The organism is Pseudoclavibacter sp. AY1F1, assembly GCF_002931075.1.
In the GTDB taxonomy this organism is placed as follows: Bacteria; Actinomycetota; Actinomycetes; order Actinomycetales; family Microbacteriaceae; genus Pseudoclavibacter.
The window spans coordinates 800894-908092 of record NZ_PSTQ01000001.1 but is presented as its reverse complement, the minus strand read 5'-3'; the positions used below and the strand labels follow the sequence as shown (position 1 = coordinate 908092).

The 107199-nt window shown below is 66.8% G+C and carries 93 protein-coding genes and 2 tRNA genes (1 of these 95 running past the window's edge); 33 read left to right on the top strand and 62 right to left on the bottom strand.

Annotated elements, in window-relative coordinates:
• From C5B85_RS04190 to C5B85_RS04180, 3 genes are all read right to left on the bottom strand, one after another.
• Positions 1-345, bottom strand: a 345-nt coding sequence (locus C5B85_RS04190) for a hypothetical protein (RefSeq protein ID WP_146077836.1), incomplete at its 3' end; no start/stop codon positions are given.
• A 94-nt stretch (positions 346-439) separates the two neighbouring features.
• Positions 440-2455 carry an AarF/ABC1/UbiB kinase family protein gene (locus tag C5B85_RS04185; RefSeq protein WP_181064264.1) on the bottom strand — a complete coding sequence of 672 codons (2016 nt, stop codon included), beginning with the start codon at positions 2453-2455 and terminating at the stop codon, positions 440-442.
• A gap of 59 nt (positions 2456-2514) precedes the next feature.
• Positions 2515-3564, bottom strand: coding sequence for an LLM class flavin-dependent oxidoreductase (locus C5B85_RS04180; protein ID WP_181064263.1), 1050 nt, complete (start codon positions 3562-3564; stop codon positions 2515-2517).
• Positions 3565-4073: 509 nt separating this feature from the next.
• On the opposite strand from C5B85_RS04180, the gene C5B85_RS19105 reads away from it, so the two are divergent.
• The gene (locus C5B85_RS19105) at positions 4074-4253 is read left to right on the top strand and encodes a hypothetical protein (RefSeq protein WP_068479684.1); all 180 of its coding nucleotides are present in this window, start codon (positions 4074-4076) and stop codon (positions 4251-4253) included.
• Positions 4254-4273: 20 nt separating this feature from the next.
• Entirely contained in the window at positions 4274-4738 is a 465-nt protein-coding gene (locus C5B85_RS04175) for an SRPBCC domain-containing protein (protein ID WP_181064262.1), read from the top strand.
• A gap of 101 nt (positions 4739-4839) precedes the next feature.
• Here C5B85_RS04175 and C5B85_RS04170 read toward each other — a convergent pair whose 3' ends face one another.
• On the bottom strand, positions 4840-5616 hold the full coding sequence (locus C5B85_RS04170) for an SDR family oxidoreductase (RefSeq protein WP_258070571.1): 777 nt from the start codon (positions 5614-5616) through the stop codon (positions 4840-4842).
• Between the two features lie 52 nt (positions 5617-5668).
• Between C5B85_RS04170 and C5B85_RS04165 the strand changes: the two genes are divergently transcribed.
• Together C5B85_RS04165 and C5B85_RS04160 are read left to right on the top strand one after the other, a co-directional pair.
• Entirely contained in the window at positions 5669-6439 is a 771-nt protein-coding gene (locus C5B85_RS04165; RefSeq protein WP_104284736.1) for a glycerophosphodiester phosphodiesterase family protein, read from the top strand.
• A 99-nt stretch (positions 6440-6538) separates the two neighbouring features.
• Entirely contained in the window at positions 6539-6907 is a 369-nt protein-coding gene (locus C5B85_RS04160; protein WP_068479689.1) for an RNA polymerase-binding protein RbpA, read from the top strand.
• A gap of 145 nt (positions 6908-7052) precedes the next feature.
• Here C5B85_RS04160 and lnt read toward each other — a convergent pair whose 3' ends face one another.
• The 11 genes from lnt to C5B85_RS04105 all read right to left on the bottom strand — a co-directional run bounded on the left by lnt (position 7053) and on the right by C5B85_RS04105 (position 18484).
• The gene (gene lnt, locus C5B85_RS04155) at positions 7053-8597 is read right to left on the bottom strand and encodes an apolipoprotein N-acyltransferase (RefSeq protein WP_104284735.1); all 1545 of its coding nucleotides are present in this window, start codon (positions 8595-8597) and stop codon (positions 7053-7055) included.
• On the bottom strand, positions 8594-11044 hold the full coding sequence (locus C5B85_RS04150) for an RNA helicase (RefSeq protein WP_104284734.1): 2451 nt from the start codon (positions 11042-11044) through the stop codon (positions 8594-8596). Before C5B85_RS04150 ends, lnt begins: the two co-directional genes overlap by 4 nt.
• A complete protein-coding gene (gene tatC, locus C5B85_RS04145) occupies positions 11041-11901 on the bottom strand; it encodes a twin-arginine translocase subunit TatC (protein ID WP_258070570.1) in 861 nt (286 codons plus the stop codon). The genes C5B85_RS04150 and tatC overlap by 4 nt, the downstream gene beginning before the upstream one ends.
• 1 nt (position 11902) lies before the next feature.
• Positions 11903-12250, bottom strand: coding sequence for a Sec-independent protein translocase subunit TatA (gene tatA, locus C5B85_RS04140; protein ID WP_104284733.1), 348 nt, complete (start codon positions 12248-12250; stop codon positions 11903-11905).
• Between the two features lie 4 nt (positions 12251-12254).
• Positions 12255-12611, bottom strand: coding sequence for a hypothetical protein (locus C5B85_RS04135; RefSeq protein ID WP_104284732.1), 357 nt, complete (start codon positions 12609-12611; stop codon positions 12255-12257).
• Positions 12612-12677: 66 nt separating this feature from the next.
• Complete coding sequence (locus C5B85_RS04130) at positions 12678-13649, bottom strand: YafY family protein (RefSeq protein ID WP_104284731.1); 972 nt, start codon at positions 13647-13649, stop codon at positions 12678-12680.
• A complete protein-coding gene (locus C5B85_RS04125; RefSeq protein WP_104284730.1) occupies positions 13646-14683 on the bottom strand; it encodes a YafY family protein in 1038 nt (345 codons plus the stop codon). Before C5B85_RS04125 ends, C5B85_RS04130 begins: the two co-directional genes overlap by 4 nt.
• Before the next feature lie 9 nt (positions 14684-14692).
• Positions 14693-15610, bottom strand: a complete 918-nt coding sequence (locus C5B85_RS04120; protein ID WP_104284729.1) for an FKBP-type peptidyl-prolyl cis-trans isomerase — start codon at positions 15608-15610, stop codon at positions 14693-14695.
• 50 nt (positions 15611-15660) lie between these two features.
• Positions 15661-16656, bottom strand: coding sequence for a hypothetical protein (locus C5B85_RS04115; RefSeq protein ID WP_104284728.1), 996 nt, complete (start codon positions 16654-16656; stop codon positions 15661-15663).
• On the bottom strand, positions 16653-17747 hold the full coding sequence (locus tag C5B85_RS04110) for a tRNA (adenine-N1)-methyltransferase (RefSeq protein WP_104284727.1): 1095 nt from the start codon (positions 17745-17747) through the stop codon (positions 16653-16655). Before C5B85_RS04110 ends, C5B85_RS04115 begins: the two co-directional genes overlap by 4 nt.
• Positions 17744-18484: an HAD family phosphatase gene (locus C5B85_RS04105; protein WP_181064261.1), complete on the bottom strand. Its 741-nt coding sequence runs from the start codon at positions 18482-18484 to the stop codon at positions 17744-17746. The genes C5B85_RS04110 and C5B85_RS04105 overlap by 4 nt, the downstream gene beginning before the upstream one ends.
• Before the next feature lie 86 nt (positions 18485-18570).
• Here C5B85_RS04105 and C5B85_RS04100 point away from each other — a divergent pair, with 86 nt between their 5' ends.
• Positions 18571-19782 (top strand): proteasome assembly chaperone family protein, encoded by a 1212-nt coding sequence (locus C5B85_RS04100; RefSeq protein ID WP_258070569.1) that lies wholly within the window; start codon positions 18571-18573, stop codon positions 19780-19782.
• Positions 19783-19829: 47 nt separating this feature from the next.
• Here C5B85_RS04100 and mshC read toward each other — a convergent pair whose 3' ends face one another.
• The 3 genes from mshC to C5B85_RS04085 form a co-directional block, all read right to left on the bottom strand.
• Positions 19830-21146 carry a cysteine--1-D-myo-inosityl 2-amino-2-deoxy-alpha-D-glucopyranoside ligase gene (gene mshC / locus C5B85_RS04095; RefSeq protein ID WP_104284725.1) on the bottom strand — a complete coding sequence of 439 codons (1317 nt, stop codon included), beginning with the start codon at positions 21144-21146 and terminating at the stop codon, positions 19830-19832.
• A gap of 91 nt (positions 21147-21237) precedes the next feature.
• Complete coding sequence (locus tag C5B85_RS04090; protein ID WP_104284724.1) at positions 21238-22080, bottom strand: undecaprenyl-diphosphate phosphatase; 843 nt, start codon at positions 22078-22080, stop codon at positions 21238-21240.
• Between the two features lie 175 nt (positions 22081-22255).
• Positions 22256-23566, bottom strand: coding sequence for a M20/M25/M40 family metallo-hydrolase (locus C5B85_RS04085; RefSeq protein WP_104284723.1), 1311 nt, complete (start codon positions 23564-23566; stop codon positions 22256-22258).
• A 130-nt stretch (positions 23567-23696) separates the two neighbouring features.
• Here C5B85_RS04085 and C5B85_RS04080 point away from each other — a divergent pair.
• The 3 genes from C5B85_RS04080 to C5B85_RS04070 all read left to right on the top strand — a co-directional run bounded on the left by C5B85_RS04080 (position 23697) and on the right by C5B85_RS04070 (position 25452).
• Positions 23697-23782, top strand: a tRNA-Leu gene (locus C5B85_RS04080).
• A 250-nt stretch (positions 23783-24032) separates the two neighbouring features.
• On the top strand, positions 24033-24581 hold the full coding sequence (locus tag C5B85_RS04075; RefSeq protein ID WP_181064260.1) for a flavin reductase family protein: 549 nt from the start codon (positions 24033-24035) through the stop codon (positions 24579-24581).
• A 169-nt stretch (positions 24582-24750) separates the two neighbouring features.
• Positions 24751-25452: a DedA family protein gene (locus tag C5B85_RS04070; RefSeq protein ID WP_181064259.1), complete on the top strand. Its 702-nt coding sequence runs from the start codon at positions 24751-24753 to the stop codon at positions 25450-25452.
• Positions 25453-25552: 100 nt separating this feature from the next.
• Here the strand turns inward: C5B85_RS04070 and C5B85_RS04065 are convergent, their stop codons facing one another.
• Together C5B85_RS04065 and C5B85_RS04060 are read right to left on the bottom strand one after the other, a co-directional pair.
• Positions 25553-27382: a DEAD/DEAH box helicase gene (locus C5B85_RS04065; protein WP_104284721.1), complete on the bottom strand. Its 1830-nt coding sequence runs from the start codon at positions 27380-27382 to the stop codon at positions 25553-25555.
• 59 nt (positions 27383-27441) lie between these two features.
• Positions 27442-28620 carry an acyl-CoA dehydrogenase family protein gene (locus C5B85_RS04060; RefSeq protein ID WP_104284806.1) on the bottom strand — a complete coding sequence of 393 codons (1179 nt, stop codon included), beginning with the start codon at positions 28618-28620 and terminating at the stop codon, positions 27442-27444.
• Between the two features lie 97 nt (positions 28621-28717).
• Here C5B85_RS04060 and C5B85_RS04055 point away from each other — a divergent pair, with 97 nt between their 5' ends.
• The gene (locus C5B85_RS04055; protein ID WP_104284720.1) at positions 28718-29524 is read left to right on the top strand and encodes an SGNH/GDSL hydrolase family protein; all 807 of its coding nucleotides are present in this window, start codon (positions 28718-28720) and stop codon (positions 29522-29524) included.
• Here C5B85_RS04055 and C5B85_RS04050 read toward each other — a convergent pair.
• A complete protein-coding gene (locus C5B85_RS04050; RefSeq protein WP_104284719.1) occupies positions 29514-30353 on the bottom strand; it encodes an RNA methyltransferase in 840 nt (279 codons plus the stop codon). The two genes, C5B85_RS04055 and C5B85_RS04050, sit on opposite strands and share 11 nt — an antisense overlap.
• On the opposite strand from C5B85_RS04050, the gene C5B85_RS04045 reads away from it, so the two are divergent.
• Positions 30352-31227, top strand: coding sequence for a Sir2 family NAD-dependent protein deacetylase (locus tag C5B85_RS04045; protein WP_104284718.1), 876 nt, complete (start codon positions 30352-30354; stop codon positions 31225-31227). The genes C5B85_RS04050 and C5B85_RS04045 overlap by 2 nt on opposite strands.
• 15 nt (positions 31228-31242) lie before the next feature.
• Here the strand turns inward: C5B85_RS04045 and C5B85_RS04040 are convergent, their stop codons facing one another.
• Positions 31243-32322 (bottom strand): glycosyltransferase family 1 protein, encoded by a 1080-nt coding sequence (locus C5B85_RS04040; RefSeq protein ID WP_104284717.1) that lies wholly within the window; start codon positions 32320-32322, stop codon positions 31243-31245.
• On the bottom strand, positions 32319-33320 hold the full coding sequence (locus C5B85_RS04035; RefSeq protein WP_104284716.1) for an alpha/beta fold hydrolase: 1002 nt from the start codon (positions 33318-33320) through the stop codon (positions 32319-32321). The genes C5B85_RS04040 and C5B85_RS04035 overlap by 4 nt, the downstream gene beginning before the upstream one ends.
• A gap of 106 nt (positions 33321-33426) precedes the next feature.
• Here C5B85_RS04035 and C5B85_RS04030 point away from each other — a divergent pair, with 106 nt between their 5' ends.
• On the top strand, positions 33427-34122 hold the full coding sequence (locus tag C5B85_RS04030; protein WP_104284715.1) for an exonuclease domain-containing protein: 696 nt from the start codon (positions 33427-33429) through the stop codon (positions 34120-34122).
• Between the two features lie 142 nt (positions 34123-34264).
• On the opposite strand, the gene C5B85_RS04025 is transcribed toward C5B85_RS04030, so the two are convergent.
• From C5B85_RS04025 to glgA, 3 genes are all read right to left on the bottom strand, one after another.
• Positions 34265-34525, bottom strand: a complete 261-nt coding sequence (locus tag C5B85_RS04025; RefSeq protein ID WP_068481959.1) for a type B 50S ribosomal protein L31 — start codon at positions 34523-34525, stop codon at positions 34265-34267.
• An 88-nt stretch (positions 34526-34613) separates the two neighbouring features.
• Positions 34614-35399 carry an ABC transporter ATP-binding protein gene (locus C5B85_RS04020; protein WP_104284714.1) on the bottom strand — a complete coding sequence of 262 codons (786 nt, stop codon included), beginning with the start codon at positions 35397-35399 and terminating at the stop codon, positions 34614-34616.
• Positions 35400-35449: 50 nt separating this feature from the next.
• Complete coding sequence (gene glgA, locus C5B85_RS04015) at positions 35450-36634, bottom strand: glycogen synthase (protein WP_104284713.1); 1185 nt, start codon at positions 36632-36634, stop codon at positions 35450-35452.
• A gap of 47 nt (positions 36635-36681) precedes the next feature.
• On the opposite strand from glgA, the gene C5B85_RS04010 reads away from it, so the two are divergent.
• Both C5B85_RS04010 and serB read left to right on the top strand, forming a co-directional pair.
• Complete coding sequence (locus C5B85_RS04010) at positions 36682-37923, top strand: glucose-1-phosphate adenylyltransferase (protein ID WP_104284712.1); 1242 nt, start codon at positions 36682-36684, stop codon at positions 37921-37923.
• The gene (gene serB / locus C5B85_RS04005) at positions 37920-38579 is read left to right on the top strand and encodes a phosphoserine phosphatase SerB (RefSeq protein ID WP_104284711.1); all 660 of its coding nucleotides are present in this window, start codon (positions 37920-37922) and stop codon (positions 38577-38579) included. The genes C5B85_RS04010 and serB overlap by 4 nt, the downstream gene beginning before the upstream one ends.
• A gap of 79 nt (positions 38580-38658) precedes the next feature.
• Here the strand turns inward: serB and C5B85_RS04000 are convergent, their stop codons facing one another.
• Positions 38659-39369, bottom strand: a complete 711-nt coding sequence (locus C5B85_RS04000) for a beta-ketoacyl-ACP reductase (protein ID WP_104284710.1) — start codon at positions 39367-39369, stop codon at positions 38659-38661.
• An 80-nt stretch (positions 39370-39449) separates the two neighbouring features.
• Between C5B85_RS04000 and C5B85_RS03995 the strand changes: the two genes are divergently transcribed.
• The 3 genes from C5B85_RS03995 to C5B85_RS03985 are packed head-to-tail and all read left to right on the top strand — an operon-like array spanning position 39450 to position 40847.
• A complete protein-coding gene (locus C5B85_RS03995; protein ID WP_146077835.1) occupies positions 39450-39725 on the top strand; it encodes a DUF3099 domain-containing protein in 276 nt (91 codons plus the stop codon).
• Complete coding sequence (locus C5B85_RS03990; protein ID WP_258070568.1) at positions 39718-39996, top strand: acetone carboxylase; 279 nt, start codon at positions 39718-39720, stop codon at positions 39994-39996. The genes C5B85_RS03995 and C5B85_RS03990 overlap by 8 nt, the downstream gene beginning before the upstream one ends.
• Positions 39993-40847: an SURF1 family protein gene (locus C5B85_RS03985; protein WP_104284708.1), complete on the top strand. Its 855-nt coding sequence runs from the start codon at positions 39993-39995 to the stop codon at positions 40845-40847. The genes C5B85_RS03990 and C5B85_RS03985 overlap by 4 nt, the downstream gene beginning before the upstream one ends.
• Before the next feature lie 97 nt (positions 40848-40944).
• On the opposite strand, the gene C5B85_RS03980 is transcribed toward C5B85_RS03985, so the two are convergent.
• From C5B85_RS03980 to sufB, 6 genes are all read right to left on the bottom strand, one after another.
• Complete coding sequence (locus C5B85_RS03980) at positions 40945-42543, bottom strand: ABC-F family ATP-binding cassette domain-containing protein (RefSeq protein ID WP_104284707.1); 1599 nt, start codon at positions 42541-42543, stop codon at positions 40945-40947.
• Between the two features lie 172 nt (positions 42544-42715).
• Positions 42716-43048, bottom strand: a complete 333-nt coding sequence (locus C5B85_RS03975; RefSeq protein ID WP_104284706.1) for a metal-sulfur cluster assembly factor — start codon at positions 43046-43048, stop codon at positions 42716-42718.
• Positions 43049-43057: 9 nt separating this feature from the next.
• Positions 43058-43822, bottom strand: coding sequence for a Fe-S cluster assembly ATPase SufC (gene sufC / locus C5B85_RS03970; RefSeq protein WP_068481926.1), 765 nt, complete (start codon positions 43820-43822; stop codon positions 43058-43060).
• A 3-nt stretch (positions 43823-43825) separates the two neighbouring features.
• Complete coding sequence (locus C5B85_RS03965) at positions 43826-44158, bottom strand: non-heme iron oxygenase ferredoxin subunit (protein ID WP_068481923.1); 333 nt, start codon at positions 44156-44158, stop codon at positions 43826-43828.
• Positions 44155-45360, bottom strand: a complete 1206-nt coding sequence (gene sufD / locus C5B85_RS03960) for a Fe-S cluster assembly protein SufD (RefSeq protein ID WP_104284705.1) — start codon at positions 45358-45360, stop codon at positions 44155-44157. Before sufD ends, C5B85_RS03965 begins: the two co-directional genes overlap by 4 nt.
• Entirely contained in the window at positions 45361-46779 is a 1419-nt protein-coding gene (gene sufB, locus C5B85_RS03955; protein ID WP_104284804.1) for a Fe-S cluster assembly protein SufB, read from the bottom strand. It abuts the gene before it with no gap.
• Positions 46780-47042: 263 nt separating this feature from the next.
• Between sufB and C5B85_RS03950 the strand changes: the two genes are divergently transcribed.
• Positions 47043-48008, top strand: coding sequence for a heme A synthase (locus C5B85_RS03950; protein WP_258070567.1), 966 nt, complete (start codon positions 47043-47045; stop codon positions 48006-48008).
• Between the two features lie 138 nt (positions 48009-48146).
• On the opposite strand, the gene C5B85_RS03945 is transcribed toward C5B85_RS03950, so the two are convergent.
• Positions 48147-49049 (bottom strand): heme o synthase, encoded by a 903-nt coding sequence (locus C5B85_RS03945; RefSeq protein WP_374953079.1) that lies wholly within the window; start codon positions 49047-49049, stop codon positions 48147-48149.
• Positions 49050-49292: 243 nt separating this feature from the next.
• Here C5B85_RS03945 and tkt point away from each other — a divergent pair, with 243 nt between their 5' ends.
• From tkt to pgl, 6 genes are all read left to right on the top strand, one after another.
• The gene (gene tkt / locus C5B85_RS03940) at positions 49293-51383 is read left to right on the top strand and encodes a transketolase (RefSeq protein ID WP_104284703.1); all 2091 of its coding nucleotides are present in this window, start codon (positions 49293-49295) and stop codon (positions 51381-51383) included.
• A gap of 56 nt (positions 51384-51439) precedes the next feature.
• A complete protein-coding gene (gene tal / locus C5B85_RS03935; RefSeq protein ID WP_104284702.1) occupies positions 51440-52558 on the top strand; it encodes a transaldolase in 1119 nt (372 codons plus the stop codon).
• 11 nt (positions 52559-52569) lie between these two features.
• Positions 52570-54156 (top strand): glucose-6-phosphate isomerase, encoded by a 1587-nt coding sequence (locus C5B85_RS03930; protein WP_104284701.1) that lies wholly within the window; start codon positions 52570-52572, stop codon positions 54154-54156.
• A 109-nt stretch (positions 54157-54265) separates the two neighbouring features.
• Positions 54266-55807, top strand: coding sequence for a glucose-6-phosphate dehydrogenase (gene zwf, locus C5B85_RS03925; RefSeq protein ID WP_104284700.1), 1542 nt, complete (start codon positions 54266-54268; stop codon positions 55805-55807).
• Positions 55804-56787, top strand: a complete 984-nt coding sequence (locus C5B85_RS03920; protein WP_104284699.1) for a glucose-6-phosphate dehydrogenase assembly protein OpcA — start codon at positions 55804-55806, stop codon at positions 56785-56787. Before zwf ends, C5B85_RS03920 begins: the two co-directional genes overlap by 4 nt.
• A complete protein-coding gene (gene pgl / locus C5B85_RS03915) occupies positions 56784-57539 on the top strand; it encodes a 6-phosphogluconolactonase (protein WP_104284698.1) in 756 nt (251 codons plus the stop codon). Before C5B85_RS03920 ends, pgl begins: the two co-directional genes overlap by 4 nt.
• 95 nt (positions 57540-57634) lie before the next feature.
• On the opposite strand, the gene C5B85_RS03910 is transcribed toward pgl, so the two are convergent.
• The 11 genes from C5B85_RS03910 to C5B85_RS03860 all read right to left on the bottom strand — a co-directional run bounded on the left by C5B85_RS03910 (position 57635) and on the right by C5B85_RS03860 (position 71114).
• The gene (locus tag C5B85_RS03910) at positions 57635-58003 is read right to left on the bottom strand and encodes an RNA polymerase-binding protein RbpA (RefSeq protein WP_104284697.1); all 369 of its coding nucleotides are present in this window, start codon (positions 58001-58003) and stop codon (positions 57635-57637) included.
• Positions 58004-58261 carry a preprotein translocase subunit SecG gene (gene secG / locus C5B85_RS03905; protein WP_104241218.1) on the bottom strand — a complete coding sequence of 86 codons (258 nt, stop codon included), beginning with the start codon at positions 58259-58261 and terminating at the stop codon, positions 58004-58006.
• Positions 58262-58342: 81 nt separating this feature from the next.
• On the bottom strand, positions 58343-59131 hold the full coding sequence (tpiA, locus tag C5B85_RS03900; protein ID WP_104284696.1) for a triose-phosphate isomerase: 789 nt from the start codon (positions 59129-59131) through the stop codon (positions 58343-58345).
• Entirely contained in the window at positions 59125-60336 is a 1212-nt protein-coding gene (locus tag C5B85_RS03895; RefSeq protein WP_104284695.1) for a phosphoglycerate kinase, read from the bottom strand. The genes tpiA and C5B85_RS03895 overlap by 7 nt, the downstream gene beginning before the upstream one ends.
• A 31-nt stretch (positions 60337-60367) precedes the next feature.
• Positions 60368-61369 carry a type I glyceraldehyde-3-phosphate dehydrogenase gene (gap, locus tag C5B85_RS03890; RefSeq protein WP_104284694.1) on the bottom strand — a complete coding sequence of 334 codons (1002 nt, stop codon included), beginning with the start codon at positions 61367-61369 and terminating at the stop codon, positions 60368-60370.
• A gap of 183 nt (positions 61370-61552) precedes the next feature.
• Positions 61553-62530, bottom strand: coding sequence for a DNA-binding protein WhiA (gene whiA / locus C5B85_RS03885; RefSeq protein ID WP_068481866.1), 978 nt, complete (start codon positions 62528-62530; stop codon positions 61553-61555).
• 71 nt (positions 62531-62601) lie between these two features.
• The gene (rapZ, locus tag C5B85_RS03880; RefSeq protein WP_068481863.1) at positions 62602-63489 is read right to left on the bottom strand and encodes an RNase adapter RapZ; all 888 of its coding nucleotides are present in this window, start codon (positions 63487-63489) and stop codon (positions 62602-62604) included.
• Between the two features lie 58 nt (positions 63490-63547).
• On the bottom strand, positions 63548-65470 hold the full coding sequence (gene uvrC, locus C5B85_RS03875; protein ID WP_104284693.1) for an excinuclease ABC subunit UvrC: 1923 nt from the start codon (positions 65468-65470) through the stop codon (positions 63548-63550).
• Positions 65470-68343, bottom strand: a complete 2874-nt coding sequence (uvrA, locus tag C5B85_RS03870; protein WP_104284692.1) for an excinuclease ABC subunit UvrA — start codon at positions 68341-68343, stop codon at positions 65470-65472. Before uvrA ends, uvrC begins: the two co-directional genes overlap by 1 nt.
• Positions 68344-68407: 64 nt before the next feature.
• Positions 68408-70486 (bottom strand): excinuclease ABC subunit UvrB, encoded by a 2079-nt coding sequence (gene uvrB, locus C5B85_RS03865; RefSeq protein WP_104284691.1) that lies wholly within the window; start codon positions 70484-70486, stop codon positions 68408-68410.
• A 91-nt stretch (positions 70487-70577) separates the two neighbouring features.
• A complete protein-coding gene (locus tag C5B85_RS03860) occupies positions 70578-71114 on the bottom strand; it encodes a Dps family protein (RefSeq protein WP_104284690.1) in 537 nt (178 codons plus the stop codon).
• 145 nt (positions 71115-71259) lie between these two features.
• Between C5B85_RS03860 and C5B85_RS03855 the strand changes: the two genes are divergently transcribed.
• Positions 71260-71976, top strand: a complete 717-nt coding sequence (locus C5B85_RS03855) for a YigZ family protein (protein WP_104284689.1) — start codon at positions 71260-71262, stop codon at positions 71974-71976.
• An 85-nt stretch (positions 71977-72061) separates the two neighbouring features.
• Here the strand turns inward: C5B85_RS03855 and coaE are convergent, their stop codons facing one another.
• On the bottom strand, positions 72062-72697 hold the full coding sequence (gene coaE / locus C5B85_RS03850) for a dephospho-CoA kinase (protein WP_104284688.1): 636 nt from the start codon (positions 72695-72697) through the stop codon (positions 72062-72064).
• A 154-nt stretch (positions 72698-72851) separates the two neighbouring features.
• On the opposite strand from coaE, the gene C5B85_RS03845 reads away from it, so the two are divergent.
• Entirely contained in the window at positions 72852-73496 is a 645-nt protein-coding gene (locus C5B85_RS03845) for a DUF4126 domain-containing protein (RefSeq protein ID WP_104284687.1), read from the top strand.
• A gap of 156 nt (positions 73497-73652) precedes the next feature.
• On the opposite strand, the gene rpsA is transcribed toward C5B85_RS03845, so the two are convergent.
• The 6 genes from rpsA to polA all read right to left on the bottom strand — a co-directional run bounded on the left by rpsA (position 73653) and on the right by polA (position 83474).
• Positions 73653-75110, bottom strand: a complete 1458-nt coding sequence (rpsA, locus tag C5B85_RS03840) for a 30S ribosomal protein S1 (RefSeq protein WP_068494003.1) — start codon at positions 75108-75110, stop codon at positions 73653-73655.
• Positions 75111-75336: 226 nt separating this feature from the next.
• Positions 75337-75729, bottom strand: a complete 393-nt coding sequence (locus C5B85_RS03835; RefSeq protein ID WP_374953078.1) for a DUF779 domain-containing protein — start codon at positions 75727-75729, stop codon at positions 75337-75339.
• A 202-nt stretch (positions 75730-75931) separates the two neighbouring features.
• Positions 75932-77455, bottom strand: coding sequence for an aldehyde dehydrogenase family protein (locus C5B85_RS03830; protein WP_104284685.1), 1524 nt, complete (start codon positions 77453-77455; stop codon positions 75932-75934).
• Positions 77456-77577: 122 nt separating this feature from the next.
• Positions 77578-78906, bottom strand: a complete 1329-nt coding sequence (locus C5B85_RS03825; protein ID WP_181064258.1) for a GAF domain-containing protein — start codon at positions 78904-78906, stop codon at positions 77578-77580.
• 136 nt (positions 78907-79042) lie between these two features.
• The gene (locus tag C5B85_RS03820; RefSeq protein WP_104284683.1) at positions 79043-80740 is read right to left on the bottom strand and encodes a DUF885 domain-containing protein; all 1698 of its coding nucleotides are present in this window, start codon (positions 80738-80740) and stop codon (positions 79043-79045) included.
• Between the two features lie 103 nt (positions 80741-80843).
• Entirely contained in the window at positions 80844-83474 is a 2631-nt protein-coding gene (gene polA / locus C5B85_RS03815; protein ID WP_104284682.1) for a DNA polymerase I, read from the bottom strand.
• Positions 83475-83578: 104 nt separating this feature from the next.
• Here polA and C5B85_RS03810 point away from each other — a divergent pair, with 104 nt between their 5' ends.
• Positions 83579-84028, top strand: coding sequence for a PaaI family thioesterase (locus tag C5B85_RS03810; protein WP_104284681.1), 450 nt, complete (start codon positions 83579-83581; stop codon positions 84026-84028).
• Between the two features lie 68 nt (positions 84029-84096).
• Here C5B85_RS03810 and C5B85_RS03805 read toward each other — a convergent pair whose 3' ends face one another.
• The gene (locus C5B85_RS03805; protein WP_104241240.1) at positions 84097-84699 is read right to left on the bottom strand and encodes an ANTAR domain-containing response regulator; all 603 of its coding nucleotides are present in this window, start codon (positions 84697-84699) and stop codon (positions 84097-84099) included.
• 35 nt (positions 84700-84734) lie between these two features.
• On the opposite strand from C5B85_RS03805, the gene C5B85_RS03800 reads away from it, so the two are divergent.
• Positions 84735-84820 (top strand) — tRNA-Leu (locus C5B85_RS03800).
• 75 nt (positions 84821-84895) lie between these two features.
• Here C5B85_RS03800 and C5B85_RS03795 read toward each other — a convergent pair.
• Both C5B85_RS03795 and C5B85_RS03790 read right to left on the bottom strand, forming a co-directional pair.
• Positions 84896-85156 carry a hypothetical protein gene (locus tag C5B85_RS03795; protein WP_104284680.1) on the bottom strand — a complete coding sequence of 87 codons (261 nt, stop codon included), beginning with the start codon at positions 85154-85156 and terminating at the stop codon, positions 84896-84898.
• A gap of 83 nt (positions 85157-85239) precedes the next feature.
• Entirely contained in the window at positions 85240-86046 is an 807-nt protein-coding gene (locus tag C5B85_RS03790; protein WP_104284679.1) for an SDR family oxidoreductase, read from the bottom strand.
• A 259-nt stretch (positions 86047-86305) separates the two neighbouring features.
• On the opposite strand from C5B85_RS03790, the gene C5B85_RS03785 reads away from it, so the two are divergent.
• The 3 genes from C5B85_RS03785 to C5B85_RS03775 all read left to right on the top strand — a co-directional run bounded on the left by C5B85_RS03785 (position 86306) and on the right by C5B85_RS03775 (position 94731).
• Positions 86306-91906, top strand: coding sequence for a glutamate synthase-related protein (locus tag C5B85_RS03785; RefSeq protein ID WP_258070565.1), 5601 nt, complete (start codon positions 86306-86308; stop codon positions 91904-91906).
• Entirely contained in the window at positions 91903-93645 is a 1743-nt protein-coding gene (locus C5B85_RS03780) for a sulfite reductase flavoprotein subunit alpha (RefSeq protein WP_258070564.1), read from the top strand. The genes C5B85_RS03785 and C5B85_RS03780 overlap by 4 nt, the downstream gene beginning before the upstream one ends.
• A gap of 135 nt (positions 93646-93780) precedes the next feature.
• On the top strand, positions 93781-94731 hold the full coding sequence (locus C5B85_RS03775; RefSeq protein ID WP_104284677.1) for a hypothetical protein: 951 nt from the start codon (positions 93781-93783) through the stop codon (positions 94729-94731).
• Positions 94732-94871: 140 nt separating this feature from the next.
• On the opposite strand, the gene C5B85_RS03770 is transcribed toward C5B85_RS03775, so the two are convergent.
• Positions 94872-96446: an HNH endonuclease signature motif containing protein gene (locus tag C5B85_RS03770; RefSeq protein WP_146077834.1), complete on the bottom strand. Its 1575-nt coding sequence runs from the start codon at positions 96444-96446 to the stop codon at positions 94872-94874.
• A gap of 209 nt (positions 96447-96655) precedes the next feature.
• Between C5B85_RS03770 and C5B85_RS03765 the strand changes: the two genes are divergently transcribed.
• The gene (locus C5B85_RS03765; RefSeq protein ID WP_104284675.1) at positions 96656-97273 is read left to right on the top strand and encodes a TetR/AcrR family transcriptional regulator; all 618 of its coding nucleotides are present in this window, start codon (positions 96656-96658) and stop codon (positions 97271-97273) included.
• Complete coding sequence (locus tag C5B85_RS03760) at positions 97273-97626, top strand: DoxX family protein (RefSeq protein ID WP_104284674.1); 354 nt, start codon at positions 97273-97275, stop codon at positions 97624-97626. Before C5B85_RS03765 ends, C5B85_RS03760 begins: the two co-directional genes overlap by 1 nt.
• A gap of 10 nt (positions 97627-97636) precedes the next feature.
• Here C5B85_RS03760 and C5B85_RS18915 read toward each other — a convergent pair whose 3' ends face one another.
• Positions 97637-97876, bottom strand: a complete 240-nt coding sequence (locus C5B85_RS18915; RefSeq protein ID WP_146077833.1) for a hypothetical protein — start codon at positions 97874-97876, stop codon at positions 97637-97639.
• A 54-nt stretch (positions 97877-97930) separates the two neighbouring features.
• Between C5B85_RS18915 and C5B85_RS03755 the strand changes: the two genes are divergently transcribed.
• A complete protein-coding gene (locus C5B85_RS03755; RefSeq protein WP_104284673.1) occupies positions 97931-98389 on the top strand; it encodes a MarR family winged helix-turn-helix transcriptional regulator in 459 nt (152 codons plus the stop codon).
• A 32-nt stretch (positions 98390-98421) separates the two neighbouring features.
• Here the strand turns inward: C5B85_RS03755 and C5B85_RS03750 are convergent, their stop codons facing one another.
• From C5B85_RS03750 to gltB, 5 genes are all read right to left on the bottom strand, one after another.
• Positions 98422-99525 (bottom strand): NADH:flavin oxidoreductase/NADH oxidase, encoded by a 1104-nt coding sequence (locus tag C5B85_RS03750; RefSeq protein WP_104284672.1) that lies wholly within the window; start codon positions 99523-99525, stop codon positions 98422-98424.
• A gap of 64 nt (positions 99526-99589) precedes the next feature.
• The gene (locus C5B85_RS03745; protein WP_258070563.1) at positions 99590-100615 is read right to left on the bottom strand and encodes an alpha/beta hydrolase; all 1026 of its coding nucleotides are present in this window, start codon (positions 100613-100615) and stop codon (positions 99590-99592) included.
• Between the two features lie 142 nt (positions 100616-100757).
• Positions 100758-102215 (bottom strand): pyruvate kinase, encoded by a 1458-nt coding sequence (pyk, locus tag C5B85_RS03740; RefSeq protein WP_104284671.1) that lies wholly within the window; start codon positions 102213-102215, stop codon positions 100758-100760.
• Between the two features lie 55 nt (positions 102216-102270).
• Positions 102271-103731, bottom strand: coding sequence for a glutamate synthase subunit beta (locus C5B85_RS03735; protein WP_104284670.1), 1461 nt, complete (start codon positions 103729-103731; stop codon positions 102271-102273).
• On the bottom strand, positions 103724-107199 hold the 3' portion of the coding sequence (gene gltB / locus C5B85_RS03730; RefSeq protein ID WP_258070562.1) for a glutamate synthase large subunit. 1093 nt of this gene lie beyond the right edge of the window; 3476 of the gene's 4569 nt are visible here — the last part of the coding sequence; the start codon falls outside the window, past its right edge; it ends in the stop codon at positions 103724-103726. Before gltB ends, C5B85_RS03735 begins: the two co-directional genes overlap by 8 nt.

Below are 107199 nucleotides of genomic sequence, written 5' to 3'. Positions count from 1 at the left end.
ACCAAGCGCGTCCACGAACCCAGGGAACTCGCGCACCACGATCCCCGCATCCGACAACGCACCCTCCGCCGCCGAATGCCCGATCTGCTCGATCAACGCACCCTCCGCCGCGACCGACTGCACATGCATACCGTGCTCGGTGGTGCCCTCCATCGCATCCAACACCGCCGCCATCTCCGCCAGCTTCGCCCGCACCCGCACCTGATCCGCCGCGACCGCAGCCGCCATCACCGCAAGATGGGCATCCCAATCCAACAGAAACTTCCGCCACACCACGACCGACGCCGGGTCGTTGGGATCAAGCCCCAACACCTTCAGCGGCTCACCGTCGTAGAAGTCGTCCATGACCACAGCCTGGACCGGACCACCGACAAACCACGCCCCAGCGGCAGCGCACCGAGAAAAACCCAGATGCTCAGGCGAGTCTCGAGCGCAGACTCTACTCGGTCAGCGACTGGCCCCTGGCCCCGACGATCGAGCGGAGCATCGCGCGCAGGATCCCGAAGAACCCGAGCAAACCGATGACAGCGCCGAGCAGGTTGAACAGCTGCAGGCCTGGGGCGAGCGTCGGCCCGCCGCCGGCGACGACCAGCACGATCGCGAGGATGACCGCGGTCAAGGCAACGGCCGTGTCGATGCCCCGGCTCACGAGTCCTCCCAACCAGCTGCGGTCTTGGCGGTCCGAGAACGGGCTGACGCGAACGCTCAGCTCGCCGTCCTCGAGCTTCGAGACGATAGTGTCGATGCGGTTCGGCATCCGGGCGGCGTAGGCGGCGGCGACGGCGGCCTTCGCCTGCGCCGTTCCGACGACCCGCTTGAGCGCCAGCAGCTGCTTGAGGAGCTTCGGCACGAACGGGAGCGCGCGCTGCACGAAGTCGAAGTCGGGTTCGATGACTCGCAGGCAACCCTCGAGCGTCGCGAAGCTGCGGAACGCCGACGCGAGTGTCGAGGGGAGTGCCAGATGGTGTTTCCGGATGACGTCGAGCATCATCGTGAAGATCGAGCCCTCGCCGCGCGGCCAATGCTGGACCGAGGTCAAGGCGATCCCGATGTCGTGGCGGAACGCGTCGACGTCGAGGTCCTCCGGTGCGTCGACGATGAGCAGCAGTGCATCCGCGGCGGAGACGTCATCGTCGCTTGCCGCTGACAGCAGAAACGCGGCCAGGTGCTCCCGCTGGCTTCGCTGCACGATGCCGATAGCACCGAAGTCGATGAGGCCGAGCGTGCTGTCGTCGCGGATGAAGACGTTGCCGGGGTGCAGGTCGGCGTGGAAGACCCCATACACGAGGATCTGCTCGATCACCGTCTCCATGAGCGTCTGCGCGAGGTCGTGGCGCACCTCGGGGCCGAGAGCTTCGAGGCGCTCGGTCGCTGAGCTCAGCGGGCTGCCGTCCATCACATCCATCGTCAGCACCCTGCGGGCGCTTGCCGCCGCGTACACCGCCGGGATCGCGATCTCCTGGAGCTCGGGGGAGCCGGCGTGGATGTCGCGCATCGTGCTCTCGATCATGTGCACGTTGCGGGCCTCGACCCGGTAGTCGAGTTCCTCTTCCAATGTCGTCGTGAAGCCGGCCGCCATCGCCGAGAGTCGCATCTCCCTGCCGAGGGCCGTGTGGGTCTCGGCCCGGTCGGCGAGGCGCCCGATGATGTCCACGTCCGCTTCGACCTGCGCCCTTGCATCCGGACGCTGCACTTTGATCACTACCGGTGTGCCGTCGACGAGGCGAGCGCGGTGCACCTGCGCGACGGAGGCGGCCGCCAGGGGAGTGGTGTCGATCTCTCCGAAGATCGTGTCGAGCGGGACGCCGAGCTCGCTTTTCAGGACCTGCTCGATATCGGGCCACGGCACCGTCGTCGCGTTCGACTGCAGACGGGCGAGTGCCGAGAGGTAGGGCTCAGGCACGAGGTCCCGCCGCGTGGAGAGCACCTGCCCGAGCTTCACGAACGTGACTCCGGCGTGATTGATCGTCGTGATGAGCGCATCCGCGCGCTGCTGCGCAGTCGTGCGTCCCTCGGCGGTCGGGGTTCGGCGTCCGTGCAGCAGCCACCCAGCCCCGTCGCGGGAGGCGATCGTGAGGATCTGCAGGTACCGCTTCGTCCTGCTGCGTCGTCGGATGGCGGAGCGGACGAGTTCGATGGGGTTCGGGAACGCCCGCGTGGGGATCGTCGCCTCGAGCGCCACGAGGACCAGCACCCCGAGGGCGAAGATCCACGAGACTGCGAGGAGGACCACGACGACGACGACGGTGAAGTTGGTCTCGCCATCCTCGAGCTGATCGACTCCGGTCTCGCGGATTATCCAGTTGCCGAACGGAAGCGAGGCCACAACAACGAGGGCACCGACGATGACCGCACGGATGTAGCCGATCGGCACACCGAGCACGCGGCGGGACACGAGACCCACGAGGATGGCGGCGAGGATCGCTACGGCGATCAGCAGGACGTTAGCGAACACGGCGCTCCTCGTCAGGTGGGGGACTCGCCCAGGCTAGCGGCTCGCCAGCGGACCTCGCCTCATCGACCCAGGTAGGGAAGGTGTGGCGCGGCGTCCTCCGCGAACTGGCGCAGTATGCGTCGCTGCGTCTCGGCGGGGTAGTCGAAGGGGAGCGCGATGACAAGCTCGTCCGCGGCCTTGATGCCGGCGTCGTCGGAGAGCGCTTCCGCGATCTGCTCACAGGTGCCGTGGGCCACGCGCCCGAACTGGAACGGAAGCGGGCCGCCGCCGACGTTGGCCGCGCGCTCCGCGTCACGCTCCAGCAACCATTCGAGTTCGGCACGCTCCGCCGGTGTGCTGAACGGCACGATGGCTCGGCTGACGGAAGCGAACGAGGGGGAGTCGCTCACCTTCGCGTGCTCACCGCGGTAGTCGCGGATGTACGCGGCCTGGGTCGACTCGAAGCCGAGGTCGCCGATCTCCGTGTTGAGGGTCGACAGCTGCAGACGCAGGCCTCTCTGCCCGGTCTTCCTGGCGCTGGAACCACCGCCGGCCCCATATGCGACGCGCTCCCTGAGGCCAGGGCTGTGCGGATGCACGGTGAGCTCCTCGCCAGCCTTCGCGAACGAGAGGTCAGACTCGGCGGTCGCAACCGTCTTGCCTTCGACGGCAGCGAGGAACGTGTCGAGCCTCGCGTCGACGAGGGCCCGCACGTCGTCGCCGTCAATCTTCCCGAAGGCCTGCGCGAACGTCGACTCCGTCGCGGCGTAGCCGGAACTCAGCCCAAGTTCGAGGCGGCCGTCGGCGAGGAGATCGAGCGTCGCCGCATCTTCGGCGAGACGCACTGGCTGCTCGAAGCGCAGGGGAGTGACGCTCGTTCCGACGCGGATGCGCTTCACCCGTTGGGATACGGCGGCGAGGAACGTGAACGGCGAGGACAGATAGGTCTCGAGGTGGCGGTGGCGCACGTAGCCCGTGTCGTAGCCGAGGTCCTCCGCGTACTCGAAGAGCTCGAGGCCTTCCTGCAGTCCGAGCGATCGGTTCATGGAGACTCTCGTGTGCTCGACGAACGCGAGGAAGGAGAGACGCTTCGGGGCGGCGGATGCGGGCTGCGTGACGGGATCGCTCATGGTGCCCTCAGCATCCCGCCGCCGCAGCCTCCCGCCCCGCGCGATCGTCACGTGGCGTAAGGGCCGGTAAGACGGCGCAAGGCGTCCCGCCGGTCTCGTTCCGCCGCAGGCATATGAAAGATATAAAGGCGCGCCCGGTGTCTGTGCTTGTCGACGCATTCTGTCGGACGCCAACTGTGCCGTGACCGCGAGCGACAAGAATATTCGCCGCTTGGTCCTCGGGCATCGGACTGTAAGGTCCGACGCGGTCGGCTCGGTTCTGGCGCGGATCCGGTGCAGATCCGGCGCCAGTCTGGCGTCAGTCAGGCACAGGAGAGAGGAGTGATCGACGCATAATGTCATAATGTGCATTATCGGATGTAGTGGAACCTGGCTCGGCGTGCGCGAGCTCAGCGCTTGTCATCAAGTAGGCTGTGAGTGCACGGTGAGTACTTTGCCGTGGCTGACTTCGTGGCCCGAGCCACCTTGTTGTTGTTTGTGTCACTGAGAGATCCTGGGAGCCGACACTCGTGAGCGTTCTGATTGCCATCGGTTGCATCATCATCTTCGGCGCTGGCATCTGGTGCTACGGCCTGGCGTTCCAGGTCGACGGCGACACGCTTCGCCTCCTGGTGTTCCTGGCGGGCATCCTGCTGAACTCGCTTGCGCTGTTCATCCCTTGGCAGCTCGTGGGCCAGAGCCGCAAGTAGCGACCAAAGCTTCACGCGCGGTGTTCACCCCCAGCATCGACATCAGCGTTCGTATCAAAGCTCCTGCTGAGCTCATCTGGCAGGCCCTCGTCGATGAGGATCTCCGTGAGCTCTGGTGGGCCGACTCCGAGTTCAAGATCAAGCGCGGTGCCAAGATCTCGGCGAGATCCCTCCGGCCTGGCAAGAAGAAACCGCGTATCACCTCGGGAAACATTACCAAGATCGACGCCCCAGAGGAACTCCACTTCACGTGGAAGACGAAGGCGGGCGATTTCGAGACCAACGTCGTGCTCGTTGTCGTCCAGCAGAAAGACAAGAAGAGCAAGGTTCGTGTGCTCGAGCAGGGGTTCCCCCGCGGCGACTACGCGGAGATCCACGTCGCAAAGTATCGCGACGGCTGGCGTGAGCACCTCTTGCAGCTCCAGGAGCTGTTCGAGGATGGTCCCGGCCGCAAGCTCGCGACAAACTCACTCAAGCACTCCTGACGGTGCTCCCCCGCGCTCAGCGCTGACGAAGATGCCCGGACCACGTGGTCCGGGCATCTTCGTTTCCGCGCGTCTGACTCGAATGGCAGCGGCCGGAATCGCTACTCGCTGACGAACCCCGAAGTGTCGCCGATGAGTCGCAGGTTGTCGGCGGGGACCGGCTCGACGACCGCCTTTGTGACCTCGGCCGCGAACTCCTGCACGTTGTAGAGCTTCCCGGCCTCCTCGCGGCGGGCTGCGATCGCACCGGGGTTGAGGCGATCAAGCAGTGTTGCCGTGATGGTGCCCTCGATCATGTCCCCGGAGACGACCACGAACTCGACACCGCGCTCGGTCAGCTCCGGAACAAGCGCGAGCAGGGCATCCTCGCCGGCACGCTTGGAGCTCGCGACGGCCTCGTACTCCGGCATGGTCGGGGTGGTCCGGATGAAGTGCGCCTGGTGGCTCGTGACGAACACGACACGCCCGCCGTCGCGCATGAGCTCGAGTGCCGCCTTGAGTGTCTCGACCTGCGCATCACGGTTGAGCTTGAGGGCGTAGTCCTCGCCGAGGCCGGACTCCATGCCCCCGGATGCGTTGAGGACCAGGACATCGAGGCCGCCGTACTCGCGGTCGATCGTCGAGAAGAGCTCCTGACGGCTCGCCTCGTCGGTGAGGTCGGCTCCGACGGCGATGGCGGTGCCGCCATCGGCTGCGATCGCGTCGACGAGCTTGACGGCCCGCGCTTCCTTGTTGCGGTAGTTCACGACGACCTTCGCGCCAGCCTGCGCAAGGAACTTGACGGTGTCCGCGCCGATGCCGCGTGAGGAACCCGTGACAAGCGCACGCTTGCCCTCGAGTGCTCCAGCGGCCAGCGGGTTGAGAATCTGTTCAGCCATGCGTCCGATTCTATTGGGCGCGAAGCGATGCGAGCGCACTAGCGTTGGTCGCATGCAGCACCCTTACCTGGATGGCGCTCCCCCGCGAGTGCTCGCTCATCGTGGCCTGGCTCTGGAGGCGACGGAGAACACGATGGAGGCGTTCGCCGCGGCGATCGCGGTTGGTGCAACGCACATCGAGACCGATGCGAGGGCTTCGAGCGACGGACGGGCGGTCCTGTGGCACGACAAGACGCTCGAGGGCTTCGACGGCAGCGCCAGGGCTGTTGCTGACTCCCCCATGTCCGTGCTGGCCGGACTCAGGTCGACGGGGTCCACCCCGGGTGCCGAGCTGCTTCCGCTTGATGCAGCGCTCGACGCGTTTCCGGCTGCGAGGTTCAACATCGATGTGAAGTCGGGTGATTCCGTGGTGGCTGTCGCTGACGCTGTCCGGCGTGCAGGCGCCGAGTCCCGGGTCCTCATCACTTCGTTCTCAGCCCTGCGTCTGCGGCAGACCGCCCGGTTGCTGCCTGGCGCGGCCCGTGGCGCAGCGGGTCCCGGCATCGCGGCGGCACTCCTCGCGATGTCGGTTCGCTCGGGGCGGATGCTACACCGCGCCCTCCAGGGGACCGCGGCCGTCCAGATCCCCGAGCGGGCATACGGCCTCGAGCTCCTCTCCCCCGAGAGGCTGCGCGCGTTCCACCGCTACACGCCGGAGGTCCACGTGTGGACGATCAACGATCCCGCGACGATGCGGGACCTGCTCGAGCGAGGAGTCGACGGGCTTGTCACCGACCGTGCCGATCTCGCCGTGAAGGTTGTGAGAAGTCACACAAATCTATGAGTTTTCGAGGAAAAGCGGGAACGCGCGGGAATACCTCGGCACAATCGCACGTTGGGACGATAGAAGTAGAACCGCACTGACGAGGAGAGGAGGTCAGCAATGGCTGATCGGAGTCTGCGCGGAATGCGGCTCGGCGCACAGAGCCTGCAGAGTGACGAGGGCGTTGTCCTTGTCGACCGCCAGGTGCGAACGTACGAGACGACACTGGGTGAGCGCTTTGCCGTCACCTTCGCCGCTGAAGCGGAGGTGCCCGAGGTCTGGGCGTCACCGAAGAGCGGCAACGAGGGTCGTCTGCTGGATGAAGGCGGCGAGCAGGTCGCCTACGAGGCGCCGGAGCAGAAGCACCAGCGCACTCACTGGGACATGCTGCTCGAGCGTCGCACGCGGGAGGAACTCGAAGAGGTCCTCCAGGAGCGACTCACGTTCCTGCGCTCACGGCGCGGAACCAAGGGCGCAAAAGACGTCTGACCCCCGCAGGTCGCTCGGCGAGCGACCGTGAACGTCGAAAGGGACGAAGCCAGCGGCTTCGTCCCTTTCGTGTTGCGCGGCGCCGGGGACAGCCTCTTTTCCTCGAGCTGACCGTTGACGGGCGAGCCTCGCGTCGAAACCCGGCCTACCGCCGCGGGATACGCAGGGCGGAGGCGCTCTGTCGCTGGGTCTTCGAGGAGCCGGCCCCGAGAAGGAGCCCGAGCCCGAGCATCCCGAGTGTGACCTCGATGCCGCGCCCGAGGAGCACGGCGGGAGTGAGTCCGTCGGCGAGGGGAACGTCGACGATCATCACACCAGGCTCGTACCAGGGAAGCTCCGCGAGCACGCGGCCCTCTGGCGAGTAGATGGCGCTCATGCCGACCGTGGACGCCTGCACGATGGAGCGCCCGGTCTCCATCGACCGGAGACGAGCGAAGGCGAGCTGCTGCGCCGGCTCGTCGGTCTTCCCGAAGTCGGCGTTGTTGCTCGGCGCGAAGAGCACCGTCGCGCCTCCCAGGACGGCGTCCCTGATCAGCACGTCGTCGACGATGTCATAGCAGATGTACGTGCCCGCCCGGATGTCGCCGATCTCGAGGATGCTGTCGCGCTCCCCCGGCGAGTAGCCGCGGCCGATCATGCCGATGAGATCAGGGGCCAGCGAGTACCAGAAGTCACGATCCGGAACGTACTCGCCGAACGGAATCGGGTGCTTCTTGTCGTACTGGTCGCCCCAACCCGACTCCGCATCCCACACGAACTGGGAGTTGAAGAAGCGGTCGTCCGCCTCGGTCTCCCCCGGCTCGATCGTCACCGTGTTGGCGACGATGGGCGCCCCGTAGCTTTCGCTCAGCTGATCGAGGGTACGGCGAACTCCTGGCGACGCAAGCGGGTTCAGGTCGATCGAGCCTTCTGGCCACAGGATCACGTCGACGTCAGCGTCGGCCGGAATCGTCCGCGTCGCCTCGACGTGGCCGAGGAAGACGTCGCCGGGCTCGCCGTCGACGAAATACGCGGCCTCGGGCGTGTCTCCCTGCACGGCGGCCACCCGGGCAGATCCGATCGTGCTTGTCGGGAAGAGCGGCACGGCCACGACCACGAGCACGGCTGCGGCCGCGGTTGCCCAGGTGATCGGGCGGACGCGTGCGCGGCCCAGCTCGAGGAGAAAAGCCACGAGGAAGACCATCACGAAGCCCATGCCCGAGAGTCCGAGCCACGACACGAGCTCAGCAAATGGGCTCGCCGACTGCGACTGGGCGACTCGGCCCCAGGCGAAGCCGCCGTACGGCCAGGCCGAATAAATCGCCTCGCGCAGCGTCCAGAGGCCAGCGACCGCCGCGGGGACCAGGATCAATCGCTTGCCGCCGTCAGCCCAGCGGGCGGTGGTCCGCCGGTAGGCAAGGGCGATAAGCAGCGCGCCCCCAGCCCAGAAGAGCGACGAGAGAATGCTCAGTGCGCTCCACGGGACGGGCCCGAGGAAGAGGGAAGCCCAGGCGATGAGCGGGAAGTAGTACGAGAGTCCGGATGCGAGACCGACGAGGAACGCGCCACCCGCCGAGCGGTGCATGAGCGAGCAGAGCACGAGGCCGATGCCGAGGAAGGCGAGCGGCCAAAGCGCTGGTCCTGGGAACGCGGCTCTCAGCAGCAGACCACCTGCGACGGCGGCGAGCAGCGAGAGCCAGAAGGACCTCACCCGACCCCCGAATAGGCGACGATGCCGCGGCGCACGCTGTTCGCCGCCTGACGCGCGGTCGACGCGAACTTGCCCTCCGCGACCTTCTCGATCTGATCGAGCACATCGAGCACCTGCTTGCACCACCGCACGAAGTCGCCGGCCGCCAAGTTCGACTCATCGAGCACCCGCTCGAGCTCGGCGCCATGCGCCCAGTGGAAGATCGCCGGGGCGAGGTTCGTGGCCAGCCGAGACGAACGTGGAACGCGGAAGCGCTCCGCGAGTTCATCCAGCCCCTGCCAGTGCTTCTCCGTCGTCTTCATCGCCTCGCGGAACGCGCCACGTGGCAATTGGTACTCCTCGAGGCTCTCCTCCTCGCGACGCGGCTCGTAGACGAGCACTGCAGCCATGGCCGCAAGCTGCTGGGGGGTCAGCTCGTTCCATGCCTGCCTGCGCAGGCACTCAGCGATGAGCAGGTCGCGCTCTCCGTAGATGCGGGCGAGTGTGCGCCCGTGCGCAGTCACCTCGAGGTCCTTCTCGCCGCCTTCGAGGGGGGCCAGGTAGCCGAGCTCGAGCAGCAGGTCGGTGATCCGGTCGAAGACCTGGGCCACCGCCCCCGTGCGCGACTCGATCTGACGCGTGAACTTGTCGTTCTCGTGCTTCAGCTTCCAGTACCGCTCGCCCCAGCGTGCATGCTGCTCGCGGTCGGGGCAGACGTGGCAGGGGTGACGCTTGAGCGCGTTCTGCAGCTGGGTCAGCTTCGCCTGGCGGCGCTCGCGCGCGGCGTGCTGGTGAGCCTCATCGTGCGGGATGCGCTTGCGCTCGAGGTCGTTCAGCTCGCGTCGGATGCGTGAGTACTCGAAGAAATCGCCGAGGTGGCACCTCATGCCGTCCTCGTAGCCAGCGAGAGCTTCTTCTTGCTGTCGGACGCGCTTGGCAAGGTCGACGACGGCGCGATCAGCCTGGAACTGCGCGAACGAGGACTCGAGCACGGAGCGCGTTCGAGCGCGACCGAAGCGGTCGATGAGGTTGACCGCCATGTTGTAAGTCGGCTTGAAACTGGAGTTCATGGGGTAGGAACGACGTGACGCGAGGGAGGCGATCGCCTGCGGGTGCATCCCGCCGACCCACTGCACGACCGCGTGGCCCTCGACGTCGATGCCTCGGCGTCCTGCCCTGCCCGTCAGCTGCGTGTACTCGCCTGGCGTGATCGGCACCCGGGACTCGCCGTTGAACTTCTCGAGCTTTTCGAGGACCACCGTGCGGGCGGGCATGTTGATGCCCAGCGCGAGCGTTTCCGTAGCGAAGACCAGCTTGACGAGCTTGCGCTGGAAGAGCTCCTCGACGACCTCCTTGAACGCGGGCAGCAGGCCGGCATGGTGCGCGGCGATACCGCGCTCGAGGCCTTCCGTCCACTCGTAGTAGCCGAGGACACCGAGGTCCTCGTCGAGCAGGTTGCGGCAACGGTCTTCCACGATCCAGCGGATCTCGTCGCGCTCTTCCCTTGTCGTCAGCGAGACGCCCGCACGCAGGACCTGCGAGACCGCCTGGTCGCAGCCCTTGCGGCTGAAGATGAAGTTGATGGCGGGCAGCATGTCCGCGTCGTCGAGCATCTTGGTCAGGCCGGCGCGGTCGGCGCGCGGCGCCTGGAAACGCTGATCCTTCCAGCTGCTCCCCCGCCCGCGCCGCCCGACACGGTCACGGTCGCGACCGTCTTCGCGTCTGCCGCCGCCGCCTTGAGTCGCCCGGACCAGGTCGGGGTTCACGCGGTCGGCGATGTCTCCGTCGCGCGTCTCGAAGAGGTCGTAGAGGCGATGACCAACAAGCACGTGCTGGAAGAGCGGCGTCGGGCGCTCCTCCGAGACGATGACGTCAGTGTCGCCGCGCACGGTCTGCAGCCAGTCGCCGAACTCCTCGGCGTTCGAGACGGTCGCGGAGAGCGAGATGAGGCGCACCTCGCTGGGAAGGTGGATGATGACCTCTTCCCAGACGGCTCCGCGGAAGCGGTCGGCAAGGTAGTGCACCTCGTCCATGATCACGTATGCGAGGTCGTCGAGCAGGTCGCTGCCCGCGTAGAGCATGTTCCGCAGGACTTCTGTGGTCATGACCACGATGCGCGCCCGAGGATTGATGTTGACGTCGCCAGTCAGGAGCCCGACTTCGCTCTCGCCGTAACGCCGGACGAACTCGCTGAACTTCTGGTTGCTCAGCGCCTTGATGGGCGCCGTGTAGAAGATCTTCGCGTTCGGCTGGCGCATCCCCAGGAAAACGCCGAATTCGGCGACAACCGTCTTGCCCGCGCCCGTCGGGGCCGCTACGAGCACGCTCCGGCCCGCCTCGACGCTCGCGCACGAGGCGATCTGGAACTCGTCCAGGTCGAAGCTCAGCTCGCGCCGAAACAGCTCGAACTGCTGCAGCTTGGCGCGTGCCCTACTCGCGGCGAAGCGCTCTGACGGACTCTGGGTCATGCAGCCGACGCTTCGGCTGCCGCCAACTCGGCCTCGAACTTCTTGTGCTTGCGGGCGCGGCGGCGATCGTTGATCATCGCAATGCCCACGGCGAGGAAGTACAAGCCGAGCATCGGGGCCATGAGGAAGAACATGGAGAGCACGTCCGCCGAAGGTGTTGCCATTGCTGCGAACAGGGCAACGAGGAGGACAGCAGTGCGCCATCCCTTGAGGATCGCCGAACCCGTGATGATCCCCGCGAAGTTCAGCATGACGAGAACAACGGGGAGCACAAACGCGATGCCTACTGCGATGCAGAGGGTCATGATCAGCTTGTAGTAGTCACCTGCGCTGATGAGGCTGGAGCTGTCTTCTGGTGCGAAGCTGACCATGACCTCGACGATTCGAGGCATGAGCATCCAGGCGACCCAGACGCCTGCGAGGAAGAGTGGGATGGCGGTGCCGACGAAGCCGATCGCATACCAGCGCTCGTTTTTCTTGAGGCCGGGCATGATAAACATCCAGATCTGGTATAGCCAGACCGGCGACGACAGGATGACACCAAGCCCGAGCGAGATCTGGAGACGCAGATCAAACGCGCCCGTCACGCTCTGGAAGTTCAGATCAGCTGTGCGGCCCCGTGTCTCGGCGATGTCGTGGATGGGCGCCGCCATGAGATTGAAGACCCAGTCGGTGAGCAGGAAGCCGCCCACCATACCGAGCACGATCCCGATCGCAGCGATGATCAGGCGGTTGCGGAACTCGATGAGGTGCTCCGCAAGGCGCATGCGTCCGTCAGGGTCGCGCTTGCGGCTCTTCTTCGCTTTCGACTTCGTCGGCTCGACCGCCAGCGGAGCCCCCTCGGGTTGAACGGTCACGTCAGTTGGAGGTGCCCGTGTTGCCCCTGGCGTCGGAGCTCGGCGCGGCAGGTGCCTCTGGAGCCGGGGCTGCCGGGGCGGAGTTCTGGACGGGCGGCGTCACGGGTGCCTGCGGGGAGGCCGGTGCCTGTGGTGCGGCCGGCGCGTTCGAGGCGGCAGGCTGCGAGTAGACGTCGGTTGCCGGAGGCACGTCGACTTCGTCGTCCTTCTTCATGTTCTTGACCTCTCCGCGGAAGATACGCATCGACTGTCCGATGCTTTTCGCGAGGCCTGGGAGCTTCGGAGCACCGAAGAGCAACAGGACGATCACCAGGATGATGATGAGGTGTGGGCCAGTCAGATTCGGCATGGTGTCAGTTGCCTTTCACAAGGTGTTCGAATTGAGACGGGTCTGCCGTCGTCAGGTCGCGGGCGCGCTGAAGGCGTTGCTCGCGACGCTGTTCTTTGGTTTCGTCGAGCGCTTCTCTCAGCGCACCTCGCTCGACCTGGACCTCGCGGAGACCGCGGACGATCGCGTTGCTCCGCGGGGGCGTGAACGAGACGAGCGTTTGCGCACGCTGCTCGAACGCCTCGAGGAGTACCTCGAGACTCGCCAGCTCGCCCTGCAGGAGGACGGCCTTCTTGAAGAGCCAGTAGCCGAGCGCGCCGAGCACTGCAAGGAGGATGAGCACGAGGCCCACCCAGATCAGAACCCAACTCCACCACGGCATAGTGACTCCAACGATACCTGGTCTCAGGTGAATCACCAGGCCACCGCTCGTGCCCGATTTCCAGGTTCAGCGGTCCCCATGCTCGCGGAGGGCGGCTTCAGCCCAGTCAGCGACGGCGGTTCGCGCCGATTCTGGCGAGATGACACGGATCTCGCCGGCGTTTCCGGACACGAGCCTGGCCAAGTGCTGCAGGGAAGCGATGCGGACTTCCACGATGGCGCGCCCGTGCTCGTCGGCCTGAGGGGTTGGCTCCCCCGCCGGCAGGTAGTCCCGCACGAGCGGCATCGCGGCTGAGCCGACCTCGAGGGTGACAAGCGCGTGCTCGTCGCTCGGTGTGAAAATGGGTCTCGTCCGCTCGACACCGGGATGCGAACCTGCGGACACATCCGTGACAACCGCGTCCCGCATCCGGTCGAGCCTGAAAACTCGTGCGGCGTCGCGCTCCACGCTCCACCCGTGCAAGAACAGGTCACCGCCGAGCGTCTCGAGGGTAAAGGCATCGACGTGCCGCACGCTCTCCTCGCCGTCCTCGCGGCGGTAGCGGAAGCGAAGTCGTCTGCCGGTCGCTAGGGCGGCCGCGACCGCATCTCGCGCGGCCGGGTACTCCCCCGCCGTCCCAAAGGCGAAGTGCGGCGTCGCGCCGCTTGCCCCGAGCTTGCCGAGGAGCTCCTCGATCCGTGACTCGTCCACGAGACGGGGCAGGCTCCGGAGGAAGCCGAGGCCCGCGATGACGGCGGCCGCCTCTCGGTTCGACATGCGCGGGGCCTCTTCGAGGGCCACGAAGTGGGTGACCTCGATGAGGTCGTGCAGCTCGAGCGCGTCCCAGTTGATGTCGAAGAGGTCAAGGTGGCTGTAGACCCCCGCCTCGCCGGGGGTGCCGGAGACGGCGATGAGCCTCACGGCGTCTCGCACCTGCTTCGGTTTGACCCCGAAGTGCGCCGCCGCGGTCTCGACTGGGACGGCCTCCTCCTGCTGGCGGAGGTACGGGACCAGTGACACGAGGAGAGCAAGACGGTCCGCGGAGACGAACGGGCTCATCGGGCGAGCTCCGAGTGTGTTGACACGACGAGAGTGAGTCGCGCGGCGACCAGGCGCTTGAGCTCGGGCGGAGACACGACCCTGACCTCACCGCCGAACGACGCGAGGCGGTCTGCGAGGAGGCTCAGGTCCGTGTAGCCGAGCTCGACCGCTCGCCAGGATGCCGTGAGCGCCGGTGTGCCGCTGCCGAGCCGGACCTCAGCGTCGGTGCCCTCGCGGACCTCGAGCGTCGCCCGTTGTCGTTCCGCGAGTCCTGCGAGCTCATCGAGCGCTCGTGCCGCGTGACGCTCGGCGGTCACACCGGGGTAGCGTGAGGCATCCACGTCCCCGACCTGCCGCGGGGTGGATACGATGCGCGAGAGCAGGAACATGCGCTCGGACAATCGATCGAGATCGTAGGAGACGAGCAGCCAGTTGCCGTCGGCGAACACAAGCGCGAGCGGTTCGACGCGGCGCACCTTCGCCTCGGTGTCGCCGGGCTTCGCGTACGAGAACGAGACAAGCCGCCGCTCCTCGATGGCCGTCGAAAGCGGCTCGAACGCCGCGTCACGTGCTCGCAGTCTGGGCGCGACGCCAATGAGGTCATCGCGAGTCTGGGCGCCGAGCGCCTTGAGCTTCATAAGCCCTCGCCTCGACTCCTGGGAGACGGAACCCTCGCGCCACACCTGGGCTGCGAGCGCCAGGAGTGCCGTCTCGTCTGCGTCGAACTCGAGCCCCGCTGGCATCGCGAAGCCGCCGCGCGGGACGCGGTAGCGTACGAGCTGGTTGTTGCCGGGCGCGGATGGGTCGTCGATGACCTCGACGGGAACCCCGAGGTCGCGAAGCTCCGCCTTGTCGCGTTCGAAGCGCTTCTCACGGGCCGCGGTCGCACCGGCGGTGCCGGTGTCTCTGGTGTCGTCCGCGTAGCCGTGGACGGTCTCGAAGATGTCGGTCTTCGTCAGGCCGCGCTCGGTGGTCAGGAGCGCGAGAATCAGCGAGAACTGGCGCTCCGCCGCAGCGGGGGCCTTTGCTCGCGATGTTCGCTCGTGCGTCACGCCTCGACTTTAGATCGTGCCGAGGATGTCGACGACAAAGACCAGCGTCGAGCCGGCAGGGATCGTGTCGCTTGCCTGGTCGCCGTAGCCGAGGGCAGGTGGGATGACGGCGATGACCTGGGAGCCCACCGTCTGGCCGACGAGGGCCTGGGCGAAACCGTCCACGACACCGGTCGTCGAGAACTGGGCGGGCGTTCCGCGATCCCACGAGCTGTCGAACTTCTCGCCGGTGGCGAAGAGCACACCCGTGTACTGGACGACAACGGAGCTTCCCTCGGCGACGACGCCGCCGGTCCCCAGCTTCCGGGTCTCGAGGACAAGTTCGCTCGGCGCGGCACCGCCCTCGACGATCGAGATCTGCGGTGCACCTTCGGCGGCATCTGTCACCGTGACGAGATCCTGCGTTGACGGCTGCTCAGCTCCGACTGCCCGTGCATCCGGCACCTCGATCACATCGGCGACGACAAGGGCGGGAGGAGTGTCGGTGGCGCCCGCGTTCGCGGTTCCTTCCAAGAGGAGTGCTGAGGGGATGAGCGCGACGACACGAGACCCGGAGGTCACGCCTTCGAAGAGGCCCGTCAGATAGCCGGGGATCCCCTCGGCGCTGAGGTCTAGGACCTGCCCGAGCGGCCCGTATGGGCTCTGTTCGGCCTTGGTGCCCGCGTCGTAGACCGTGAGGTCGGCTGCCACCGTCGAGTCGAGCGTCATCTCCTCGCCGTCCCCCTCGATCTCGACTCGGCGTTCGATCTCCTCGCCGAGGCCCGAGACGTCGCCGATCGTGACCGTGGGGGCCGCTCCGAACTCGCCGGTGACCTCGACGGTCTTCAGCGCATCACCGTCCGCGACCGGCGTGGAGCTGCCGGCGCACGAGGCGAGCCCGAGGGAGAGGAGGACGGCCGCGGCGACCGCGGGGAGACGTCGTTGCATGGATCCGCCTTGCGTTGAGTGGGAGAAGCGTCTGTGGATGGGGCTGGCGCCTATTCGGCGGCCAGGATGTCGATCACGAAGACGAGGGTGCTTCCCTGCGTCGTCGAGGCGTTGAGGGGGCCAGGCTGGGATGCGAGCCGCTCCGGCGGGAGCACCACGACAAGCTGCGAGCCGACGGGCGTGCCGACGATCTCCTCGCTCAGTCCGAAGAGGCCATCCGTCGGTGCGGTCGTGAGCTGCAGCACGTTGTTGCCTGGCGTCCAGGTCGAGGCGACCTGCTCGCCCGTTGACCAGTCGAACGCGGAGAGCTGCATCGTCACGAGCTGCCCCTCAGCGACCGGTGAGCCGTAGCCCTCGATGCGGACGTGCCGTTTGGGAGCCGCGGGCGGGTCCTGCGCCGGCATCGTGACGCCCGGGGTGCCGTTCGGCGCCGTGACGACGGCGGGGATGCCGTCCTCTGGCGCGGCGATCCGGCCGCCCGCGCTTGACGGGTACACGTCCAGCACGTCCGCAATCGCTACGATCGTCATGGCCGGGTCGACGCCGACCGACGTAGCGGCCTCACCGAAGAGCACGCTCGCCGGCATGACGGCGACGACGCGCTCTCCCGTCTGCGAGCACTCGATTGCCTGAGCGAGCCCAGGGAAGGTGTTCGCGATCGTCGCCACGCTTGTGGGTGCCGCCGCGCCCGACGAGTCTGCGACCGTGGGGCTGTACGGGACAAGCACTTCCCCACCGGCGCCATCGAGCAGTTCGAAGTTGGCTCGCACGACGCCGGACGGCGTGACAGGGTCGCCCGTTCCGACTCCGTCGCGGGTCGTCTCCAGCGAAGTGATGGAGAGCGGATGCGTGAGCGTCGCGCCGCTGATCTCTCCGAAGGCTCCCTCAGCCGAGACGCTTGCGGTCGCGGCGCCGTCGATGCCGGGCAGCTCGCAGGCTTCTGCATCGAGCTCGCTCTCTGGCCAGCTCACGCAGCCGGTGAGCGCGACCGCCACGGTGGCCGCGGTCAGCGCGGCTCCCGCGAGTCGCATGCGTGTGCGCGTCATTCGCTGTCTCCCTGTGAGTTCGTGCTGGTGCCTGTTGGCGCATCCGTCGTGGCTGTCGCGTCTGGTGCCTCTGTCGCGTTTGGTGCATCGGTATCGGAGTCGGACTGCTCCCGCCCCTTCTCCGCGGTGATCGCGGCGCCTCGCTGTGCGAGCCTGGCGCGCTTGCGCAGCACCTTGTCGCTCACCTGACGGTCGCCGAGCGATCCAGGCGTCCAGATCTCCACATCCTCGTCGCTGAAATCGGACTTGGATGCGCGGCGTTTGAGGTTCGGTAGGACAGCCCCATCAGCCAGGCGGCGGGCCGTCAGTAGGAAGCCGGTGTGCGCGATCATGCGGTGGTCAGGTCGGACGGCGAGGCCCTCGACGTGCCAGCCGCGGACCATGGTCTCGTCGGCGTTCGGGTCGGTGAAGAGCCCGGTTGCGCGGATCGCCTCAGCGACACGGGAGAGTTGGGTGACGGTCGCCACGTAGCAGAGCAGGACCCCGCCAGGCTTGAGTGCATCGGCGACGACATCGAGGCACTCCCAAGGGGCCAGCATGTCGAGGACCGCACGGTCTGCGGTGCCGTCGGCGTGCTGCCCGGGGAGCGCCTCAGCGAGATCTCCGAGCACGAGGCTCCAGTTGTCTGGCTTCTCGCCCATGACGCTGATGACGTTGCCCTCAGCGACCTGGGCGAACTCCTCACGTCGCTCGAAGGACGTGAGCGAGCCGGTGCCGCCGAGCATGCGGAGAATCCAGAGCGAGAGGGCACCAGAGCCGACTCCCGCCTCGATGACACGGGCACCCGGCCGGATATCGGCTTTGGCGAGGATGGCGGCGGCGTCCTTGGGGTAGATGATCGCGGCACCGCGAGGCATCGACATGACGATGTCTTCAAGCAGCGGGCGAAGCGCGAGGTACTGGCCCCCGTCGGTCGCGGAGATCACGGAACCCTCTTCCACGCCGATGATGGTGTCGTGGTCGATCATGCCCTTGTGCATGAAGTAGCGCTTGCCCGGCTCCAGGTAGAGCGTGCTCACGCGGCCCTTCGGGCCCGTCAGCTGCACGCGGTCTCCGGCGCGGAAGGGTCCGCCGATGTCGGTCTCGGTCATAGCTGTGCTTCGCTTTCTGAATCGGCGGCGCCATCGGCCGTCTGTGCGTTCTCGCGCTTCGCCGCGTCGCCCGCGACCCGTTCGACGAGGTCACCGAGCGTCTCGAGCGTGATCCCCTCGAGGGTCGACGTGACGAGGTGCGCGTGGTGTGCCTCGAGCGTCTGCCCGTGCGGCACGCCGATGGTCGCGCATCCCGCGGCCAGGGCGGCTTCGAGGCCCCGCCTCGAGTCCTCGACGGCGACGCAGCGCTCCGGTGCGACGCCGAGCTGCTCGGCTGCGCGCAGGTAGGGCTCTGGATGCGGCTTGCCGTTCTCGACCTCGTCGCCCGCGATCACGATCGTGAACAGCGGGTCGTCGAGAGTGGAGACGACGGCGTCGGCGAGGACCCGCGTTGAGTTGGTGACGAGTGCGTTCGGGATGCCGGCCGCGTGCAGCGCCACGAGCAGCTCCAGCGCGCCCGGGCGCCAGTCGAGCTCCTTCAGGATGCTCGCCATGACGGTGGTGTTCATGTGGTCGACGATCTCGCTGGGCTTGAGCTCGACACCGAGGCTCGCGAAGAACTCCGACGCATCCGCCATGCTCGACCCGACCATGCCGAGCTCCTGCTCCCCGGTGAGCGGAGGCAAGCCATGGTCGGCGAGCAGGTTCAGCTGGGCGGTCTGCCAGTACTGCTCGGTGTCGACGATGGTGCCGTCCATGTCCCACAGGACGGCGGCGGGAAGTTTCGAAGGAGCCACGGGGCGACAGTCTACGGGGCGGCAGGACGGCCACCGACGCCCGACGCGTATCCTTGGACAACACTTCATCCATGGCGAGGAGCACGGTGACGGATCACAGCGAGGCCACCACACCATTTGCGCGAGGCCGACTGCTTGTGGTCGCCTTGCTGGGCTGGAACGACGCAGGCGACGCCGCCTCGAGCGCTGTCCGCGCGCTGCAGGAGGCCATCGGTGCCGACCGCGTCATCGAGGGCATCGACGACGAGTCGTTCTTCGACTACTCGATCCACCGGCCCGTCATGAGGGCCGGTACCGAGGGCGTCCGGAAGATCCAGTGGCCCAGCGTGTCGTTCAGCGGCACGCCGCTCCGTGAGGCCGAGACGGTGGATGCGCCAGCCGAGAGCACGGAGCTTGCTGCTGACGCCGGCCTCTCTGTCAGCTCCGACAACGGAGAGAACGTGTTCGTGCTGATCGGCCCGGAACCGACGCTGCGCTGGCGGAGCTTCACGAAGCAGGTCATCGATCTTTGCGAGCGGGAGGGAATCACGCGCGTCGTGCTGGTCGGCGCGCTGCTCGCGGATGTGCCCCACACCAGACCGATCACGATCTTCATGTCGAGCGACGATGCAGCGGTGCGGGACGAACTCGATATCGATCGCAGCGAGTACGAGGGCCCGACCGGCGTGCTCTCGGCGATCGGGGAGGAAGCCCGCTCGCGGGACATGCTGGTGCTCTCGCTGTGGGCATCCGTTCCGCACTACGCCCATCACTCCCCGTCCCCCAAGGCGACGCTCGCGCTCGTCGACCGCTTGACCGAGATCGTCGACGTCTCCATTCCTCACGGCGACCTCGTGACGGAGTCGGCCGAGTGGGAGGCCGAGGTCACCGAGGCGACGGCTCAGGACGACGAGATCGCTCAGTACGTCGGCTACCTTGAGCGGACGCGCGACATGGTCGAGGCGCCAGAAGCATCAGGCGAGGCGATCGCCCAGGAGTTCGAGCGGTTCCTCGAGCAGGCGGCGGGCAAGAAGCCCCAGCCGGGCCCCGCAGCGTTCCCCACGGATCTATCCGGCACGGCGCAGCGACCGATGGGCGTCGACCGACGATCCCCTGATGAGGGTCAGGCACCAGAAGCGAACCCAGAAGCAAACCCAGAAGCAAGCCCTCAGACGAGCCCAGAGGGGAACGCAGAGGGGAACGCAGCGGCGAACGCCGATGCGGGCCGTGACACGACGCCAGATTCGAAGTCGGATCCCGATGGCGCCGGCAAGGGCGCCGAAGGAGAAGCCGAGGAAGGTCACAGCGAACAGCCCTGACCGGCGCTGCGCCAGGGATTCTTCCTGGCGCAGCGTGCTCCGTTGGCTCAGTCGGCGGTGAGCTTCACCCCGAGGAGTGCGTCCACGAGCGTGACCACGTCCGCATCGCCCTCGGCACCGGGGGTCGAGGCCCACTCGTCGACGATCGCTGCGACTCGGGGGGTGTCGAGGTCGTCCGCGATGGCTTCCCGCATCCGCACGACAAACGAGTTCTGCTCAGCCGGGAGCGTGCCCTCAACGGATCGGGCCGCTCGCTGTCGCCAATCTTGCAGGCGGACGCTGGAGCGTGCGAGCTCCTCGTCGGTCCACTCCCAGTCGCTGCGGTAGTGGTGGGAGAGCATTGCGAGGCGGATGGCCATGGCATCCACGCCCGCTGCGGTGAGCCGTGAGACGAGCACGAGGTTGCCCAGGGACTTCGACATCTTCGTCCCGTCGTAGGCGATGAGTCCGGCGTGCGCGTAGCTCCGCGCGAAGTCGCCAGAGGTGCCATGCGAATCGGTCGCGACCAGGGACACCGCGTGCGCGGCGGAAAGCTCATGGTGGGGGAAGCGAAGGTCACGCCCGCCGCCCTGCACCGAGATCGGGGCCCCAAGGGTTTGGGTCGCGATCACGGAGCACTCGATGTGCCAGCCGGGGCGACCGAGACCGACGGCGCTCTCGAACGCCGGTTCTCCGGCACGTGCGCTGCGCCAGAGCAGCGGGTCGAACGGCCCGCGTTTGCCGGCACGCTCCGGGTCTCCCCCGAACTCGAGGAACGCGGCCTCCATCTCTGCCGCCGTGTATCCGGAGACGTCGCCCATCGTCCAGTCGCTGGCCGCCTCAGCCGCGGCGACGTCGTAGTACACGTCCCCGAGCTCGGTCGTGGCCGACGGCTGCGCGTCAGGGGTGACCTCGACCCGGTACGCGAGTCCTGCCTCGATGAGCGTCGCGATCGCGTCGCCCGTCTCGGCGATGCTGTCCTGCACACGCACGTAGGAGTCCGGCGGGATGACGCGCAACGCGGCCATGTCAGAGCGGAAGAGATCGGTCTGCGAGGTGGCGATCTCCTGCCAGTCGCGCCCGGTCTTCGCCGCGCGCTCCAGAAGCGGGTCGTCCACGTCGGTGATGTTCTGGGCGTAGCGCACCTCGAGGCCCGTGTCCCGCCACGCTCGTCCGAGTGTGTCGAAGGCGAGGTAGGTCGCCGCGTGCCCGAGGTGGGTCGCGTCGTAGGGGGTGATCCCGCAGACGTAGAGCGTCGCGATGCCGTCAGGCGTGACCGTGTCCTGCACCTGCCCGCTCGCCGAGTCGAAGACCCGGATCGCACCACCGCCGTTGCCGGTTACCGAGGGAACAGAAGGGATGGGCCACGAGGGAACGGTTCGCACCGGAACATCCTATGTCGCGCCCCAACCTCGCTCGCCCCGCGGGACAGGCGTCAGCGTGTCAGCGGGTGCTTCCCGGAGGAGAGCGCGCGGGTCAGGCCGCGCCGCCCGTCGGATCCATGAGGCCGAACGACAGCAGGATGATGATGAGCGTGCCGAGCGCGATCCGATACACGACGAACGGCAGGAAGCTGCCCTTGTTGAGGTACGCCATGAGGTACTTGATGACCACGAGACCCACGACAAACGAGATGATCGTCGCGATGATCGTCGCGACGACCGGAGCCTCGGCTCCCTCCGCTTCGCCGAACGCTGAGACGAGCTCGTAGAAGCCGGACCCGAAGACTGCAGGGACGGCCAACAGGAAGCTGTAGCGCGCAGCTGATGGGCGGTCGTAGCCCATGATGCGTCCGGCCGTGATGGTGCCGCCGGAACGCGAGACGCCGGGGATGAGGGCAAGCGCTTGGGCGAACCCGTAGACGACGCCGTCTCTTGTGTTGAGGTCCTGCAGGGCCTTGGCGCGCTTGCCGAAGATGTCGGCGAGTCCGAGGATGACGCCGAAGATGATGAGTGTGAACGCCACGATCCACAGCGAGCGGAACTGGTCGCGGATGAGGCTCTGCAGCAGGAAGCCGAGGACCACGATGGGGATGGATCCGAAGATGATGAGCCAGCCCATGCGCGCATCCGGGTCGCTGCGGGGAACGCTGCCGCGCAGGGAGCCGAACCAGCGCGAGATGATGCGCTTGATGTCGCCCCAGAAGTAGACGAGCACGGCGGCTTCCGTGCCGAGCTGGATGATGGCGGTGAAGGTTGCGCCCGGGTCCTGGACGCCGATCCACTCGCCGACGATGCGGATGTGCGCGCTCGAGGAGATCGGCAGGAACTCAGTGAGCGCCTGCACGAGCCCGAGGATCACGGCGTCAAACCAGTTCATTGCTACTGCCTTTTCCGAGAGAGATTTCCTGCTGCGGGCCGCGGTGAGGTCACGTCGGGCCCGGCGCACGCTAACACGAAACCCGAGTCAGGTGCGGAGGGCACCCCGGTGGTCGAGGGATGCGAGAGGGACGCGAGAGGCAGGCGCGCAGAGGTTGAGCGCGCCCGCCGCACCCTCAGTAGCTGCGCAGGAAGTCGCCGAGGACCTTGCGTCCGAAGACCAGCGACTCGAGGGGAACGCGCTCGTCGACGCCGTGGAACATCGCCGGGAAGTCGATGCCTTCCGGGAGGCGCAGCGGGGCGAATCCGTAGCCCTCGATGCCAAGCGTCGCGAGCGCCTTGTTGTCGGTCCCTCCCGAGAGGAAGTACGGGACCACGACGGCTTCGGGGTCGTGGCGCTGCAGGGCGGCTGTCGCCGCCTCGACGATGGGGCCGGAGACGGGCGCCTGCGTGCCGATTCCGCGGAACACGGTCTCGATCTCGATGTCGTCGCCGACGATGGCCTGGATCTCGGCGAGTAGCTCGTCCTCCGCCCCCGGGAACGGGCGGGCGTCGATGGCGACGCTCGCCGACTCAGGGATGACGTTGTGCTTGTAGCCGGCGCTGAGCATTGTGGGGTTCGTCGTCGACCTGAGGCTTGCCGTGAGGAACCCTGACGCGCTGCCCGTCGCCAGGACGATAGCGCCTGGCGTCGTCTCCTGCGGGTCGACGTCGAGGAGACGTGCAAGCTCGGAGATCATCGACGTGGTCGTGTCGTTCAGCAGCACTGGCCACTCGTGGGAGCCCAGCTTCGCGATCGCCTGGGCGAGTCGCGTCACGGCGTTCTCCTCAGCCGGGATGACTCGTGAGCCGTGGGCCGCGCGGCCCTTTGCGTGGAGGCGGAGCCACAGGAGTGCCTTCTCGCCCGTCTGCAGGAGGTAGGCGCGCTTGCCGCCGACCGTGATCGAGTAGCCGCCCACCTCGGAGATCGCCTGCGTCGCGCCAGCGAACAGCTCAGGGTGATCGCGGGCGATGGGTTCAGACCCGAACTGGCCGCCGTTCTCCTCGTCGGCGAAGAAGGCCAGGACCAACTCGCGCTCGGGAAGCTCCCCCGCCCCGAGGATCTCCTCCACGGCGGTCAGGATCATGGCATCCATGTTCTTCATGTCGACGGCCCCACGCCCCCACAGGAGGCCGTCCTTGATGACCCCCGCGAAGGGGTCGACGCTCCAGTTGCCCGCCTCGGCCGGAACGACGTCGGTATGGCCGTGCACGACGAGGGCCGGCTTGTCCGAGTTGCGTCCGGGGATGCGCGTGAAAATGCTGGGGCGCCCAGGAGCTGCCTCGATCGTCGTCACGTCGAGCCCAAGCGACTGGAGGCGGGACTCGAGGTACTGAGCGGCCTCGGTCTCACCCTTCGAGCGGCCTTCGCCGTAATTCGTGGTGTCGAGGCGGATGAGGTCCTGAGTCGTCGTGACGGTGGGGTCGAGTTCGAGGGAGTCAGCCATGCCCCAACGCTACCGCCGCAAGAGGCCCGGAATTCCGCCGCGACGCGCCCGGGATGCACGCATTTCGGCCTCGATTAGCGTTTCGCCGGAATCCTGGTAATGTTTCTCCTCGTGCTCAACAGCACAACCTGCGCGGGTGGCGGAAATGGCAGACGCGCTAGCTTGAGGTGCTAGTGCCCGTATTAGGGCGTGGGGGTTCAAGTCCCCCCTCGCGCACAGGTTGAAAGGCCCGGGAGTTATCTCCCGGGCCTTTCGTGTTCCCTCGTGCAGTGTTTTCTCGTGCAGTGTTTTCTCGTGCAGTGTTTTCTCCTGCAGCGATCCCTCCCGTAGCGTCCCCTCCTGCAGACCGACTCACGACGTAGTGAGATGCCGCGGAGCGCAACACTCGGCAATGTTCGTTTGCCAGGACGCGGTCGGCGCGTGACGCTCGAGGTTGCCCATTCCCCGTCACCCCAGGAGTGCACCAGTGCCAGCTGAAACCACGTCGCTCGTCACCCACGCGCAGACCGACCAGACCGAGCTCTCGGAGAACTTCCGCTCCCTTTTCCGACAGCACCCCTCTGGCGTGGCGGTCCTGACGGCGCAGACCGAGGAGGGTCCTGTCGCGATGACAATCACCTCGCTCACGTCGGTGAACGCCTCCCCCGCCCTCGTGGCCTTCTCGCTGTCGAAGGCTTCCTCGGCCACACCCGGCATCCTCTCGTCCTCCAGCGTGCTCGTGCACTTCATCGACGAGGAGTCGCTCGCCGTCGCGCAGGTGGCCGCGACGAGCGGCGTTGACCGTTTTGCGGATCGGGACAGCTGGGGCTACCTGCCGACCGGTGAGCCCCACTACACGGCCGCCCGTCGCTGGGCCCGCGGCAGCATCCGAAGCACGCTCGACGTCGATGGGGCGGTCCTCGTCGTGCTCGACGTCGTGGAGGCACGTGACGGGCGTCTGGACGCGACGGAGGGCGACGGCGGTGTCGTGTACCGCAATCGCGTCTGGCGCAAGCTCGGCGCCCCGCACAGCTGACGGGGTGGACCCGGCAGTTCACGGGCCAGACGAGACAGTTCACGGGCCAGACGAGACAGCTGACAGGCCAGGAAAGTCCCGTCGGGTAGTTTGGGTGGCAGCACAGTGACGAGCGATTCGCGCGTGAACTGCTCCGACGCTCCCAGACTGAGAAGGACCTCCTCGAACCATGCCTGGCCTCGCCACCGCCATCCTGCACGCCGCTAGCTCAGGAGGGGGCGCCGTCGAAGAAGCCACCGGTGGAATTTTCGGGGTCATCTCCGACTGGGCGATCGAGATCATGGGCACCATCGGGGCGCCCGGCGCGGGTATCGCCGTGGCGCTCGAAAATCTCTTCCCACCGATCCCGTCTGAGATCATCCTGCCGCTGGCTGGCCTCGCCGCGCACCAGGGCAAGTTCTCGGTCATCGAGGCGATCATCTGGACGACGATCGGCTCCGTCGTCGGCGCCTACGCGCTTTACTGGCTGGGTCGCTGGCTCGGGCACAACCGCATGGTGTGGCTCGCTCGCAAGATTCCCCTCGTGGACGCCGCCGACGTGGTCAAGACGACCAACTGGTTCAAGAAGCACGGCAAGAAGGCGGTCTTCTTCGGGCGCTTCCTCCCCATCTTCCGGAGTCTCATCTCGATCCCGGCAGGTATCGAGCGGATGCCCGCGCTGCAGTTCGGCCTGCTGACCCTCGCGGGATCCGCCATCTGGAACACGGTCTTCGTCATGGCCGGCTACTTGCTCGGCGACTCGTGGGAGCAGATCCTCATCTACGCGGATGCGCTCAAGTACCTCGTGTACGCCCTCGTCGGCGGCGCTATCGTCTGGTTCCTCGTCGTGAAGATCCGCGGCCGAGTGCATCGGGGCGGGCACTCCGCCTGAGGTGTTGCCCGAGACTTCGCCTGAAAGCGCTGCCTGGGCGCGTAAGGGGACGCCAGCGTCGCCGCTGGCGTCCCCTTCTCGTCTGGCTTGTCTGACGCGTCTACGAGCGCATTCGCCGCCTGAGAACGTCGATGCGGGCCTGGATCTGCGAGACCGTCGCCTGGCCGACGGCGGGGCCGCCGCAGCTGCGGCGCAGCTCGGCGTGCACGATGCCGTGCGGCTCCCCCGACTGCTTGGAGTAGACGGAGACGAGACTGTTGAGCAGTGTTCGCTGCTCCTTGAGGGTCCTGTGGAGCGCCTGGGGCGGCGCGGGCGCCGGGGGCCCCGCCTTCACTCGCGATTCCTGGATGCGCCCCTGCTTCGCCTGCCGCTGAGAGAGGACTGAACGCACCTGGTCGGCGTCGAGGATGCCAGGCAGGCCGAGGAACTCCAACTCCTCCTCGCTGCCGACCTCGGCCGCGTAGCCGAAGTCTCCCCCGTCGTAGAGCACCTTGTCGAAGAGCGCCTCGCTCGAGATCGCCTCGAAGGTGAACTTGCCGAGCTCGTCTGAGGTCTTGTCCGGCCGCTCGGCCGCCGCCATCATGTCTTCCTCCGGCGCCCGCGAGTCCTCGGCGTCGGCGAGCCGGTCCAGCGCGTGGTTGCGCTCCATCTCGAGGGCGTGCGCGAGCTTCGTGAGCTGCGGCACGCTCGGCACGAAAACGGTCGCCGTCTCACCCTTCTTTCGGGCGCGCACAAAACGGCCAATGGCCTGCGCGAAGAACATCGGCGTCGAGGCGTTGGTCGCGTAGACACCGACGGCGAGCCGGGGAACGTCGACGCCCTCCGACACCATACGCACGGCGACCATCCAGCGCTCGTCGCTACCCGCGAACTCGGTGATGCGGTCGGACGCGCCCTTGTCGTCGGAGAGGATGAGCGCGGGCTTCGTGCCCGTTATGGTTTTCAGGATGGCCGCGTAACCCTTGGCGGCTGCGTGGTCGGTCGCGATGACAAGCCCACCAGCATCCGGTACTTCCTGGCGTACCTCGCTGAGGCGCTGGTCGGCGGCTTGGAGGACCTGCGGGATCCACTGACCCTCGTGGTCGAGCGCCGTGCGCCAGGCCTGCGAGACGATGTCCTTCGTGTTGTCTTCCGCGAGGCCCGCCGACATCTCCTCGCCCTGCGTGTCCCGCCAACGAACGTTGCCCGCGTACGACATGAACAGCACAGGGCGGACCACGCCGTCTTCGAGAGCGCGGCCGTAGCCGTACGAGTAGTCGGTGAGCGAGGTGCGGATGCCGTCCTCGTTCGGCGCGTACGTGACAAACGGGATCGGGGCGGAGTCGGAGCGGAAGGGCGTTCCCGTGAGCGACAGGCGGCGGTCTGCGTGCCCGAAGGCCTCACGGATCGCGTCTCCCCAGCTCAGCGCGTCTCCGCCGTGGTGCACCTCATCGAGGATCACGAGGGTCCGCCCGGAAGCCGTCAGATGGCTGTGCACGCTCGGCTTCATGGCCACCTGTGCGTAGGTCACGGCCACGCCGTGGAACTGGCGCGAGTGGATGCCCTGGTTGTTGCCGTAGCGAGGGTCGATGCGGATGCCGACGCGAGCGGCGGCTTCGGCCCACTGCGTCTTCAGGTGGTCGGTCGGGGCGACGATGGTGATGCGGTCGACTGCGCGCCGCTGCAGGAGCTCGGTCGCGAGTCGGAGGGCGAACGTGGTCTTGCCTGCCCCGGGAGTTGCGGAGGCGAGGAAGTCGCGTGGTTCGGATTCGAAGTAGACGTCGAGCGCCTCGGCCTGCCACGCCCGAAGTCTGCCCGCCGTGCCCCACGGGGCGCGTTGTGGGAACGACGGGGAGAGATGCTCGGCGGCGAACGTGCCGACCTGGTGACCGTAGCGGGAGCCGTCGTGGTTAGTGGCGTGAGCTTCCTGGACGGCCTCGCGTTCGGTCATTGCTGCGTCGCCTTCCTTTCAAAGCTCGGGCGGTTCAGCCTCGTCGGGCTCCCGCCCGTTCAGCGGCTGGGTGGTGGGTCTTGGATCGGGCCGAGGCGGTGGCTGGCGTGCAACCGACGGACGGCCCGCTCGTTGGACGGGTGCAGCCCGCCAGCGAGCACGTCTCGCAACAGGCGCGCGAGCTCATGCCCGGAACGGTAGCCGCTGCCACCGACAATCCCGAGCGCATCCTGCGTCGTGGCCGTCGCGGCAGCAACTGCCTCGTACTTCGCCATCGTCAGGCGCGCGAACCAGGCGTCGCCGTGTGGCGCCCCTTCGTCGACATCGCGAGCGATGGACTCAACGAGGGTACGCGCTGCGAGCTGTCGAATACTCATTCTGGCGATTTCTTCTCGAACTTGCACGTCGTCGGCGAGCCGGATCCCTTCCTGCGTCGAACTCGTCCTGTAGTTGGCGGCATCAACAGCCAGCTCGAGCGCACGGTCACCGATGCCGACGTAGCAGGAAGCGACGAGCAGCAGGAAGTTCGAGTGCACTGCGAAGATGTGCGGTTCGCTGTTCGGGCCGACGGGCAGTCGGGCGATGACTCGCTCCGGCGGGATCAGCGCGCCCTCGAGCGATGTGGAGCAGCTCTGCGTGGCCCGCATCCCGAGCGTGTCCCAGTCGTCGTGGATGCGCACACCTGCGTCGTCGCGACGCAACACGCCGTGCACGAGGGCCGGGGTATCACGCGTGTCGTCGCGGCCGAACGTCACGAGCCTCGTCCAGACCGGCGAGAGCGAGGTGAAGATCTTCATGCCGTGGAGTCGGTAGCCCCCATCTGGCTGCGGTTCCGCGCGGACGTTCGAGTCGTAGAGCACGGCGTCGTTGCCGATCTCCGAGATGGCCAGGGCGTAGGTCTCCCCCGCCACGATCTCGCGCAGCATCCAGTCGAGGGCATCGTCGCCCGACTCATGCCTCGCGCGAGCGATGCCCGCGACGACGTGGTGCATGTTGACGGCGAGCGCCGTCGCTGGCGCAGCGGAGGCGAGCCGCGCCTGGCACTTCACCGCCTGCTCCAGCGACGCTCCCGTGCCGCCGAAATCCCGAGGGACAAGCACCCTGAGGTACCCGGTATCGCGCAGAGCCTCGAGGTCGTCGGTGGGGAATGAATTCTCCGAGTCGTGGCGGCTCGCGCGCTGGTTGAGCACCTCGAGCAGGTCGTCGGCCAAAATGGATCTCGGGTCTGAAGCTGGCATGCCCACCACGCTACTCGTCAGCGCTTCGACCTCTATGAAGAAGTCGCGGCCGACGAGGGTCTAGTCTTCAGTTCCGATCGAGGAGAGAAACAGCGAGATGTCAGAACGCGAACTCATTCCCTGGAGCCGCTACGTCGCTCTCGGTGACTCCTTCACGGAGGGCGTCGGAGACCCCGAGCCCACCGCTCCCGGCGGCCTTCGAGGCTGGGCTGACCGTGTCGCCGAGGAGCTCGCCGCCCACCGCTCCGACTTCGCTTACGCGAACCTGGCCGTCCGCGGGCGGCTGCTTGACCAGATCGCCGAGGAGCAGCTCGAACCGGCGCTCGAGCTCAAGCCGGACCTCGTGACGATCTCCGCCGGGGGAAACGACATCATCCGGCCAGGAGCCGACCCTGACGCCATCGCCGCCCGTTTCTCCCGCCTCGTGGGCTCGCTGCGCAAGTCAGGCGCAACAGTTGTCGTCTTCACCGGCGTCGATACGAAGTTCGCGCCCGTGTTCTCCTCGATGCGCGGCAAGATCGCGATCTACAACGAGCACATCCGCGGCATCGCCGAGTACCACGACTGCATCGTCGCCGACCAGTGGGCCCTGCGCGCCATCCAGAGGCCAAGCATGTGGGTCAGCGACCGACTGCACCTCAACTCGTACGGGCACCATGAGGTTGCACGGATGGTGCTCGACGCGCTCAACGTCGAGAACGAGCTCGTCGCGATGCAGCCGGCGCCCGCGCGTCCCGCCAGATGGCGCGAGGCACGCGCTCAGGACATGGTTTGGGCGCGCGAGCATCTCGTGCCGTGGGTGCTCCGCCGCCTCCGGAACGAGTCGTCTGGCGACAACGTGCTCGCAAAGCGTCCGTTCGCCGAGCCGTTCTCGTTCGGCCGGGACGACGCTCCTACCCAGTGAGCGCGTAGAGCGCGACAGCGCTGGCCGCCGCCACGTTGAGCGAGTCGACACCGTGGAGCATCGGGATGGTGACGGTTGTCGTCGCCGCGCTCAGGGCGCCGCGGCTGAGTCCGTCCCCCTCCGTGCCGAGCATGATGGCGACGCGCTCCGGTCTGTTCGAGGCGTAGTCGCGGAGCGAGACCGCCTTGTCGTCGAGGGCAAGAGCGGCAACGTCGAAACCGGCGTCGGAGAAGAGCGTCGCGGCGTCACGCCAGGCCGGAAGCCTGGTCCACGGCACCTGGAAGACGGTGCCCATGCTCACCCGTACGCTCCGGCGATAGAGCGGGTCCGCGCACTCCTGCGTCACAAGAACTGCGTCAGCACCGAGTCCGGCTGCCGCGCGGAAGACTGCGCCGACGTTGGTGTGATCGACGAGGTCCTCGAGAACAACAACCGTCTTCGCTTCAGCGAGCAGCTCCGCGGGGTCGAGGAGCGCGGGGCGGTGCATTGAGGCGAGAGCGCCCCGGTGCATCCGAAAGCCGGTGAGCTGTTCGAGCTGGTCACTGGAACCGACGTAGACGGGCACATCAGGAAACGGCTCGAGCAGCGGTGCGACGGTTGGCAGCCACTGCTCCATGAGCAGGAGCGAACGCGGCGTGTGGCCCGCGCGCAGCGCACGTTCGATGACCTTCGGCGACTCGGCGATGTAGAGTCCGCCCTCCGGCTCGAGTCGCTTGCGGAGCGCCACGTCGGTCAGCCGGGAATAGTCGGCGAGTCCAGACTGTTCGAGTGAACGGACGGATGGGGCCGCACGTGGCCAATCGGTCGACTGGAGAGGGGTCAGGCGCATGGAGGTAATCCTGTCAGAAGCGAGCAGCGTCAATGCCGCGCGTTCGCGAGCCGAAGGGCTCGCCCGAGCCGCCGACCTGCTCTCGGACCGCACCTTCGCAGTGCTCACGGGTGCCGGCCTTTCGACCGACTCCGGTATTCCCGACTACCGAGGCGACGGCAAGGCGCCACGTATCTCGCCGATGACAATCCAACAGTTCATGTCAGACGAGGCCACTCGGCGGAGGTACTGGGCCGGCGCGGCACTTGGAGCCGCCCGGTTCTCAGGCGCATCGCCCAACGCCGGGCATCTGGCTCTGGCAGACCTTGAGCGCCATGGCGCCGCCACTGGTGTGGCGACGCAGAACGTGGATGGACTGCACCTGCGAGCCGGGAGCCGAAACGTCGTCGAGCTGCACGGCAGCATGCGCACGGCGAGCTGCACACGCTGCGGCCACGAGATCTCGAGAGCGGCCCTGCTTGCCGGCATCCTCGACTCCTCCCCCGGCATCGCCGAACTCGCTGCCAATGCCAGCAGCCGTCCGGACGGGGACGCCGACGCCAGTGGCGCCGAGATCGAGACGCTACCCTCCTGCCCCGTCTGCGGCGGCATCCTGCAGCCCGACGTCGTCATGTTCGGCGACGTCGTGCGCCCGGCGGTCGCAGAACGAGCTCGCCAGCTTGTCGACGGGGCGGATGCGCTGCTCGTCGCGGGAACGTCCCTGGTCGTCAACACCGGGCGCAGGCTGGTCCACCGCGCTGTCGCGGCGAGCAAGCCTGTTGTGCTCTTCAACCGGGGTGACGCGGCCATCGGGCACGTAGCCTCTGTGCACGTCGAGGGCGGCACGTCGGAGTCGCTCGCTGACCTCGCAGCCCGACTCACCTCGGACTCCTAGACGCGCACCGAGTAGTCAGGAGCGGCGCTGCTCCACCACCTGCCGGCACGCTTCGAGCAGCTCGGCCGCGGAGCGCTCCCAGGAGTACTCCGCCGCGCGGGCAACGCCGGCGCTTGACGCCGCAGCCCAGGCTCCCGGATTGTTCTGCAGCTGCCTGGCCATCGTCGCAAGCAGTCCAGCGTCGTCCGCAGGGAAGTAGCCGGCGGCGTGCCCTCCGACTTCGCGGAAGATCGGGGTGTCGCTGACCAGAATGGGGGTGCCGGCCGACATCGCTTCCACGAGAGGCAGGCCGAAACCCTCGCTTTTCGAGGCCGTCACGAGTGCGGTCGCACCTTTGAGCAGCGTGAGGTACTCCTCGTCGCTGACGCCCTGGTGTGCGACGATCGACCCCTCCGGGGCGATCGCCTCGAGCGAGGACAGCGTCCGAGCATCCACCTTCGAGCAGAGGTGCAGGCGCCAGCCAGGCAGGTCCCGCATGGCGCGAGCGAGCGTCTCCACGTTCTTGTACGGCATGAAGGAGCCCATGTAGATGAGGTTCGGCTCGCTCGGTGGCATTGGCCTCGGGGCGGAGACGAAGGCAGGGTCCGGCGCGTTGGGAACAAGCGGGATCGGCCGCCGGGTGAGCCTCTGTGCGCGCAGCAGCTCGCGGGTAGTGGCCGAGACGACCGCCACCTGGTCGGCGCCCCGCAGCAGCAGACGCTGCGGCCAGAAGGACAGGTGGTAGATACGCCACAGGGCACGGACGTACCAGGGCAGGAACTGCGGCGGTTTCGGGTGCTCGTAGTAGATGAGGTCGTGGATCGTCAGGATGAGCCCGTAGTCGCGTCCAAGCGAGCCCATCGTCTGCATCGGGCTGACGACGACATCAGGGCGCAGCTTGTTGACCTGGCGCGCCACAAGCGGCTCGGCGGCCGAGGTGGGCGAGCTGATGAGCTCGTGCGGGAGGCTCGGCAGCATGGGCAGTTGGCGCTCGTCTGAGATGAGCATCGTCACCGGGTGCAGAGCGGAGAGCGCGCGCACGAGTTCAGCCGAGTACCTTGATATGCCGTCGTGTCGGTCGATGCGCACGTAGCGGCAGTCGAACAGGAGCCTCACCTCGTGCGCTCCGTCCTGTTACGGAGCTCTGCCTCGCCGCCGGTCTCTGCTTCGTCGCCGGTCTCTGCTTCGTCGCCGGTCTCGTCGCCGTCGCTCTCTGCCTCGACACCGTGGCTGTCTGCCTCGGCAATGAAGGCCGACAGCAGACGCGCCGCCGCGATGGGCGTCTCGTAGTGCACGAGGTGGCCTGTGCCAGCGATGACGTGCAGCGGTAGGTCGGCGACGCGCGCGAGTTCGAGCTGTGCTTCAAGCGGTGCGATGTCGTCGAGCGCCCCTGCGATGAGCACGGTGGACGACGGCAGCTCGGTCGCGTGAGCGAGGACTGAGTCGGAGACGGATGCCCGGAAGGCCTCGAGGAGGGTGTCCCGGTCCGCGAAGTCAGAGAAGTGGCGTTCGTGCTCAGTATGGATCCAGGCCCGCAGCGGCCTGGACTTCGTCTTGGCCATGACCTCGCTCATGACGCGCGTGATGAGCGGATGCGACAGGAGGAGCTGGCCGGCGGGCGCAGGGAGGCGCGAGCCGAGCCAGTAGTAGAAGATCGCGAGCCGCGTCAGGATGGCCTGCGGCCCTTCCAGGGCGGGCGAGGCGATGGGATTCACCAGCACGAGGCGACGCTCGCCGATGGCGGCAGGCCTGCGGGAGATCACGAGAGAGCCGAACGAGTGCCCGAGGACGATCGCCTCGCCTGCCGGGTCGACGTGCTCCAGGAAGGACTCGAGCCAGGCCGAGTAGTCGTCGAGCGAGTGGCCGCGCGCGAGCGGCCCCGACTCGCCGAACCCGGGCAGGTCAGGCGCGATGAAGCGAACTTTCGGGAGCCGATTCACTACAGGAAGCAGCCCATGGTGGGTGCCGCGGAAACCGTGCACCAGCACGATCGTCGCTTCGGCCTCGGCTGCGGGCGGGCCGACCTCCCACCACGCGCACTCGGAGCCGAGGACGTGCGTCGTGTGGGCGAGCGACGGGGACTCAGGAGTGGCTGCGAGAGAGGAGGAAGGCATCGTGCAAGAGTGTACCGAGCAGGGCGGGAGCCCATGCTCAGGCGCGTCCGCGCTCCGTCGGGGACGCCGCGCCTGCAAGATGACTTCGAGGCGGGATGAGGAAGCAATGACCGAGTGGACGAAGCGGATCGCGGTGTTCGACCTCGAGACGACGGGCATCGACGTCGAGAATGACCGGATCGTCACGGCTTTCGTGGGGCTGATAGACGGCGAGGGTACCGTCGAGCGTGGAACGGACTGGCTTGCTGACCCCGGGGTCCCCATCCCGGAGCGCGCCGCCGCGGTGCATGGCATCACCACGGAGATCGCGCAGGCCGAGGGGCGACCCGCCGTGGAGGTCGTCACCGAGCTTCGGGCGGCCCTCGACTGGATCGCGAGGCACCGGGTTCCCTTCGTCATCTACAACGCCCCGTACGACCTCACGCTGTTCGCTCGGGAGTGCGCGCGCCACGGCGTCGAGCAGGTTGCGTTCGCCGAGCAGGTCGTCGATCCGCTGGTCATCGACCGCGCGCTCGACAAGTATCGCAAGGGGAAGCGGACGCTCACGGACACGTCGATTTTCTACGGTGTGGAGCTGATAGACGCGCACTCGGCAGGCGACGACGCCGTCGCGGCTGGCCAGCTCGCGCTTGCCCTGGCCGCGAAGTACCCGTCGGAGCTCGACATGACGTTGCCGGCGCTCCACACGAAGCAGATCACGTGGGCCGCCGACCAGACCAGGGACTTCGAGGCCTACATGCGGGCGAACCGCGACCCAGACTTCACCGCCGACGGCGCGTGGCCCGTGCGCACGGCTCCCTGAGTCTCTGGCGCCTCGGCACTGCGACTGAAGCGGGCCCGGTCTGCTGGACCCGCTGCAGCCGGCAGGAAGCCGCGAAAGGGCGGCACCGAATCGGTGCCGCCCTTTCGCGCGAGCAGTGTGCTCATCTGCGATGCAGAGGAGACTACTTGCTGCCGCCGCCGAACTTGGCGTAGCGGTTCTTGAACTTCTCGACACGACCGGCGGAGTCCATGATGCGCTGCTTGCCCGTGTAGAACGGGTGCGAAGCGCTGGAGATCTCGACGTCGATGACTGGGTACGTGTTGCCGTCTTCCCATTCGATCGTCTTGGCGCTCGAGACCGTGGAACGGGTGAGGAACTTCTCCCCCGATGCGAGGTCGTTGAACACCACCGTGTTGTAGGTGGGGTGGACGTCAGCCTTCATAAGGGTTCCTTCAACGAGTTTGGTGAGCAGAATCGGACCACGGGTCCTGAGCCAAAGAACAACTTTAGCAGATAGGAGCGAGTGGGTGTCAGTTCGACGCGCGGGCGGCGTAGCGGCCGCCCGCGTTCGTGACGTGCAGGGGAAGACCGAAGGTGGTCTCGAGGTTCGCGCTGGTGAGGACCTCGGCGAGAGGTCCGGCGGCGACGACCTTGCCATCGCGCAGAAGGAGCACGTGGGTGATGCCCACTGGAATCTCCTCGACGTGGTGCGTGACCATGACGATGGCTGGTGCGAACGGGCTCTGTGCGAAGCTGGAGAGTGCTGCGAGGAGGTTCTCGCGAGCCCCGAGGTCGAGTGACGCGCTCGGCTCGTCGAGCAGGAGGAGCTCCGGGTCGGTCATGATCGCCCGTGCGATGAGCGTGCGCTTCTGCTCTCCGTCGCTCAGCGTGCCGAACTCGCGCTCGGCGAAGTCGCCGAGGTTCCACTCCTCGAGCACGCGCTGCGCGCGACGCACGTCGATCTCCTCGTAGTCCTCGTTCCAACGGCCGGTGACGGCGTAGGAGGCGGTGAGCGCCACATTGAGGACGCTCTCGTCTCCCGGGATCCGGCGAGCCATCGCGCTTGAGGCGACGCCGATCCGAGGGCGCAGCTCGAAGACGTTGGTCCGCCCGAGGCGCTCGCCGAGCACGTCGACCTGACCCGTTGTCGGGTGCTGAGTCGCTGAGGCCAGCGAGAGCAGCGTGGACTTGCCTGCCCCATTGGGGCCCAGCACCGCCCAGCGCTCTGACTCGTCGACGCTCCAAGTGACGTGGTCGAGGATCGGACGACCGTTGCGAACGACCGTAGCGTCGTTGAATTCGAGAACCGTTGCCATATGCCTAAGCCTAAACGCGGCTCACGCGCTGGCTTCGGCGGCGCACCGCGTCAGCCAACGAGCTGTTCGTAGATCGCGATGGTCTCGTCACTGATGCGGCGCCACGTGAACTCGCGCTCGGCGCGTTCACGTCCGGCTTTGCCGTACCGCGCCGCCGTCTCGGGGTCGCTGACGACCTCCGTGAGGACCCTGGCGAGGTCGGCGACGAACTTGTCGGGGTCGACGGGCGTTCCAGTTCCGTCCGTGGCCTGCTCGATGGGGACGAGTCGCCCCGTGACGCCGTCCTCGACGACCTCGGGGATGCCACCCGTCGCTGTGCCCACGACTGCGGTGCCGCAGGCCATGGCCTCAAGGTTGACGATGCCGAGCGGCTCGTAGATCGATGGGCAGGCAAAGACGGTGGAGGCGGAGAGCGCCGTCATGATCTCGCGCTTGCTCAGGTGTCGCGCGAGCCACACGACGCCATCGCGCTCGGTCTGGAGCTGTGCGACAAGGCCGGCCACCTCCGCTTCGATCTCCGGGGTGTCCGGAGCGCCGGCACACAGAATGACCTGGACTTCAGGCGGGAGCTCGCGAACGGCGCGCAGGAAGTACGGAAGTCCCTTCTGACGGGTGATTCGGCCGACGAACACGACCGCAGGTCGGTCGGGGTCGATGCCCAGCTCGCGCGCCGCCTCGGGGTCCTCGACGCGTTGCCACGTCTCGAGGTCGATGCCGTTGTAGACCACCTCGACCTTTGCGGGGTCGAGGTTCGGGTACGCGCGGAGGATGTCTGCCCGCATGCCGTGGCTCACGGCGATGATGCGGTTCGCGTGCTCATAGGAGACCTGCTCGATCCAGCTGGAGAGGCGGTAGCCACCGCCGAGCTGCTCGGCCTTCCACGGGCGGAGCGGCTCAAGGCTGTGCGCGGTGATGACGTGCGGGATGCCGTGCAGGAGCTTCGCCACATGGCCCGCGGCATTCGCGTACCACGTGTGCGAGTGCACAAGGTCGGCTCCCGCGATGTCGTTCGCGATCTCGAGGTCGGTGCCCAGGAAGCCGAGCGCCGGGTTCGCGGAACGAAGCGCAGGCGGCGTCGTGTAGGCGTACGTCTGCTGCTCGTCGCGGGCATCGCCGAAGCAGCGGACGTTGACATCGATGTCGCGTCTCATCGCCTTGACGAGCTCGGTGACGTGGACTCCAGCCCCGCCGTAGACGGCCGGTGGATACTCGCGTGTTACCAGATCTACTCTCACGGGCTACACGGTAGTACAGCAGGGCTGTGAACCCCTAAGCTCGAGTCATGTCACAGGCAAAGGTGTTCGGCATCGTTCTCGCTGGCGGTGAGGGGAAGCGGCTCATGCCGCTCACTGCAGACCGGGCTAAGCCCGCTGTGCCCTTCGCAGGCCAGTATCGACTCATTGACTTCGCGCTCTCGAACCTGGTGAATTCCGGGCTTCACAAGATCGTCGTCCTGACGCAGTACAAGTCCCATTCGCTGGACAGGCACGTGTCGCACACGTGGCGCCTCCCCGCGATGCTCAACTCCTACGTCGCCTCTGTGCCGGCGCAGCAGCGGCTCGGCAAGCGCTGGTTCTCCGGCTCAGCAGATGCCATCAGGCAGAGTCTCAACCTCATCAATGATGAGTCCCCCGACATCGTTGTCGTGGTGGGTGCGGACCACGTCTACCGGATGGACTTCTCGCAGATGATTGAGGCGCACATCGCGTCCGGTCGCAGTGCGACGGTCGCCGCCATCCGGCAGCCGATCTCCCTCTCCGACCAGTTCGGCGTCATCGACGTCGATCCGGACGACCGCACGCTCATCCGCGAGTTCCTCGAAAAGCCGGAGGACGCGCAGGGCCTCCCGGACAGCCCCGGCGAGATCCTCGCCTCCATGGGCAACTACGTGTTCACGGCAGACAAGCTCGTCGAAGCGGTCATCCGCGACTCGACGCTCGAAGACTCGAAGCACGACATGGGCGGCGACATCATCCCGAGCTTCGTCGCTCAGGGCGATTGCGGCGTCTACGACCTCAAGGACAACGTCGTTCCCGGGTCGACCGAGCGCGACCGTGACTACTGGCGCGACGTCGGCACGATCGATTCGTTCTATGACGCGCACATGGACCTCATCTCCACGCTGCCGATCTTCAATCTCTACAACGAGAAGTGGCCGATCTTCGCGCAGCAGCTGAACTCGCCGCCCGCGAAGTTCGTCCGTGACAGCCGTGGCTCGACGGGAACCATGATCGACTCGATCATCTCGCTCGGGTCGGTCATCTCCGGCGCGCACATTGAGCGCAGCGTGCTCGGGCCGTGGGACAATGTCGAGTCGGGAGCCGCAGTCGTCGACTCCATCCTCTTCGACCGCGTCAACGTCCAGGCCGGCGCCGTCGTGCGGCGCGCGATCCTCGACAAGAACGTCATCGTCAAGGAAGGCGCCTCGGTCGGCGTCGACCGCGAGCACGACCTCCGCCGCGGGTTCACGGTCACCGACTCTGGCCTCACGGTCGTGGAGAAGTTCGGGATCGTCGAGCCGTGACCTCGAGCACGTCAGCTCGTGCACCGTTCCTCGTCCTCCTGGACGTCGATTCGACGCTCATCGAGGACGAGGTCATCGAGCTCATCGCCGACTACGCCGGCGTGACCGCTGAGGTGACGGAGGTCACCGAGCGAGCCATGGCTGGTGAGCTCGACTTCGAGGAGAGCCTGCGCGATCGCGTGGCGTTGCTCGAGGGTGTCTCCGCGGCCGACGTGGCGTCCGTCGTCGATCGCGTTGTCGTCACAGACGGGGTTCCCGAGCTCGTGGCGGGTGTCCACGAGGCTGGTGGCTACATCGCGGCTGTCTCCGGCGGGTTCCACGAGATCCTCGACGAGCTCGCCGAAAGGCTCGGCCTTGACCGGTGGCGAGCCAATCGGTTCGAGGTCTCCGACGGGAAGCTCACGGGGCGCGTCTCAGGCCCGATCATCGGGCGGGAGGCGAAGCGGGAGACGCTGCTCGAGTGGGCTGAGGAGCTCGGCGTCGACCCGACGCGCACGGTCGCGATTGGCGACGGAGCCAACGACCTCGGCATGATGTCGGCTGCAGGACTCTCGGTTGCGTTCGACGCGAAGCCGGTCGTGCGCGAACAGGCTCACGTGAGTCTCCCCGACCGCGATATGCGTCAAGTGCTGCACGTGCTCGGCCTTCAGGGCTGACGCGCGACACGAACGCGAGGGGCCGACCGGATGCACGCATCCGGTCGGCCCCTCGCGTGTTCGCTCGGTGAGCCGCTGGCTAGTGACCCATGCCGAGTCCACCGTCGACGGGGATGACGGCACCGGAGATGTACCCGGCGTCGTCGCTCGCGAGCCAGGCGGCGGTCTTCGCGATCTCGTCGACGCTGCCGTAGCGCGCTGCGGGAATCTGCGAGAGGTACTCCTTCTTGGTGTCCTCGGGGAGCACCGCCGTCATCTCGGTCTCGATGAACCCCGGCGCGATGACGTTGGCCGTGATACCGCGCGACCCCAGCTCCCGGGTGAGCGAGCGGGCCATCCCGACGAGGCCCGCCTTCGCGGACGAGTAGTTGATCTGGCCGGGCGAGCCGAAGAGGCCCACGACGCTCGAGATGAAGATGACGCGCCCGAAGCGAGCCTTCAGCATGCCCTTGGAGGAACGCTTCAGGACGCGGAAGACGCCGGTCAGGTTCGTGTCGATGACCTGCTGGAAGTCGTCCTCGGACATGCGCAAAAGCAGGTTGTCCTTCGTGATGCCGGCGTTGGCGATGAGGACCTCGACGGCGCCGAGCTCCTGCTCGACCGCCTTGAACGCCGCGTCGACGCTCGCGGAGTCGGTGACGTCGGCCTGCACGGTGAGCGCGCCTTCCGGCCCGCCCTCTCCCGAGCGTGAGGTCACCGCAACGCGGTGGCCCAGGCTGACGAAGTGTGCGGCGATGGCGAAGCCGATGCCGCGGTTTCCTCCCGTGACGAGGACGGTTCTGTGGGTCATGCTGCTCCCTTGAGACGGTTCGCTCCAGTCTAGGGGCGAGGAGTAAGCTGAGCAGATCGCCGAGAGGAGCACCTGCCACCGTGCGATCAACAACTACGAACGTCACCTCCATGGCGGACAGCGAGTACGACGAGCGCGCCGCTCGCATGAAGAAGTACACCATCATGATGCTCATCAGGGTGGCCTGCTTCGTCGCGCTCATCTGGGTGCGGGGACCGTGGATGTTCGTCTTCGCGGCCGGCGCCATCTTCCTGCCGTACTTCGCCGTCGTCATCGCCAACGCCGCGACCCAGCGCCGAACGCGCAAGGTCGAGCGACCCAGCTTCCTGCAGCGCCGAGGCAAGCCGGATGCGTGACGGATTCGACCTGCTCGGCGCGCTGCAGGGTGCTGGCCTCGACGCCATCGGCGACGAGCCTCGATGCTCGCGCGCGGCGTGCGGCGCGGATGCGACGACGCGCCTCGTGTGGCGCAACCCCCGCATCCACGACGAGTCTCGCCGCAAGGTCTGGCTCGCGTGCGACGAGCACGCCGGCTACCTCGAGGGCTTCCTCCGCCAGCGCGACTTCCCGGTAGCGGCCTCCCCGATCTCGGCTGGCCGTCTTGATGACGTGGACGGGCACGCGTGAGCGGCGAGCGCCGCTGGCGATTCGCGTTCTCGAAGCGTTGGCTCGGCTACCTCGGGCTGCTCGTCGTGTTCGCCATCGCGTGTGGCTTCCTGAGCCACTGGCAGTTCGAGCGGCGCGATGAGCGGGTCTCCGAGAACGCGCGCATCACGGGCAACTTCGACCGGGAACCCGTGCCGCTCGAGGGCGAGCTCGCCGAACTCGACGACTTCACGATCAATCAGGAGTGGACGCCCGTGCTCATGGAGGGCCGGTACCTCACCGACGAGCAACTGCTCGCGAGGTCGCGGCCGCACAACGGCCTCCCCGGCTTCGAGATCCTCACGCCGTTCGAGACCGACGACGGCCGCGTGTTCATCGTGAACCGCGGGTGGATTCCGACGGGCGATGCGCAGGACTCCCCCGACCATGTTCCGGCTGCGCCAGCCGGTGACGTCACAGTTGTGGCACGCCTCAAACCCGGCGAGCCGGAGATCCCGGGCCGCAGCGCCCCAGCCGGCCAGATCGCGACCATCCACCTGCCGCAGTTCGCGGCCGAGCTCGGGGCCGACCGTGTCTACACGGGCGCCTACGGCCTGCTTTCGGCTGAGCGACCGGCGACCGAGACCGGTGCGCTCACGGCCAAGCCCGCGCTGACGGAGGGGAACCACCTTTCCTACGCCTTCCAGTGGATCATCTTCGCGATCATCGCTCTCCTGGGTCTCATCTTCGGTCTGCGCGCTGAGTACCGCGACCGCAACCCGGACGACCCGAAGGTTCGGCAGGCGATCGCCCGCGAACGCGAACGAGCCGGCAAACGTCGCAAGACCGACGCCGAGATCGAGGACGAGCTGCTCGACCGCGCCGGCGGCTGATCGCCTCGGCGCTCGGTCACGAATGAGCGAAGCGCATGCTCCCCGGGAGGAGCATGCGCTTCGCTGCAGATGTGAGCCTGTGCCCTGGCGGGCCCGGCTAATTCATCGTGATGAGGTCGAAGTAGTCGGGCGTCCAGTGGTCTTCGACGCCGTCCGGCATGATGAGCACGCGCTCGGGGTTGAGCGCCGCGACAGCACCCTCGTCGTGGCTGACCAGCACAACCGAACCCTCGTAATGAGCAAGAGCGTCGAGGATCTGCTCACGGCTCAGCGGGTCCAGGTTGTTCGTGGGCTCGTCGAGGAGCAGCACGTTGGCGCTCGAGACAACGAGCATCGCCAGCGCGAGCCTGGTCTTCTCGCCGCCAGACAAGACGCCGGCGGGCTTGTGCACGTCGTCTCCCGAGAATAGGAAGGAGCCGAGCACCTTGCGCGCCTCGGTCTCCGTGAGGTGGCTCGAGACGCTCACCATGTTCTGCAGCACGCTGCGGGCGACGTCGAGGGTCTCGTGCTCTTGGGCGTAGTAGCCGATCTTGAGGCCGTGACCGGGCTCGAGCGCGCCGGTGTCCGGCTCGTCGACTCCTGCGAGCATGCGCAGAAGCGTCGTCTTACCCGCTCCGTTGAGGCCGAGGATGACGACGCGTGATCCGCGGTCGATGGCGAGGTCGACGGCGGTGAAGATCTCAAGCGAGCCGTACGACTTCGAAAGGTTGGATGCGCGCAGCGGCGTCTTTCCGCACGCGGCTGGCGTTGGGAAGCGGAGCTTCGCGACGCGGTCGGCGACGCGGACCTCCTCGAGCCCGGAAAGCATTTTCTCGGCACGACGCGCCATCTGGTGCGCTGCAGTGGCCTTCGTCGCCTTTGCACCGAACTTGGCGGCCTGCTGCTGGAGCACGGTCGCCTTCTTCTCGATATTGGCGCGTTCCTTCTTGCGTCGCTCCTGGTCTGCCTCCCGCTGACGCAGGTAGTGCTTCCAGCCCATGTTGTAGACGTCGATGACCTGACGGTTGGCGTCGAGGTAGAAGACGCGGTTGACGGTGTCGCCCACGAGCTCGACGTCGTGGGAGATCACGATGAGCCCACCCGAGTAGCCCTTCAGGAACTCTCGGAGCCAGATCACCGAGTCGATGTCGAGGTGGTTCGTGGGCTCGTCGAGGAGCATCGTCTCTGCGCCGGAGAACAGGATGCGCGCGAGCTCGATACGTCGACGCTGTCCGCCGGAGAGGGTCTGCAGCTCCTGGTCGAGGATGCGGTCAGGCAGCTTGAGGTTGCTGGCGATCGCGGCGGCCTCGGCTTCGGCCGCGTAGCCGCCGAGCGCGAGGAAGCGATCGTCGAGCCGCGAGTACTTCTTCATCGCGGCCTCCTGCTCGGCAGGGCTGCCGTCCGCCATTGCCACGGTCGCCTCGTCGATGCCGAGGCGGAGTTCGCCGAGGCCTCGTGCGTCCAGGATGCGCGTTCGGGCCGTCTGCGTTGGGTCCCCGCTCCGCGGGTCCTGCGGGAGGTAGCCGATCTCGCCGCGTCGCTCGATCTTTCCAGCGGTGGGCAGGGTGTCCCCCGCCAGGATCTTGGTCAGCGTCGTCTTGCCAGCGCCGTTCCGGCCAACGAGGCCGATCTTGTCGCCAGCGGCAACACGAAAGTCGACTCCCGACATGAGGGTGCGGGCACCCATGGTGATTTCGAGGTCATGTACGGCGAGCAAGAAGTGATTCCATTCAGTGGTGTGCGGGAGGGCTTCGTGGTGAGGAGCCGAGGTCGATCGGAGCTGGCGTCGGAGGCAACCGGTGCTGCCCCGGAGCCGACAACCTTCCCAGTCTAGACGAGACGCGGAAGAGCCCCACCAATGGCGGGGCTCTTCGCCGTCAGGGCAACGGTCAGATGTTGAAGCCGAGAGCGCGCATCATGTCGCGCCCGTCGTCCGTGATCTTCTCCGGGCCCCACGGCGGCATCCAGACCCAGTTGATGACGAAGCGTTCGACTTCGCCGTCCAGCGCCTGCGCCGTCTCGGACTCGATGACGTCCGTCAGCGGGCAACCCGCCGACGTCAGTGTCATGGAGATGACAAGTGCGTCGGAGTCGTCGTCCCAGTTCAGGTCGTAGATGAGCCCCAGGTCGACGATGTTGACGCCGAGCTCCGGGTCAACGACCTCCTTGAGCGCCTCTTCGATCTCGTCGTAGCGTGTCGCTTCGAGTGTCGTCAGTGCCATGGCGAGATCCTACGCCTCGACCTGCTGCGCGAGGTAGCGGTCGTACCCCTCGTTCTCGAGGCGGTCAGCAAGCTCGGGTCCGCCCTGGTCAGCGACCTTGCCAGCGACGAAAACGTGCACGAAGTCCGGCTTGATGTAGCGGAGGATGCGCGTGTAGTGGGTGATGAGGAGCACACCGAGGCCGGTGTTCTCCTTGACGCGGTTGACGCCCTCCGACACGATGCGCAGCGCATCCACGTCGAGGCCGGAGTCGGTCTCATCGAGGACGGCGAACTTCGGCTTGAGGAGCTCGAGCTGAAGGATCTCGTTGCGCTTCTTCTCGCCACCGGAGAAGCCTTCGTTGACGTTGCGCTCGGAGAAGACCGGGTCCATGCGGAGTGCCGCCATGGAGGCCTTGACCTCCTTCAGCCACGGGCGCAGAGGCGGAGCTTCGCCAGCGACGGCGGTCTTCGCCGTGCGCAGGAAGTTCGCGACCGTGACGCCAGGGATCTCGACGGGGTACTGCATCGCGAGGAAGAGGCCCGCTTTCGCTCGCTCGTCGACGGACATCTCGAGGACGTCCTCGCCGTCGAGCGTGATCGAGCCGCTGGTCACCTCGTACTTCGGGTGGCCCGCGATCGTGTAGGCGAGGGTCGACTTGCCGGAGCCGTTTGGGCCCATGATGGCGTGGATCTCGCCCTTGTTGATCGTCAGGTCGACACCGCGGAGGATTTCCTTGGTGCCCTGGTCGGTCTCGACCGTGACGTGGAGGTCGGATATCTGCAGCGTGGACATGTGCTAGCTCTTCTCCTCGAAGATTGGAGTGGGGTCGATGTAGATGTCGCCCTCTTGCACCTGGATGCGGTACACGGGCACTGGTTCGTAGGCGGGGAGGGTGCGGGGCCAGCCGGTCTTGAGCGAGAACTGGGAGCCGTGCGCCCAGCACTCGATCGAGTCGTCCTCCACGAAGCCCTCGGCGAGTGAGATGTCTCCGTGCGAGCACCGGTCCCCGAGAGCGAAGAGCTCACCGGCCGAGTCTCGGACGACGCAGATGGCCTGTCCCTCGATCTCGAAGCGCTGCGGCGCCTCGACCTTCACGTCATCTGCCGCGCAGAGACGCACCGAGGTCATCGCTCTGCGACGAGCAGAGGGCTTGCGCCCTCGTTGAGCTCGCGTTCGAGCGCATCCCGCAGGTGGGTGGCGATCTCCTCGTTGCCGATCTGCTGGACGATCTCGTTGAGGAAGCCGTGCACAACAAGACGGCGGCTCATGGCCTCGGAGATGCCGCGGCTCATCAGGTAGAAGAGCTGCTCGTCATCGAAGCGGCCCGTCGCGGAAGCGTGGCCTGCCCCCTCGATGTCGCCGGTCTCGATCTCGAGGTTCGGGACCGAATCGGCCCGTGTGCCCTCAGAGAGCACGAGGTTGCGGTTCTGCTCGTAGGAGTCAGTGCCCGGTGCGTTCCGGCGGATGAGCACATCCCCGATCCACACGGCTCGCGCCCCTTGGCCTTGCAGGGCGCCCTTGTAGTTAACGCGACTGCGAGTGTGCGGCGCATTGTGGTCGACGAAGACCTGGTGCTCGAGGTGCTGTCCCGCGTCCGAGTAGTAGAGGCCGTAGAGCTCCCCATCCGCGCCCTGCGCGTTGAGCTGCAGTGTCGGGTTCAGACGGACGATGCCGCCGCCGAGCGAGACGACGATGTGCTTGATGAACGCGTCGCGCCCGACCGACACGAAGTGCGTCGACAGGTGCTGCGCCGAGTCTTCCCACTCCTGCATGGAGACGACCGTGACGTTCGCACCGTCGCCCACGAGGAGCTCGACGTTCTCGGCGACCGTCGCCTCGCCCGTGTGGCGGAGGATGATGAGGCCCCTGGCGTGCGGCTTGATGTCGATCACGACGTGAGCAGCGACAGCAGCTCCGCCGAACCCGTTGCGGTCGAGGACAAACTGCTTGTCGTCTTCGCCTGAGACTTCGACGAGGAGCGCCTCTTCGAAGTTGGTCCATGCGTTTGCGGATGCGCGGTCTTCCGGCTTCCCGGCCGAACCGATGCGCGCATCCGAACGAGGGATCCAGCTGACCGAGACGCCCTCTGTCTCCGTGAACTCGAGCTCGGAGCGGGAGCCAGTGAGCTCACCGTTGATGAGCGCGTCCAGCTTCGCGACGGGGGTGTACTTCCACTCGATCTCGCGGCCGCTCAGTGGCGCGAAGTCGGCGAAGTCGAAGGAAGTGAACCGCTCCGACCTCGTCTGCACCGGGACCTCGGACCCCGGCCCGTGGCTGTGCTTGTTGAGACCGAGCGGGTTGATCTGCTCGCTCGTGACCTGCGTCGTCATCTAGCCGACCGATCCTTCCATGCTCATCTCGATGAGCTTGTTGAGTTCCAGTGCGTACTCCATCGGCAGCTCGCGCGCGATCGGCTCGATGAATCCGCGCACGATCATGGCCATCGCCTCGGTCTCCGGGAGGCCGCGGCTCATGAGGTAGAAGAGCTGCTCCTCCGACACCTTCGTGACCGTCGCCTCGTGGCCGAGCTGGACGTCGTCGACTCGGATGTCGATCGCGGGGTACGTGTCAGAGCGTGACTGCGTGTCGACGAGCAGCGCGTCGCAGACGACGCTGTTCGACGAGTGGTGTGCCTTGGCGTCGATGCGGACCTCGCCCCGGTAGCCGGCTCGTCCCCCGCCTCGCGCTATGGACTTCGACGTGATCGAAGACTGCGTGTACGGAGCCATGTGGATCATCTTCGCTCCGGCGTCCTGGTGCTGGCCGGGGCCTGCGAACGCGACGGACATGGTCTCGCCCTTTGCGTGCTCGCCGACCAGGTAGATCGACGGGTACTTCATCGTGACCTTCGAGCCGATGTTGCCGTCGACCCACTCCATCGTCGCGCCCTCTTCCGCGATCGCGCGCTTCGTGACCAGGTTGTAGACGTTGTTCGACCAGTTCTGGATCGTCGTGTAGCGAACGCGGGCGTTCTTCTTCACGATGATCTCGACAACCGCCGAGTGCAAGGAGTCGGACTTGTAGATGGGAGCCGTGCAGCCCTCGATGTAGTGCACGTAGCTGCCCTCATCGGCGATGATCAGCGTCCGCTCGAACTGACCCATGTTCTCCGTGTTAATGCGGAAGTAGGCCTGCAGCGGGATCTCGACGTGGACACCCTTCGGCACGTAGACGAACGAGCCTCCGGACCAGACGGCCGTGTTGAGCGCCGCGAACTTGTTGTCGCCTGACGGGATGACCGTGCCGAAGTACTCCTCGAAGAACTCCGGGTGCTCGCGAAGCGCCGTGTCGGTGTCCATGAAGATGACACCCTGCTTCTCGAGCTCCTCGTTGATCTGGTGGTAGACGACCTCGGACTCGTACTGGGCCGCAACGCCGGCGACGAGGCGCTGGCGCTCCGCGTCCGGAATGCCGAGCTTCTCGTACGTGTTCTTGATGTCGTCTGGCAGGTCTTCCCAGGTCTGGGCCTGCTTCTCCGTCGAGCGCACGAAGTACTTGATGTTGTCGAAGTCGATGCCGGAGAGGTCAGCGCCCCAGTTGGGCATCGGCTTTCGCTCGAACATCTTGTAGCCCTTGAGGCGCGTCTTGAGCATCCACTCAGGCTCGTCTTTCAGGCGCGAGATGTCGGCGACGACGGCATCGCTGATGCCACGCCTCGCGGACGATCCCGCTACGTCGGAGTCAGCCCAGCCGAACTCGTAACGGCCGAGGCCCTCAAGTTCTGGGCGATCGATCAGGACATCTGACATGTCTGCCTCGTCTCTCTCATCTCTGAAGTCGTTCTGCACACGCGGCTCAACCTCGGGCTCTTCGCCTTCGATATATCTTGCGCGTGGGGTCTTCGGCCGGTGGGCCCGCGGCTGCTCGGGCAGACGGCGTGCGTCTACCTCTCGTAGAATGGAACCCGCGAAGGGCCTCCATTGTTCCCTGCGCCGCGATTCGGGCACACGTCCCGAGCGAAGACAACAACTTCTATCCTACGCCAGACATACTCGGCGTCTGAAAGGCAATCGTGACCGCGCAAGTCGCTCCCGTCCGTCCCCCACGCGCGGATGCTCTCCTCGCGAGACTGATGCCGACGAGCATCACGAGGTACACGCGATTCCTCGCGTGGGCGAGTCTCGTGGCCAACATCGGCATCGTCGGGACCGGCGGCCTGGTGCGGCTCACGGGCTCCGGCCTCGGCTGCCCCACGTGGCCGTACTGCACCGACGAGTCACTCATCAACACGCCCGAGATGGGTATCCACGGGATCATCGAGTTCGGGAACCGGACGCTGACGGGCGTCCTCGCAATCATCGCGCTCCTGCTGTTCCTCGCGGTCCTCCGGGCCCGGCCGAGCGGGATGCGCCTCGCCGTCCCCGCTTTCGCGATCGGCCTGCTCATCATCGTCCAGGCGATCGTCGGCGGCATCACCGTGCTCACGGGCCTCAACCCCGACATCGTCGGGTTCCACTTCCTCATCTCGGGACTCATGGTCGCCATCGCCGCAGTCCTGCTGTTCCGCGTGCGCAGGGGCGAGCAGGTCCCAGAAGTCGGGGCGCGTCTCGACATGAGCCGGTCTGGTCTTGTGCTCACCCTGAGCGTCGTCGTGAACGTATGGGTCTGGGTAACAGTCTTCGTCGGAACGCTCACCACCGGGTCCGGCCCGCACGCCGGTGACTCCGGTTCGGCCAGGAACGGTCTTGACCCCGTCGTCATGCAGCATGTCCACTCGTGGCCCGCCTACATCCTGCTCGCGTGCGCACTTGCCTTCGCTGTGGTCGCCGCCGTCCGCGGGTTCCCCGCCACGCGCCGGGTCTCGTTCGCGCTCCTCGGGCTCATCGTGGCCCAAGCGATCGTCGGCATCTGGCAGGCCAGGACGGGGCTCCCAATCGGGCTCGTGATCGTGCACATGGTCCTGTCGGTCACGAGCATCGCCGTCGCGACCACCGCGGTCGCGACCATCCGTCGCGAGGGGCGCCCCGGGCGAGTCTGAGACTCGCGGGGGGTACAACCAGATACAGACGGCTCAGCCCCGACGAGAGAATCTCTCGTCGGGGCTGATTGCTGTGCGCGGCCGCCGCGTCGTTGCCTGTGGCAGACCGCTCGCTTCTTGCGCGCCGTTCGCTCGGTGCTAGCCGAGCAGCGGGTCGATGCCCACGGCGACGAAGACGAGCGTGAGGTACGTGATGGAGAGGTGGAAGACCTTCATAGGCTTGCCGCCCTTCCCCGTGATCGTGCGGTAGTAGAGCACGTGGGCCTCGTAGAGGAACCAGCCGCCCGAGAGCAGCGCGACGGACGTGTACAGCCATCCCATGCCTGCGATCGGGACGAGCAGGAGCGAGCAGATGACCGTCGCCCACGCGTAGAGCACGGTCTGCAGGGAGACGGAGAGCTCGCCTTCGGTGACGGAGAGCATCGGCACGCTGGCCTTGGCGTAGTCATCGCGGTACTTGACCGAGAGCGGCCAGTAGTGGGCCGGCGTCCACAGGAAGATGATGGCGAAGAGCACAAACGGAGCCCAGCTGAGTGAGTTGGTGACTCCCGCCCAGCCGATGAGCACGGGCATGCAGCCGGCGACGCCACCCCAGATGATGTTCTGCTCGGTGCGTCGCTTGAGCACGATCGTGTAGAACACGACGTAGAGCAGGATGGCGCCGAGCGAGAGGGCCGCGGTCAGCGGGTTCGCGACGAGCCACAGTACGACGATCGACAGGATGCCGAGCGCAAACGAGAAGACGAGAGCCTCGCGATCAGTGAGCTCTCCGGTCACAAGCGGGCGTTTGGCAGTGCGCTTCATGAGGCGGTCGATGTCGCGGTCGATGTAGCAGTTGAACGCGCTCGCGCTTCCCGCGGACATGGCTCCGCCGAGCACGACGCCGAGGACAAGCCACAGGTTCGGGATGCCGCCGTGGGCCAGGAACATCGTCGGCACCGTCGTGATGAGGAGCAGCTCGATGATGCGAGGTTTTGTCAGCGCCACGTAGGCCCGAACCTTGCGCCCGAAAGGCTTGCGCTCCGGGGGTGCGACAGCCACTAGTTCGTCGACAGACAAAGCCACCAATTCCTCTTCGCTCGAAAACTCCTGGCAATTCTATCTGCTCTTGCCCAGAAGCCGTCCCGTTTGCTGAGCGAGCCACGTGTCACACCCCGCTCCAGACACCGTGAGGCCCGTCGCAATCAGAAACATGGCCGGCAACTGAACACTCTTCCCCCCGCGCGGACCCGACGTGGCGATAAGCTGTCAGGCGGCCCTTTCCCAACGACGACGGGACGCAGTGTGACGAATTTTGAGTGGTCCGAGCTCGATCGACGTGCAGTCGACACAGCAAGGATCTTGGCGGCAGATGCAGTTGAGAAGGCGAAGGGTGGTCACCCCGGTACGGCGATGAGCCTCGCCCCCCTCGCGACGTTGCTCTACCAGCACGTGATGCGGGTCGACCCGAAGGACCCGCACTGGATCGGGCGAGACCGCTTCATTCTCTCCGCGGGTCACTCCTCGCTGACGCAGTACTGCCAGCTCTACCTTGGCGGCTTCGGCCTCGAGCTCGACGATCTCAAGCAGCTTCGCCAGTTCGGCTCGAAGACGCCGGGGCACCCCGAGTTCGGCCACACCGACCACGTCGAGATGACCACCGGACCGCTCGGTCAGGGGCTCGCATCCGCGGTCGGCTTCGCCTACGCGCAGCGCTTCGAGCGCGGACTGTTCGACCCAGAGGGTGAGGCGGGCCAGAGCCCCTTCGATCACAGGGTCTATGTCATCGCGAGCGACGGCGACCTCCAGGAGGGCGTCACGAGCGAGGCCTCCTCGCTCGCCGGCCACCAGGAGCTCGGGAACCTGATCGTCTTCTACGACGCCAACCAGATCTCCATCGAGGACGACACCGACATCGCCTTCACGGAAGATGTCGCCAAGCGCTACGAGGCGTACGGCTGGCACGTGCAGACGGTGGACTGGACGGCTGGCGAGCAGTACCACGAGGACCTCGCGGCACTCCACGACGCAACCCTCGCGGCCCAGGCCGAGACCGGCCGTCCCTCGATCATCGTGCTCCGCACGATCATCGGCTGGCCGAGCCCGAACAAGCAGAACACGGGCGCCATCCACGGCTCCGCGCTCGGCGAGACCGAACTCGAGGCTGTGAAGAGCCTCGTCGGCTTCGACCCGAAGCAGAGTTTCGAGGTCCCGGAGGACGTCCTCGCTTACACGCGCGGCCTCGCGGACCGCGTCGCCCCCGTTCGTGATGAATGGCAGCAGAGCTTCGACGCCTGGAAGAGCAGCAACCCGGAACGAGCTGAGCTCTTCGCGCGCCTCGAAGCTGGCGAGCTGCCGGAAGACCTCGCGGAGGCGCTTCCCGACTACGCGGGCGTTGCCAAGGTCTCCACCCGCAAGGCGTCCGGGGACGCGATCAACGCGCTCGCCGCGCAGCTCCCCGAGCTCTGGGGCGGCTCCGCCGACCTCGCAGGCTCGAACAACACGACCATCAACGGCGCGGCGTCGTTCATCCCGGAGAAGTTCTCGACGTCGAGCTGGACGGGCAACCCCTACGGGCGAGTCCTCCACTTCGGCATCCGTGAGCACGCAATGGGCGCGATCCTCAACGGCATCACGCTGCACGGCAAGACGCGCGCCTTCGGCGGGACCTTCCTCATGTTCAGCGACTACATGCGCCCCTCAGTGCGTCTCGCCGCCCTCATGAACATCCCATCGATCTTCGTGTGGACGCACGACTCGATCGCCCTCGGTGGCGACGGGCCGACGCACCAGCCAGTCGAATCGCTCACCGCTCTGCGCGCGATCCCGAACCTCGCGGTCGTTCGCCCGGCCGACGGACCAGAGACCGCAGCCGCGTGGCTCGAGGTCGTCAGCCGCCGCGGCGGCCCGACCGGCCTCATCCTCTCCCGCCAGGACCTCCCGGTCATCGCGCGCGGCTCGGGTGACGCCAACGAGCAGGAGTTCGGCTCGGCCGCTGGAACCAAGCGGGGCGCCTACGTGCTCGCAGAAGCTGCCGGTGGATCGCCTGAGGTCATCGTGCTCGCGACCGGCTCCGAGGTGCAGTACGCACTTGAGGCTCGCGAGACGCTCCAAGAGCAGGGCCACCCGACGCGCGTCGTCTCCGTCCCCAGCTTCGAGTGGTTCGCAGAGCAGGACGAGGCGTACCGAGAGCACGTGCTCCCCGCCGCAGTCGAGGCTCGCGTGAGCATCGAGGCAGGCCTCGCCCTTCCCTGGCTGCAGTTCGTCGGTCCGAAGGGGCGCAGCATCTCGATCGAGACGTTCGGCGCATCCGCCGACCAGCCGGAGCTCTACAAGGCCTACGGGATCACCGCAGCGGCCGTCGTCGACGCGGCGCTCGAGTCGCTCGCCAAGTAGCGCCTGCGCACCACAACTCAGCTCTTCTTCACCTGCAACGCGAAGGAACACCAACAATGACTTCCACACCAACAGCAGCACTCGCCGAGGCCGGCGTCAGCATCTGGCTCGACGACCTCTCACGCTCCAGCCTCGAATCCGGCGCTCTCGAACGTCTCATCTCCGAGCGCGGGATCGTCGGCGTCACGACCAACCCGACTATCTTCGCCGGCGCACTCAGCAAGGGCGAGGCCTACGACGCGCAGGTCGCGGAGCTCCAGGCTCGCGGCGCGAGCGTCGACGAGGCGATCTTCGAGATCACCACCGACGACGTGCGCTCGGCATGCGACCTCTTCCTGCCGATCTACGAGTCCACGGACGGTCTCGACGGGCGAGTCTCGATCGAGGTCTCCCCCGAACTCGCCCGCGACACCGCGGCGACGATCGAGGAGGCCAAGCGTCTCTGGGCCACCGTCGATCGCAAGAACGCGATGATCAAGATCCCGGCGACCGTCGAGGGTCTCCCCGCCATCACCGAGGTCATCGCTTCCGGCATCAGCGTCAACGTCACGCTCATCTTCAGCCTCAGCCGCTACCGCGAGGTTGTCAACGCCTACCTCTCAGGTCTCGAGCAGGCTCGCGAGCGAGGACACGCACTGTCGACGATCCGCTCCGTCGCCTCGTTCTTCGTATCGCGCGTCGATGCAGAGATCGACAAGCGCCTCGTGGCCGTCGGAAGTGACGAGGCGATCGCGCTCAAGAGTCTCGCGGCCCTCGCGAACGCTCGTCTCGCCTACGCCGCCTTCGAGGAGGAGTTCTCGAGTGAGCGCGCGAAGCTCCTGCTCGCAGAGGGCGCCAACGTCCAGCGTCCGCTCTGGGCCTCGACGGGTGTCAAGGACCCGGCGCTGCCCGACACGCTCTACGTTACGGAGCTCGTCGCGCCGCACACGGTCAACACCATGCCGGAGAAGACGCTCGAGGCTGTCGCCGACCACGGCGTCATCACGGGGAACACCGTGGCGGGCACCGCCCACGCCGCCAACACCACGCTCGACGAGCTCGAGGCTATCGGTGTCAGCTACGTCGAGGTGACCGAGCAGCTCGAGACCGAGGGCGTTGACAAGTTCATCGTCTCCTGGCAGGAGCTCAAGGCAACCGTCGACTCGCAGCTGCAAGCTGCCGCGGCGAAGGCGTAGGGGCCACCGCCATGGGCATCAAGGTCAGCGCTGCCGGAGCCGCGAGCGAAGCCGCTGCGGAGAAGCTCGGCGGCCTCGTCGCCGATCGTTTCGCCTCTCGCCTCTTCGCACAGGATGCAACGCTCTGGGGCGCGGCAGCCGAAGCCGAGTCTGCAGTCCGGCTTGGATGGACGCGCGCTCACGAGGTCTCCCGGGAACTCGTCGACGGCATCCTCTCGCTTCGCGACGAGTTCGCCGCGGCCGGTGTTACCAGGTTCGTGCTGTGCGGCATGGGCGGCTCCTCGCTAGCTCCCGAGGTCATCACTCGGACTGCCGGCGTCGAGCTTGTTGTGCTCGACTCGACCGACCCGGCACAGGTTCGCGCCGCGGTCGAGGAAGGCGTCGAGCGCACCGCGATCGTCGTCTCCTCCAAGTCGGGATCCACGGTCGAGACTGACTCCCAGCGTCGCGCCTTCGTGAACGCGTTCGAGGGTGCTGGAATCGACCCAGCCGGACGCGTCGTGATCGTCACCGACCCGGGGTCGCCCATGGAAGCCGCCTCACGTGAGGCCGGTTACCGGGTGTTCCTCGCCGACCCCCACGTGGGCGGACGGTTCTCGGCGCTGACGGCGTTCGGTCTCGTCCCGTCCGGGCTGGCCGGCGTCGACATCGCGGGCCTCCTTGACGACGCCGGCGTGGCCGCCGCGGCTGTGGCCCTGGACGACGAGTCCAACCCAGCGCTTGTTCTCGGCGCCGCTATCGCAGCCAAGCGCTTCCTTGGCGTCGTCGACGACGGAACATCGATCGTCGGATTCGGTGACTGGGTCGAGCAGCTGATCGCGGAATCGAGCGGCAAGGACGACCTCGGTATTCTGCCCGTCGTGCTCACGCCGAGCGCTCCCGAGATCGACTCGCGACCGGCCGACCTGCAGCTGGTCCGTGTCGTGGCCGACGCGGAGGCTTCCCCGGCGAGCGGCGACGACATCGCCGTGTCAGGCTCGCTTGGTGGGCAGTTCGTGCTCTGGGAGACGGCAGTAGCCGTCGCGGGAGCCGTCATCGGCATCAACCCGTACGATCAGCCCGACGTCGAGTCCGCCAAGGTCGCCGCCAGAGGACTGCTCGAGGCGACGCCCGAGCCGACACCGGCAGCCTTCGCAGTTGATGGCGTCGAGGTGCGCGGCACGCAGGCGGTCGTCGAGGGCCAGAGCACACTGAGCGGCGCCATCGACGCGCTCGTGGCGCTCATCCCCGCCGATGGCTACCTGTCGGTCCAGGCGTACGTCGACCGGAACCGCTTCGGCGCTCTCGAATCGCTCCGCGACGAGCTCGCGAAGCGCTCAGGGCGACCCGTCACCTTCGGCTGGGGTCCGCGCTTCCTGCACTCAACCGGACAGTTCCACAAGGGCGGCCCGAAGGTCGGCGCGTTCCTGCAGATCACCTCGGCAGAGCCGAACGATCTGGAGATCCCGGAACGCCCCTTCACGTTCGGCACGCTCATCTCGGCGCAGGCAGCCGGCGACGCGTCCGTGCTGGAGTCGCACGCGCAGCCAGTGCTGCGCATCGAGCTCGGCGAATCCGGTCACGGACTCGCCGCGCTCCTCGGCGCCATCTCGCGCTAATCGATCAGCGGGGCGGGGATGCGAACACCTTCGCATCCCCGCACTCGTGTCTGCAGGACACACACGGGCCCACCCAACGCCCGTGCCTAGAAAACAAGGAGGCGACGCTGTGACGCCAGTCGACATCAGCGCTGACAACAACCCCCTCAGGTCCATCGACGATGGACGGCTCAGCCGCATCGCCGGCCCGTCGAGCCTCGTCATCTTCGGAGTAACGGGAGACCTCTCCCGAAAGAAGCTCCTGCCGGCGGTCTACGACCTCGCGAACCGCGGCCTGCTCTCGCCCTCATTCGGCCTCGTCGGCTTCGCTCGCCGGCCCTGGTCAGACGACGAGTTCCGCGCTTTCGTCAAGGAGAACGTCGAACAGCACGCCAGGACGCCATTCAATGAGGACGTCTGGACGCAGCTCGCGAAAGGAATCCGCTTCGTCTCCGGCGAGTTCGACAACGACGAGTCCTTCGACTCGCTCAAGCTTGTCCTCGGGGAGCTCGACGAAGACCAGGGGACGCGCGGCAACCACGCGTTCTACCTCTCCATCCCGCCACGCTCGTTCCCCGAGGTCACGACGCAGCTGCGCCGCTCTGGCCTGGCGGAGGAACGTGAGGACTCCTGGCGCCGCGTCATCATCGAGAAGCCCTTCGGTCACGACCTCGCCTCGGCGCGCGAACTGAACAGCATCGTAGAGTCGGTCTTCGCGAGCGACGCGATCTTCCGCATCGACCACTACCTTGGCAAGGAGACGGTGCAGAACATCCTCGCGCTGCGCTTCGCGAACTCCATGTTCGAGCCGCTCTGGAACGCCAACACGGTCGACCATGTGCAGATCACGATGGCGGAGGATATCGGGGTATCAGGCCGTGCCGGCTACTACGACGGCGTCGGCGCCGCGCGAGATGTCATCCAGAACCACCTCCTGCAGCTCCTCGCACTCACTGCCATGGAAGAGCCGCTCTCCTTCAACGCCAAGGACCTCCGGCAGGAGAAGGAGAAGGCCCTAGCAGCCGTTCGACTCCCCCGCGACCTGTCGCTGGCATCCGCTCGTGGCCAGTACGGCTCCGGATGGCAGGGCGGCGAACTCGTGCGTGGCTTCCTCGAGGAAGAAGGCATGAACCCGCAGTCGACGACTGAGACTTACGCGGCTCTCCGTGTCGAGCTCGACTCGCGCCGCTGGGCGGGAGTCCCGTTCTACCTGCGCACCGGGAAGCGACTCGGTCGCCGTGTGACGGAAATCGCCGTCACGTTCAAGCAGGGGCCGCTGTATCTCTTCGACGAGGCGCAGCGCACCTCGCTCGGGCCGAACGCACTCGTGATCCGCGTTCAGCCAGATGAGGGTGTCACCATCCGCTTCGGCTCCAAGATCCCGGGATCCGGCATGCATGTCCGTGACGTGACCATGGACTTCGGCTACGGCCACGCCTTCACCGAGTCCAGCCCGGAAGCCTACGAGCGTCTCATCCTGGACGTCCTTCTGGGCGACCCGCCCCTCTTCCCCCGCCACGAGGAGGTCGAGCTCTCCTGGAAGATCCTCGACCCCGTCGAGGAGTACTGGGCGACGCAGGGCCAGCCCGAACTCTACAAACCCGGCAGCTGGGGCCCGGCATCTGCCACTGCGCTCCTCGCCCGCGATGGCCGCACCTGGAGGCGCCCGTGATTATCGAACTCGGCAACACCACGACCTCAGCCGTTTCGAAGCGGCTGGTCTCGATGCGTGAAGAAGGCGGAGCGGTCGCTCTCGGTCGCGTCCTCACGCTTGTCATCTCGACCGGCGAGCGCCGGGGCGAAGCTGCGATCGCCGCTGCGAACTCGGCGTCGGGCGAGCACCCCATGCGCGTCATCGTCATCCACGTGGTCGATCGCGACGCGAAGACCTCCAACATGGACGCGGAGATCCGCGTCGGCGGAGACGCCGGAGCGAGCGAGGTCATCGTGCTCCACGTCTCCGGCCCCGCCGCGGACGATCCGGAGACGCTTGTGCAGGCACTCCTCCTCCCCGACGCCCCGGTCGTAGCCTGGTGGCCCGACTCCGCGCTCGGCGCACCAAGCGCCTCGTCGCTCGGTCGCATCGCGCAGCTGCGCATCGTCGACTCCGGGAGCTCCACCAATGGTGAAGAGACCGTCACGAAGCTCGCGGCGGGCTTCTGCGACGGGGACAGCGACCTCGCCTGGACGCGCCTCACCAGCTGGCGTGCACAGATCGCGGCTGTCCTCGATCAGCCGCCGTACGAGCCGATCCAGGAGGTGGAGGTCATCGGGCGCCCATCGCAGACCTCGACGTTGCTCATGGCGGCCTGGCTGCAGCTCGCGCTGCAGGTGCCCGTGCGCCTCTCTCAGGCCACCGACCGCGAGCTCGGACGCGCACAACTGCGCGCGATCAAGCTCACGCGCCCGAGCGGCGTCGTCTCGTTCGAGCGCGTGAGCGACTCGGCCGTTGTGCTCACGCAGCCGGGGCAGCCGGAGCAGAAGATCCCCATGCCCGTCCGCGACCTCCCAGATGTTCTCGCAGAGGAGCTGCGCTCGCTCGGGCCTGACCGGGTTTTCGGCGAGGTGCTCGCCGCGGCTGCGGAGACGGAAGCCGAGGCCCGGGAGTCGGCGGAGGCAGCGCCCTCCGACGACGAGCAGGAGCAGGCATGACGCAGGCCACGCGGGTCAGGCACGTAGAGCCCTCGGTCGCCGGAGTTGCACACGACGCGGCCCGGCGCTTTGCGGGGCTCCTCGCGTCGACCACCGCGGAACTGCACATCGCCGTGAGCGGCGGTTCTGTTGCCACCAAAGTGCTTCCCGCCTTCGTGGCAGCTGTTGACAGCGCCGGACTCGACTGGACGCGCGTACATGTGTGGTTCGCTGACGAGCGCTTCGTGCCGACCGGTCATGACGACCGTAACGTCGTAGCCGTGGCGGAGGCGCTCAAGGGAGCCAAGGGGTTCGAACAGTCACGCCTGCACGCGACACTCGCGAGCGACAGCGGCGAGTCGCTCGACGACGCCGCGGTCGCGTACGAGGCTGAGCTGCGAGCACTCGTGCCTCCCGCAGACGGAGTCCTTGGCGGCGTCCCATCGCTTGACCTCGTGCTCCTCGGCGCGGGCGGTGACGGGCATACCGCCTCGTTGTTCCCGGGGAGGCCCGGGCTCGAGACGGCGCCCGCGCTTGTCGAGAGCGTCCGCGACTCGCCCAAGCCGCCGCCGGAGAGGCTGACGCTGACGCTACCCGCCATTCGAGGGGCTGCACGCGTCTGGGCCGTTGTCACAGGTGCCGAGAAGGCGGATGCGGTGCGGCTGGCCGCCACCGAAGGCGTCACCGCCGAGGAGTCACCGCTCGGTGCGGCGACCGGCCGTGTGGAGACGCTGCTGCTGCTCGATGCGGCCGCGGCCGAGGCGCTCGGCTAGCCGAAGCTCAGGCACCGGCAGAAACGGCTCCGGTCGTGAACGCACCCTCGTGGTGGTTCACGACCGGAGCCGTTTCTTTGACCGCGTAACCGTGATCAGCGCTTGGAGGTCGTCTTTCCGCGACGCTCGCGGAGCTTCAAGAGCGCCTCATCGAGCAGTCGCTCGGCTTCCTCGCTTGTGCGTCGTTCTTTGACGTACGCGAGGTGCGTCTTGTACGGCTCATTCTTCACGGCAGCCGGCGGGTTCTCGCGGTCGCGGCCCGCAGGAAGTCCGGAGATCGGGCAGTCGATGAGTTCAGGGATGTCGTCCTCCGCGATCTCCGCGGAGTAGTGCCTGACCGTCTCGTTGCCGAGCGCGTCCCAGTAGGAGATGGTGCGGCGCGCAGCGTGCACACCGTGGTCCAACTCCCCCATAGGTCCCGCGCCGACGCGCGATCCCCTGATCGCTGAGCCCCCCTGCGCCACCTAGCTCACCACGACGGTCTGGATGCGGGTGATGATTCCCATGGCGACGATGGCCAGCAGCCAGATGACCGCGAGGGTCACCGTGATGCGGTTCAGGTTCTTCTCGGCGACGCCTGACGCGCCGAGGTTCGATCCCATGCCCCCACCGAACATGTCGGAGAGTCCGCCGCCTCGTCCGCGGTGCAACAGGATGAACAGGATCAGCAGGACGCTGGTGATGGCCAGCACGACCTGCAGGATGACGAGGAGAATATCCACGGAATCCCTCTCAGATGAACGGACTCGGACGTGGCCTGAATGAACAGGCCACGTCCGAGTATAGATGGTTGGGGTTCGCGGCTAGGAACCGACGTGCTGTCGGAACCGGGCAATGGCGCTGAACTCATCGACCTTGAGGCTCGCGCCTCCGATGAGTGCACCGTCGACGTCAGGCTCGCGCATGAAGCCGGCGATGTTGTCCGACTTGACCGAACCGCCGTACAGGATGCGAGTCGCCGCGGCCACTTCCTCGCCGAGCAGCTCTTCGAGCGCGGCGCGGAGCGCGTGAGCGACGGTCTGCGCCTGGTCGGGAGTTGCGGCCTGGCCTGAGCCGATGGCCCAGACGGGCTCATAGGCGACCACGAGGTCCGGGGTGCCTTCGACGCCCTCGAGCGCAGCCTTGAGCTGAGCGACGGGGACGGCGCTTGCGCCGAACTTCTCGAGGTCCTCAGACGTCTCGCCGACGCACAGCACCGGGACAAGCCCGTGCTTGAGCGCAGCCTTGACCTTGCTGCCGACGACCTCATCGGTCTCCGCGTGCAATGTGCGGCGCTCTGAATGCCCGAGGATGACGTACTTGCAGGCGAGAGCGCTCAGGAAAGCACCCGAGATCTCACCCGTGTAGGCACCGGAGTCGTGGGCCGAAACGTCCTGGGCGCCATAGCTCAGCGAGAGCTTGTCGGCGTCCACGAGCGTCTGCACGCTGCGAAGATCGGTGTACGGAGGGAAGACCGCGACCTCGACGTCATCGAAATCGTGCTTCGCATCCTTGAGCGCCCAAGCGAGCTTCTGCGTGAACGCGATGGCCTGGAGGTGGTCCAGGTTCATCTTCCAGTTGCCCGCCATGAGCGGGGTGCGAGTCGTTACCATCCGAGAACCTGCAATCCGGGCAGCTGCTTGCCTTCGAGGAACTCGAGGCTGGCACCGCCACCAGTAGAGATGTGGCCAAATTCGTCATCCGCGAAGCCGAGCGTGCGCACGGCCGCCGCGGAGTCACCGCCGCCGACGACCGAGAGGCCCTCGACATTGGTCAGGGCACCAGCAACGGCGCGAGTTCCTTCCGCGAACGCGGGGAACTCGAACACGCCCATGGGGCCGTTCCAGAACACGGTCTTCGAGTCGCTGATGACCGCGGCGAAGGCCTTGGCCGTCTCGGGTCCGATGTCGAGCCCGATGCCCGAAGCGCCGAACCTGCTGTTCTCGATGCCGTCAGCGGGGACGACCTCGTGCTCCGCGTCCGCCGAGAACGACGCCGCAACAACGACGTCGGTCGGCAGCACGATCGAGACGCCACGCTTCTCTGCGTCCGCGAGGTAGCCGCGCACGGTGTCGAGCTGGTCGGACTCCAGGAGCGAGGCTCCGACTTTATGGCCCTGTGCTGCCAGGAACGTGAACAGCATTCCGCCCCCGATGAGGATCGAGTCGACCCTCGGGAGAAGATGCTCGATGACTCCGAGTTTGTCGGACACCTTCGAGCCGCCGAGCACAACCGCGTACGGCCGTTCCACGGCCGATGTCAGTCGCTCGAGCACCTCGAGCTCGTTCGCCACGAGGAGTCCCGCGGCGCTCGGCACGATCTGCGGTAGGTCGTAGACCGAGGCCTGCTTGCGGTGGACGACGCCGAACCCGTCTGAGACGAAGGCGTCCGCGAAACCGGCAAGCTGCTCAGCGAAGGCACGACGCTCTGCGTCGTCCTTGCTGGTCTCCCCAGGGTTGAACCTGAGGTTCTCGAGCACAACAAGCTGGCCGTCTTCAAGACCGGCAACAAGGCGCTGCGCATCCTCACCGACGGTGTCGGCGGCAAGCGGGGCATCGATCTCGAGGAGCTCGCCGAGACGTGAAGCCGCCGGGGCGAGCGAGTACTGCGGTTCTGGTGCCCCCTTGGGCCGACCAAGGTGCGAGATCACAATGACCTGCGCACCCTGGTCGAGGAGGAGGCGGAGCGTGCCGAGGGAGGCGCGAATCCGACCATCGTCGGTGATCGCGCCCTCCTTCAGCGGCACGTTCAAGTCGCAGCGGACGATGACCTTTTTTCCCGTGAGGGAGCCAAGGCTCTCGATTGTGCGAAGCGCCATGTTGGCGATCCTTCCTCTTGTGCCGAAGTGGTTAGAGCTTGCTTGCGACGTACTCGGTCAGGTCGACGAGGCGGACCGTGTAGCCCCACTCGTTGTCGTACCAGGACGACAGCTTGACCTGGTTGCCGATGACCTTCGTGAGCGGCGCATCAAAGATCGAGGAGTGGTTCTCTCCGACGATGTCGCGCGAGACGATGTCTTCCTCGTTGTACATGAGGAGGCCCTTGAACTCGCCCTCTGCGGCTTCCTTGTACGCGGCGTTGACCTCCTCGACGGTCACTGGCGTCTTGGAGACGACGGTGAGGTCGGTGATCGAGCCGGTCTCAGTGGGGACGCGGAGTGCGAAGCCGTCCAGCTTGCCCGCCAGCTCAGGAAGAACGAGGCCGATGGCCTTCGCTGCACCCGTCGAGGTGGGGATGATGCTGAGTGCTGCTGCGCGGGCGCGACGGAGGTCCTTGTGGGGGCCGTCCTGCAGGTTCTGGTCGGACGTGTAGGCGTGAATCGTGGTCATGAGGCCAGACTCGATGCCGAACTTGTCGTTGAAAACCTTGACGAGCGGCGCGAGGCAGTTCGTCGTGCACGACGCGTTCGAGATGACGTCGTCATTCTCGGGGTCGTACTCGGTGTGGTTGACGCCGAAGACGAAGGTCGGTGCCGGGCCGGAAGCCGGGGCCGAGAGGATGACCTTCTTGGCGCCTGCGGCGATGTGCGCGCGGGCCTTCTCGGGGTCCGTGAAGTGGCCCGTGCTCTCGATGACGATCTCGACGCCGAGCTCAGCCCAAGGCAGGTTCGCGGGGTCGCGCTCTGCCGTTGCGGTGATCTTGTTGCCGTCGACGTAGATTGCGTCGTCGTCGTACGAGATGTCGTTCTTCAGCTTGCCACCCGTGGAGTCGTACTTGAGGAGGTGTGCAAGCGTCTTGTTGTCAGTGAGGTCGTTGATTGCAACGAGCTCGAGGTTGTTGTCATCCTGCAGCAGTGCGCGTGCGTAGCTGCGTCCGATGCGTCCGAAACCGTTGATGGCGATTTTCGTCACGTGATGCTCCTTTTTCCTGTTGTTTCTCCGATTAGACAGGACTGTGTGGCCACTGGGGCCGGGTGCACCATCGCACCGAGTTCGTGGGAACGGTCCGCGCGGCGAGCCCGTTCAACATCGTCAGCCTAGTCCCATGGGCGGTCGCCGAGGTGACCAAATGGGGAGAGCTGACCCGTGCGGGAATCAGAGCTCGTCGAGGACGGGCAGATTCGACTCCGTGCCGGGGATGCCGCGGTCCGAAGCCTGCTTATCCGCCAGAGCGAGCAGTCGACGGATGCGCCCGGCGACGGCGTCCTTCGTCATGGGCGGATCCGCGTAGCGGCCGAGCTCGTCGAGCGATGCTTCTCGGTGCGCCAGGCGCAGCTGTCCCGCGTACTTGAGGTGGTCGGGGGCTCCCTCGCCGAGGATCTCGAGGGCCCGCTCGACGCGGGTGCACGCGGTGACCGCGGCCTGAGCCGACCGGCGAAGGTTGGCATCGTCGAAGTTCACGAGACGATTCGCTGTCGCCCGGGTCTCGCGACGCTGTCGCAGGCTCTCCCAGCTCTCGACGGTCGCGTGGGCGCCGATGACCGTCAACATGGCGCTGATGGCGTCGCCGTCACGGATGACGACCCGATGGACTCCGCGAACCTCTCGCGCCTTCGACGAGACGCCGAGCCGACCGGCGGCTCCGACGAGGGCCATCGCCGTCTCCGAGTTCGGAGTGATGATGTCTAGGGAAGCGGAGCGGCCCGGATCGGTGAGGGAACCTGCCGCGAGGAACGCTCCACGCCAGACGGCGGTCAGGTCGTCCTGGCTGCCGGTCGTGAGCCGATTCGGGAGGCCGCGGACGGTGCGTCGGCGAGCATCCATGAGCCCGGTCTGTCGCGCGAGCGTCTCGCCGTTCTCGAGCACGCGCAGGAGGTAGCTCTCCCCCGGTCGTGCGCCGGAGCCGGCGACGATGGAGATCTTCGCGCGGACCCCGTAGAGCTCGAGGAGCTCGCGACCGAGTCGGCGGGCGAGCATCTCCGAGTCGAGCTGGGCTTCGACTGCGATGCGCCCCGAGATGAGCTGCAGACCACCCGCGAACCTCAGGAGCGACGCGACCTCGGCAGCACGAGCTTGGGTTGTGGCTGCGCGAGTGCGCAGAAGCTCGTGCTTGACATCGGCGGTGAGCGTCACCGGGGTACCTCCATGGATCAGAGTGAGTGGGCGCGACGAAGCGTCGTCGCGAATGCGAGATGGAACGAGAGTCACTCGCGACCGAGGTCGCGGTGGCGCACGCTGATGATCGTGTCATCGCGTTCGCGCAGCAGACTCGCAATGCGCTCGGTCATGGCGACCGAACGGTGCTTGCCGCCGGTGCATCCGACGGCGAGCGTGACGTGCCGCTTGTTCTCTCGCTCGTAACCCCGCAGGACGGGGTCAAGCATCTCAATGTAGTGGGTCAGGAACTCGTCTGCACCTTCTTGGTCGAAGACGTAGTCGGAAACGCGCTTGTCTCGGCCGTTGAAGGCGCGGAGTTCTGGCTCCCAGAAGGGGTTGGGGAGGAAGCGCATGTCGACGACAAGGTCGGCATCCGTTGGGATCCCGTACTTGAAGCCGAAGCTCTGAACCGTGACGGCGACCTTGTTCTGGTCTGCTTCGCCGAAGCGCTTCACGATGCGGGTTACGAGCTGGTGCCCGTTGAGCTCCGAAGTATCGATCACGATGTCGCTCGCCTCGCGGATCTCCTGAAGGCGGCTGCGCTCGCGCGCGATGCCGTCGAGGATCGTCCCGTTGCCCTGCAACGGGTGCGGGCGGCGTACGGCCTCGAAGCGCCGCACAAGCGTTCCGTCCGTGGCGTCCAGGAAGAGCACGTCGACTTCGTGTGTCTCGCGCAGACCACCGACGAGAGCAGTGAATTCCTCGAGCAGGTGACCGCCGCGCACATCAACCGAGACGGCGAGCTTCGGGAGCGAGTCTCGAGCCTTGCCAGCGACCTCGATGAGGGGCCTGATCATCTGCGGGGGCAGGTTGTCCACCACGAACCAGTCGAGGTCCTCGAACGCCTTGCAAGCTGTCGACCGTCCCGCACCGGACATGCCAGTGACGATCATGATGTGCTGGCGTCCTTCGCCGTCGATCTCCGCCGAACTCATGCGCAGGTCACCTCCCATGGACTAAAACACCAGCCTACATAGCCCGAGCGTGCGTCTCTCACTCTTCCGCCGATTGTTCTCGTGCGAATCGCTCGGAAATAGCCGTTGCCGTGGCCTCGCCGATGCCCTGGACAGCAGTGAGCTCGTCGACGGATGCAGCGCGGAGCCGCTTGACGGAACCGAACTTCTTGAGCAGGGCCGCGACCCTCGTCGGCCCGAGGCCGGGGATGTCCGCCAGCACCGTGTTGATGTCGGCCTTGCGCTTCGTGCGCTGATGCCTGATCGCGAAGCGGTGGGCCTCGTCGCGGAGGCGCTGCACGAGGAAGAGCGCCTCGGAGCCACGCGGAAGGATGACCGGGAAGTCGTCGTCGGGAAGCCAGAGCTCCTCGAGGCGCTTGGCGATGCCGACCACGGCGATACCGCGGACGCCGGATTCCTCCAACGCCCGTTGGGCTGCGTTCACCTGCGGCACGCCGCCGTCGATGAGGAGCAGCTGCGGACGGTAGGCGAATTTGGCGCGCGTCGATTCCTGGCCTGCTGCTTTGGCAGGGTCGGCCGAGAGCGCCGCGTCTTCAACGATCTCTGCGGGTGTTGCGTCGTCGCGCAGATACGCCAGTCTGCGGGTGAGCACCTGGTGGATGGAATCGGTGTCATCGGTCGACGACGCGATGTTGAAACGCCGGTAATGGGACTTACGTGCCAGACCGTCCTCGAACACCACCATCGACCCGACGATGCCGGTTCCCTGCAGGTGCGAGATGTCGTAGCACTCGATGCGGAGCGGGGCTTCGGGGAGCCCGAGCGCGTGCTGCAGCTCGGTCAGCGCATCTGAGCGAGCGACGTAGTCGCTGCTGCGCTTGAGCTTGTACTGCGCGAGCGACCCCATGGCGTTGATCGTCGCGGTCTTGAGCAGCTCGGACTTGGGACCGCGTTGCGCCGTGCGCAGCTTCACCTTGGCCTGCCTGGTGGCCTCGAGCCACTCGGAAAGCGCTTCGGAATCGTCGGGGAGGGCCGGCACGATGATCTCACCTGGCGGGAAGAGGCCCTCCTTGCCGTAAACGCGCTGCATTGTCTGGTCGATGATCGTTCCGAGATCCGTGTCGAGTTCTTTGTCAAGAACCCAGTTGCGTACTCCGCGGATGCGGCCGCCTCGAACCGTGAACTGCTGCACGGAAGCGCTCAACTCGTCCTCGGCGATGCCGAAGAGGTCGAGATCGACGTTGTCCGGCAAGACAACCGCGCTTTTCTCCAGGACGTTCTCAAGCGCGCCGATGCGGTCACGGAGCCTGGCCGCGTCCTCGAACCTCATCTCGCTCGCGGCGAGCTTCATCTCGTCTTGCAGCGTCGTCAGCAGGCTGCGGTCGTAGCTCTCCATGAATCGCACGAACTCGTTGACGATGACGCGGTGCTCTTGGATCGTCACGCGACCGCTGCACGGCCCTCCGCATCGGCCGATCTGACCGGGGAAGCACGGCCGGCCGCTCTGCATGGCTCGCTTGTAGTTCGCGTCGTTGCACGTGCGGATCGGGAACGCCTTGACCATGAGATCGATGGTCTCGTTGACCGCCCACACCTTGGGGTACGGGCCGAAGTAGCGGGCGCCCCGAATGCGACCGTTGCGAGTGACCAGCACGCGAGGGGCTTCGTCCCCGAGCGTGACGGCCATGAACGGGTAGCTCTTGTCGTCCTTGAACTTGACGTTGAACGGCGGGGAGAACTCCTGGATCCAGGTGTATTCGAGCTGCAGCGCCTCGGTTTCGGTGCGCACAACGGTCCACTCGACGCGAGTCGCGGTTGTCACCATGTGGCGCGTGCGCTCGTGGAGTCGTTCGAGTGGCGCGAAGTAGTTGCTCAGCCTCGCGCGGAGGTTCTTCGCCTTGCCGACGTAGAGCACACGTTCATCGTCCCCAAGGAATCTGTAGACACCGGGGGCCGTCGGGATGTCACCCGTCGCGGGGCGGTATGGCAGGACGTTCGCCATCAGCGCGCAGCTGCCTCCCGCTCGAAGATCTCCTTGAGGTACTGACCAGTGTGGCTCTCGGCGAGGCCCGCGATCTTCTCCGGCGTGCCGACTCCGACCACGGTTCCGCCGCCGGAACCGCCTTCTGGCCCTATGTCGATGAGCCAGTCCGCCGACTTGATGACGTCGAGGTTGTGCTCGATGACGATGACGGTGTTGCCCTTGTCGACCAGCCCGCCGAGCACCTTGAGGAGCTTGCGGACATCCTCGAAGTGAAGCCCGGTTGTCGGCTCGTCGAGCACGTAAACGCTACGCCCGTTGGAGCGGCGTTGCAGCTCTGTGGCGAGCTTCACGCGCTGTGCCTCGCCACCCGAGAGCGTCGTCGCCGACTGGCCGAGTCGCACGTAGCCGAGCCCAACCTCCACGAGGGTCGAGAGGTAGCGGTGGATGGCCGTGATGGGCTCGAAGAAGTCCGCGGCCTCGGCGATCGGCATCTGGAGGACCTCTGCGATGTTCTTGCCTTTGTAGTGCACGCTCAGCGTCTCGCGGTTGTACCTCGACCCACCGCACACCTCGCACAGCACGTAGACGTCCGGCAGGAAGTTCATCTCGATCTTGAGCGTGCCATCGCCGGAGCAGGCCTCGCAGCGTCCGCCCTTGACGTTGAAGCTGAAACGGCCGGGCAGGTAGCCGCGGGCCTTCGCTTCGCTTGTCTCGGCGAAGAGCGTGCGGATGCGGTCGAACACACCGGTGTAGGTGGCCGGGTTCGAGCGAGGCGTGCGGCCGATCGGGTTCTGGTCGACGTGGATGACCTTGTCGAGCTGGTCGACGCCCGTGATCCGCGTGTGCTTGCCGGCGACGGCGCGGGCGCCGTTGAGTTTGGCGGCGAGCACGCGGTACAGGATGTCGTTGACCAGCGAGGATTTTCCGGACCCGCTGACTCCAGTGACTGCCGTCAGGATCCCGAGCGGGAAGCTGACCTGCACGTTCTGCAGGTTGTTGGCTCGTGCGCCGACGACGGTGAGCTCGCGCTTCTTGTCGTACTTGCGGCGCTTCTTGGGCGTCTCGATGCCAACCCGTCCAGAAAGGTAGTCACCCGTGATCGACCTGGTGTTCTTCTCGAGGTCGGCGACGGAGCCGCTGTGTACGACCTCTCCCCCGTGCTCGCCTGCTCCGGGACCGATGTCGACGATCCAGTCCGAAGTGCGGATGGTGTCCTCGTCGTGCTCGACGACGATGAGCGTGTTGCCGAGGTCGCGCAGCTTGATGAGCGTCTCGATGAGTCTGCGGTTGTCGCGCTGGTGGAGGCCGATGGAGGGCTCGTCGAGGACGTAGAGCACGCCCGTGAGCCCTGACCCGATCTGCGTCGCGAGGCGGATGCGCTGCGCCTCGCCGCCGGAGAGAGTGCCGGCGGCACGCGCGAGGTCGAGGTAGCTGAGGCCGACTTCGATGAGGAAGTCGAGGCGAGCTCGGATCTCTCGGAGCACCTGTGCCGCGATCTTAGCCTCGCGGTCGGTGAGCTCTACCGTGTTCATGAAGTCGAGGCAGTCGGCGAGGCTCAGCGTTGTCGCGTCTGCGATGGAGCGACCGTGCACCTTGACGGCGAGCACTTCGGGGCGCAGTCGCGCTCCGTTGCACGCGGAGCACGGGATTTCGCGCAGGTACTGCGCCCAGCGCGCGCGTGTGGCGTCGGTCTCAGCCTCGGCGTACTGACGCTCGATGTACGGCATGACGCCCTCGAAGCCTGAGCTGTAGGTCATCTGCCGCCCGAAGCGGTTGCGGTACTTGACCCTGACCTCGTACTCGCGCCCCTCGAGGATCGCTTCGCGAACCTCTTCAGGGAGCTTCTTCCACGGAGTCGTGAGTTTGAACTGGATCTGCTCGGAAAGGCCGAGGAGGAGGCGCTCGTAGTACTGGTAGAGGCTCTTTCCCTGCCCGCTCCACGGGAGGATGACGCCGTCGGCGATCGAGTCGAGGGGGTCGCCGATCAGGAGCTCCCGGTCGACGGACATGCGCGTTCCGAGTCCGTCGCACGTCTGGCAGGCACCGAATGGTGCGTTGAAGGAGAACGTCCTCGGCTCGATTTCGGTGAGCGCGATGGGATGGTTGTTCGGGCACGAGAGCTGCTCGGAGAACGTCGTCCACGCGTCGTCACCGTCCGCATCCACGAAGTTGATCTGCACGAGGCCGTCCGCGAGCCGCAGCGCCGTCTCGAGTGAGTCGGTGAGCCGACCGAGTACGTCGTCTGCCGCCACGAGGCGGTCGACGATCACGGAGATGTCGTGCTTGAAGGATTTCTTGAGCTTCGGCGGGTCGGTGAGTTGCACGCGCTCGCCGTCGACCATCGCTCTGGCGTAGCCCTGACCTGAGAGCGACTGGAACAGGTCGACGAACTCGCCCTTCTTCTGCTGGACGACCGGGGCAAGCACCTGGTATCGGGTGCCCTCTTCGAGTTCCATGAGGTGGTCGGCGATCTGCTGGACCGTCTGTCGCTGGATGACCTCACCGCAGACCGGGCAGTGCGGTACGCCGATTCTGGCCCACAGGAGACGCAGGTAGTCGTAGATCTCCGTGATCGTGCCGACCGTCGAGCGCGGGTTGCGGTTGGTCGATTTCTGGTCGATCGAGACCGCGGGGCTCAGGCCCTCGATGAAGTCGACGTCTGGGCGGTCGACCTGACCGAGGAACTGCCTGGCGTAGGCCGAGAGCGATTCGACGTACCGGCGCTGGCCTTCGGCGAAGATCGTGTCGAACGCGAGCGATGACTTACCTGACCCGGAGAGGCCGGTGAAAACGACAAGGCTGTCACGCGGGATCTCGAGGTCGACGTTCTTGAGGTTGTGCACGCGGGCGCCTTGGACGCGCAGCTGCGAAGAAGGAGGAAGGACGGCCATAGCTCTTTCGGGTTCTCTATTCGTGTGGATGCTCTGTGTGCCCGGCGTGGGTGGGCGGCCGTGGTCAGCCCTTGGTGACGTGCCCGGCACGTTCCATGGTCCGCAGGTCCTGCTTCAAGGCCGAGAGCTCGTCTCGGAGGCGTGCCGCGAGCTCGAACTTGAGCTCGGAGGCGGCGTCGAGCATCTGAGCGTTGAGATCCGAGATCATGTTCTCGAGCTCCCTTGCGCCGGATGCGGCGAGTCCCTCGCGCTTGAGTTTAGGTGTCGTCTGACGCTTGTTGTCGCCCTTGCCCCTGGCCGCGAGGAGCTTCTCGGTGTCCTGGCCCTCGCGCATGAGCGACTCGGTGATGTCGGCGATCTTCTTGCGCAGCGGAGTCGGGTCGATGCCGTGCTCCTTGTTGTAGGCAAGCTGACGGTCGCGGCGCCTGTCGGTCTCTTCGATGGCCTTTGCCATGCTGTCGGTGATGCGGTCGGCGTACATGTGTACCTCGCCCGTCACGTTTCTGGCGGCACGTCCGATCGTCTGGATGAGGGAGGTGCTCGAACGGAGGAAGCCTTCCTTGTCTGCATCCAGGATCGCGACCAGAGAGACCTCTGGGAGGTCGAGGCCCTCCCTCAGGAGGTTGATGCCGACCAGGACGTCGTAGATGCCCGCCCGCAGCTCGGAGAGCAGCTCGACACGTCGAAGCGTGTCAACGTCCGCGTGCAGGTAGCGGACGCGGACGCCGTTCTCCCCGAGGAAGTCGGTGAGCTCCTCGGCCATCTTCTTGGTGAGCGTCGTGACGAGGACTCGCTCGTCGCGATCGGCCCGCACGCGGATCTCTTCGAGCAGGTCGTCGATCTGGCCCTTGGACGGCTTGACGACGATCTGTGGGTCAACGAGTCCCGTTGGTCGGATGATCTGCTCGACGAATCCGTCCGCCTGAGCGAGCTCGTACTTGCCGGGCGTGGCTGAGAGGTAGACGGTCTGGCCGACGCGGTCGCTGAACTCGTCCCAGCGCAGCGGCCGGTTGTCGAGGGCGCTCGGGAGGCGGAAGCCGTGGTCGACGAGCGTGCGCTTCCGTGACGCGTCTCCCTCGTACATCGCCCCGATCTGGGGGACGGTGACGTGCGATTCGTCGATGACGGTGATGAAGTCGTCCGGGAAGTAGTCGATGAGGCAGTGCGGAGCCTCGCCAGGCGCGCGGCCGTCCATGTGGCGCGAGTAGTTCTCGATCCCCGAGCAGAAGCCGATCTGCTCCATCATCTCGAGATCGAAGGACGTGCGCATGCGCAGGCGCTGGGCTTCGAGCAGCTTCTGCTCGCGCTCGAAGACGCTGAGGCGGTCGTCGAGCTCGTCGCGGATCTGGCCCATCGCTCGCTGCATGGCGTCGGCGCCCGCCACGTAGTGCGAGCCAGGGAACACGCTCACGGAGTCCATTGAACGGACAACGTCGCCGGTCAGCGGGTTCAGGGCGGTGAGCGCCTCGATCTCGTCGCCGAACATCTCGATGCGGATCGCGAGCTCCTCGTACACCGGGATGATCTCAATGGTGTCACCGCGCACGCGAAAGGTTCCGCGCTGGAAGGCGACGTCGTTGCGCTGGTACTGCATCGTCACGAATCGCCTGAGCAGCTCCTGCCTCGGGATGCGGTCGCCGACGTGCATGGCCAGCATGGAGTTGAAGTATTCTTCTGGTTTTCCGAGGCCGTAAATGCAGGAGACCGTCGACACGACGATGACGTCGCGGCGGCTCAGGAGTGAGTTGGTCGTCGAGTGTCGGAGCCTCTCGACTTCCTCGTTGACCGAGCTGTCCTTCTCGATGAAGGTGTCGGTCTGCGGTACATAGGCCTCTGGCTGGTAGTAGTCGTAGTACGACACGAAGTACTCGACCGCGTTGTTGGGCATGAGCTCGCGGAACTCCGTGGCGAGCTGCGCGGCCAGCGTCTTGTTGTGCGCGAGCACGAGCGCCGGGCGCTGGAGCTTCTCAATGAGCCAGGCGGTTGTGGCCGATTTGCCGGTTCCCGTGGCGCCCAGCAGCACGACGTCCGGTTCGCCCGCGTTGATGCGGCTCGCAAGCTCCTCGATGGCCTTCGGCTGGTCGCCACTCGGCGTGTACTCGCTGACGACTTCGAAGGGACGGACGCTGCGTGTTGCTTGCATAGAACAAGTGTACGTGGCGATGGCGACATTTCGGGGCCTCCCTGATGCGCTCTACGCGATCATGGAGGCCCCGGTGTGCCGTCGGCGCGGCTTAGTTCTCGCTCGAGAGCACGCCCTGCGTGTTCTCGAGGTGAGCTCGGATGAACCACTGGAACTTCTCGAGCTCGGAGACCTGACCGATGACGAGGTCCTGGGTCACGAGGTCGAGGTCGTCGAGCTTCTTGATGGCCTCGCGGTGGTCGGTGATGACCCCCACATACACGTGGTCGAGCGCCTCGAGGTGCTGGCGCGTGCCAGCCCTGAACACGTCGTAGTCTCCCCATGTCCGGGCCTCGACGAGCGCTCCGGGCAGCCCGTTCGGTGGGACGCCCAGCGTTGCCATGCGCTCCGCGACCTCGTCCGCGTATCCACGGACGAGCTCGATCTGCGGGTCGAGCATCTCGTGGACGCTGATGAAGTCGCGCCCGATGACGTTCCAGTGCGCGTGCTTCAGCGTGAGGTGGAGGTCGTTGAGCGCGTGCAGGCGGAGCTGGAGGAGCTCTCCGATCTCGTGGCCCTTGTCGAGCGAGAGCCCGGGGACCGTGTATTCGCCGTTCTCGGTCTGCTGGCCTGAGGCTGTCGTGGTCATGTCAGTCCTCTCTTGGGAGCGCGTGCCGCGACTCCCGATCAGTGGATCCCATGCGTATCGGGGGGAGTTCAACCTTGTCAGCCAGGTCTGAACGTTTGGTCGGAACGTGGGCGGGATTGCGAAGGCGCGGCCGTAGACTGCCCGGATGCGCGCCGAACGGTCTGATGGCTCCGAGCACGCTGCTCGCGCAGCCCCCGCGCCGCGCTACGGTGTCCTCGCCGATACGATTCCTATCGACCACGAGATCGAGATCCGCAGGTCCCGGTTCATCTGCCGCCTCCAGCGCGTGGAGGACGAGGCGGAGGCGAGGGACGTCATCGCGGGGCGCCGGACCGCACACCGCCTCGCGCGCCATCACTGCAGTGCGTTTGTGCTCGGGGCCGGGCGGACGGTCCAGCGTTCCAACGACGACGGCGAGCCTGCTGGCACCGCCGGTACGCCCATGCTCGAGGCTGTGGTGCTCCACGAGCGCGACGGCGTGGGAGCAGCGGATGTGAGCGACGTGGTCGCAGTCGTCACGAGGTACTTCGGCGGTGTCCTGCTCGGGGCCGGAGGTCTTGCGCGCGCATACTCCGAGTCGGTCTCATCGACCCTGCAGCTCGCGCGTCTGGTGACTCGCGAGGCACGGGCCGTGTTCGGTCTCGACGCGCCACACGCGACGGCGGGGCGATGGGAGAACGAACTCCGCGCGCGAGGGATCCTCGTATCAGGGGCGGACTATGTCGGCACCTCGGCCATGCTCAGTCTGGCGGTGCCTGATTCGGTGGACGCCAGAGCGCGCCTGTACTCGGAGGTCGCCGCCGTCACCGCGGGTCAGGGGTCGCTTGTCGAGCTCGGCACCGAGTGGGTCGACCTCGCCTGAGCTCCCCGATTCCGTAGGCCAGCTGCGTCGTCGCCTCGGCGTGTGCCGACGCTCCAGCCTGTGCCGACGCTCCAGTCTGTGCCGGTCAGACGCCGTAGGTCTGCGTCTCCGGCGCCCGGAGTGCTGCCCCGGCGAGTCGACGCCACTCCCCGTCGACCTGCTCGAGCGTCTCGTCAAGCGGGGCGCTCGTGTCGATCAGCACGTCGGCGATGCGTCGCCGCTCTTCGTCGCTTGCCTGCGACGCGATGCGAGCCTTGGCCTCCGCCAGCGACATGCCACGGCCCTCGACGAGTCGTTCCTCGCGGACCGCGGCTGGCGCATCCGCGACCCAGATCTCCTCGTAGTCGTAGTTGCTCTTCGACTCGACCAGGAGGGGGATGACGTGCACAACCAGGGCCGTGGGGTCGTCGGCGAGCACCTCGTCGAGCCGCTCTCCGGTGAGGCGACGCACCTCGGGATGCACGATGTCGTTCAACGCGCCCCGGGCCTCCTCATCGCCGAAGACCAGCGCGCCGAGCGCGGGACGATCGAGCGTGCCGTCGGCGAGCAGCAGGTGCTCCCCGAATCGCGCGGCGATCTGTCTGAGCGCGGGCGAGCCGACGGCGACGGCCTCCCTCGCGAAGACGTCGGCGTCGAGGATCACACCGCCGAGCTCGGCCAGGCGCTTCGCGATGGTCGTCTTGCCGGAGCCGATCCCCCCGGTCAGAGCGATGGTGACCATGATGTGCCGTCCTCTCGTCTGCGGATGCCGCGCCAGCTCCGGCATCTTGGTTGAGGCCAACGCTACTGCGCGGAGGCCGTGAGCGCCCTGCGGCATTCCGACCCGCCTTGGTGCTTCCCGCGTGCCAGACTGAGACGCAGGAGGCACTAGACACATGCTTGAAATTCTGACCGGCCTGGGGCTCGCGACGGCGAGTGGCCTGAACGCGTTCATCCCCCTGCTGGGCATCGGGCTTCTCGCCCGCTTCACGGACCTCATCGCGCTCCCCGCCGGCTGGGCCTGGCTGAGCAACGACTGGGTTCTCATCATCTTCGGCCTACTGCTGGTGCTCGAGCTTGTCGCCGACAAGATCCCGGCCCTCGACCACGTCAATGACTGGATACAGACGGTCATCCGCCCGACCTCCGGTGGCATCGTCTTCGGCGCAGGCACGGCGAGCTCCACCGCGGCGATCCAGGATCCCGCGTCCTTCTTCACGAGCAACGCCTGGGTGCCAGTGGTCATCGGCATCGGCGTCGCCCTCCTGACACATCTCACGAAGAGCAGCACGCGCGCCGCAGCGAATGTGGTGACTGCAGGCGCCGCCGCTCCCGTGCTGAGTGTGGGCGAGGATGCCATCAGTGTTGGGCTGCTCTTCTCGGCGATCCTCGTGCCGTTGTTCGTGTTGGTCATGCTCGCGATGCTCGGCGTCCTCGCGTGGTTCCTCTTCAGGAGCTTCAAGCGGGTGAGGGATGCCAGAGCCGCCAGGGGGAAGTCCGCCGCTCCCCCGGTGCCGCCAGCCCCGGGCTTCACCGCCTGACTTCACACCAGCGCTCGTTCAGGCGCAGCAACGCCCGGTCGCATCTGCGACCGGGCGTTGCTCTTTCTTCTCATCTCTCTACGAGTCTCTCCACGAACGACCGAAGGCCGGCCCCAGAACTGGGACCGGCCTTCGGTGCAGTGATGCTGCTGGGAACTAGTTCCCTGCGAGCTTCTCGCGAAGGGCTGCAAGCGACTCGTCGTCGGCAAGCGTTCCTGCGCCAGCTGCTTCGCTCGTGAACGAGTTCGAGGAGCTCGACGGCGCGACGGCGCTGACGTTCTGCTCGATCTCGGCTGCCGAGGCGACCTGCTTCTTGTGCGCTTCCCAGCGAGTCTGGGCGAGAGCGTACTCCTGCTCCCAAGCTTCGCGCTGAGCGTCGAAGCCTTCCTTCCACTCGTTGGTCTCGGGGTCGAAGCCCTCGGGGTACGTGTAGTTCCCCTCGGCGTCGTACTCGGAAACCATGCCGTAGAGCGCGGCATCGAACTCGGTGCCCTCGGGGTCGACGCCATCGTTCGCCTGCTTGAGCGAGAGCGAGATGCGGCGGCGGTCGAGATCGATGTCGATGATCTTGACGAACAGCTCCTGGCCAACCGACACGACCTGCTCGGCGAGCTCGACGTGACCGCTCGAGAGCTCCGAGATGTGCACGAGGCCCTCGATGCCGTCTGCGACGCGAACGAACGCGCCGAACGGAACCAGCTTCGTGACCTTGCCCGGTGCGATCTGTCCGATGGCGTGCGTGCGTGCAAGCACCTGCCACGGGTCTTCCTGCGTTGCCTTCAGCGAGAGCGAGACACGCTCGCGGTCGAGGTCGACCTCAAGGATCTCGACGGTGACCTCCTGGCCAACTTCGACAACCTCGGAAGCGTGCTCGATGTGCTTCCAGCTGAGCTCGGAGACGTGCACGAGGCCGTCAACGCCGCCCAGGTCGACGAACGCACCGAAGTTGACGATCGAGGAGACCACACCCTTGCGGACCTGGCCCTTCTGGAGGTTGTTGAGGAAGTTCGAGCGAGTCTCGGACTGCGTCTGCTCGAGGAGCGCGCGGCGCGAGAGCACGACGTTGTTGCGGTTCTTGTCGAGCTCGAGGACCTTGGCTTCGAGTTCCTGACCGAGGTACGGCGTGAGGTCGCGCACGCGGCGGAGCTCGATGAGCGAAGCCGGGAGGAAGCCGCGGAGGCCGATGTCAACGATGAGACCGCCCTTGACGACCTCGATGACGGTGCCGGTGACGACGCCGTCTTCTTCCTTGATCTTCTCCACGTCGCCCCAAGCACGCTCGTACTGAGCACGCTTCTTGGACAGGATCAGACGGCCTTCCTTGTCCTCCTTCTGGAGAACGAGGGCCTCAACGGTGTCGCCGACCTGAACGACCTCGGTGGGGTCGACGTCGTGCTTGATCGAAAGCTCGCGCGAGGGGATGACACCCTCGGTCTTGTAACCGACGTCGAGGAGGACCTCGTCGCGGTCGATGCGAACGACGGTGCCCTCGATGAGGTCCCCGTCGTTGAAGAACTTCAGCGTCTCTTCGACCGCGGCAAGAAAGTCCTCAGCAGATCCGATGTCGTTGATGGCGACCTGCTTGGTTGCCTTTTCGGTCGTGGTGGTGGTCATGTAGGTAATGCTCCAGGTGGGCTATAAGTCGGCCCGGATGCGCCGCTCGAGGCAAGAAGCCAAGGGCAACGGGGTTCATCCGGGAATACGGATACGTGCACACAGAAAAGTGCTCTGTCAGCCTAGTCGGCCACCCCAAGCGAGGGCAAGTGCCGCGCGCGGGGAGTTCCCCCGTGTTTCGAGGCGAGTCGCACGCTGGGGCCCGAGAACATAGCTTGCGGCCGGGTCAGGAAACTGCCGAGGGCTCCACGTCCGTGCCGTCCTCGTTCATGAGCTGTGACCTGATCAGGAACCGCTTGCCTTCCGGAGCCTCGAGCGAGAACCCGGAGCCTCGGCCAGGCACGATGTCGACGGTGAGGCGCGTGTGTCGCCAGTAGTTGAACTGCTCCCGCGACATCCAGAAGTCGACGTGGCCCGCATCCGGGATATCAGCCGTACCCAGAAGCACGTCGGCGTCACCCGTGAGGAAGTCTCCGGCCGGGTAGCACATGGGCGATGAACCGTCGCAGCATCCGCCGGACTGGTGGAACATGAGGGGTCCGTGGCGTCGCCCGAGCGAGGAGATCATGTCGACCGCCTCCCCGGTGAAGGAGACCCTGGAGAAAGTCTCTCCCTCGATGGCAGGCGTCGAGGCGAGGTGAGCTGCCTGACCGAGCTTGTCAACGTCATTGCGCACTTCGCTGTGCATAGGATCACCTGCGGATTCTGTCGTGGCTGTTGGAGTCGTGATCGATGCACGGCAAGGAGCCGTGCCTGCGGCGAGCGTACGCCGGGCGCCCGAGGAGTCGGTGAGTACTCGGATGCCCGGCGGGCTCAGGGAATCAGAAGAAGCCGAGCTTGTCCTCGCTGTAGCTCACGAGCAGGTTCTTCGTCTGCTGGTAGTGGTCGAGCATCATGAGGTGGTTCTCGCGGCCGATGCCGGATGACTTGTAGCCACCGAATGCGGAGTGCGCCGGGTACGCGTGGTACTGGTTGACCCAGACGCGACCGGCCTGGATGTCTCGACCCGCGCGGTAGGCAGTGTTGCCCATCCTCGACCAGACGCCCGCGCCGAGACCGTACAGGGTGTCGTTGGCGATCGAGATGGCGTCGTCGTAGTCGGAGAACTTCGTGACTGCGACAACCGGGCCGAAGATCTCCTCCTGGAAGATGCGCATGCTGTTCTGCCCCTCGAAGATCGTGGGCTGCACGTAGTAGCCGCCCGCGAGGTCGCCATCGAGCTCGGCGCGCGCGCCTCCGATGCGCACCTTAGCGCCCTCCTGCCGACCGATCTCGAGGTAGCTGAGGATCTTCTCGAGCTGGTCGTTCGAGGCCTGCGCCCCGACCTGGGTGTCGGTGTCGAGCGGGTTGCCCTGCACGATCTTGCGCGTGCGCTCCGTCACGTCCTCGAGGAATCGGTCGTAGATCGAGTCCTGGATGAGGGCACGCGACGGGCACGTGCAGACCTCGCCCTGGTTGAGCGCGAAGAGGGTGAAGCCCTCCTGGGCCTTGTCGTAAAAGGCGTCGTCTCGGAGCGCGATGTCCTCGAAGAAGATGTTCGGGCTCTTGCCCCCGAGCTCGAGCGTCACGGGGATGATGTTCTGCGAGGCGTACTGCATGATGAGGCGCCCCGTGGTGGTCTCCCCCGTGAAGGCGATCTTGCGGATCCGCGAGTTCGACGCGAGGGGCTTGCCCGCTTCGGCGCCGAACCCGTTGACGATGTTCACGACGCCTGGCGGGAGCAGGTCGCCGATGAGCTCGAACAGCACGAGGATCGAGGTCGGCGTCTGCTCGGCCGGCTTCAGTACGATCGCGTTGCCCGCGGCGAGTGCTGGGGCGAGCTTCCAGACGGCCATGAGGATCGGGAAGTTCCAGGGGATGATCTGTCCGACCACGCCGAGCGGCTCGTGGAAGTGGTACGAGGTCGTGTTCTCGTCGAGTTGGCTGAGCGTGCCCTCCTGGGCCCTGATCGCCCCGGCGAAGTAGCGGAAATGGTCGATGGCGAGTGGGATATCGGCCGCGAGGCATTCGCGGATCGGCTTGCCGTTGTCCCAGGTCTCCGCGACCGCGATGTACTCGAGGTTCTCCTCGATGCGGTCCGCGATCTTGTTCAGGATGATCGCGCGCTCGGCGGGGCTCGTCTTCCCCCAAGCCGGGGCCGCGGCGTGGGCCGCGTCCAGAGCGGCTTCGATGTCCTCAGCCGTCCCCCTTGCAACCTCGGTGAATGGCTGCCCGGTCACCGGGGTGATGTTCTCGAAGTACTCGCCCTTCACGGGCGGCACCCACTGGCCGCCGATGTAGTGCTCGTAGCGGGGCTTGAACGAGACAAGAGCCCCGTCGGTGCCTGGCTTCGCGTAAACAGTCATGAGGACTCCCTTGTCCTAGGTGCGCAGCGTCACCGCGCTGCGCGAGTGAACTCTTCCCTCGAAGCGTAGGAGCGGCGACGTTGCATCTACGTTGCAGGGGCCAGCTGGCCGGCGAGCTCGCCTCAGGAGTCGAGCGACTCGAGTGCCTCGATCCGTGCGACGAACCTCGAGCGCGCCGGCGAGTGGGGCGGGAGCACGGCGAGCGCCGTGCGAAATGCCTCTGTATCCTGCGCGACCTCTGGCAGGTCGAGGTACGCGAGCAAGGTCGGCGTGTCTGCGGTGCCGAGCACCTGGTCGCGGAGGGTCGCAGAGATCTCGGCGCGCAGCTCCCGGATGCCCGGAGCATCGGACGCGGGGAGGAGCTCGCCGCGGTAGGCGGAGACGGCCGAAGCCACGTCGCCGGTTGCGAGCAGCCGGAGCACCTCTGTTGCGTCGCTGCTGACTCCCTGGACGACCCGGTAGGGGCGAGGGGCAAGGTCGAGGCCACGTTCGGCGAGGAGCGGCCTGAGTCTGGCCAGCTCTGCCCTGAGCGTGACCTCCTTGGCGCTCTCCCCGTAGACGCGGAGCGAGAGTTCGCCAGCGGTGAGTCCGGACGGGCGCGCGGCGAGCAGCGTCAGGATCTCTCCGTGCCGCCCGCTCAGCTCGAGCGTGGCGGAGCCCCGAGTGGAGAGGCGGGCGCGCTGAACGCCGAGCGAGCTGACCCGCCCAGCGGCGGCGTCGACCGGCGAGGACGGCGATGGCGATGCGACGCCGGAACGGTTCTGGTGCCCCGCGAGGAGCAGGGCGAGGTGCATCTCAGCTTCCGAGGCGGCTACCGCGGCGCGCATGAGGGCGAGTGAATGCGGACCTACGGCACGCTCGTCGCCCGTCAGGTCGATGGCGCCGACGGCGACACCCGAGATCGGGTCGTGAATCGGCACGGCCGTGCAGCTCAGCAGCTGAACGGCAGGGGCGAAGTGCTCCGCGCCGGCGATCTGCACGCCGCGGCCGGACACGAGGGCCGTACCTGGCGCGCTCGTGCCGACGGCGGCCTCAGACCAGTCCGCGCCTGCCACGAAGTCCATGTGCTCCGCGCGACGCAACGTCGCGCTGTCACCGCGCACCCACAGGAGCCGCCCCTGCTCATTGGTGATCGCGACGATGAGGCCGGTGTCCCTCGCCGGCTCCACGAGCAGGCGATCAAGCACCGGAAGGACGTGCTGGAGGGGGCTGCGCTCTCTCGCCGCCGAGAGCGGCTCGAACTGATCGAGGTCGCGGGCCTTCGCGTTTGCCGGGCTGCCGAGGTGCTGCAGCGACCTGAGCCAGGAATCCCGGACGACACTGCGGAGCCCGGCAACCGCCGAGCGCAGGTCGACTCCCCCACCCCTGCCTCCGTCGGCATCGATGAGGGAATGAGCGGATGCCGCGGCAGCCTGATCGGACCCTGCCGAATCGCCACTCTGCGGGTGCACCTTGCGGCCTCCTCGGATTCGCGGCAGCGAGTGCATCCATGCACTCGCTGCCGCGAGCCTAGGCCAGCCAGCCTGAAAGAGGACAGACCACAGGTGTGCGCCTCGCTCTCGGAGACCGACAGCTCGAGGCGCCGGATCAGTCGGTGCTCAGCACCTCGCGAAGCGTGTCGAGACCGAGGCCACCGAGGTCGAGCGCACGCGAGTGCCACGCCTTGAGGTCAAAGTCGTCGCCGCCGCGCCGCTCGGCGTCCGCGCGAAGGTCTTCCCAGATGCGCTGCCCGATCTTGTACGAGGGGGCCTGGCCCGGCCAGCCGAAGTAGCGGTTGACCTCGAACTTCACGAAGCCGTCTGGCATGTTCACATGCTGGCGGAGGAAGGCGAGCGCGTACTCGTAGTCCCAGACCTTGTCGCCCTCCGGAACGGTCTTGCCCAAGTGGACGCCGATGTCGAGGACAACGCGTGCCGCTCGCATCCGCTGCCCGTCGAGCATGCCCAGCCTGTCTGCTGGCTCGTCGAGGTAGCCGAGCTGCTCCATGAGGCGTTCGGCGTAGAGCGCCCAACCCTCTCCGTGGCCTGAGGTCCAGTTGTTGCGCCGCCAGGCGTTCAACTGGTCGCGGTTGAGCGTTGCGCGCGCGATCTGCAGGTGGTGGCCCGGGACGCCCTCGTGGTAAACGGTCGTGAGCTCACGCCACGTGTCGAACTGCGTGACACCCGGCGTGACCGACCACCACATGCGGCCCGGCCTCGAGAAGTCCTCTGACGGGCCCGTGTAATAGATGCCGCCCTCTTCCGTCGGGGCGATCATGCACTCGAGGCGTCGCATCTGCTCCGGGATGTCGAAGTGGCTCTCGGCGAGCTCGGCAACCGCGCGGTCGCTGGTCTCCTGCATCCACGCCTTGAGCGCAGGCTTGCCGTGCAGCTTGCGTGCCGGGTCGAGCTCGAGGTGGGCGATGGCCTCGGCGACCGTCGCGCCCGGGAGGATCTCGTTTGCGATCGCCTCCTGCTCGGCCTTCATGCGGGCGAGCTCGGCGAGACCCCACTCGTAGGTCTCGTCGAGGTCGACCGCCGCGCCGAGGAATCCGCGCGAGGCGAGGGCGTAGTGCTCGCGCCCGACGCCGTCGGTCTCGCTTGCTGCCGGCAGCAGCTCGTCGTCGAGGAAGGTCGTGAACGCACCATAGGCCGCCGAGGCAAGCTGCGCGCCGCGGCGCAGCCGCTCACGGAGCTCCTGCGAGACCTCGCCGTGCGTCGGTGTCGACTCCGCGAGCTGCTCGAAGAAGTTCCCGGCCGCGGCGTACTCGCCCGTCTGGACCGCGACCTCGCGCACCTGTCGCTTGGCGGGGACGACGCCGGCCATGATGCCGGCGCCGAGGCGCTCCGTGTACCCCTCGACAGCTGCTGGAAGGTTCTCGAGGCGTCGAGCGATGTCCTCGAAGTCGGTCACGGTCTCGCGGGCCATGAGGTCGAACACCATGCGGATGTCCTGGGCAGGAGATGCGATGTTGGAGAGTTCTCGAAGGTGCAGCCTGGCGTCGATCATCTCGACCTCGAGGCCGAGGCTGCGCCGAAGCTCGAGGGCCGTCACGCGATCGACCTCGTCGGCCTCTTCCAGCGTGTCGAGCTTCGCGAGGACCTCGACGATCGCGGCGCGCTTGCGGGGCGCCGCCGCTGACGAGTAGTCGCCGTACTCGGACTTGTCGCCCTCGACGCCGAGCTCAACCCGCCGCTCGGGTGAGAGCTCGATCTCGGTGGAGACCCAGGCCTCCGCGAGCCGGTCGATGTCGGTCTGCGGTCGCGTCTGACCGGTGTTCTGGGGAAGTGGAGCGGAAGTCGTCATCCCCCAAGCCTATGCTCGCCCCTCGGCAAGCACGCTGAACGGCGAACGGCGAACAGCGAACAGCGAACAGCTGAGGGGCGAGGGCGAGGCGCGTCCGGCGCGGCTAGTGACCGGCCTCGTCCCAGTTCGGACCGCGGCCGATCTGGACCTCTAGCGGCACCGTGAGGTCGGCGGCGCCGGCCATCTCCTCGCGGACGATGGCCTCCATCGCCTCGCCCTCGCCCTCCGCGACCTCGAACACGAGCTCGTCGTGGACCTGGAGGAGCATCCGCGATGCAAGCTTCTCGTTGCGGATACGGTCCTCGATCGAGTTCATCGCGCGCTTGATGATGTCAGCCGCCGACCCCTGGATGGGCGAGTTGAGCGCCTGTCGCTCGGCATTCTCTCTGGCGATCCGATTCGTCGAGTGCAGGTCTGGGAACGGGCGCCTGCGACCGAAGATCGTCTCCGTGTAGCCGTCCTCCTTGGCCTGGAGCACGACGTTGCGCAGGTAGTCGCGGACGTTCCCGAAGCGCTCGAAGTAGTCGATCATGAGCTTCTTAGCCTCGGCGACGTCGATCTGCAGCTGCTTCGAGAGGCCGAAGGCCGAGAGGCCGTACGCAAGGCCGTACGACATGGCCTTCACCTTCGAGCGCATCGCGGGCGTCACATCAGCGGGGTCCACGCCGAAGACGCGGGAACCGACGAAGCGGTGGAGGTCCTCCCCCGCGTTGAACGCCTCGATCAGGGCAGCGTCGCCGGAGAGGTGCGCCATGATGCGCATCTCGATCTGGGAGTAGTCGGCCGTAAGCAGCGACTCGAATTCGGGCCCGTGAACAAACGCGCGACGGATGCGCCTGCCCTCCTCAGAGCGGATGGGAATGTTCTGCAGGTTGGGGTCGTTCGAGGAGAGGCGACCCGTCGCCGAGCCGATCTGGTGGTAGCTCGTGTGGATGCGGGAGCCGTCATCGATGGCTTTGAGCAGGCCCTCCATGATCTGACGGAGCTTCACCGCGTCGCGGTGCTTGCGGAGGGCACCGAGGAACGGGTGCGGGCTGTTGCGTTCGAGGTCGGCGAGCGACTCGGCGTCGGTCGAGAAGCCCGTCTTCGTCTTGCGAGTCTTCGGCATCTCGAGGGTCTCGAACAGCACAACCTGCAACTGCTTCGGCGAGCCGAGGTTGATCTCGGTACCGCCGATGGCGTCGAAGGCCTCCTGCTCGTAGGTGCGGATGCGCTCGGAGAGGTCGTCGGCGAGGCCCTGCAGGAACTCCCGATCGATGGCAACGCCCTGGAGCTCCATGCTCGACAGCGTGGAGAGCAGTGGCGTCTCGATCGACGTGAACACGTCGAGGGTGCCTGGTTCGAGCATGCCGAGCGCAGCCGTGGTCGCGCGCTGGGTGTACCAGGCGTCACTCGCGGCGAGCGACGACTCGTCGCCGATCTGCAGCTGGTTCGGGTCGACCTCAGGGAGCTGTTCGTCGAGGCGCATCTGCACGAGCTCGGCGAGGCGCTTCGGCGCGTTCTGGGGGCGGTACAGCCAGCCGGCGAGCTGGCCGTCCTTCACCTGTCCGCCAACCTCGAGCCCGGCAACCGTCAGCGCCTTGAGCTGGGGCTTGGCGTCGAACATGAGCTTCGGGGCATCGCTCGCAAGCCACGCCTCGAAGGGGGCGTAGTCGACTCGGTCCGGGATCCAGCGGAGCTCCGTGGCCTCCGCGGCTGTTGAGACTCCGACGGCGAGGACGCCGCCCTCTGGACCGTGCTGCACCGTGAGACCGAGACCCTCCGGGGTTGCGGCGACGGCCTTCTCCAGCCACTGCTCGAGCTCCTCGTCGAGCAGCTCCGGGCGAACCGGGGCCGCGACGATCTCTGCTGGTGCGAGGTCATCGCCTGCCTCGTCGGCGAGCTTGAGCACGCGGTCCTGCAGGGTGCGGAACTGGAGCTTCGTGAAGATCTCGCGCACCGCATCCGCATCGATGGAGCCGCGACCCAACTGGGCTGGCGCGACCGGCAGCTCGACGTCGTCGATGAGGCGGTTGAGCTTGCGGTTCCTGACGGCGTTCTCCCGGTGCTCACGGAACGACTCGCCGACCTTGCCGCCGATCTCGTCGGCGTGGTCGAGGATGCCCTGCAGCGAGCCGTACTGGGCGAGCCACTTGGCCGCCGTCTTCTCGCCGACCTTCGGGACGCCTGGCAGGTTGTCGCTCTTCTCGCCGACAAGTGCGGCCACATCCGGGTACTGCTCGGGGCGAACGCTGTAACGCTCCTCGACCTTCGCCGGGTCGTAGCGAGTGAGCTTCGTCACGCCCTGCGTGGACGGGTAGAGCAGCGTGACGTCGTCGGTGACGAGCTGGATCGAGTCGCGGTCGCCGGAGACGACAAGCACCTTGAAGCCCTGCTCGCGCCCCTGGCGCGCAAGCGTGGCGAGGATGTCGTCTGCCTCGAAGTCCTCCTTCACGACGGTCGTGATGCCCATCGCGTGCAGGGCGTCGCGAAGCAACGGGACCTGACCCTTGAACTCGACGGGGGTCGCATCGCGGCCCGCCTTGTATTCCGGATACTCGCGGGTGCGGAAGGAGCTGCGCGAGATGTCGAATGCCACCGCGATGTGGCTCGGATTCTCGTTCTGCAGCAGGTTGAGGAGCATCGAGACGAAGCCATGAATGGCGTTCGTGTGCTGCCCCTCGGCGTTCACGAAACTGTCGACCGGCAGGGCGAAGAACGCCCTGAAGGCAAGCGAGTGGCCGTCGATGACCATGAGGGTAGGCTGATTTTGCGCTGACACACGGTCAGCCTACTTGCCGCCCCAGACACTGCGCCGATGCGCGCGTGTTGTGGGGCGTTCTTCGAGGAGGAAGCGTGATGACACCCCTGGAAACACCGCCGTCGACGGTCAACGGTCTCGCGATCCCCGACCAGCACGAAGTGACCTACGGGCGCGGCTTCGGCGCGCTCGCCGAGCGCATGGGCATCCTCTGCGTCGAGCTGAGTCCAGAACGCTCCGTGGCCGTCATGCCGGTTGAGGGGAACACGCAGCCCATCGGCCTGCTGCACGGTGGCGCATACTGCGTGCTCGGTGAATCCCTGGGCTCCATGGCTGCCAACGTGCACGCCGGCCCCGGGCGCTTCGCGGTCGGCATCGACATCAACGCGACCCACACTGGATCCGCCGTGAGCGGCTGGGTCACGGGCGAGTGCACGGCCATCCACCTCGGAGGGTCGATGACGGTTCACGAGATCGTCATCACCGACGAGAGCGGGAAACGCTGCTCGACCGTGCGCATCACGAACCTCATTCGGACTGCCAAGTAATTCGAGGCAGGGCCGAAGAAGCCCTCACCGCGACAACGCGGTGAGGGCTTCTGTTGATTGGGGCCCGGCTACTTCTTGGCCGAGAGCTGCTGGATGACCGCCTGCGCGACCTCCTGCATCGTCAGGCGGCGGTCCATCGAGGCCTTCTGGATCCAACGGAACGCCTCCGGCTCGCTGAGGCCCATCTTCTGGGTGAGGAGGCCCTTCGCGCGGTCGACCTGCTTGCGCGTCTCGAACCGCTCGTTGAGATCGGAGATCTCGGCCTCGAGCGCGATGAGCTGCGCGTGGCGTGCCAGTGCGATCTCGATCGCGGGAAGCAGGTCGTTCTGCGTGAACGGCTTCACGACGTAGGCGAGGGCGCCTGCCTCGGTCGCGCGCTCGACCAGTTCCTTCTGGCTGAAAGCGGTGAGGAGCACAACCGGGGCGATGCTGTCCTTCGACAGCTGCTCGGCTGCGGAGATGCCGTCGAGCTGCGGCATCTTGACATCCATGATGACGAGGTCGGGGCGAAGTTCCTTCGCGAGGGCGACCGCGGTCTCCCCGTCGCCGGCCTCTCCGACCACGTCGAAGCCGTTGTCGCGGAGGATCTCCACGATGTCGAGCCGGATGAGCGACTCGTCTTCAGCGACGACTACACGGCGCGGGGCTTGAGAGGTTTCCTGTTCAGTCACGTAGTGAGCTTACGATACTGTGTCCGAGGTAAAGCGCCGGCTTGGCGGAATGGCAGACGCGGTGCACTCAAAATGCTCTGTCCGAGAGGGCGTGTGGGTTCGAATCCCACAGCCGGCACCAGACAAGAAGCCCCGGCTTGCCAGTGAATCACTGGTAAGTCGGGGCTTCTTCCGTCGATGGTGGCCGTCCTGGGTGCTATTCGACGGCTGCAGGCTGCTCTTCAACTTCGCCGGAGCTGGCGCCTGTGCCCGACCACGTGGCCGTCGCATCCCAGAGATTCAAGGTGTCGTCGACCAGGACGTCGACCTCGACCTCGCTCTCGGGAATCGTGACGCCGTCGGCAGCCCCAGCCTCGACAAGTCGCTGCACGAGCTTGTCAGTCACGTCCGAGAGGGCCTCCTCCCCGGCGTCAGCCTCGGCCGAGGCGGTTCGCATGTATGTCTTGACTTCGCTCATGCGCCCATCATCTCAGCCACCGCGACCATGTCAGTCGCCTGACCATGTCAGCCGCCGCGACCATCTCAGTCACCACGACCATCTCAGCCGAAGAAGAGCTTCGTGGATGCCGCGACGAACCCCGTCTGCCCCAGCTGCTCGCGCATGCTCAGGTACTCCTGCGCGTCCTCGCCGATGACGTAGCTGATCTGCTCGGTGCCGTCCGTCACCGCGTCGAACGCTGCCTGGGCGACCTGCTCGGCAGATGAGCGTGTCGCGTCGCGGGCAGGGTCGCGGAACCGCGACGTCGCCTTGATGAGCGCATCCATGTACTCGGGGTGGCCGGTCTGGTCGAGGCTACGGCCGCCGAAGTCGGTGCGGATCCCGCCAGGCGCAATCGTCTTGACGCGGATGCCGTACGGAGCCAGCTCGTAGGAGAGCCCCTCGCTCCAGCCTTCGGCGCCGAACTTCGCGGCGTGGTACACGGAGTTGAAGGGCATCGTGACCTTGCCGCCGATGGAAGTCGTCGTGAGGATGACCCCGGTGCCGCATTCGCGGAAGTGCGGGATGAACTCCTTGGTGACGCGCATGACGCCGAGGAGGTTCGTCGAGATGTTCTGCACGATCTGCTCATCCGTCGCCGCTTCGAAGGGGCCGGCGAGACCGTAGCCCGCATTGTTGAAGAGGACGTCGACCGGCTCCTCCGCGAGCGTCTCGGCGACGACTCGCACGATGGCGTCAGGGTCGGTCACATCGAGTTGCTTGAGTGTCACGCCGGGGAGCTCACCGAGGGCGGTTTCCTTCTCTGGCGTTCGCATCGTGGCGATGACGCGCCAGCCCCTCGCGGAGAAGAGCTCGACGGTCGCGCGGCCGAGTCCCGTTGACGTTCCGGTGATGAAGATGGTGCTCATGGTGCCTCTTACTGTTGGTGCTGGCGCGAGTGCGCGTTCCGGATCGTACTCCTCAGCCCACCAGGTGGTAGGTCAGCGTTTGCCAGGATTAGCGGCGCGTGGCCTTGCATCAGCTTTAGGCAACCCTTACCGTACGTATACCGCTTTGCCGCTGGGAAGCTCGCACCGCACCAAGTGCCGACTCCCGCAGACGAAACCTCCAACGTTGCAGTGTTCGCGTCGCCTGTTCCCCTCGCTGCTGTCCCCTGGAGGCATCTTCGTGTCGCAAAAAATCGCTGGTCTGTACCGTCCTGAGCTCGAGAAGAGCGACTGCGGCGTTGGTTTCGTCACACGCAAAGACGGTGTGCAGCACCATGACGTGATCCGTCTCGGCAACGAGGCGCTGTGCGCGATCCCGCACCGCGGCGGCATGTCGGCCGAGGGTGTCGGCGACGGTGCCGGCATCAACGTGGACCTCTCGGTCGAGTTCTTCAGTGCTGTGGTCGGCAGGCCGCTCACGGCCGGCCTCTTCGGCGTCGGTAACTTCTTCATGCCGAGCGACAAGGACCAGCTCGGAGCCGCTCACGAGCTGATCTCCAGCACGCTGAGGGCACACGGAATCGAACCCGTGCTCGTGCGCGACGTTCCTGTCGACCCTTCCGTGGCCCGTCCGGCGGCCGAGCACTACCAACTCCCGATCGTGCAGTGGGTCTTCGAGGCCGCCCCGGGGTGGAGCCGGGCGGAGATGGATGCGGCGGCGAACACCGCGCTCCTCGAGATCGAGGGCGTCGCCTACGCCGACCCTGCGCTGCAGGGCCTTTACCCGCTCTCACTGAGCGCTCGCACGCAGACACTCAAGGGGCGTCTCAATTCGAACGAGGTCATCCCCTACTTCACGGACCTCCTCGACGAGCGCCAGTCCGTGCGAACGCTCTTCTTCCACACGCGCTTCTCCACGAACACGGAACCGCACCCGAGCATGGCGCAGCCCTTCCGCATGCTCGCGCACAACGGCGAGCTCAACACCGACCGCAAGAACCGGCTCTCCGAGAACGCACTCGCGACGGCTCGCGGGCGCGTCATCGTGCATCCGCCCGGGCAGTCGGACAGCAGCCGGTTCGACCAGACGCTGCAGAGCCGCGTCTTCGACGACGGTCTCGAGCTCGTCGAGGCAGTCGTCTCGACCATGCCGCCCGCCTGGGAGAACGACCGCACGCTGACCCCCGAAGTCCGCGACATGCTCGAGTTCTTCTCGCTCTACGAGGAGAAGAACGACGGGCCCGCCGCCCTCGTGTTCAGCAACGGCGACATCATCGGCGCGCGTCTCGACCGCCTCGGTCTGCGCCCATTGCGCACGGTCGAGACCGACGACTACCTCGTCGTCAGCTCGGAGGCGGGCCAGATCCAGTTCTCGCCCGGCACGATCATCCGCCGCGGCCGTATCGAAGCGGGCGGGATGCTCTACTTCGACCACAGGCAGGGACGCAGCTTCCGCACGTGGGAGGCCCTTGAGCAGCTCGCGCTTCGACGCGATTACAGTGCGGAGCTCGGAGCCGCGCGAGTGAACATCGAGGACATCGAACTCCCCGAGATCAGCCGCGGCAGCAACACGCTCGGTTACGAGGGCGACCTCTCCCCCGCAGGCAGGTACGTCGCGTACTCGCTCAACCAGGAGAGCTTCAAGTTCATGATGGATCCGATGCTCGCCAACGGCACCGAGCGGATCTCTGCCATGGGCTACGGCAACGCGATCAACGCGCTCTCCGACCAGGAAGGTGGGCTCGCGAAGTACTTCTCGCAGCGATTCGCGCAGGTCACGAACCCGCCGCTCGACAGCATCAGGGAAGCCGACGGAATGACGCTCCGCGTGGCGCTCGGGGCGAAGCCGGACGGTGGAAACCGGACACGCCAGATCGTCGTGCCCTCGCCCATCCTGAGCCACCTCAACATGGTGGCGCTGCGCGAGCAGCGTCTCGCGCCGCTCGAGCGGTTCGAAATCCTCTACACGCCGGTCCAGGGCGACGCTGCCGCGAACGCGGCCTCGCTGCGCGCCGCCGTCGAGCGTGTCTGCGACGCCGTCACCGGCTTCGCGCGGACACAGGGCGGGATCGCCGTGCTCACGGACCGCAACGTGTCACGAGAAGCGGCGGCCATCCCCCTCATCCTTGTGATCGCCGCCGTCAACCAGCGGCTCATCAGGGAGGGGCTGCGTCTTCGCGTCTCGATCATCGCCGAGAGCGGCCAGCTGCCCTCCTCCCACCACATCGCCTCTGCGCTGGGGTTCGGCGCTGCCGCCGTCTACCCACTGTGCGTGCGCCTGCGCGCCGAGGAACGCTACCCGAGCGGCGCCGCATCCGTCGACACGATCACGGAGACCGACCTCGCGGTCGCCCGCTTCGCGAAGGCGGCAGAGAAGTCGCTCATGAAGACGATGGGCCGGGTCGGCCTGTGCACGGTCGAGAGCTACATCGGCGGGGAGTTCTTCGAACCCAACTACCTGGACACGAAGGACCCCGTCCTCGCCGACTACTTCCCGCACCTCGCGGCCCCCGTCGGCGGGGTGCGGTTCGAGCGCATCGCCCTCGCCGTCGCCGAGTGGCACGAACGAGCCGTCGCAGTTGCCGACGAGAAGCAGATCCCCCTACTCGGACTCTTCAAGGAGCGCCAGGAGGGCGCAGGTCACTCCTTCGGCACGACAGCCGTCCGTGGATTCATCGACATGACGGAGGAGCCGCGCATCCTCGAGACGCGCGACGCCGCTGCGGCGAGGGAACCGGGCGTGGCCGAACCCCACCCTGGCCACGACTCGCTGCGCCTGCTCACGCTCGGCCAGCTCGGCGACGCATTCGGGCTCGACGACAAGGCATACACCTACAGCGGATACGGGGCGCTCACCCCCGAGCAGATCGACGCGTTCGAGATCACCCCCGGCTATCGCGACTTCGTCACCAACACCATCCAGGAGCGCACGAGGCGTCCGTCCGCGCTGCGTGACGTGCTCTCGCTGCCCGCCGACGTCAGACTCGCCTCCACGCCTGCCGAGTTCGCACGCGAGCTGAGCAGGTTCTCGCTTGAGGGCAACAGCGACGTCCGCGTCCGCGGCCTCGAGATCGACCGTGTCGCCAACGAGCTCTACCGCCTCACGCTGACGGGCCCGCTCGGCGGCGACGCCACGCGCCACGATGCCCTCGCCCAGGTGCTCACGGCGCTCGACGCGGAGGTCGTCGTCGAGACCACTGCAACGGATTCACACCTCGAGATCACGGTGGCTCCCGGTTCCGCGGGCATCCTGAGCCTGCTGAGGACTGCGCCGGACAGCATCTCGCTCAGCGAGGTGCAGCCAGCGCACGAGATCGCGCGCACGCTCGCATCCGGAGCAATGAGCCACGGCGCGCTCGTCGCGACGGCCCACGAATCGGTCGCGCACGGCACAAACATGGTCGGCGGCATGTCGAACTGCGGCGAGGGTGGCGAGCACATCACCCGCTACAACACGATCCGCGGCTCGCGCATCAAGCAGTTCGCCTCCGGCCGATTCGGCATCTGGGCCGGCTACCTCGCCGACCCGATGCTGCAGGAGCTGGAGATCAAGATCGGCCAGGGCGCCAAGCCGGGTGAGGGCGGGCAGCTGCCAGCACCGAAGGTCACGGTAGATATCGCGGCGGCGCGAGGCGGCACCCCCGGCGTCGAGCTCGTCTCCCCGCCACCGCACCACGACACGTACTCGATTGAGGACCTCGCCCAGCTCATCCACGACTGCAAGGCGGCGCGTGTGCGCGTCGTCGTGAAGCTCGTCTCGTCCGAGGGCATCGGCACGATCGCCGTGGGTGTCGCAAAGGCAGGCGCCGACGTCATCAACGTCGCGGGCAACACGGGTGGCACGGGGGCTGCGGCCGTCACGAGCCTCAAGTACGCGGGTCGCTCGGCAGAGATCGGCGTCGCGGAGGTGCACCAGGCGCTGCTCGCCAACGGCCTCAGGCAGAAAGTGGTGCTGCGGTGCTCTGGCGCTCACCAGATGGCGAGCGACGTCGTCACCTCGGCGCTCCTCGGCGGCGACAGCTTCGAGTTCGGCACGACGGCACTCATGATGCTCGGCTGCGTCATGGCCAAGAACTGCAACATCAAGTGCCCGGCGGGGCTCACGACGAACCCCGAGGTGTTCGACGGCGACCCGCGGGCACTCGCGCAGTACCTGCTGAACATCTCGCACGAGGTGCGGGAGATCCTCGCGTCGCTCGGCCTCCGGTCCCTCGCAGAGGCTCGGGGCCGCGGCGACCTGCTGCAGCTCCTCGCGCACCCGGCGAGCGTCGGCGACCTCGACGTGCGCGACATGCTTGCGAAAGTGCCGGAGAAGATCGTCGTCGACCCGATCTACCTCGAGAAGGACTTCAGCATCGACGACTCGCTTGTCGAGCAGATCCGCGCGGCGCTCGTCGAGCGGGCCGAGCCCGAGGTGCGCATCGAAGGGGTCGAGATGGGCAATCGCTTCAAGTCGGTCGGCGGGCAGTTGTCGATCGATATCGAGCGGATGCTCAACTACGAGCTCGACGCCGAGACGGTGGCAGGGCTTCCGGCAGTTGTCGAGGACGAGCGCGGCAGACGCTCGCTTGTCGATGGCAGCGTGATCGTCACGACCCAGGGGTCGGCGGGCCAGTCCTACGGCGCGTTCAGCAACGACGGCATGCGCCTCGTGCACACGGGCACCGCGAACGACGGAGTCGGCAAGAGCCAGGGCGGTGGCACGATCGTCGTCCTCTCCCCCGGCGGCGGAGGTTCGGAGCCCGGCGAGAACGTGCTCATCGGAAACTTCGCGCTCTTCGGGGCGACGGGTGGACGCACGTTTGTGCAGGGAGAGGCCGGCGACCGCTTCGCCGTGCGAAACTCCGGCGCAACGGCGGTCGTCGAGGGCATCGGCGACTTCGGGTGCGAGTACATGACCAACGGGGCCGTGCTCAACCTCGGGGCCGCGGGCAAGGGCCTCGGCAACGGGATGAGCGGCGGCTTCGTCTACCAGTACGACGCCGACGGGTCGACTCGCGACAACGTGAGCGCGGACTCGCTCCTCGTGTTCCCCATCACCGACACCAGCCGCGGAGACTTCCACGAGGCCGCCGTCAAGCTCCTCCTGCAGTGGCATCTCGACGCGACGGGGTCCCCGCTCGCCGCGCGGATTCTCGGTGACTGGGAGGTCGAGCGGAGCAAGTTCTTCTGCGGGATGCCGCGCGCGCTTCTGCTCTACCAGGACGCCGACGAGATCCTCGCGGCGAAGGGACGCAAGGAGCTGCTCGACGAGCTCTCGACCTCCATCGCGACCCAGCGCATCCGCCTTTTCAAGGAGGCCTACCGCGGCGGACACCCCGTCATCGACGGTCGCACTCCGAGCGGGTCAGAGTCGGATCGCGACGACCGGTTCGCCCTGCTGGCGTCCTACGCGGTGCTGAACATCTCGCAGGACATCGCTCTCACTCGGGTGCCGGATGCTCAGGGTCCGGACGACCCCCGGGTAGTTGACGCCGTGCGCAAGCTCATCCTCACGGAGGACTTCTTCGTCATGCAACGCGTGAACAAGTACCTGCGCGGTGAGCTCGACCGCTTCGAGGATGCGGAACTGGCGGCGCTCATCGCCGCCAAGCGACTCGAGGACTATAAGGACGCCCTTCGCCTGCGCAATGTGCGCAGCATCGACGCGCCAGGAACGACGGGGTGGATCATGCACCAGAACGTGAAGAACCGGCGCCTCCTGGAGTCTGTCGGGACCGACGAGATCCTCGCCACGGCCGCGATGGTGGACATTGCAAGGGAACTTGTCGTCACGGAGAAGCGCCAGCAGCCGTCCGTTCCCGTCGCGGGACTCGCAGCGACCGCGGGAGGACTCGCGTGAGCGCGCCGTTCATCCCGGTAGACGCACCGTTCACCCGGGAGCAGCAGGCCTGGCTATCGGGGTTCATGGCGGGGCTTGCCGCTATCCCGACCGCCGACAAGGAGGTCCAGGCGGCGACGCTCACCTTGGAGATCCTCATCGGAACGCAGACCGGGAACTGCGAGTTCGTCGCGGAGGACCTCGCGGCGGCTGCCCGCGGTGCCGGGCTGGCCGCGACGCTCGCACCGCTCGATTCCGTCTCGCCTGAGGCGCTCGGCGGCGAACGCAACATCATCGTTGTGACGTCCACGTACGGCGAGGGCGAGATGCCGGACAACGCCGAGCTGTTCTGGGAGGAGCTGTCCGCCGACGGTGCCCCACGGCTTGAGTCTGCGAAGTTCGCGGTGCTCGCGCTTGGCGACAGCAGCTACGACGACTACTGCCAGGCGGGGAAGCTCATCGACACCCGCCTTGAGCAGCTCGGCGCCACCCGCGTGGTCCAGCGGGTCGACTGCGACGTCGACTACGAGGACAGTGCTGCGGCCTGGATCGCCGAGGTCGTCGAGCACTTCGGGGCGCTGCAGCCGAACACGGCGGCCCCGGCTCCGGCTCCAGCGGCCGCGGCGGCGCCGGCCCGGGTGCGCTCCCCTTGGAACAAGAAGACCCCGTACCCGTCCCGTCTCGCAGTGAACCGCGTGCTCTCCGGCCCCCGCAGCTCGAAGGAGATCCGACACTACGAGTTCGATCTCGGCGACAGCGGCATCACCTACGCGGCCGGCGACGCCCTCGCGGTCGTGCCGGTCAACGAGACGGCGCTGGTCGACGAGTTGCTTGGGCACCTCGGCTTCTCCGGGGACGAGACGCTCGAGAGCGGCTCGAGCGTGCGGACCGCGTTCGAGCGGGAGCTTGACATCACGGCGCCCTCGAAGGACCTGCTCGCTGAGCTCTCCGCGCGTGAACCCAGCGGGGCGGTCGCCGAGCTCGTGCAGCGCGGCGACAAGGCGCAGCTCGACGGCTGGCTGTGGGGCCGCGACACGCTCGACGTGCTCAAGGCCGCGCAGGGAGTGGCGTTCGGCGCGGACGAATTCGCGGCTTTGCTCCGCCCACTGCAGCACCGCGCATACTCGATCTCGTCGAGCCCGCTGGCGAGCCCGGACCGCATCCACCTGACCGTCGCCTCGGTTCGGTACGGGAACGAGGCGCGGCGCTACGGCGGTGTCTGCTCCACGTTCCTCGCGGATCGTGTTGGCGACCTCGACCCCGTGCACCTCTTCCTGCAGCCGAACGCCGCGTTCCGCGTCCCGGAGGACAACGACGCACCCATGATCATGGTCGGCCCTGGCACGGGCATCGCCCCGTTCCGCGGGTTCCTGCACGAGCGCGAGGCGAGAGGCGCGGCTGGCCGCAACTGGCTGCTCTTCGGCGACCAGCACCGCGAAAGCGACTTCATCTACGAGGAGGAGCTCGAGGGGCTCACCGAACGCGGTGTGCTCGATCGCCTCGATCTGGCATTCTCGCGTGATCAGGCGGAGAAGATCTATGTGCAGACGCGGATGCTTGAGCACAGCGCGGAGCTGTACGCGTGGCTCGAGGAGGGCGGGCACTTCTACGTCTGTGGCGACGCTTCCCGAATGGCGCGCGACGTCGACGATGCGCTGCACGCCGTCGTAGCCCAGGAGCGCGGCGTCACCTCGGAGGGGGCAGCGGAGTACGTGGCTGCCCTGAAGCGCCAGAAGCGCTACGTGCGGGACGTGTACTGAGCCATGCTGCCGGAGGACACCGCGGGCCAGGGTGAGGTCTGCGGGGTGAGCGGGAACTGCCCGTGTGCGCGGCGGAGGCACGGCGGGCCTGGCGAGCGCGGGCACACAAGCGCCAGCCCCGGGCACCACCGGCCGGTGAGCGCGCAGGGAGCTGGCACTCTCGACAGGCTGCTCGCTTCCCCGCACACCATGCTTCGCAAGGTTGCTCTCACGCCGGAGGCGCTGGCCTACGGGCTTGTGGGATTCGGAACGGCGACGGCCACAACCCGGAACGCTGTGTGCACGATGCACCAGATCGGCAGCTACGACCTCCCGACGGCTTGCGGCAGTGCGCTCGTTCCCCCTTCTGCGTGGATCACGCTCCGGGTGCGCCCGACGCTCCTCGGCGCCGCTGTCATCGCGCATGACGAGGGGGTGCCGGGCGCTCTGCCGACTCTCTACGTCTATTCGAGTTCTGGGCACCTCGTGCATCGCGTGCTGGTCCACTCCGAAGCTGATGCGCAGCTCCTCTCGGAACTCGGCCGTTCTCGGGGGCTGACGGAGGCGCAGCTCGCTCGTGCGCAGCTCTCGCGTGCTGAGGAGACGGGCTGGCGCGACGGCGACCAGCTCGCTCAGCTCGACGCCGTGTTCGAGGACGGCGGTGCCGATCGTCACGCGGCGCTGGTGCGAGGCGGCTCGGGCGAGGCCCGCGGGGTGTGGGGCGTTGGCGGGGTCGGGAGCAGCCGCGGCGTGGACTGCTCGGTGGTCTCGGCGCTGTTCGAGCACCTGAGCTCCGTTGGTCTGCCGGTGTGCGTCGGGGTGCCGTCGAGCGCTGTCCTGCAGTTGAGTGCGGGCCGAGTGCACCTGGTCGAGCGCGTGGGCAGTCTGCTTGTCGTGTCACTGGGTGAGGGAATCGTGGAGCTAGACCTCTCGGCGCTGCGCTCGTGCCTGCTGGTGACGTCGTGGGGCCCGCAGGGGCCGACGACGGCCCTGGAGCTCTACGACGAGCACTCTCGCTGCGTGGCCGTGCTGACGCAGCTTGGGCTGGTCGGGCAGGACGTGCTCCGGTCCTGGGAGCACATGCTGGAGTCCTTGCCGGCCGCCTGAGACCGGCCGCCTGAGACCAGCCGCCTGAGACCAGCCGCGGTGCTTGCTTCGCTTGGGCCGTCGACACTCTGCTAGGCGCGCTTTGGGCCGCGCTTCTCAGGCACATTGTGTCAGGTGCGGCAGTTCCAGACTCTCCTGTTTCAGCTTCTGCGGTTCCAGTCGGGTCGGGGCGCGTCGGTGTGTTGGTAGACGCGGCGCCGTGGGGTCCGGCGTCGGACGTGGTGGCCGACGGTCGCGACGACTCTCCACCTGCCGTCGGCGCCCAGGATGAGGGTGAGTCTGTCTCGGTGGACTTTGTGGTGGTGGAAGGAGCAGAGCAGGATGCCGTCTTTCACGTCGGTTGGTCCGCCTTCGCTCCAGGGCACGGCGTGGTGTGTTTCGCACCAGCGTGCTGGCGCTCGGCAGCCGGGAGCTCGGCAGTGTCGGTCTCTGACGAAGATCGCCCGTCGCTGGCCCGTCGTGAAGAGTCGTCGGCGCCTGCCGAGGTCGAGGATCTCCCCGTTCGTCCCCTGGACTGCGACGCGGATGAACCCGTCGCACATGACTTTCGCGGCGAATGACGCCGGGACGGGTTCGCCGGTGTGCTCGAAGTGGGACACGTCCTCGGGACGCGCAGGGTTTCCCTCGAGCCCAGCCTCGGTGGTCACGACGACGAGCGTGGGCGCTTCCCCGCCGATGCGGGGCGCGTCGGTCGATTCGGCGTAGGACGTCAGAATCGAGGCGAGCGCGTCCATGCGCCGCTGCGGCTGCGTGCGCAGATCCTCCAACGGAACCTGCACCTCGTGACCCTCGACGCCGACGTAGCTCGTGCTTGCGCCTGTACCTGCATCCGCCCCTGCATCTGTTTCTGCGCCCACGGCTGCGCCTGCGTGGTCACCGTCGCACGGATTTCCGTCCGTGCCGAGGGCCGCGGCGTGCGGCTCACCGCAACTCGTCGCGGCGGGGAACTCCACCGCCCGGCGAGGCGAGAGTAGCGCGTCGATGTCCAAGATCAGCTGCTCACCCTGCTCGGGCGTCGCGACGAACTTTCCCGTGATCGCCCCATCAGCGCGCCGCGACCACCACAAACCCCGCTCCGCCGCGATCTTCTCCGACCGCGGCTCGTCACCATCCGGATCCAGGTACGACACCCACATCGCGGCCTGCACCTCCAGCACCTTCGGCACCGCCGGCTGCTCATCCTCCGGGTTCACCCCACACGCCGACGCCACCAGCTCCGCCTCGGCCAGCGCGAGATCATCGACGTCGACGCGGTCACGCGTGTGCTCAAGCCCCTTCGTGATCGCGGCCGCCTGCGCCACCGACATCACCCCCAACGAAACCGCCCGGGACACCGCTGCGAACTTCGCGGGGATCGGCTCCCCCGTCATCCCCATCCGCTCCCGCGTCACGGAAGCCACCTTGACGAGCGTGTTCGCCTCGAACAGCTTCACGCCGAGCACCTGCTCGACCATGCCGGCCAGATTCCGGAACCCCGCCTTGCGTGCGACCGTCTCCGACCGCGGCGACTCATCCTCCCGCCGGAGCATCTCGGCAGCCACTTCCACCAACGCCGCATCCAACACCCGCCGACGAGCCGCCAACTCGTGCAGCACGACCACGATCTCCGCGTCAGGAACTCCGGAAAGTTGGGTTCGGGCCTCGAGGAGCGCATCTACAACAGCCGTCTCCATCGACGACAAACAACGCGCTTCCTGCCCCGGCTGCGATGCCACGGTAACCTCCCCCAAGATCACCACCAGCCTACCACTGGACCGGATCAATGACGAGTTCCAGACCAGCCTTTTTCAGCCAAACTCGTATCTAGTTTCGATGATGGTTTACGGTCTGAACACCCCAGATCGACAGGTTAAATCGACCGAGGGCGCGGTGGGATTCTCTCAGTGAACAAGTTCAGTGAACGTGTTCAGGGTATTGTGCACGTATGCCAGCAACACGCGCGGAGACCAAGCGCGCGACGCAAGCCCGCGTGCTCGACGCCGCCGAGCGTCTCTTCGAGGACGAGGGGTTCGCCGCGACAACCGTGCGTGGCATCGCCGACGCGGCGCAGGTCAGTGTGGGTACCGTCATGGCTGTCGGTGACAAGCAGGCACTGCTCGTGAGCGTCTTCGATCGCTCGATCGAGGCGGAGCACAACAAGCGGGTGGCTGATCGTGGTGTCCCTCGCGCCACAGCGATCTCCGCTGCGGGGAGGTCAGGCGCCTGCCCCGACCGCTTGGTGGCACTCACTGCGCCGTTTGTGTCCCTTTTCACGCGCCACGACGATCTCGCGCGCGTCTACGCTTCCATCCTTGTCTCCGGCGGCCACGACTCGCGGCTCTTTGCAGACCTGGCGACTGGGCTCACCCAGGAGTTTCGCGCTGTGATCACCGAGCGGGGGTGCACGAGTTCTGACGAGGCGGCGGCCAAGGCTGGTGCGCTGTACTTCACGTACGTCGGGCTGCTCTTCACCGCGTCGGCCCGCCGCACGGTCGACGCCGCGGCGCTCTCGACCGACCTTCGCGGCGCCTTCGCCGCGATCTGCGCCTGCAAGGAGCACTGATGACACTCGTTCCGGATCCGTGGTGGCCGACCCTCGTGCTCGCAATTGTGCTCGCGGGTGACGCGGCTATGTCGATCAGGCCGCCCAAGTTCATCCGCGACTGCTTGGACGGCGTCGAGTTTCCGCGTGACTGGTGGTGGCTGCTCGTCGTGATCAAGTTGCTCGCCGCAGGTGGACTTGTCGTGGGTATCTGGGTTCCCGGTGTTGCTTTCGCTGCCAACGTGGGCGTCGTCGCCTACTTCATCTGCGCCACGGTCGCACATGTGCGTGCCAGGTTCCTCGGGCGCGAGTTCTGGCTGAATTGCCTCGGGATGCTTCTCCTCGCCTCACTTGCGCTCGCCGTGTCGCTCTGACGCGAACGAGCTAAGCGCGCGGGCAGAGGATGCTGCTCGGCTGGTTGCCGCCAATGCCCCTCCGGATCTCGTGCTCTGAGTACGGGTGGCCGCAGTCGCGGCAGGCCGCAGGGGCTCGCACGGGGTCGGTTCGCACGGCTCCCCCGGTACCCACCTGGGCAGGACCCATGAACGGGAAGAGAGCCTGGTTGAGTCGGTTCCACCATCCAGGCTGACCCTTGTACGGGTTGGGGAGTCTGTCGCTCGGCATGTAGTTAGTGTACTAACTATTTGTGCCCTGCGTCGATACCGCTACGCTGGAGGAGTGGACCTCCTCGCTCTCGATAAGCAACTCTGCTTCGCCCTCGCCGCTGCGAGCAGGAGCGTCATCTCTCTGTACCGTCCGATCCTCGAGCCCCTCGGTCTGACGCACCCGCAATACCTCGTGATGCTCGGGCTCTGGGAGGACGACGGCCAGACGCTCGGGCAGCTTGCCAAAGCGCTGTACCTCGAGCCGGCAACCCTCAGCCCCCTCGTGAAGCGCCTCGAGGCCTCCGGTCTCATCACCCGACAGCGCCGGGCAGCGGACGAGCGTACCGTCGAGATCAGACTCACTGAGGCTGGCCGCAAGCTGCGGCTCAAAGCCGTCGAGGTGCCCGTCAAGGTCATCGCGGAACTCGGATGGAGCCGAACCGAGCTCGAGGCCCTCAAGGACACCCTTACGCAGCTCCTGGCCGACTCCACGACCGCCAAAGGGGATATGGCCACGCGCGACGAGGCCTGACCACCCTCGGCGGCAAGGCTCCGAGCGGTCTGCTAGGCCATGCTTGCGCGCCAGTACTGCGGGGCGACGAGCTGCTCCTGTCCGTCCCCCAGCTGGACAGCCGCATGCACGGCCCAGTTTGGGTTCGCGAGCGCGGCGCGCCCCACTGTGATGCCGTCAGCGTCTCCTGCCACGAGGATAGCCTCGGCATGGCGTGCCTCGGTGATCTGGCCAACGGCCGTCACGAAGGTGCCCTTTTGGGGCAGCGCTTCGCGTACGGCGCGCGCGAGCGTCACCTGGTAGCCGGGCCCAGTCGGGCCCGTGAACGCCCCGATGCCGCCGCTCGACAGGTCGAACACTGTGACACCAAGCTTGTGGACGCGGGTGGCGAGCTCGACGGTCTCTGCGATCGTCCAACCACCTTCGATCCAGTCCTCGCCAGAGAACCGGATGGCAAGTGGCTTCTCAGCTGGCCAGTTGCGTCGCACTTCGGTCACGATTTCGAGGGCGAAGCGGATTCGGTTCTCGAACGATCCCCCGTACTCGTCTTCGCGCTGGTTCGAGCGCGGCGAGAGGAACTCGTGCAGCAGGTACCCATGCGCGGCGTGGATCTGCAGTGCGTCGAAACCGGCTTCGTGGGCACGTCGCGCCGCGCGGCCCCAGGAGGCCACGAGCTCGCCGATCTTCTCCACGCTGAGCGCTGCTGGCAGTGCAAGACCGAAGACATCGCTGCTCGATGGGGCCTCGGCTATCCACCCCCCTGCGCTCTCGGGAACAGTGCCTCGTTCAGCATCGGGGAGCGCGGGGTACGTGGATGCCTTGCCCCCTGCGTGAGCCAGCTGGATGCCGGCAGCTGCGCCCTGCGAGTGGATGAAGTCGACGATCGGCTTCCACGCCTCCGTGTGCTCGTCACTCCAGATGCCCGTGTCCTCCGGCGAGATGCGGCCCTCAGGAACCACGGCGGTCGCTTCCGTCCAGACCAGCCCGAAGCCGCCGCTGGCCCGTGCTCCGAGATGCACCAACTGCCAGGAGGTCGGCAGCCCGTCACGCTCCGTCACCGAGTACTGGCACATGGGCGCCAGGAAGGTCGCGTTGCGGAGCGGCAGCCCGTCGCCTTCCACGCTCGGGAGGGTGACTGGTGACAAGAGACGGCTCATGCTGACCTTTCGGCTCGGAGGGGGTACACGCAATCCAACCGCGATGCTGCGGCGGATGTTCCCCTCAGCTCAGGTAGCCCTTGAGCCATCTGGTCATCGCCTCGAAGGCCTTGGCGCGCACGTCGGGTGCGGAGAGCAGCACATCGTGCAGGGCGCCATCCAGACGCCGAACCGTGACAGTGTCGCCAAGATTGAGCGAGCGCCTCGCGATGTCATCAACTCGCAGGACCGAGTCGGTCCGGCGCATGGAGTCATGCCAGATCGGCGACAGGGTGCTGCGCGACGACAGCATCGTGAGCACTGGGGCCTTGATGTCGAGGCCAACGGCGACCGCCGCGTGGCCGGCGAGGATCGCGTTGAGCCAGCCGGCTCGCACCGTGAAGCTCGGTGTTGGCCGCCAGCGGTCGTCGAACTCCCACTCCCCGCCGAGTTCCTTCTTGACCGCGCGCGTGTAGAAGCCGAAGTCGATGTTGTTGAACGTGTCCGTGGGCCGCAGCTGCGCGGCCACCGTCATGAGGGGCGTGAGCGCGGTCCTCACCGCAGCTCGCGTCTGCAGCTCGAGCCAGGGACTGTTGAGGATGAGCGCATCCGCACGCCCGGGGTGTCGGTCGGCCCACAGGCTCAGCGTGAGCCCGCCGGTGGAATGCCCGATCAGGATGAGCGGGTGCCTGCCCCTGCGGTGTCCCCCTGGGCCGTGTCCCATGACCTCGAGGGCGCGGTCCAGGTCCTCGTCGTAGGTCGCGAGGTCGGTCACGAACCCCGGCGTCTGGTGGTCCCGGAGGCTGCGCCCATACTTGCGGAGGTCGAGCGCGAAGAAGCGCGCTCCCTCCCCTGCCCAGTAGTGCGCATGGTGCTTCTGGAAGAAGTAGTCGGACCAGCCGTGCACGTAGAGGACGTCGGCGCCGCGAGCCGCACCACGCGCAAAGCGATCAGCCCGCGGTCCTCGCACGAGGGTCGCGACGACCTCGCCCTCGTGGTCGGGCTTGAGCGGCAGGTCGAGCGCGGAAAACCCCGCGCCGAGCACATCGGGTCGCCAGGCCGTCGAGGCGACCAGCGAATCGCTGGAGTCCATCTCCGTGGAGCCCTGCACTGGAGTCACTTCTCGCTACCGGTCTCTGAGGTCGACATGCTCAAACGATACCCGGCGTCAGGCAGGCGGGCTGGTGCTCAGACAGCAAGAGGCCGGACAGGACCTTGTGGTCCTGTCCGGCCTCTCAGGCACATGTCTGGGCTCAGCGGGTGTGCTTGCCTTCGTACGCTGGGACGGAGCGGTCGTCATCGACACCCACGCGGTGCACGCGCAGGTCGTTTGTGGTGCCAGCGCGTCCCGGCGGCATGCCGGCCACGACCACGACGACGTCGCCAGCCTGGGCGAGGCCGTTCTCGATGAGGTACTTGTCGACCTGGCCGATCATCTCGTCCGTGTGGGTGACGCGGTCGACGATGGCCGCCGTGACACCCCAGTAGAGGTTCATGCGACGCGCGATGTGTGGCGACGGGGTGAACCCGAGCACGGGGATCTCAGTGCGCAGGCGAGCCATACGGCGCACGGAGTCGCCCGACTCCGTGAACACGCAGTAGTACTTCGCCTTGAGGAACTCGCCAACCTCGGACGCCGCGAGGGTGATCGCGCCGCCCTGCGTGAATGGCTTCGTGCCAAGCGGCGGGATGCGGTCCATGCCGTGCGTCTCGGTCGATTCGATGATGCGCGCCATGGTCTTGACGGCCTCGATCGGGAACGCGCCGACGCTCGTCTCGCCGGACAGCATGAGCGCGTCAGCGCCGTCGAGGACGGCGTTCGCGCAGTCGGAGGCCTCCGCGCGGGTGGGACGCGGATTCTCGATCATCGTCTCGAGCATCTGGGTTGCGACGATGACGGGCTTCGCCCAGCGGCGGGCCTGCTGGATCGCGTTCTTCTGCACGATCGGGACCTGCTCGAGGGGAAGCTCAACGCCGAGGTCGCCGCGGGCGACCATGATGCCGTCGAACGCGTCGACGATCTCGTTGAGGTTCTCGACAGCCTGTGGCTTCTCGATCTTCGCGATGACGGGGAGGCGGATGCCTTCCTCGTCCATGATCGCGTGGACGCGGTTGATGTCCTCGGCAGAGCGCACGAAGGAGAGCGCGATGATGTCGGCGCCGATGCGCAGACCCCAGCGCAGGTCGTCCTCGTCCTTCTCGGACAGCGCCGGCACGTTCACGGCGACACCCGGCAGGTTGATGCCCTTGTTGTTCGAGACCTTGCCTGGCACCTCGACGCGGGTCGTGACGGTCACGCCGTCGGTCTCCACGACGCGCACGAGCACCTTGCCGTCATCGATGAGGAGCGGGTCGCCCGGCTTCACATCGGTGGGCAGGCCCTTGTAGGTCGTGCCGACGAGGTCCTTCGTGCCTGGCACATCCTGAGAGGTGATCTTGAAGATGTCCCCGACCGCGAGGTCGTGGGGTCCGTCCTCGAACTTCTCGAGACGGATCTTCGGGCCCTGCAAGTCGACCAGGATCGCGACGGGAACGCCGAGCTCCTCAGCCGCATCCCGCACGAGCTTGTAGTTGTCGGTGTGCACGGTGTGGTCACCGTGGCTGAGGTTGAAGCGCGTGACGTTGACGCCGGCGCCGATGAGGGCGCGGATCCCTTCAGGGGTGTTGACGGCTGGACCGAGGGTGGCGACGATCTTCGCTCTACGGCTCATGCATATCTCCGGTTCGTCGAAACTGTTGTGCGCCAGGGGGCGCGTGGTGGCGGATTCAGAGCGAGATCGCGCGCTCGGTAGCGAGGATCGGCTCGGGAAGTTCCGTCGACTGTTCAAGATACCGGTCGACGGAGGCGGCTGCCGCACGCCCCTCGGCAATCGCCCAGACGATGAGGGACTGTCCGCGCCCCGCGTCGCCCGCAACGAACACTCCTGGGAGTTCCGTCTCGTACTCGGCGGTGCGGTCGAGCTCCCCCCGAGAAGTGAAGGGCAGCTGGAGCTGCGGCTCGATCGTGTGGCGCTCCGGGCCGGTGAAGCCCATGGCGAGGAGCACGAGGTCGGCGGGAAGCTCACGCTCGGTCCCTGCCTTCGGACCACGCGATCCGTCTGCGCGGAACTCGGTCTCGGCGAGACGGATCGCGCGAACACGGCCAGACTCGTCGCCGATGAACTCGACCGTCGAGGCCTGGAACGCGCGCTCACCGCCCTCTTCGTGCGACGTGGATACCTCGAACAGCGTCGGCGTGGTTGGCCACGGCTGGTGAGCTGGGCGCTCCGTCGGTGGTTCCTTGCCGATGGCGAGGTTGGTGACCGAGGTCGCGCCCTGGCGGTGCGACGTGCCGATGCAGTCGGCTCCCGTGTCGCCACCGCCGATGACGATGACGTGCTTGTCCTCTGCGTGGATCTGCGAGGCGAGGTCATCACCCGCGACGACGCGGTTCGACTGGGTCAGGAAGTCCATCGCGTAGTGGACGCCCTTGAGCTCACGGCCTGGCACGGGAAGGTCGCGCGGCACGATGGCTCCGGTGCACACCACGACTGCGTCGTAGCGCTGGCGCAGGTTGTCCCAGGTGATGTCCCGGCCGATCTCGATGCCGGTGCGGAAGCGAGTTCCTTCAGCACGCATCTGCGAGAGGCGCGCGTCGAGGACGGATTTCTCCATCTTGAAGTCGGGGATGCCGTACCGCAGGAGGCCGCCGATACGGTCGTCCCGCTCAAAGACCGCCACCGTGTGGCCTGCACGTGTCAGTTGCTGGGCAGCCGCGAGGCCAGCGGGGCCGGAGCCCACGACAGCGACGGTCTTGCCCGAGAGGCGCTCGGGCGGGTGCGGACGCACGTTGCCCTCCGCGAAGGCCGTGTCGGCGATCGACTGCTCGACTCGCTTGATGGTCACCGCGGGCTGGTTGATGCCGAGCACGCACGAAGACTCGCACGGAGCCGGGCACAGGCGGCCCGTGAACTCCGGGAAGTTGTTCGTGGCATGCAGCCGCTCGCTTGCTCCGGCCATGTCGCCGCGGAACGTCAGGTCGTTCCACTCGGGGATGATGTTGCCGAGCGGGCACCCCTGGTGGCAGAAGGGAACGCCGCAGTCCATGCAGCGTCCCGCCTGCCGACGGAGCTGGGTCGGCTCCTGCGGGTCGTAGACCTCGCTGAAGTCCATGATCCGCACGGGAACGGGGCGGCGCTTTGGCAGCTCTCGCTCGCGGTTGGTGAGGAATCCTCTCGGGTCAGCCACGGGTCGCCTCCAGAATTTCGTGCCAGGTATTGCTGTCGTCAGGGTCGCCACCACGTTCGATGGCGGCGTTGCGGATCTCGGTGACCTTCGCGTAGTCGCGAGGGAGCACCTTCGTGAACTCCTTGGAGACGGTGTCGAAGTTGTCGAGCATCTCGCCCGCCAGCTCTGAATCGGTCTCCTTGTAGTGCCGCTCGAGGATGTCGCGCAGTATGTCAGAATCCGCGCTCGTGAGCGTCGTGAGGCCGAGTTCCCCCGTCGAGATCATGTCGGGGTTGACGAGCTTCGGGTCGAGCTTGTGCACGTAGGCGATGCCGCCGGACATGCCGGCGCCGAAGTTCTTCCCCGTCTCTCCGAGGATCACGGCGAGGCCGCCGGTCATGTACTCGAGTGCGTGGTCGCCAACGGCCTCCGCGACAGCCGTCGCGCCCGAATTGCGAACCAGGAAGCGTTCGCCGACGACGCCGCTCAGGAACATCGTCCCGCTGGTTGCGCCGTAGCCGATGACATTGCCGGCGATGACGTTCTCGTGCGACTTGAACGGGGCTCGCTCGTCGGGGCGGAGAATGATCTCGCCACCGCTCAGGCCCTTGCCCACGTAGTCGTTCGAGTCGCCGACCAGGCGGATGCGGATGCCGTTGGGCAGGAATGCGCCCAGCGACTGCCCCGCGGTCCCCCGCAGCTCGATGTCGATCGTCCCCGCCGGCAAGCCGTGCTCGCCGTGCTTGAGGGTCACGTGGTGCCCCAGCATCGTGCCGACTGCGCGGTCGGTGTTGATGACATCCAGCGACACCTTGACGGTCTCGCCGTGTTCGAGCGCCTGCTCGGCCAACTCGAGGAGCTTCTGGTCGAAGTGCTGGTCGAGCTCATGCTCCTGCGTGACGAGGCTGCGCGTCGGCGCGTCGCCGAACTCGTGGCCGGTCAGCACACGCGAAAGGTCGAGGCCCTCGGTCTTCCAGTGATGCATTGCGTCGTCGACCTCGAGCAGCTCGCGCTTGCCGATGATCTCGTCGAGTGAGCGAACGCCGAGCTCGGCCAGGTACTCGCGCACCTCCTGTGCGACGAACTCGAAGAAGTTCACGACGTGGTCTGCCTGCCCCGTGTACCGGGCGCGAAGCTCAGGGTTCTGTGTGGCGACGCCGACCGGGCACGTGTCGAGGTGGCAGACACGCATCATGATGCAGCCGGACACCACCAGCGCCGCGGTCGCGAAGCCGAACTCCTCGGCGCCGAGCAGCGCGCCGACGATGACGTCACGTCCCGTCTTGAGCTGACCATCCACCTGCACGACCACACGGTCGCGGAGGCCGTTGAGCATGAGGGTCTGCTGGGTCTCGGCGAGGCCGAGCTCCCAGGGCGTGCCCGCGTGCTTGAGCGAGTTGAGCGGCGAGGCACCGGTTCCGCCGTCGTGGCCGGACACGAGGACAACGTCGGCGAGCGCCTTCGTCACTCCAGCGGCGACCGCGCCGATGCCGTTCTCGCTGACGAGCTTCACGTGGATGCGCGCGGACGGGTTGGCCCGCTTGAGGTCGAAGATGAGCTGCTTGAGGTCTTCGATGGAGTAGATGTCGTGGTGCGGTGGCGGCGAGATGAGCCCAACGCCAGGCGTCGCGTGGCGCGTGCGCGCGACCCACGGGTACACCTTCGTCGGGGGCAGCTGCCCACCCTCACCGGGCTTCGCGCCCTGGGCGAGTTTGATCTGGATGTCATCGGCGTGCGTCAGGTACATGCTCGTCACGCCGAACCGTCCGGATGCAACCTGCTTGATCGCGCTGCGGCGCTCTGGGTCGAGCAGACGCTCGACGTCCTCGCCGCCCTCACCGGTGTTCGACTTGCCGCCGATCCGGTTCATCGCGATGGCAAGCGTCTCGTGCGCCTCCTTCGAGATAGAGCCGTAGCTCATCGCTCCCGTCTGGAACCGCTTGAGGATCTCCGATGCCGGTTCGACCTCATCGATCGGAACAGGGGGACGCTCTCCTACCTTGAACTTGAACAGTCCACGCAGCGTCATCGTCTCGGCTGCCTGGTCGTCGACGAGCTTCGTGTACTCCTTGAAGATGTCGTAGCGACCCTCGCGAGTTGAGTGCTGGAGACGGAAGATCGTGTTCGGGTTGAAGAGGTGGGGCGGCCCCTCTCGGCGCCACTGGTACTCCCCGCCGATGTCGAGCGGTCGGTGCGACGCAGGCGCGGCCTGGGCTGGGTATGCGTGGCGGTGTCGGAGCTCGTTCTCGCGGGCGATGCCCTCGAGCCCCATGCCAGAGATCTTGCTCGCTGTGCCGGTGAAGTACTCGCCGACGAGCTCGTTCGAGAGGCCGACGGCCTCGAAGCACTGCGCCCCTGCGTACGACGAGACCGCGGAGATGCCCATCTTCGACATGATCTTCAGGACGCCCTTGCCGAGCGCCTTGATGAGGTTCGCGACCGCCTTCTCCTCGGTGACCCCCGTGAGCTTGCCCTGGCGGACCATGTCCTCGCAGGACTCCATGGCTAGGTACGGGTTGACGGCGGAGGCACCGTAGCCGAGCAGCACGGCGACGTGGTGCACCTCGCGAACGTCGCCGGCCTCGATGACGAGCCCGACGCGCATCCGCCGCTCAGTGCGGATGAGGTGGTGATGGACGGCACTTGTCATGAGCAGCGACGGGATGGGCGCGTAGTCGCGGTTCGAGTCGCGGTCGGACAGCACGATGAAGCCGGCACCCGCGTCGATGGCGCGGTCTGCCTCCTCGCACAGCTCCTCGAGCCGCTTGCGCAGGCCTTCCACGCCGTCGTCGACCCGGTAGCAGCCGCGGAGAGTCTCCGCCGCGTCGATGCCAGGCCGCTGCTCGATGTGCTGGATCTTCGCGAGCTGGTCGTTGTCGATCACCGGGAAGTCGAGGACAACCTGCCGAGCGTGCTCTGGACCAGCACTCAGGAGGTTCTCCTGCGGCCCGATGCTCGTCGTGAGGCTCGTGACGACCTCTTCGCGGATCGCGTCGAGCGGTGGGTTCGTGACCTGCGCGAAGTTCTGCGTGAAGTAGTCGAAGACAAGACGCGGGCGGTCGGTGAGGATCGCGATCGGCGTGTCCGTGCCCATGGCGCCGATCGGCTCTGCGCCGTTCTTCGCCATCGGGGCGAGCAGGATCCGCAGCTCCTCCTCGGTGTAGCCGAATGTCCGCTGGCGGCGCTCGACGGATGCGGGAGTGTGCGTCACATGCTCGCGCTCCGGGAGCTCGGCGAGGTTGATCCGGCCCTCATCGAGCCAGTCGCCCCACGGCTGAAGCTCGGCGAGGTCGTGCTTGACCTCGTCGTCCTCGATGAGGCGCCCCACTTCGGTGTCAACCAGGAGGACCTGGCCCGGGCGCAGACGACCCTTGCGGATGACGGTGGCGGGGTCGAGGCTCGCGACGCCGACCTCCGAGCCGAGGACGATGAGCCCATCGGCGGTCTGCACGAAGCGGCCGGGGCGCAGCCCGTTGCGGTCGAGGGTGG

What these genes read in the sequence shown, in the direction of transcription:
- C5B85_RS03830 (WP_104284685.1), bottom strand. Translation starts at nt 77,455, where the DNA reads ATGACTGTTTACGCGAAGCCAGGCACCGACGGGGCTCTTGTCTCGTTC.
- tpiA (WP_104284696.1), bottom strand. Translation starts at nt 59,131, where the DNA reads ATGGTAACGACTCGCACCCCGCTCATGGCGGGCAACTGGAAGATGAAC.
- tatA (WP_104284733.1), bottom strand. Translation starts at nt 12,250, where the DNA reads ATGCCGAATCTGACTGGCCCACACCTCATCATCATCCTGGTGATCGTC.
- pgl (WP_104284698.1), top strand. Translation starts at nt 56,784, where the DNA reads ATGACGCAGGCCACGCGGGTCAGGCACGTAGAGCCCTCGGTCGCCGGA.
- C5B85_RS04135 (WP_104284732.1), bottom strand. Translation starts at nt 12,611, where the DNA reads ATGCCGTGGTGGAGTTGGGTTCTGATCTGGGTGGGCCTCGTGCTCATC.
- C5B85_RS04115 (WP_104284728.1), bottom strand. Translation starts at nt 16,656, where the DNA reads ATGACGCGCACACGCATGCGACTCGCGGGAGCCGCGCTGACCGCGGCC.
- C5B85_RS04000 (WP_104284710.1), bottom strand. Translation starts at nt 39,369, where the DNA reads ATGACCCACAGAACCGTCCTCGTCACGGGAGGAAACCGCGGCATCGGC.
- C5B85_RS03810 (WP_104284681.1), top strand. Translation starts at nt 83,579, where the DNA reads ATGACACCCCTGGAAACACCGCCGTCGACGGTCAACGGTCTCGCGATC.
- tal (WP_104284702.1), top strand. Translation starts at nt 51,440, where the DNA reads ATGACTTCCACACCAACAGCAGCACTCGCCGAGGCCGGCGTCAGCATC.
- rpsA (WP_068494003.1), bottom strand. Translation starts at nt 75,110, where the DNA reads ATGACCACCACCACGACCGAAAAGGCAACCAAGCAGGTCGCCATCAAC.
- C5B85_RS04130 (WP_104284731.1), bottom strand. Translation starts at nt 13,649, where the DNA reads ATGAGCCCGTTCGTCTCCGCGGACCGTCTTGCTCTCCTCGTGTCACTG.
- sufB (WP_104284804.1), bottom strand. Translation starts at nt 46,779, where the DNA reads ATGTCAGATGTCCTGATCGATCGCCCAGAACTTGAGGGCCTCGGCCGT.
- C5B85_RS03895 (WP_104284695.1), bottom strand. Translation starts at nt 60,336, where the DNA reads ATGGCGCTTCGCACAATCGAGAGCCTTGGCTCCCTCACGGGAAAAAAG.
- C5B85_RS03860 (WP_104284690.1), bottom strand. Translation starts at nt 71,114, where the DNA reads ATGACCACGACAGCCTCAGGCCAGCAGACCGAGAACGGCGAATACACG.
- C5B85_RS04120 (WP_104284729.1), bottom strand. Translation starts at nt 15,610, where the DNA reads ATGCAACGACGTCTCCCCGCGGTCGCCGCGGCCGTCCTCCTCTCCCTC.
- pyk (WP_104284671.1), bottom strand. Translation starts at nt 102,215, where the DNA reads ATGAGCCGTAGAGCGAAGATCGTCGCCACCCTCGGTCCAGCCGTCAAC.
- polA (WP_104284682.1), bottom strand. Translation starts at nt 83,474, where the DNA reads ATGGTCATCGACGGCCACTCGCTTGCCTTCAGGGCGTTCTTCGCCCTG.
- C5B85_RS04165 (WP_104284736.1), top strand. Translation starts at nt 5,669, where the DNA reads ATGCAGCACCCTTACCTGGATGGCGCTCCCCCGCGAGTGCTCGCTCAT.
- C5B85_RS04025 (WP_068481959.1), bottom strand. Translation starts at nt 34,525, where the DNA reads ATGAAGGCTGACGTCCACCCCACCTACAACACGGTGGTGTTCAACGAC.
- C5B85_RS04035 (WP_104284716.1), bottom strand. Translation starts at nt 33,320, where the DNA reads ATGCCTTCCTCCTCTCTCGCAGCCACTCCTGAGTCCCCGTCGCTCGCC.
- C5B85_RS03795 (WP_104284680.1), bottom strand. Translation starts at nt 85,156, where the DNA reads ATGAGCGAAGTCAAGACATACATGCGAACCGCCTCGGCCGAGGCTGAC.
- C5B85_RS04170 (WP_258070571.1), bottom strand. Translation starts at nt 5,616, where the DNA reads ATGGCTGAACAGATTCTCAACCCGCTGGCCGCTGGAGCACTCGAGGGC.
- C5B85_RS04085 (WP_104284723.1), bottom strand. Translation starts at nt 23,566, where the DNA reads ATGGCTGACTCCCTCGAACTCGACCCCACCGTCACGACGACTCAGGAC.
- C5B85_RS04070 (WP_181064259.1), top strand. Translation starts at nt 24,751, where the DNA reads ATGCCTGGCCTCGCCACCGCCATCCTGCACGCCGCTAGCTCAGGAGGG.
- C5B85_RS03845 (WP_104284687.1), top strand. Translation starts at nt 72,852, where the DNA reads ATGCTTGAAATTCTGACCGGCCTGGGGCTCGCGACGGCGAGTGGCCTG.
- C5B85_RS03750 (WP_104284672.1), bottom strand. Translation starts at nt 99,525, where the DNA reads ATGAGCCGTCTCTTGTCACCAGTCACCCTCCCGAGCGTGGAAGGCGAC.
- C5B85_RS04065 (WP_104284721.1), bottom strand. Translation starts at nt 27,382, where the DNA reads ATGACCGAACGCGAGGCCGTCCAGGAAGCTCACGCCACTAACCACGAC.
- C5B85_RS04020 (WP_104284714.1), bottom strand. Translation starts at nt 35,399, where the DNA reads ATGGCAACGGTTCTCGAATTCAACGACGCTACGGTCGTTCGCAACGGT.
- C5B85_RS04150 (WP_104284734.1), bottom strand. Translation starts at nt 11,044, where the DNA reads ATGACCCAGAGTCCGTCAGAGCGCTTCGCCGCGAGTAGGGCACGCGCC.
- C5B85_RS18915 (WP_146077833.1), bottom strand. Translation starts at nt 97,876, where the DNA reads ATGCCGAGCGACAGACTCCCCAACCCGTACAAGGGTCAGCCTGGATGG.
- C5B85_RS04030 (WP_104284715.1), top strand. Translation starts at nt 33,427, where the DNA reads ATGACCGAGTGGACGAAGCGGATCGCGGTGTTCGACCTCGAGACGACG.
- uvrA (WP_104284692.1), bottom strand. Translation starts at nt 68,343, where the DNA reads ATGGCCGTCCTTCCTCCTTCTTCGCAGCTGCGCGTCCAAGGCGCCCGC.
- C5B85_RS04180 (WP_181064263.1), bottom strand. Translation starts at nt 3,564, where the DNA reads ATGAGCGATCCCGTCACGCAGCCCGCATCCGCCGCCCCGAAGCGTCTC.
- coaE (WP_104284688.1), bottom strand. Translation starts at nt 72,697, where the DNA reads ATGGTCACCATCGCTCTGACCGGGGGGATCGGCTCCGGCAAGACGACC.
- uvrC (WP_104284693.1), bottom strand. Translation starts at nt 65,470, where the DNA reads ATGGCGAACGTCCTGCCATACCGCCCCGCGACGGGTGACATCCCGACG.
- C5B85_RS04060 (WP_104284806.1), bottom strand. Translation starts at nt 28,620, where the DNA reads ATGCCAGCTTCAGACCCGAGATCCATTTTGGCCGACGACCTGCTCGAG.
- rapZ (WP_068481863.1), bottom strand. Translation starts at nt 63,489, where the DNA reads ATGAGTTCGGCGGAGATCGACGGCGAAGGACGCCAGCACATCATGATC.
- C5B85_RS03965 (WP_068481923.1), bottom strand. Translation starts at nt 44,158, where the DNA reads ATGACCTCGGTGCGTCTCTGCGCGGCAGATGACGTGAAGGTCGAGGCG.
- C5B85_RS03990 (WP_258070568.1), top strand. Translation starts at nt 39,718, where the DNA reads ATGCGTGACGGATTCGACCTGCTCGGCGCGCTGCAGGGTGCTGGCCTC.
- C5B85_RS04055 (WP_104284720.1), top strand. Translation starts at nt 28,718, where the DNA reads ATGTCAGAACGCGAACTCATTCCCTGGAGCCGCTACGTCGCTCTCGGT.
- C5B85_RS03855 (WP_104284689.1), top strand. Translation starts at nt 71,260, where the DNA reads ATGCGCGCCGAACGGTCTGATGGCTCCGAGCACGCTGCTCGCGCAGCC.
- C5B85_RS04110 (WP_104284727.1), bottom strand. Translation starts at nt 17,747, where the DNA reads ATGACCGAGACCGACATCGGCGGACCCTTCCGCGCCGGAGACCGCGTG.
- C5B85_RS04050 (WP_104284719.1), bottom strand. Translation starts at nt 30,353, where the DNA reads ATGCGCCTGACCCCTCTCCAGTCGACCGATTGGCCACGTGCGGCCCCA.
- sufC (WP_068481926.1), bottom strand. Translation starts at nt 43,822, where the DNA reads ATGTCCACGCTGCAGATATCCGACCTCCACGTCACGGTCGAGACCGAC.
- C5B85_RS03930 (WP_104284701.1), top strand. Translation starts at nt 52,570, where the DNA reads ATGGGCATCAAGGTCAGCGCTGCCGGAGCCGCGAGCGAAGCCGCTGCG.
- C5B85_RS03765 (WP_104284675.1), top strand. Translation starts at nt 96,656, where the DNA reads ATGCCAGCAACACGCGCGGAGACCAAGCGCGCGACGCAAGCCCGCGTG.
- C5B85_RS04045 (WP_104284718.1), top strand. Translation starts at nt 30,352, where the DNA reads ATGGAGGTAATCCTGTCAGAAGCGAGCAGCGTCAATGCCGCGCGTTCG.
- C5B85_RS03820 (WP_104284683.1), bottom strand. Translation starts at nt 80,740, where the DNA reads ATGACGACTTCCGCTCCACTTCCCCAGAACACCGGTCAGACGCGACCG.
- C5B85_RS03790 (WP_104284679.1), bottom strand. Translation starts at nt 86,046, where the DNA reads ATGAGCACCATCTTCATCACCGGAACGTCAACGGGACTCGGCCGCGCG.
- C5B85_RS04160 (WP_068479689.1), top strand. Translation starts at nt 6,539, where the DNA reads ATGGCTGATCGGAGTCTGCGCGGAATGCGGCTCGGCGCACAGAGCCTG.
- sufD (WP_104284705.1), bottom strand. Translation starts at nt 45,360, where the DNA reads ATGACGACGCAGGTCACGAGCGAGCAGATCAACCCGCTCGGTCTCAAC.
- uvrB (WP_104284691.1), bottom strand. Translation starts at nt 70,486, where the DNA reads ATGCAAGCAACACGCAGCGTCCGTCCCTTCGAAGTCGTCAGCGAGTAC.
- C5B85_RS03760 (WP_104284674.1), top strand. Translation starts at nt 97,273, where the DNA reads ATGACACTCGTTCCGGATCCGTGGTGGCCGACCCTCGTGCTCGCAATT.
- C5B85_RS04010 (WP_104284712.1), top strand. Translation starts at nt 36,682, where the DNA reads ATGTCACAGGCAAAGGTGTTCGGCATCGTTCTCGCTGGCGGTGAGGGG.
- C5B85_RS03975 (WP_104284706.1), bottom strand. Translation starts at nt 43,048, where the DNA reads ATGGCACTGACGACACTCGAAGCGACACGCTACGACGAGATCGAAGAG.
- C5B85_RS04090 (WP_104284724.1), bottom strand. Translation starts at nt 22,080, where the DNA reads ATGAACTGGTTTGACGCCGTGATCCTCGGGCTCGTGCAGGCGCTCACT.